The organism is Kribbella sp. NPDC002412 (assembly GCF_053592935.1).
In genome coordinates this window covers 1-102,535 of the sequence record NZ_JBSFBL010000031.1, presented here as the reverse complement: position 1 = coordinate 102,535, position 102,535 = coordinate 1, and the positions used below count along the sequence as shown (strand labels likewise).

The 102,535-nt window shown below is 69.5% G+C and carries 102 protein-coding genes, 3 tRNA genes and 2 pseudogenes; 68 read left to right on the top strand and 39 right to left on the bottom strand.

The window, feature by feature from the left end; genetic code table 11:
- Window positions 1-152: 152 nt before the first annotated feature.
- Window positions 153-223 (bottom strand) — tRNA-Gly (locus ACWCOV_RS24375).
- 83 nt (window positions 224-306) lie between these two features.
- On the opposite strand from ACWCOV_RS24375, the gene ACWCOV_RS24370 reads away from it, so the two are divergent.
- Window positions 307-441: a hypothetical protein gene (locus ACWCOV_RS24370; RefSeq protein ID WP_449831599.1), complete on the top strand. Its 135-nt coding sequence runs from the start codon at window positions 307-309 to the stop codon at window positions 439-441.
- A 94-nt stretch (window positions 442-535) separates the two neighbouring features.
- On the opposite strand, the pseudogene ACWCOV_RS24365 reads toward ACWCOV_RS24370, so the two are convergent.
- Together ACWCOV_RS24365 and ACWCOV_RS24360 are read right to left on the bottom strand one after the other, a co-directional pair.
- A pseudogene (locus ACWCOV_RS24365) lies at window positions 536-790 on the bottom strand (formyltransferase family protein); the annotation flags it as partial.
- On the bottom strand, window positions 697-957 hold the full coding sequence (locus ACWCOV_RS24360; RefSeq protein WP_449831598.1) for a hypothetical protein: 261 nt from the start codon (window positions 955-957) through the stop codon (window positions 697-699). The gene ACWCOV_RS24360 and the pseudogene ACWCOV_RS24365, both read right to left, overlap by 94 nt.
- Window positions 958-1,042: 85 nt before the next feature.
- On the opposite strand from ACWCOV_RS24360, the gene ACWCOV_RS24355 reads away from it, so the two are divergent.
- From ACWCOV_RS24355 to ACWCOV_RS24320, 8 genes are all read left to right on the top strand, one after another.
- A tRNA-Pro gene (locus tag ACWCOV_RS24355) sits at window positions 1,043-1,115 on the top strand.
- A gap of 76 nt (window positions 1,116-1,191) precedes the next feature.
- Window positions 1,192-2,586 (top strand): trigger factor, encoded by a 1,395-nt coding sequence (gene tig, locus ACWCOV_RS24350; protein ID WP_449831596.1) that lies wholly within the window; start codon window positions 1,192-1,194, stop codon window positions 2,584-2,586.
- Window positions 2,587-2,751: 165 nt separating this feature from the next.
- Window positions 2,752-2,997, top strand: a complete 246-nt coding sequence (locus ACWCOV_RS24345; RefSeq protein WP_449831595.1) for a hypothetical protein — start codon at window positions 2,752-2,754, stop codon at window positions 2,995-2,997.
- Between the two features lie 132 nt (window positions 2,998-3,129).
- Window positions 3,130-3,753, top strand: a complete 624-nt coding sequence (locus ACWCOV_RS24340; protein ID WP_396354465.1) for a ClpP family protease — start codon at window positions 3,130-3,132, stop codon at window positions 3,751-3,753.
- 31 nt (window positions 3,754-3,784) lie between these two features.
- Window positions 3,785-4,396 (top strand): ATP-dependent Clp protease proteolytic subunit, encoded by a 612-nt coding sequence (locus ACWCOV_RS24335; protein ID WP_449831594.1) that lies wholly within the window; start codon window positions 3,785-3,787, stop codon window positions 4,394-4,396.
- Window positions 4,397-4,644: 248 nt separating this feature from the next.
- Complete coding sequence (gene clpX / locus ACWCOV_RS24330) at window positions 4,645-5,940, top strand: ATP-dependent Clp protease ATP-binding subunit ClpX (RefSeq protein ID WP_396354463.1); 1,296 nt, start codon at window positions 4,645-4,647, stop codon at window positions 5,938-5,940.
- Between the two features lie 99 nt (window positions 5,941-6,039).
- Window positions 6,040-7,644 (top strand): alpha/beta hydrolase, encoded by a 1,605-nt coding sequence (locus ACWCOV_RS24325; RefSeq protein WP_449831593.1) that lies wholly within the window; start codon window positions 6,040-6,042, stop codon window positions 7,642-7,644.
- A gap of 114 nt (window positions 7,645-7,758) precedes the next feature.
- On the top strand, window positions 7,759-8,664 hold the full coding sequence (locus ACWCOV_RS24320) for a hypothetical protein (protein WP_449831592.1): 906 nt from the start codon (window positions 7,759-7,761) through the stop codon (window positions 8,662-8,664).
- Between the two features lie 216 nt (window positions 8,665-8,880).
- Here ACWCOV_RS24320 and ACWCOV_RS24315 read toward each other — a convergent pair whose 3' ends face one another.
- Window positions 8,881-9,735, bottom strand: coding sequence for an SDR family oxidoreductase (locus ACWCOV_RS24315; protein ID WP_449831591.1), 855 nt, complete (start codon window positions 9,733-9,735; stop codon window positions 8,881-8,883).
- Between the two features lie 124 nt (window positions 9,736-9,859).
- Between ACWCOV_RS24315 and ACWCOV_RS24310 the strand changes: the two genes are divergently transcribed.
- Window positions 9,860-10,762, top strand: coding sequence for an AraC family transcriptional regulator (locus ACWCOV_RS24310; protein ID WP_449831590.1), 903 nt, complete (start codon window positions 9,860-9,862; stop codon window positions 10,760-10,762).
- On the opposite strand, the gene ACWCOV_RS24305 is transcribed toward ACWCOV_RS24310, so the two are convergent.
- Window positions 10,749-11,786 carry a helix-turn-helix transcriptional regulator gene (locus ACWCOV_RS24305; protein WP_449831589.1) on the bottom strand — a complete coding sequence of 346 codons (1,038 nt, stop codon included), beginning with the start codon at window positions 11,784-11,786 and terminating at the stop codon, window positions 10,749-10,751. The two genes, ACWCOV_RS24310 and ACWCOV_RS24305, sit on opposite strands and share 14 nt — an antisense overlap.
- Window positions 11,787-11,936: 150 nt before the next feature.
- Here ACWCOV_RS24305 and ACWCOV_RS24300 point away from each other — a divergent pair, with 150 nt between their 5' ends.
- From ACWCOV_RS24300 to ACWCOV_RS24285, 4 genes are all read left to right on the top strand, one after another.
- On the top strand, window positions 11,937-12,377 hold the full coding sequence (locus ACWCOV_RS24300; protein WP_449831588.1) for a cupin domain-containing protein: 441 nt from the start codon (window positions 11,937-11,939) through the stop codon (window positions 12,375-12,377).
- Window positions 12,374-12,748, top strand: a complete 375-nt coding sequence (locus tag ACWCOV_RS24295) for a DUF1304 family protein (protein ID WP_449831587.1) — start codon at window positions 12,374-12,376, stop codon at window positions 12,746-12,748. Before ACWCOV_RS24300 ends, ACWCOV_RS24295 begins: the two co-directional genes overlap by 4 nt.
- A 143-nt stretch (window positions 12,749-12,891) precedes the next feature.
- Window positions 12,892-14,430: an alkaline phosphatase D family protein gene (locus tag ACWCOV_RS24290; RefSeq protein ID WP_449831586.1), complete on the top strand. Its 1,539-nt coding sequence runs from the start codon at window positions 12,892-12,894 to the stop codon at window positions 14,428-14,430.
- 9 nt (window positions 14,431-14,439) lie between these two features.
- Window positions 14,440-15,693, top strand: coding sequence for a hypothetical protein (locus ACWCOV_RS24285; protein WP_449831585.1), 1,254 nt, complete (start codon window positions 14,440-14,442; stop codon window positions 15,691-15,693).
- Between the two features lie 51 nt (window positions 15,694-15,744).
- Here the strand turns inward: ACWCOV_RS24285 and ACWCOV_RS24280 are convergent, their stop codons facing one another.
- Both ACWCOV_RS24280 and ACWCOV_RS24275 read right to left on the bottom strand, forming a co-directional pair.
- Window positions 15,745-16,344, bottom strand: a complete 600-nt coding sequence (locus ACWCOV_RS24280; RefSeq protein WP_449831584.1) for an anti-sigma factor family protein — start codon at window positions 16,342-16,344, stop codon at window positions 15,745-15,747.
- The gene (locus ACWCOV_RS24275; RefSeq protein WP_449831583.1) at window positions 16,341-16,844 is read right to left on the bottom strand and encodes a sigma-70 family RNA polymerase sigma factor; all 504 of its coding nucleotides are present in this window, start codon (window positions 16,842-16,844) and stop codon (window positions 16,341-16,343) included. The genes ACWCOV_RS24280 and ACWCOV_RS24275 overlap by 4 nt, the downstream gene beginning before the upstream one ends.
- A gap of 73 nt (window positions 16,845-16,917) precedes the next feature.
- On the opposite strand from ACWCOV_RS24275, the gene ACWCOV_RS24270 reads away from it, so the two are divergent.
- Window positions 16,918-17,406 carry a hypothetical protein gene (locus ACWCOV_RS24270; protein WP_449831582.1) on the top strand — a complete coding sequence of 163 codons (489 nt, stop codon included), beginning with the start codon at window positions 16,918-16,920 and terminating at the stop codon, window positions 17,404-17,406.
- Here the strand turns inward: ACWCOV_RS24270 and ACWCOV_RS24265 are convergent.
- From ACWCOV_RS24265 to ACWCOV_RS24235, 7 genes are all read right to left on the bottom strand, one after another.
- Window positions 17,400-19,451, bottom strand: coding sequence for a beta-galactosidase (locus tag ACWCOV_RS24265; RefSeq protein ID WP_449831581.1), 2,052 nt, complete (start codon window positions 19,449-19,451; stop codon window positions 17,400-17,402). The genes ACWCOV_RS24270 and ACWCOV_RS24265 overlap by 7 nt on opposite strands.
- Window positions 19,452-19,476: 25 nt before the next feature.
- Window positions 19,477-20,328 carry a carbohydrate ABC transporter permease gene (locus ACWCOV_RS24260; RefSeq protein WP_449831580.1) on the bottom strand — a complete coding sequence of 284 codons (852 nt, stop codon included), beginning with the start codon at window positions 20,326-20,328 and terminating at the stop codon, window positions 19,477-19,479.
- Entirely contained in the window at window positions 20,325-21,266 is a 942-nt protein-coding gene (locus ACWCOV_RS24255) for a carbohydrate ABC transporter permease (protein WP_449831579.1), read from the bottom strand. Before ACWCOV_RS24255 ends, ACWCOV_RS24260 begins: the two co-directional genes overlap by 4 nt.
- Window positions 21,263-22,639 (bottom strand): ABC transporter substrate-binding protein, encoded by a 1,377-nt coding sequence (locus ACWCOV_RS24250; protein WP_449831578.1) that lies wholly within the window; start codon window positions 22,637-22,639, stop codon window positions 21,263-21,265. Before ACWCOV_RS24250 ends, ACWCOV_RS24255 begins: the two co-directional genes overlap by 4 nt.
- Before the next feature lie 78 nt (window positions 22,640-22,717).
- Window positions 22,718-23,761: a LacI family DNA-binding transcriptional regulator gene (locus ACWCOV_RS24245; RefSeq protein ID WP_449831577.1), complete on the bottom strand. Its 1,044-nt coding sequence runs from the start codon at window positions 23,759-23,761 to the stop codon at window positions 22,718-22,720.
- A gap of 97 nt (window positions 23,762-23,858) precedes the next feature.
- Window positions 23,859-24,314: a YbhB/YbcL family Raf kinase inhibitor-like protein gene (locus ACWCOV_RS24240; RefSeq protein WP_449831576.1), complete on the bottom strand. Its 456-nt coding sequence runs from the start codon at window positions 24,312-24,314 to the stop codon at window positions 23,859-23,861.
- 135 nt (window positions 24,315-24,449) lie between these two features.
- Complete coding sequence (locus ACWCOV_RS24235) at window positions 24,450-25,745, bottom strand: phosphodiester glycosidase family protein (protein WP_449831575.1); 1,296 nt, start codon at window positions 25,743-25,745, stop codon at window positions 24,450-24,452.
- A 184-nt stretch (window positions 25,746-25,929) separates the two neighbouring features.
- On the opposite strand from ACWCOV_RS24235, the gene ACWCOV_RS24230 reads away from it, so the two are divergent.
- On the top strand, window positions 25,930-26,856 hold the full coding sequence (locus ACWCOV_RS24230) for an AEC family transporter (RefSeq protein ID WP_449831574.1): 927 nt from the start codon (window positions 25,930-25,932) through the stop codon (window positions 26,854-26,856).
- A gap of 1 nt (window position 26,857) precedes the next feature.
- On the opposite strand, the gene ACWCOV_RS24225 is transcribed toward ACWCOV_RS24230, so the two are convergent.
- Both ACWCOV_RS24225 and valS read right to left on the bottom strand, forming a co-directional pair.
- The gene (locus ACWCOV_RS24225; protein WP_449831573.1) at window positions 26,858-28,015 is read right to left on the bottom strand and encodes a hypothetical protein; all 1,158 of its coding nucleotides are present in this window, start codon (window positions 28,013-28,015) and stop codon (window positions 26,858-26,860) included.
- 143 nt (window positions 28,016-28,158) lie between these two features.
- Window positions 28,159-30,699, bottom strand: a complete 2,541-nt coding sequence (valS, locus tag ACWCOV_RS24220; RefSeq protein WP_449831572.1) for a valine--tRNA ligase — start codon at window positions 30,697-30,699, stop codon at window positions 28,159-28,161.
- Between the two features lie 73 nt (window positions 30,700-30,772).
- Here valS and ACWCOV_RS24215 point away from each other — a divergent pair, with 73 nt between their 5' ends.
- From ACWCOV_RS24215 to ACWCOV_RS24165, 11 genes are all read left to right on the top strand, one after another.
- Entirely contained in the window at window positions 30,773-32,152 is a 1,380-nt protein-coding gene (locus tag ACWCOV_RS24215; protein ID WP_449831571.1) for a bifunctional folylpolyglutamate synthase/dihydrofolate synthase, read from the top strand.
- Window positions 32,149-32,475: a DUF4233 domain-containing protein gene (locus tag ACWCOV_RS24210; protein WP_449831570.1), complete on the top strand. Its 327-nt coding sequence runs from the start codon at window positions 32,149-32,151 to the stop codon at window positions 32,473-32,475. Before ACWCOV_RS24215 ends, ACWCOV_RS24210 begins: the two co-directional genes overlap by 4 nt.
- 40 nt (window positions 32,476-32,515) lie before the next feature.
- The gene (gene ndk, locus ACWCOV_RS24205; protein ID WP_360519614.1) at window positions 32,516-32,926 is read left to right on the top strand and encodes a nucleoside-diphosphate kinase; all 411 of its coding nucleotides are present in this window, start codon (window positions 32,516-32,518) and stop codon (window positions 32,924-32,926) included.
- 158 nt (window positions 32,927-33,084) lie between these two features.
- Window positions 33,085-34,113 (top strand): rod shape-determining protein MreB, encoded by a 1,029-nt coding sequence (locus tag ACWCOV_RS24200; protein WP_442914065.1) that lies wholly within the window; start codon window positions 33,085-33,087, stop codon window positions 34,111-34,113.
- Between the two features lie 10 nt (window positions 34,114-34,123).
- Window positions 34,124-35,089 carry a rod shape-determining protein MreC gene (gene mreC, locus ACWCOV_RS24195; RefSeq protein WP_449831569.1) on the top strand — a complete coding sequence of 322 codons (966 nt, stop codon included), beginning with the start codon at window positions 34,124-34,126 and terminating at the stop codon, window positions 35,087-35,089.
- Between the two features lies 1 nt (window position 35,090).
- Entirely contained in the window at window positions 35,091-35,633 is a 543-nt protein-coding gene (mreD, locus tag ACWCOV_RS24190; RefSeq protein ID WP_449831568.1) for a rod shape-determining protein MreD, read from the top strand.
- Between the two features lie 43 nt (window positions 35,634-35,676).
- Entirely contained in the window at window positions 35,677-37,734 is a 2,058-nt protein-coding gene (mrdA, locus tag ACWCOV_RS24185; protein WP_449831567.1) for a penicillin-binding protein 2, read from the top strand.
- 60 nt (window positions 37,735-37,794) lie between these two features.
- The gene (gene rodA, locus ACWCOV_RS24180; protein WP_449831566.1) at window positions 37,795-38,961 is read left to right on the top strand and encodes a rod shape-determining protein RodA; all 1,167 of its coding nucleotides are present in this window, start codon (window positions 37,795-37,797) and stop codon (window positions 38,959-38,961) included.
- Between the two features lie 109 nt (window positions 38,962-39,070).
- Window positions 39,071-39,838: a hypothetical protein gene (locus ACWCOV_RS24175; RefSeq protein ID WP_449831565.1), complete on the top strand. Its 768-nt coding sequence runs from the start codon at window positions 39,071-39,073 to the stop codon at window positions 39,836-39,838.
- 67 nt (window positions 39,839-39,905) lie between these two features.
- Window positions 39,906-40,337, top strand: a complete 432-nt coding sequence (locus ACWCOV_RS24170; RefSeq protein ID WP_449831564.1) for a carboxymuconolactone decarboxylase family protein — start codon at window positions 39,906-39,908, stop codon at window positions 40,335-40,337.
- The gene (locus tag ACWCOV_RS24165; protein WP_449831563.1) at window positions 40,286-41,173 is read left to right on the top strand and encodes a sigma-70 family RNA polymerase sigma factor; all 888 of its coding nucleotides are present in this window, start codon (window positions 40,286-40,288) and stop codon (window positions 41,171-41,173) included. Before ACWCOV_RS24170 ends, ACWCOV_RS24165 begins: the two co-directional genes overlap by 52 nt.
- On the opposite strand, the gene ACWCOV_RS24160 is transcribed toward ACWCOV_RS24165, so the two are convergent.
- The gene (locus ACWCOV_RS24160) at window positions 41,159-41,617 is read right to left on the bottom strand and encodes an Lrp/AsnC family transcriptional regulator (RefSeq protein WP_449831562.1); all 459 of its coding nucleotides are present in this window, start codon (window positions 41,615-41,617) and stop codon (window positions 41,159-41,161) included. The two genes, ACWCOV_RS24165 and ACWCOV_RS24160, sit on opposite strands and share 15 nt — an antisense overlap.
- 79 nt (window positions 41,618-41,696) lie before the next feature.
- Between ACWCOV_RS24160 and ACWCOV_RS24155 the strand changes: the two genes are divergently transcribed.
- Complete coding sequence (locus ACWCOV_RS24155) at window positions 41,697-42,107, top strand: DUF2000 domain-containing protein (protein WP_449831561.1); 411 nt, start codon at window positions 41,697-41,699, stop codon at window positions 42,105-42,107.
- Here the strand turns inward: ACWCOV_RS24155 and ACWCOV_RS24150 are convergent, their stop codons facing one another.
- Window positions 42,108-43,061: an asparaginase gene (locus ACWCOV_RS24150; RefSeq protein ID WP_449831560.1), complete on the bottom strand. Its 954-nt coding sequence runs from the start codon at window positions 43,059-43,061 to the stop codon at window positions 42,108-42,110.
- 35 nt (window positions 43,062-43,096) lie between these two features.
- Here ACWCOV_RS24150 and pcaD point away from each other — a divergent pair, with 35 nt between their 5' ends.
- The 5 genes and pseudogenes from pcaD to ACWCOV_RS24125 form a co-directional block, all read left to right on the top strand.
- Window positions 43,097-43,840, top strand: coding sequence for a 3-oxoadipate enol-lactonase (pcaD, locus tag ACWCOV_RS24145; RefSeq protein ID WP_449831559.1), 744 nt, complete (start codon window positions 43,097-43,099; stop codon window positions 43,838-43,840).
- A gap of 290 nt (window positions 43,841-44,130) precedes the next feature.
- On the top strand, window positions 44,131-46,476 hold the full coding sequence (locus ACWCOV_RS24140) for a M43 family zinc metalloprotease (RefSeq protein WP_449831558.1): 2,346 nt from the start codon (window positions 44,131-44,133) through the stop codon (window positions 46,474-46,476).
- Window positions 46,477-46,484: 8 nt separating this feature from the next.
- Window positions 46,485-46,763 carry a hypothetical protein gene (locus ACWCOV_RS24135; RefSeq protein ID WP_449831557.1) on the top strand — a complete coding sequence of 93 codons (279 nt, stop codon included), beginning with the start codon at window positions 46,485-46,487 and terminating at the stop codon, window positions 46,761-46,763.
- 19 nt (window positions 46,764-46,782) lie between these two features.
- Complete coding sequence (locus tag ACWCOV_RS24130; RefSeq protein ID WP_449831556.1) at window positions 46,783-48,114, top strand: M20/M25/M40 family metallo-hydrolase; 1,332 nt, start codon at window positions 46,783-46,785, stop codon at window positions 48,112-48,114.
- A gap of 34 nt (window positions 48,115-48,148) precedes the next feature.
- Window positions 48,149-48,295: pseudogene (locus ACWCOV_RS24125) on the top strand (HAD-IA family hydrolase); the annotation flags it as partial.
- 285 nt (window positions 48,296-48,580) lie between these two features.
- Here ACWCOV_RS24125 and ACWCOV_RS24120 read toward each other — a convergent pair.
- Window positions 48,581-50,512, bottom strand: coding sequence for a TIGR03960 family B12-binding radical SAM protein (locus tag ACWCOV_RS24120; protein WP_449831555.1), 1,932 nt, complete (start codon window positions 50,510-50,512; stop codon window positions 48,581-48,583).
- A 154-nt stretch (window positions 50,513-50,666) separates the two neighbouring features.
- Here ACWCOV_RS24120 and ACWCOV_RS24115 point away from each other — a divergent pair, with 154 nt between their 5' ends.
- On the top strand, window positions 50,667-50,996 hold the full coding sequence (locus tag ACWCOV_RS24115; RefSeq protein WP_449831554.1) for a hypothetical protein: 330 nt from the start codon (window positions 50,667-50,669) through the stop codon (window positions 50,994-50,996).
- Here the strand turns inward: ACWCOV_RS24115 and ACWCOV_RS24110 are convergent.
- The 3 genes from ACWCOV_RS24110 to ACWCOV_RS24100 form a co-directional block, all read right to left on the bottom strand.
- Window positions 50,993-51,979, bottom strand: coding sequence for a GNAT family N-acetyltransferase (locus tag ACWCOV_RS24110; RefSeq protein ID WP_449831553.1), 987 nt, complete (start codon window positions 51,977-51,979; stop codon window positions 50,993-50,995). The genes ACWCOV_RS24115 and ACWCOV_RS24110 overlap by 4 nt on opposite strands.
- A gap of 41 nt (window positions 51,980-52,020) precedes the next feature.
- Window positions 52,021-52,476, bottom strand: a complete 456-nt coding sequence (locus tag ACWCOV_RS24105; RefSeq protein WP_449831552.1) for a YcxB family protein — start codon at window positions 52,474-52,476, stop codon at window positions 52,021-52,023.
- Between the two features lie 77 nt (window positions 52,477-52,553).
- Window positions 52,554-53,549 carry a LacI family DNA-binding transcriptional regulator gene (locus tag ACWCOV_RS24100; protein ID WP_449831551.1) on the bottom strand — a complete coding sequence of 332 codons (996 nt, stop codon included), beginning with the start codon at window positions 53,547-53,549 and terminating at the stop codon, window positions 52,554-52,556.
- Between the two features lie 164 nt (window positions 53,550-53,713).
- On the opposite strand from ACWCOV_RS24100, the gene ACWCOV_RS24095 reads away from it, so the two are divergent.
- Window positions 53,714-56,464: an alpha-glucuronidase family glycosyl hydrolase gene (locus tag ACWCOV_RS24095; protein ID WP_449831550.1), complete on the top strand. Its 2,751-nt coding sequence runs from the start codon at window positions 53,714-53,716 to the stop codon at window positions 56,462-56,464.
- Between the two features lies 1 nt (window position 56,465).
- Here ACWCOV_RS24095 and ACWCOV_RS24090 read toward each other — a convergent pair whose 3' ends face one another.
- Window positions 56,466-57,344 carry a prephenate dehydratase gene (locus ACWCOV_RS24090; RefSeq protein WP_449831549.1) on the bottom strand — a complete coding sequence of 293 codons (879 nt, stop codon included), beginning with the start codon at window positions 57,342-57,344 and terminating at the stop codon, window positions 56,466-56,468.
- Window positions 57,345-57,383: 39 nt separating this feature from the next.
- Window positions 57,384-58,184 carry a lysophospholipid acyltransferase family protein gene (locus tag ACWCOV_RS24085; RefSeq protein WP_449831548.1) on the bottom strand — a complete coding sequence of 267 codons (801 nt, stop codon included), beginning with the start codon at window positions 58,182-58,184 and terminating at the stop codon, window positions 57,384-57,386.
- 148 nt (window positions 58,185-58,332) lie between these two features.
- On the opposite strand from ACWCOV_RS24085, the gene ACWCOV_RS24080 reads away from it, so the two are divergent.
- From ACWCOV_RS24080 to proB, 9 genes are all read left to right on the top strand, one after another.
- The gene (locus ACWCOV_RS24080; RefSeq protein WP_449831547.1) at window positions 58,333-60,594 is read left to right on the top strand and encodes a M64 family metallopeptidase; all 2,262 of its coding nucleotides are present in this window, start codon (window positions 58,333-58,335) and stop codon (window positions 60,592-60,594) included.
- Between the two features lie 101 nt (window positions 60,595-60,695).
- Window positions 60,696-61,196: an anthrone oxygenase family protein gene (locus tag ACWCOV_RS24075; protein ID WP_449831546.1), complete on the top strand. Its 501-nt coding sequence runs from the start codon at window positions 60,696-60,698 to the stop codon at window positions 61,194-61,196.
- Window positions 61,197-61,208: 12 nt separating this feature from the next.
- The gene (locus ACWCOV_RS24070; protein WP_449831545.1) at window positions 61,209-61,862 is read left to right on the top strand and encodes a hypothetical protein; all 654 of its coding nucleotides are present in this window, start codon (window positions 61,209-61,211) and stop codon (window positions 61,860-61,862) included.
- A gap of 12 nt (window positions 61,863-61,874) precedes the next feature.
- Window positions 61,875-62,702: a TIGR03936 family radical SAM-associated protein gene (locus tag ACWCOV_RS24065; RefSeq protein ID WP_449831544.1), complete on the top strand. Its 828-nt coding sequence runs from the start codon at window positions 61,875-61,877 to the stop codon at window positions 62,700-62,702.
- Between the two features lie 145 nt (window positions 62,703-62,847).
- Window positions 62,848-66,045 (top strand): Rne/Rng family ribonuclease, encoded by a 3,198-nt coding sequence (locus tag ACWCOV_RS24060; protein ID WP_449831543.1) that lies wholly within the window; start codon window positions 62,848-62,850, stop codon window positions 66,043-66,045.
- A gap of 158 nt (window positions 66,046-66,203) precedes the next feature.
- The gene (gene rplU, locus ACWCOV_RS24055; RefSeq protein ID WP_449831597.1) at window positions 66,204-66,521 is read left to right on the top strand and encodes a 50S ribosomal protein L21; all 318 of its coding nucleotides are present in this window, start codon (window positions 66,204-66,206) and stop codon (window positions 66,519-66,521) included.
- An 11-nt stretch (window positions 66,522-66,532) separates the two neighbouring features.
- Window positions 66,533-66,793 carry a 50S ribosomal protein L27 gene (gene rpmA / locus ACWCOV_RS24050; RefSeq protein ID WP_132152713.1) on the top strand — a complete coding sequence of 87 codons (261 nt, stop codon included), beginning with the start codon at window positions 66,533-66,535 and terminating at the stop codon, window positions 66,791-66,793.
- Between the two features lie 194 nt (window positions 66,794-66,987).
- Window positions 66,988-68,571 (top strand): GTPase ObgE, encoded by a 1,584-nt coding sequence (obgE, locus tag ACWCOV_RS24045; protein ID WP_449831542.1) that lies wholly within the window; start codon window positions 66,988-66,990, stop codon window positions 68,569-68,571.
- Between the two features lie 5 nt (window positions 68,572-68,576).
- Window positions 68,577-69,689 (top strand): glutamate 5-kinase, encoded by a 1,113-nt coding sequence (gene proB / locus ACWCOV_RS24040; RefSeq protein ID WP_449831541.1) that lies wholly within the window; start codon window positions 68,577-68,579, stop codon window positions 69,687-69,689.
- Here the strand turns inward: proB and ACWCOV_RS24035 are convergent.
- Genes ACWCOV_RS24035 through ACWCOV_RS24020 form a run of 4 tightly spaced genes read right to left on the bottom strand, consistent with a single transcriptional unit; the run spans window position 69,686 to window position 73,105 of the window.
- Complete coding sequence (locus ACWCOV_RS24035; RefSeq protein ID WP_449831540.1) at window positions 69,686-70,075, bottom strand: universal stress protein; 390 nt, start codon at window positions 70,073-70,075, stop codon at window positions 69,686-69,688. The two genes, proB and ACWCOV_RS24035, sit on opposite strands and share 4 nt — an antisense overlap.
- A 2-nt stretch (window positions 70,076-70,077) precedes the next feature.
- Window positions 70,078-71,598, bottom strand: a complete 1,521-nt coding sequence (locus ACWCOV_RS24030) for a tripartite tricarboxylate transporter permease (RefSeq protein WP_449831539.1) — start codon at window positions 71,596-71,598, stop codon at window positions 70,078-70,080.
- Window positions 71,598-72,101, bottom strand: coding sequence for a tripartite tricarboxylate transporter TctB family protein (locus ACWCOV_RS24025; protein ID WP_449831538.1), 504 nt, complete (start codon window positions 72,099-72,101; stop codon window positions 71,598-71,600). Before ACWCOV_RS24025 ends, ACWCOV_RS24030 begins: the two co-directional genes overlap by 1 nt.
- Window positions 72,101-73,105, bottom strand: coding sequence for a Bug family tripartite tricarboxylate transporter substrate binding protein (locus ACWCOV_RS24020; protein WP_449831537.1), 1,005 nt, complete (start codon window positions 73,103-73,105; stop codon window positions 72,101-72,103). The genes ACWCOV_RS24025 and ACWCOV_RS24020 overlap by 1 nt, the downstream gene beginning before the upstream one ends.
- 149 nt (window positions 73,106-73,254) lie before the next feature.
- Here ACWCOV_RS24020 and ACWCOV_RS24015 point away from each other — a divergent pair, with 149 nt between their 5' ends.
- On the top strand, window positions 73,255-74,871 hold the full coding sequence (locus tag ACWCOV_RS24015) for an ATP-binding protein (RefSeq protein ID WP_449831536.1): 1,617 nt from the start codon (window positions 73,255-73,257) through the stop codon (window positions 74,869-74,871).
- Window positions 74,868-75,551, top strand: coding sequence for a response regulator (locus ACWCOV_RS24010; RefSeq protein ID WP_449831535.1), 684 nt, complete (start codon window positions 74,868-74,870; stop codon window positions 75,549-75,551). Before ACWCOV_RS24015 ends, ACWCOV_RS24010 begins: the two co-directional genes overlap by 4 nt.
- Before the next feature lie 9 nt (window positions 75,552-75,560).
- On the opposite strand, the gene ACWCOV_RS24005 is transcribed toward ACWCOV_RS24010, so the two are convergent.
- On the bottom strand, window positions 75,561-76,223 hold the full coding sequence (locus ACWCOV_RS24005) for a GntR family transcriptional regulator (RefSeq protein WP_449831534.1): 663 nt from the start codon (window positions 76,221-76,223) through the stop codon (window positions 75,561-75,563).
- An 80-nt stretch (window positions 76,224-76,303) separates the two neighbouring features.
- On the opposite strand from ACWCOV_RS24005, the gene ACWCOV_RS24000 reads away from it, so the two are divergent.
- The 5 genes from ACWCOV_RS24000 to ACWCOV_RS23980 are packed head-to-tail and all read left to right on the top strand — an operon-like array spanning window position 76,304 to window position 80,753.
- Entirely contained in the window at window positions 76,304-77,371 is a 1,068-nt protein-coding gene (locus ACWCOV_RS24000; protein WP_449831533.1) for an Ldh family oxidoreductase, read from the top strand.
- Window positions 77,368-77,685: a putative quinol monooxygenase gene (locus tag ACWCOV_RS23995; protein WP_449831532.1), complete on the top strand. Its 318-nt coding sequence runs from the start codon at window positions 77,368-77,370 to the stop codon at window positions 77,683-77,685. Before ACWCOV_RS24000 ends, ACWCOV_RS23995 begins: the two co-directional genes overlap by 4 nt.
- Window positions 77,682-78,095 (top strand): cupin domain-containing protein, encoded by a 414-nt coding sequence (locus ACWCOV_RS23990; protein WP_449831531.1) that lies wholly within the window; start codon window positions 77,682-77,684, stop codon window positions 78,093-78,095. The genes ACWCOV_RS23995 and ACWCOV_RS23990 overlap by 4 nt, the downstream gene beginning before the upstream one ends.
- Window positions 78,092-79,465, top strand: coding sequence for an aldehyde dehydrogenase family protein (locus ACWCOV_RS23985; protein ID WP_449831530.1), 1,374 nt, complete (start codon window positions 78,092-78,094; stop codon window positions 79,463-79,465). Before ACWCOV_RS23990 ends, ACWCOV_RS23985 begins: the two co-directional genes overlap by 4 nt.
- A 43-nt stretch (window positions 79,466-79,508) precedes the next feature.
- Window positions 79,509-80,753: a glutamate-5-semialdehyde dehydrogenase gene (locus ACWCOV_RS23980; protein WP_449831529.1), complete on the top strand. Its 1,245-nt coding sequence runs from the start codon at window positions 79,509-79,511 to the stop codon at window positions 80,751-80,753.
- Here the strand turns inward: ACWCOV_RS23980 and ACWCOV_RS23975 are convergent.
- Together ACWCOV_RS23975 and ACWCOV_RS23970 are read right to left on the bottom strand one after the other, a co-directional pair.
- The gene (locus ACWCOV_RS23975) at window positions 80,738-81,370 is read right to left on the bottom strand and encodes a 4'-phosphopantetheinyl transferase family protein (protein ID WP_449831528.1); all 633 of its coding nucleotides are present in this window, start codon (window positions 81,368-81,370) and stop codon (window positions 80,738-80,740) included. The genes ACWCOV_RS23980 and ACWCOV_RS23975 overlap by 16 nt on opposite strands.
- On the bottom strand, window positions 81,367-81,945 hold the full coding sequence (locus ACWCOV_RS23970) for a helix-turn-helix transcriptional regulator (protein ID WP_449831527.1): 579 nt from the start codon (window positions 81,943-81,945) through the stop codon (window positions 81,367-81,369). The genes ACWCOV_RS23975 and ACWCOV_RS23970 overlap by 4 nt, the downstream gene beginning before the upstream one ends.
- Window positions 81,946-82,011: 66 nt before the next feature.
- Between ACWCOV_RS23970 and ACWCOV_RS23965 the strand changes: the two genes are divergently transcribed.
- Window positions 82,012-82,899: an alpha/beta fold hydrolase gene (locus tag ACWCOV_RS23965; RefSeq protein WP_449831526.1), complete on the top strand. Its 888-nt coding sequence runs from the start codon at window positions 82,012-82,014 to the stop codon at window positions 82,897-82,899.
- On the opposite strand, the gene ACWCOV_RS23960 is transcribed toward ACWCOV_RS23965, so the two are convergent.
- The gene (locus ACWCOV_RS23960; protein WP_449831525.1) at window positions 82,874-83,749 is read right to left on the bottom strand and encodes a winged helix-turn-helix transcriptional regulator; all 876 of its coding nucleotides are present in this window, start codon (window positions 83,747-83,749) and stop codon (window positions 82,874-82,876) included. The genes ACWCOV_RS23965 and ACWCOV_RS23960 overlap by 26 nt on opposite strands.
- Before the next feature lie 59 nt (window positions 83,750-83,808).
- Between ACWCOV_RS23960 and ACWCOV_RS23955 the strand changes: the two genes are divergently transcribed.
- Window positions 83,809-85,032, top strand: coding sequence for an MFS transporter (locus ACWCOV_RS23955; RefSeq protein WP_449831524.1), 1,224 nt, complete (start codon window positions 83,809-83,811; stop codon window positions 85,030-85,032).
- On the opposite strand, the gene ACWCOV_RS23950 is transcribed toward ACWCOV_RS23955, so the two are convergent.
- The gene (locus ACWCOV_RS23950) at window positions 84,934-85,389 is read right to left on the bottom strand and encodes an Lrp/AsnC family transcriptional regulator (RefSeq protein ID WP_449831523.1); all 456 of its coding nucleotides are present in this window, start codon (window positions 85,387-85,389) and stop codon (window positions 84,934-84,936) included. The two genes, ACWCOV_RS23955 and ACWCOV_RS23950, sit on opposite strands and share 99 nt — an antisense overlap.
- A 150-nt stretch (window positions 85,390-85,539) precedes the next feature.
- Between ACWCOV_RS23950 and ACWCOV_RS23945 the strand changes: the two genes are divergently transcribed.
- The 6 genes from ACWCOV_RS23945 to ACWCOV_RS23920 all read left to right on the top strand — a co-directional run bounded on the left by ACWCOV_RS23945 (window position 85,540) and on the right by ACWCOV_RS23920 (window position 88,456).
- On the top strand, window positions 85,540-85,668 hold the full coding sequence (locus ACWCOV_RS23945) for a hypothetical protein (RefSeq protein ID WP_449831522.1): 129 nt from the start codon (window positions 85,540-85,542) through the stop codon (window positions 85,666-85,668).
- Window positions 85,669-85,746: 78 nt separating this feature from the next.
- Window positions 85,747-85,905: a hypothetical protein gene (locus tag ACWCOV_RS23940; protein WP_449831521.1), complete on the top strand. Its 159-nt coding sequence runs from the start codon at window positions 85,747-85,749 to the stop codon at window positions 85,903-85,905.
- A 36-nt stretch (window positions 85,906-85,941) separates the two neighbouring features.
- Window positions 85,942-86,553 (top strand): nicotinate-nucleotide adenylyltransferase, encoded by a 612-nt coding sequence (gene nadD, locus ACWCOV_RS23935; RefSeq protein ID WP_360470748.1) that lies wholly within the window; start codon window positions 85,942-85,944, stop codon window positions 86,551-86,553.
- A 10-nt stretch (window positions 86,554-86,563) separates the two neighbouring features.
- Window positions 86,564-86,947: a ribosome silencing factor gene (rsfS, locus tag ACWCOV_RS23930; protein ID WP_360519468.1), complete on the top strand. Its 384-nt coding sequence runs from the start codon at window positions 86,564-86,566 to the stop codon at window positions 86,945-86,947.
- The gene (locus ACWCOV_RS23925; protein ID WP_449831520.1) at window positions 86,944-87,591 is read left to right on the top strand and encodes a histidine phosphatase family protein; all 648 of its coding nucleotides are present in this window, start codon (window positions 86,944-86,946) and stop codon (window positions 87,589-87,591) included. Before rsfS ends, ACWCOV_RS23925 begins: the two co-directional genes overlap by 4 nt.
- Window positions 87,592-88,383: 792 nt before the next feature.
- A tRNA-Ala gene (locus tag ACWCOV_RS23920) sits at window positions 88,384-88,456 on the top strand.
- A gap of 7 nt (window positions 88,457-88,463) precedes the next feature.
- Here the strand turns inward: ACWCOV_RS23920 and ACWCOV_RS23915 are convergent.
- Entirely contained in the window at window positions 88,464-88,628 is a 165-nt protein-coding gene (locus ACWCOV_RS23915) for a hypothetical protein (RefSeq protein ID WP_449831519.1), read from the bottom strand.
- A gap of 370 nt (window positions 88,629-88,998) precedes the next feature.
- Between ACWCOV_RS23915 and ACWCOV_RS23910 the strand changes: the two genes are divergently transcribed.
- The 6 genes from ACWCOV_RS23910 to ACWCOV_RS23885 all read left to right on the top strand — a co-directional run bounded on the left by ACWCOV_RS23910 (window position 88,999) and on the right by ACWCOV_RS23885 (window position 94,265).
- Window positions 88,999-90,117 carry a phosphotransferase enzyme family protein gene (locus ACWCOV_RS23910; RefSeq protein WP_449831518.1) on the top strand — a complete coding sequence of 373 codons (1,119 nt, stop codon included), beginning with the start codon at window positions 88,999-89,001 and terminating at the stop codon, window positions 90,115-90,117.
- A gap of 243 nt (window positions 90,118-90,360) precedes the next feature.
- Window positions 90,361-90,705 carry a hypothetical protein gene (locus ACWCOV_RS23905; RefSeq protein ID WP_449831517.1) on the top strand — a complete coding sequence of 115 codons (345 nt, stop codon included), beginning with the start codon at window positions 90,361-90,363 and terminating at the stop codon, window positions 90,703-90,705.
- A gap of 858 nt (window positions 90,706-91,563) precedes the next feature.
- On the top strand, window positions 91,564-91,929 hold the full coding sequence (locus ACWCOV_RS23900) for a nuclear transport factor 2 family protein (protein WP_449831516.1): 366 nt from the start codon (window positions 91,564-91,566) through the stop codon (window positions 91,927-91,929).
- Complete coding sequence (locus ACWCOV_RS23895) at window positions 91,929-92,492, top strand: AAA family ATPase (protein ID WP_449831515.1); 564 nt, start codon at window positions 91,929-91,931, stop codon at window positions 92,490-92,492. Before ACWCOV_RS23900 ends, ACWCOV_RS23895 begins: the two co-directional genes overlap by 1 nt.
- 148 nt (window positions 92,493-92,640) lie before the next feature.
- The gene (locus ACWCOV_RS23890; RefSeq protein ID WP_449831514.1) at window positions 92,641-93,051 is read left to right on the top strand and encodes a YciI family protein; all 411 of its coding nucleotides are present in this window, start codon (window positions 92,641-92,643) and stop codon (window positions 93,049-93,051) included.
- Window positions 93,051-94,265: an RNA polymerase sigma factor gene (locus ACWCOV_RS23885; protein WP_449831513.1), complete on the top strand. Its 1,215-nt coding sequence runs from the start codon at window positions 93,051-93,053 to the stop codon at window positions 94,263-94,265. The genes ACWCOV_RS23890 and ACWCOV_RS23885 overlap by 1 nt, the downstream gene beginning before the upstream one ends.
- A 1-nt stretch (window position 94,266) precedes the next feature.
- On the opposite strand, the gene ACWCOV_RS23880 is transcribed toward ACWCOV_RS23885, so the two are convergent.
- On the bottom strand, window positions 94,267-95,007 hold the full coding sequence (locus ACWCOV_RS23880) for a phosphotransferase family protein (protein ID WP_449831512.1): 741 nt from the start codon (window positions 95,005-95,007) through the stop codon (window positions 94,267-94,269).
- A 193-nt stretch (window positions 95,008-95,200) separates the two neighbouring features.
- Between ACWCOV_RS23880 and ACWCOV_RS23875 the strand changes: the two genes are divergently transcribed.
- Window positions 95,201-95,554 carry a YciI family protein gene (locus ACWCOV_RS23875; protein WP_449831511.1) on the top strand — a complete coding sequence of 118 codons (354 nt, stop codon included), beginning with the start codon at window positions 95,201-95,203 and terminating at the stop codon, window positions 95,552-95,554.
- Window positions 95,555-95,608: 54 nt separating this feature from the next.
- On the opposite strand, the gene ACWCOV_RS23870 is transcribed toward ACWCOV_RS23875, so the two are convergent.
- Both ACWCOV_RS23870 and ACWCOV_RS23865 read right to left on the bottom strand, forming a co-directional pair.
- Window positions 95,609-96,211, bottom strand: coding sequence for a dihydrofolate reductase family protein (locus ACWCOV_RS23870; protein ID WP_449831510.1), 603 nt, complete (start codon window positions 96,209-96,211; stop codon window positions 95,609-95,611).
- A 71-nt stretch (window positions 96,212-96,282) separates the two neighbouring features.
- Window positions 96,283-97,113 (bottom strand): DUF4097 family beta strand repeat-containing protein, encoded by an 831-nt coding sequence (locus ACWCOV_RS23865; RefSeq protein WP_449831509.1) that lies wholly within the window; start codon window positions 97,111-97,113, stop codon window positions 96,283-96,285.
- A 164-nt stretch (window positions 97,114-97,277) separates the two neighbouring features.
- On the opposite strand from ACWCOV_RS23865, the gene ACWCOV_RS23860 reads away from it, so the two are divergent.
- Both ACWCOV_RS23860 and ACWCOV_RS23855 read left to right on the top strand, forming a co-directional pair.
- Window positions 97,278-98,219, top strand: a complete 942-nt coding sequence (locus ACWCOV_RS23860; RefSeq protein ID WP_449831508.1) for an ATP-binding cassette domain-containing protein — start codon at window positions 97,278-97,280, stop codon at window positions 98,217-98,219.
- Entirely contained in the window at window positions 98,216-98,959 is a 744-nt protein-coding gene (locus tag ACWCOV_RS23855; RefSeq protein WP_449831507.1) for an ABC transporter permease, read from the top strand. The genes ACWCOV_RS23860 and ACWCOV_RS23855 overlap by 4 nt, the downstream gene beginning before the upstream one ends.
- Here ACWCOV_RS23855 and ACWCOV_RS23850 read toward each other — a convergent pair.
- Together ACWCOV_RS23850 and ACWCOV_RS23845 are read right to left on the bottom strand one after the other, a co-directional pair.
- Window positions 98,943-102,074 (bottom strand): BTAD domain-containing putative transcriptional regulator, encoded by a 3,132-nt coding sequence (locus ACWCOV_RS23850; RefSeq protein WP_449831506.1) that lies wholly within the window; start codon window positions 102,072-102,074, stop codon window positions 98,943-98,945. The two genes, ACWCOV_RS23855 and ACWCOV_RS23850, sit on opposite strands and share 17 nt — an antisense overlap.
- Before the next feature lie 92 nt (window positions 102,075-102,166).
- Window positions 102,167-102,457, bottom strand: a complete 291-nt coding sequence (locus ACWCOV_RS23845) for a hypothetical protein (RefSeq protein ID WP_449831505.1) — start codon at window positions 102,455-102,457, stop codon at window positions 102,167-102,169.
- Window positions 102,458-102,535: the final 78 nt, after the last annotated feature.

Genomic DNA, 102,535 nt, shown 5'->3' with positions numbered 1-102,535 from the left:
ATGAGGGCACGCCGGGTGACGAGGATGGGGCCGCCGGGGTGCTGGTCCCGGTCCCTTAGGGCACGTGGAGGGCACGCCGCCCGAATCCGGTCCCGGCATGACGAAGGCCCCTAGCCTCAGAATCCCTGTGGCTGGGGGCCTTTCGCCTTCTGAGCGGGTGACGAGAATCGAACTCGCGTAGCCAGTTTGGAAGACTGGGGCTCTACCATTGAGCTACACCCGCGGTGCTCGGACATGATTCCACATGGGGGTCGGGGGTTGGCAAACCGGTTAGCAGATGCGTAGCCGGATGGGGGCGGTTCCTGATTGGACGACGACAACGTCGTCGGCTTCCCAGGCGATCAGGGCTCCGGGTTCCGCGTCGTACGGCGTCCAGGTTCAGCGCCGCCGTACGACGTTGCAGTAGTTGTCCTGAGGTACGCCGGGATCGCCGGCCAGTAACCGTGACACACCCTCCTCGAGTACGGAGTCGAGGTGTCGGGCTCACAGGTCGCGGAGGGTGCGGGCGGCTCGGGCAGGGGGACCTCGCGCGGGACAGGATTGCGCCGGTGTCGAACGACGGCGCCGTACGGTGCAGCGTGGCCCCCGCGGAATGGTCACCCGCATAGATCAGCCGCTGCGGGTTCGGTCCGCGGCCCCGTGGCAGCGCGGACGGGTGCGGATTCACAGCGCCGTACGGCGGGATGCCCGGCGGGATCAGCCGGGGTAGGTCGCCAAGATCAGTAGGTCCGGCTGGACGGCGGCCACCGCGGGAGCTGCGGACACGGCAAGTTGATCCGTCGCAAGGCACGGCTGGCCCAGGTCCGGCAGTGGCAGCGCGAGCGGTGTCTGGTCACTCCCGTAACGGCGGATCGCGTCGTCCGCACTCGGTGTGACGACCAGGGCGAGCTCGTGGCCGTGCCGAGCCGCCCGGTCGGGCACCAGCCGGTATCCGGCCGGCGAGGCGTGCAGGCTCACGATGCGGATGACGGCCTCCGAGCCGGGTGTGGGAGGGTGATTTCGCGTGCACCGGGTCGGGTCGACTAGACTCGGGCGGTCACTGCGGGGCGTAGCGTAGTGGCTAGCGCGCCTGCTTTGGGAGCAGGAGACCGCAGGTTCGAGTCCTGTCGCCCCGACAAACCCCCTGCAGCACCCCTGCAGCGCGGGCTGTCCCCGTGCTGTTGAAGTCATCGATCAAGGAGAACCGCCACCGTGAAGAGCACCGTCGAGTCCATGAGCCCGACGAAGGTCCGGCTCATCGTCGAGGTGCCGTTCGAGGAGCTCAAGCCGAGCCTCGACGCGGCGTACCAGAGCATCGCGAAGCAGATCACCGTGCCCGGCTTCCGCAAGGGCAAGGTGCCGCCGCAGGTGATCGACCAGCGGGTCGGCCGCGGGCCGGTGCTCGAGGAGGCGATCAACGACGCGCTGCCGAGGCTGTACTCGCAGGCGGTGCAGGAGAACAAGGTCAAGGCGATCGGCCGGCCCGAGGTCGACGTGACCGAGTTCAACGACAAGGAGAGCCTGCAGTTCTCCGCCGAGGTCGAGGTGCGCCCCGAGATCACGCTGCCGGACCTGGACGGTCTGGAGGCCGAGGTCGAGGACATCGCGATCTCCGACGACGAGGTCGACGAGCAGATCGAGGCGCTGCGGCAGCGGTTCGGCTCGCTGAACCCGGTCGAGCGGGCGGTCGCGGACAAGGACTTCATCACCATCGACCTGTCCGCCAGCAAGGACGGCGAGAAGGTCGAGGAGGCGCAGGCCACCGGCCTGTCGTACCAGGTCGGCAGCGGCCAGCTGCTGGACGGCCTCGACGAGGCCGTCATCGGGCTGAACGCGGGTGAGAGCAAGACCTTCGTCACCCAGCTGGTCGGCGGCGCGCTGAAGGGCGAGGACGTCGACGTCTCGGTGACCGTGACCGCGGTCAAGGAGCAGGAGCTGCCGGAGTTCGACGACGAGTTCGCGCAGACCGCGTCCGAGTTCGACACCGCCGACGAGCTGAAGGCCGACGTCCGCGGCCGGCTGGAGCGCGGCAAGCGGCTCGAGCAGGCCGGCGAGGCGCGCGACGCCGTACTCGAGAAGATCCTGACCCTGGTCGAGGTGCCGGTGCCCGAGGGCCTGCTGGTCGACGAGCTGGCCGCCCGGAAGGAGAACCTGGAGCAGCAGCTCGGGTACTCCGGGATGACGTTCGAGCAGTTCCTGGAGAGCGAGGAGCAGTCCCAGGAGGAGTTCGACGAGGACCTGAAGAAGCGCTCCGCGGACGCGATCAAGGCCCAGTTCGTGCTGGACCTGGTGGCCGAGCAGCAGGAGCTGAGCGTCAACGACCAGGAGCTGACCGAGCACATCGTGCGGCACGCGCAGCGTTCCGGCGTCAGCCCGGACCAGTTCGCCCAGCACGCGGTCGAGAACAACCTGGTGCCGAGCCTGGTGTCCGAGGTCGTCCGCGGCAAGGCGCTCGCGCACCTGGTCGAGAACGCGAAGGTCACCGACGCCTCCGGCAACGTGGTCGAGCTGAAGACCCTGCAGCCGGACGGCTCGTACGCCGACCCCGCGGCCGAGCAGGCCGACGAGGCTGCGGAGGCCCCGGCCGAGGAGCCGGCGAAGGCCTGACCAGCAGTACGGCGCGACGGCCCGGATCCCCGGTGGATCCGGGCCGTCGCCATGCCTGCGCCGAACCCCCCGGCTGTAAGCAGCGTCAGTCGGCTGAAAGTGATCTGAAAGTGGCGTTCCCTAGCGTTGCCGGTGCACCGTCAAACCGCTCTGGGGGAACGCCTGATGACACCGAGCCTGCCGACCGACAAGCCTTGCCTGTGGCTGCCGGGACAGTCCGGTTTCCACCTGCTGGCGACGCGCCGCCCGCCCCGGCTCCGGGTCCGGACGCACTGGGAGCGCCGCAAGCCGGCCGGATCCGGGTCCGACGAGCAGTACGACGTACCCGTCATCGAGCCGCCGACCGCTCAAGCGCCTGGTGAGCGGCTCGGCGGCGGCGAGCGGGACGCGGTGGCGCTCTGCGGCTGGTGAGCGGGTCGCCTGCCGCATGGCGCCCGCCGAATGCCGCCGGAGGAATTCGCTCACGGCAGACACGGTGCGCCGTGAGCGAACACCTTGGGCCCAGCCTTAGGTCTGTCGCCGCCGCCCAGTAATGTCGGCTTCGTGAACGAGACATTTGCAGCCAGCCCCACCGCCGCGGGCGGCAACGGATCCGGCGGACTAGACGACCACATCTACCAGCGCCTGCTGCAGAACCGGATCATCTTCCTGGGGTCCGAGGTTCGCGACGACAACGCGAACGCGATCTGCGCGCAGATGCTGCTCCTCAACGCCGAGGACCCCAACAAGGACATCTGGCTGTACATCAACTCGCCGGGCGGCTCGGTGGACTCCGGCATGGCGATCTACGACACCATGCAGTGGATCTCCAACGACGTCGCGACCGTCGGGATGGGCCTGGCCGCCTCGATGGGCCAGTTCCTGCTCTGCGCCGGTGCGAAGGACAAGCGGTTCGCGCTGCCGCACGCGCGGATCATGATGCACCAGCCGTCCGGCGGTATGGGCGGTACGGCCAGTGACATCAAGATCCAGGCCGAGCAGTCGCTGCACATCAAGGCGCAGCTGTTCCGGCTGATCGCGGAGCACACCAGCCAGCCGCTCGAGCAGGTCGAGAACGACGCCGACCGGGACCGCTGGTTCACCGCCGAGCAGGCCAAGGAGTACGGCTTCATCGACCACGTGGTCGCCAGCGCCGCCCAGCTCAGCACCGGCAGCCCGAACTCCTGATCTCCCACTCCGTCAGTCAAAGGACGTACCCATGAACTACTTCATCCCGCAGTGGGAGGAGCGCACGTCGTACGGCATGCGCCGGATCGACCCCTACACCAAGCTGTTCGAGGACCGCATCATCTTCCTCGGCACGCCGATCACCGACGAGATCGCGAACGCGGTGATGGCGCAGCTGCTGTGCCTGCAGTCGATGGACTCCGACCGTGACATCAGCATCTACATCAACTCGCCGGGTGGTTCGTTCACGGCGCTGACCGCGATCTACGACACCGTCCGCTACATCAAGCCGGACGTCCAGACGGTGTGCCTCGGCCAGGCCGCGTCGGCCGCCGCCGTGCTGCTCGCCGCCGGCACGCCGGGCAAGCGGCTGGCGCTGCCGAACAGCCGGATCATCATTCACCAGCCGGCCACCGAGGGCACCTACGGCCAGTCGAGTGACATCGAGATCCAGGCGAACGAGATTCTCCGGCTGCGCGCGCTGCTGGAGAAGATGATCTCCGAGGCCAGCGGCAAGTCGCTGGAGGAGGTCTCCCGCGACATCGAGCGGGACAAGTTCCTGACCGCCGACCAGGCCATCGAGTACGGCCTGATCGACGACGTCCTGCAGACCCTGAAGACCCCGGTTCCGGCCGGCGTCTGACAGGTCTGACCCGGTTCGACGGTGCTGTCACAGGGGTTGACCAGAGGCTGCCGGAGCGGTACGCCGCCTTGTCAAGGGCGAGGCGCGTTCGCCACCGGCGTAGTCACAACGCGGCGTCGGGCGCGGCGTTTCGGCCTCCGGCGCGGTACCGTCGAATCGGGATCTGGGGCCGTCGTACGGCGCCCGGCCCCAGCGGCCTACGCCCCCTTGGCCCACGGTTCGACTGCTCAGAGAAGGGATCTGTCCCGGTGGCACGCATAGGTGACGGCGGCGACCTGCTGAAATGCTCGTTCTGCGGTAAGAGCCAGAAGCAGGTCAAGAAGCTCATCGCCGGTCCCGGCGTCTACATCTGCGACGAGTGCATCGATCTCTGCAACGAGATCATCGAGGAAGAGCTGAACGAGGGCTCCGAGGTCGGCCTCACCGAGCTGCCGAAGCCGCGGGAGATCTACGACTTCCTCAACGCCTACGTCGTCGGACAGGACGTGGCCAAGAAGGCTCTCGCGGTGGCGGTGTACAACCACTACAAGCGGGTCCGCGACGGCCAGGGCAGCTCGAGCGCCGGCCGGCACGCGAAGGACGAGGCCGTCGAGCTGGCCAAGTCGAACATCCTGCTGATCGGCCCGACGGGCTGCGGCAAGACCTACCTGGCGCAGACGCTCGCCCGGATGCTGAACGTGCCGTTCGCGATCGCCGACGCCACCGCGCTGACCGAGGCGGGGTACGTCGGTGAGGATGTCGAGAACATCTTGCTGAAGCTGATCCAGGCGGCCGACTACGACGTCAAGAAGGCCGAGACCGGGATCATCTACATCGACGAGGTCGACAAGATCGCTCGCAAGAGCGAGAACCCGTCGATCACCCGGGACGTGTCCGGCGAGGGTGTGCAGCAGGCGCTGCTGAAGATCCTGGAGGGGACGACAGCCTCGGTGCCGCCGCAGGGTGGCCGCAAGCACCCGCACCAGGAGTTCATCCAGATCGACACCACCAACGTGCTGTTCATCGTCGGCGGCGCGTTCGCCGGCCTGGACCACATGGTCGAGCAGCGGGTCGGCAAGAAGACTCTCGGTTTCAACACCTCCCGTGAGCCGGAGAAGCCGAAGGAGCTCGGCGGGTACGCCGACGTGATGCCGGAGGATCTGCTCAAGTTCGGCCTGATCCCCGAGTTCATCGGGCGGCTCCCGGTGATCACCACGGTGTCGCCGCTGGACCGTGATGCCCTGATCAAGATCCTGTCGGAGCCGAAGAACGCGCTGGTCAAGCAGTACCGGCGGCTGTTCGAGATCGACAGCGTCGAGCTCGAGTTCACCGACGACGCGGTCGAGGCGATCGCCGACCAGGCGCTGCTGCGCGGCACCGGCGCCCGCGGTCTGCGGGCGATCATGGAAGAGGTCCTCCTCAACGTGATGTACGAGGTGCCCAGCCGTGAGGACGTCGCCAAGGTCGTCGTCACCGGCGAGGTCGTGCTGGAGAACGTGAACCCCACGCTGATCCCGCGCGACCAGATCGAGCGCAAGCGCGAGCGCCGCGAGAAGACTGCCTGAGTCTCGACTCGAGGAGGCCGGGTCCGCTGTACGGCGGAGTCCCGGCCTCCTTCTGTTGGTGGACGCAGCCGTAGTAACGGTCCGCATACGGTCGATTGCGTGAAGCCGACAAGATTCCTTCGAAGACTGTCCGTTGCCGCCGCCGTCGGTGCGCTGATCGCGCCGACCACCACAGCAGTCGCCGCCCCGAAGAGCGTCGTACCGAAGATCGCCTGGGGGAGTTGTGGCGCCGAGCTGCCGGCCTTTCAGTGCGCGTCCGTCGAGGTGCCGACGGACTACGACCGGCCCAACGGTCCGACCACGACGATTGCGCTGACCCGGTTGCCGGCGACCGATCCGGCGCGCAAGATCGGGACCCTGTTCACCAACCCGGGTGGTCCCGGTGGGTCCGGGGTGGACTTCGTCCAGCAGATGGGGCAGGCCGCGTACCAGCCCGAGGTGCGGGCGCGGTTCGACATTCTCGGGTTCGACCCGCGTGGGGTCGGCAAGTCGGAACCGGTGACCTGCTTCCCCACAGAGGCTGAGGAGGCGGCTGCGTTCGCCGGGCAGCCGGCGTACCCGGTGACGGCAGAGGAGGAGCGCACGTACACGGCCCTCAGCCTGAAGCTCGCGATCGGCTGCCGGACGACGTCGCCGGACCGCCTCGCGCACTACTCGACCGCGAACGTTGCCCGGGACATGGATCTGCTCCGGCAGGCGGTCGGCGACGACAAGCTCAGCTACGTCGGGTACTCCTACGGCACCTATCTCGGTGCGACGTACGCGCGGCTGTTCCCGAACAAGATCCGCGCCTTCGTGCTCGACGGGACGCTGAGCCCGGAGTGGTACTCCGGCTCGAACGGAGACCGGCAGCCGCTCGGCGCCCGGCTCAAGCAGGGCGAGGGCGCGGCCGAGACGTTCGCGCAGTTCCTCGCCGAGTGCGAGAGGGCCGCTCCGAACGGTTGTGCGCTGGCCAAGCTCGGCGAGCCGAAGGCCGTGACCGACGGCATGTTCGAGCGGTTGAAGAAGCAGCCCGTCGTACTGACGCTGCCGGATGGCTCGACCGTCACCGTGACCTACCAGGTGGCGGTGCAGGCGAGCTTCTTCTCGATGTACAGCCCGTCCGACTGGCCGGCGCTGGCGGAGTCGCTGGCCCAGCTCGCCGCTGCCTCGAAGACGACGCGGGCCAAGTCCGCGCCCGAGCGGGCGTCCGAGTTGCTGGTGGAGTGGAACCGGCGCAAGGAGGAGTACGCGTCGATCGGCACCGCGTTGCAGCCGTGCGTCGAGGCTCGGCAGTCGGGTCGGCCGCTGGCTTATCCGCAGTACGCCGATGCCGCGGACAAGCGTGCACCGCACTTCGGCCGGATGCGGCTGTGGATCGGTCAGCCTTGTGAGTTCCTGGGCGTGCGGGACCACGACGCCTTCCTCGGTCCGTGGAAGCTCAGCACGAAGACGCCGGTGATGGTGATCGGCACCCGGTACGACCCGGCGACGCCGTACGAGGCGACTCGTCCGTACGCCAACCTGTTCCGGAACGCCAGCATGGTCACGGTCGAGGGCTACGGGCACACGGTCCTCGGGAAGAGCACCTGTGCCGACAACCTGATCACCACCTACCTCACGACGCTGAAGTCACCGGCCGACGGCTCGACCTGCACGCAGGACCGCAAGCCGTTCGACCCGGCTCCGGCCGAGGCGAGGTTGTTGCAGGGCCCTGGCCTGTAGGGGCGTAGAGGGACGCGAACACTGAGTCTGCGACCGCGATCGTCTCGTCGAGTTGGTCGTCGGTGTGCTCGGTGGACAGGAACCACATGAGTAGGTGCTGTGGGTGGGTCGGGGTTGGTTGATCTCCAGGTCAATGGGTTTGGGGGGTTTGATCTCAAGGGGGACGATCTGAGCGTCGAGGTGGTTGTTGGGTTGCGGGGGGTTGTGGGGGAGGCGCGGCGGCGGTATGCGGAGGTGCGTGAGGCTATTCCGTTTGTGCATTTGGAAGGGCCGCGCATCTCAGGTCAAGACGGGCCGCGGGGTTGTCATGATGCTGCCTTCGTCCGCCCGCCCGACATCAAGGAGTTCGAGCGGTGTCAGCGGGATGGGCTGATTGGGCATACGCACGCCGATACAGCGCAGATTCGTGCCGCGGTGGACGCCGGGGCGCGGTTGTCGACGCATCTCGGACACGGGGCCCACGCGCAGTTGCCGCGGCATCCCACCTATCTCTGGGCGCAGCTCGCCGACGACCGGCTGACCGCCGGGTTCATCGCCGTCGGACATCACCTGCCGGTCGAGACGTTCGTGGCGATGGTTCGGGCGAAAGGGCTGGACCGATCCTTCCTGGTTTCCGATTCGGTGGCCGTCGGCGGAAGGCTGCCCGGGTCCTACGAGTCGGCCGTCGGCGGTGAGGTGGAGCTGACCGAGGACGGCCGATTGCTCGTTCGCGATACGCCGTACCTCGCCGGAGCGGCCGCCTCGCTGAACGACGGGGTGGCCTGGGCGCCTGCCGCGTTCTCGTTGCCGGAGGCATTGACCATGGCGACGGGGGAGGCTCAAGCCGTTCTCTCGATGGTGTCGCCGAGGATCGCGGCGATGGCGTCGAGCAGTTCCGGGTCGAGCTTGACGCCGGACGCCGCTGCCGAGTCGGCGAGCGGCCCCAAACGCGAGCCGCCGACGAGATCCCGGGCTGTTGCAGCACCCACGCGATCGACAACTGCGCCAGCGACAGCCCGGCATCCGCCGCGAGCGGTTTGAGTCGCCGGACGCGCGCTCGAGCAGGTCGTCGTACAGGAGCCGTTCGATGAACTCGTGCACGCGCTGGCGGCCGGCGGACCGGGCTCGGACCCGGTCGCATCCGTCGCTCGGGATTCGGCGGCTGACCGGGCCCGAGTCGGCCCCCGTCGGTTCGGGCCCGGTCGTTCGACGGTGCTACGACGTACGGTGACAGGTGCCCGTACGTCGTGCCGGCTTCTACTGCTTCAGGGCGGCGGCGATGGTGTCCGCGATCGGCGTGGTCGGGCGGCCGATCAGGCGGCTGAGGTCGCTGCCGCGACCGGCCAGCAGGCCGCGCTCGATCGCGGCGTCGACGTCGACCAGGATCCCGGCCATCGGCTCCGGGACCCCGGCGCCGGTCAGGATGCCGAGCAGCACGTCACCCGGAACGTTGTTGTGGGCAACGTCCTTCCCGGTCTGCCGGGACAGCTCGGCGGCGTACTCGGCCAGCGTCCACGACGTGTCGCCGTTCAGCTCGTACGCCTTCTTCTCGTGCCCCGCACCGGTCAGTACGGCGGCCGCCGCGGCAGCGTAGTCGCGCCGGGACGCGGACGCGATCCGGCCGTCACCCGTGGCGCCGACGACACCGTGCTCGAGGTGGACCGGCAGCTGCTGGGTGTAGATCTCGGAGTACCAGCCGTTGCGCAGGAAGGTGTAGCTCAGGCCGGAGTCGAGGATCGCATGCTCGGTCGCCTTGTGGTCGGCGGCCAGGTCGAAATCCGCCTCGGGCCCGCCGAGAACGCCGGTGTAGGCGATCCGGGCGACGCCGGCTTCCTTCGCGGCGTCGATCACGGCGGTGTGCTGAGCGATCCGGCTGCCGACCTCGCTGCTCGAGATGAGCAGCACGGTGTCGCCGGCCTTGAACGCCGTGGCCAGACTGGCGGGGTCGTTGTAGTCGGCGATCCGGATCTCGACGCCACGGGCCGCGATGCCGGCGGCCTTCTCGGCGTTCCGCACCGCGGCGACGACCTGGTCGGCCGGGATGCGCTGCAGCAGTTCGTCGATGACGAGGTGGCCGAGCTGGCCGGTGGCGGCGGTGACGACGATGCTCATCCGTTCTCCTTTTGGTTGATCGTTGTATTACCTACACCTTAGGAGCGAAGCGGAAGCGGTTCTATGTCCATCCAGCGCTGATTTATGTCTGATCGTCTTGCGACGCACGCGTATCATGGGAGCCATGGATGTTCTCGCTGATGTGCTGACCGCGATGCGGTCGGGTCCGGCCACGTCCGGGCGGACCGAGGTGCGCGGGCCGTGGGGGCTGCGGTTCGCCGAGGCGCTGACGGCGGCGTTCCACGTGATCCACCAGGGGACGTCCTGGCTACTCGCGCCCGACGAGTCGCCGATCGCGCTCGGGCCCGGCGACGCGGTCCTGCTGCCGCGCGGACTCGAGCACACCCTGGCAGACCACCCGGACTCGCCGGTGGTCGACTTCGATCCCGAGAACCTCCCGACGGGCGGCGACGGCGCCCGGTCGCTGCTGCTGTGTGGCGCGTACCGGCTCGATCGCCAGCGCCCGCACCCGGTCCTCACCAACCTGCCCGAGGTCGTTCACGTCCCGGCCGATCCAGGCCGGCACCGGACTCTGCACACCGCGATCGGGATCCTTGGTGAGGAGCTCGACGCGAACCGGCCGGGGGCGGCGGCCGTCGTACCGGCTCTGGTGGATGCGCTCCTCGTGCTGATCCTTCGAGCCTGGCTGGAGGATCGGCGGTGCCCCACCGAAGGTGGCTGGTCGCGGGCGCTCACCGACACCGCGGTCGCGCAGTCGCTCGAGCTGATCCACTCGAAGCCCGGCGCCAACTGGACCGTCGCCGACCTCGCCTCGGAGGTTGGGCTGTCCCGTGCAGCCTTCGCCCGACGGTTCACCGAGGCCGTTGGGGAGCCGCCGCTGACCTACCTGTCCCGCTGGCGGATGACGACGGCCGCGCGCCTGCTGCGGGACCACGACCGCCCGCTCGCCGCCGTGGCCAAGGAGATCGGGTACACCTCGGAGTTCGCGTTCGCCAAGGCGTTCAAGCGCGACTTCGGGATCGCGCCCGGCGCCTACCGCAAGCAGCCGGCGCTCAGTGGTACGTGAGGTCGTCCGGCCGTAGCGTCGCCACCAGTTCGCCCCGGCTGCGCACGCCGACCTTGGCGAACGCCGCCTTCAGGTGGTCCTGCACGGTGTGCGGCGAGATCGACAGCCGGTCGGCGATCTCCGGAGTGGTGTGACCGGAGATCACCTCGAGGCAGATCTCGCGCTCCCGGGTGGTCAGTCCGTACGCCGCCAGCAGCATGCCGACCAGGTGACGGCCGGACGCCGGCTCAATCGTGACCACGACCTCGGACTGGTCGTCGTCGCTGATCAACCGGCTGCCCTGCATGACAACCCAGCCACCGGTCGCGGTCTGCACCCGCGCCTGGAACGACCCGGACGCGGCGGCCAGCGTCCCGGTCACCACGGCGCGCAGCAAAGTGGTGAACCGCCCGTCCAGCGCGTCCTGCCAGGCCTGCGCGGCCGGCGTGACCGCACGCGGCTCGCCGCCCGGCCCGGTCACCACGATCGACGGTCCGGCCCCTCCTCGATACCCGTGGGCATCGGTGCGCACCGCCACTCTCGTCGCCGCGCCGATCGCCGGCGCCACCGACCCGAGGAACTCCACCTCGCGGTCGGTGAAATCCGTCCCACCCCGGACGAACCCGGCCGCACCCCAGCAGTCCCCGTCGACGACGAACGCTGCCCGCAACTCGTGCTCGATCCCGAGCGGCCGCCAGACCTCGTTCAGCCGGCGGTGCCGGACGACCTCGCGGTACGGCAGGTCCGACAGCCGGGCCACCGGGTACGGCCGTTTGGCCAGCTCGGCGAACGAGTTCGGGTTGTCCGCGGCGTACTCGGTCTCGGCCAGCGTCGGTTCGTACTCCGCCGGGATCTTCGCGCTGCCGCTGGTCATCGAACTGATCACCAGCGTGCCGGGGTCCATCGACGCCCAGCAGGTCAGGTCGTCGCCGATGACCTGCTCCAGCACCTCGATCGCGGCCGCGTGCAGCTGCGCGACGCCCAGTCCTGACGTCGCCAATGCCGCGATGTCGCGCCGCGCGGCCCGCGCCCGGCCCTCCCACATGCGCTCAGTATGCGCCGCCGCCGACCGCCCGCCTATCCCCGAAATGTGGGGATTCAGGCCTCGCGACGAGCCCAGCCGGACGGGATGGATCCCGCCGCCGAGCGTTCCTACGGTCGGCACAAGCAACCAAAACGAGCAGGGGAGGGCATCATGACTGAATCGGTGCATCTGAGCACAGCGGGCACCGGCGCGGAGTACGTCGCCCCGGACGCGACCGTCACGGTGAAGGTCGGCGGCGAGCACACCGGCGCGCAGTACGAGATCTTCGAGATCGACGCACCCCGCGGACCGGCCGCGCCGCCGCACAGCGAGAGCTGGAGCAAGGCGTTCTACGTGTTGCAGGGCCGGATCCTGGTCCAGGCCGGCGACCAGGGCTACGACCTCGGCCCCGGCTCGTCGATCAGCATCCCGGCCGGGACGGTCAACACGTTCTCGGTGCTGACCCCGTCGGCGAAGTTCCTCGCCGTCAGCCAGACCGGGAAGATGGGCGACTTCTTCGCCGACCTGTCGACCGTCGACCCGACGGACTACGCGGCGCTGGGCGAGGTCTCCAGCCGGCACGGGGTGATGCTCGCCGGAGCCCCGACATGAGTACGGCGGCGCAGGTGCTGGCCATCGCGATCGCGGTGATGCTCGCCGTGGTGTTCGTGATGGAGGCGTTCCTCTACCGGAACCCGAGGCTCTACCCGATGTTCCTGACCAAGCCCGGCGACCTGGGCGCGGTCCGGATGTGGACGGTCAACATGGGCTGGTACAACCTCACGACCGCGGTTGCGCTGGTGGCCGGCGTCGTACTCGTGCAGACCGATCATCTGCCGCAGGGGGAGGCGTTGATCATCTTCACCGCCGCCCAGCACACCTTCCTGGCCGTCGTCCTGGTGATCTCGCAGCCCAGGCTCTGGCTCAACGCGCTGATGGAGGGGGTTCCAGCCGCGATACTGCTCGTCCTTGCCCTCAACTAGGCAGCTACGAGCGGTAGGAAAGTTACACAAATTGTCTCACTATGGGTACCAAGCACCACGCACTCTCAAGGTTCCCCGGATGGCTCCGTTCGCTTCACCGTCCGGGGAGCCCACCGCCCTGAGTAGTAGTGAAGGTGAGGCCCATGAGCCCAATCAGTCGCAGAACCCTTGTCTTCGGCGGGCTTGCCGCCGCCGGAGCCAGCGCCCTCCCGGTCCGCTCCACCGTGATCGCGGCGACCGCGGCCGTCCCGTACCCGTTCCAGCTGGGCATCGCGTCCGGTGAACCGGACGCCAGCAGCGTCGTGCTGTGGACCCGGCTGGCGCCATCGCCCCTCAACGCCGACGGTCAAGGCGGCATGGCGAACGCCAACGTCACCGTCGACTGGCAGGTGTCCACCACGGACACCTTCAGCACCCTCGTCGCGTCCGGCTCGGTCACCGCGGCGTACGCCGCCGCGCACTCGGTGCATGTCGTTGCCGGTGGCCTCAATCCCGACTCGGACTACTTCTACCGCTTCCGTGCCCAAGGCCACCTCTCACCGGTCGGCCGGACGCGTACGGCGCCCGCCGTCGGAACCAACGGGCGTGACCTGGTCATGGCGTTCTCCTCCTGCGCCCACTACGAGGAGGGCTACTACACCGTCTACCGCCGGATGGCCGAGGAGAACCCGGGCCTCATCCTGCACTTGGGCGACTACATCTACGAGTACGGCGCAGTGGCCGGCCGCACGCGGACACACGCCGGCACGACCGAGATCGTGACGCTGGCGGACTACCGCCGGCGGTTCGCGCAGTACAAGTCCGATCCGGATCTCCAGGCTGCGCACGCGGCCGCGCCGTGGATCGTCGTACCGGACGACCATGAGGTGGAGAACAACTACGCCAACATGGTGCGGGCGGACAGCACGCCGTCGCTGACCACCGCGCAGTGGACGGCTCGGCGGACTGCGGCGTACCGGGCGTACTACGAGAACATGCCGCTGCGGCCCGCACAGGCGAACAACGGCAACAGCATTCCGCTGTACCGCCGGCTGCGGTGGGGCAACCTCGCCACGTTCCACATGCTCGACACGCGGCAGTACCGCAGCGACCAGGCCTGCGGCGACGGCTGGAAGGTGTGTTCGGACGCGGATCTGGCGTCGCGCAGTCTGCCCGGCAACGCTCAGGAGACCTGGCTGCTCGACGGACTCGCCCAGCACGACGGCACCTGGGACATCATCGGCCAGCAGGTGTTCTTTGCGCGGCGCTTCAACGCGAGCGGCGCGAGCATGGACTCGTGGGACGGCTACCGTGCGTCCCGGGCCCGCATCCAGCAGGGCTGGGTCTCCCGCGGCACCCGCAACCCGGTGGTCCTCACCGGTGACGTCCACCGCGCGTGGGCGAGCGACCTGAAGGCCGACTACAACAACGCGAGCTCGGCCACCATCGGCTCCGAGCTCGTCACCAGCTCGGTCACCTCCAGCGGCGACGGCGACGGCTCGACGACGATCCCCGACGTCGGGACCAATCCGTGGCTGAAGTTCTACAACAACCGGCGCGGCTACGTCCGTACGACGATCAGCCCGACGGAGCTGCGGGCCGACTTCCGCGCGGTCGCGAAGGTGTCGGAGCACGGCGCCGCCGCGTCCACGGTGAAGTCGTTCGTCATCGAAGAGGGCCAGCCCGGCCTGCAGGCTGTGTGAGGGGGAACGATGAGGAAGACACTGGCCATCGCCGCACTGGCGGCATCGTCGCTCGCGCTCACTGCGTTGCCCGCGCACGCCCACATCGCCACCCCGACCTGGTCGACGGCCAACAGCGTGTCGACGGGGGACCAGGACAACCCGGCGATCGCGACCAACCGCAACGGCTACACCGCCGTGGTGTGGGAGGACGACCGCGACACGGACGACGCGACGACCAACGTGCACAGCGAGATCTACCTACGGACCTTCCGCAACGGTACGGCGCTCTACGAGGTCAAGCTGTCCGCCGCAGGCAGCAGTGGAGTCACGAACTGGCGGCACCTGCACCCGGACGTCGGGCTCGACGACAAGGGCAATGCGGTCGTCGTGTGGCAGGACGATCCGGACGGCAACGGCTACTACAACATCCCGTATCGCGTGGTGAACACAGCCGGTACGGTCACCGCCTCCGGCTCCGCCAACAGCAGTTCTGACGGTCAGCAGATCAACCCGCGCGTCTCCGTGGACCCGGACGGCGCACCGGCGGGTGGTGCGGTCGCGTTCACAGTGGTGTGGGAGGACATTCAGGGCACTGCGCCGGCGACCGTGAAGGCGGCCGGGTACACCGGTCCGACGACACGCGCCTGGGAAGTCACTGCATCGACCACGACCGGGCAGCACCACAACCCGGACGTGGCTGTGTCCGCGTCAGGTGACGCGGTCGTGGTGTGGGATGACGACGGGGATGCCAACGCGTCGTACGAGATCGGGCTGATCCGGCTGGGCCGGATCAACGGTGCGGCCACGTTGTCTCGCCGCGTCGCGAACTCCAACACCACGGGCCAGCAGACGCACCCGGCTGTAGCGGCGAACTTCAACGGTGACTTCGCAGTTGCGTGGGAGTCCGACCACACCGGTACGGCGGGTGCGTGGACGCGGAGCTTCACCGCAACCGGGACCGCGCGGTTCGCTGACGTGCAGGTGGCGGCCGGCGCCAAGGCGCCGTCGATCGGCATCGACGACGCATCCCAGACCGTCGTCGGCTGGACAGTTCAGGCCACCGACCTCAACGTCTGGGTCCGTGGCTTCGGTACCAACGGCACCGACACCGGCCGGCTGTCGGCGCAGCAGCTCAACTCTCTCCCTGACGGCCGGCAGGAGCAGATGACCGTGGCCGTCTCGCCGTACGCCCAAGTCGTCGCCGCGTACACCGACGACAACGACGGCAACACCTACGACCAGATCTACCTGGGCCAGGACTTCTCCAACAACAGTTGGTGACTCAGAAGGCGGCCGGTCGAACAACCGGCCGGCCGCCATCCCACGGCCCCGCTACCGTGTCGTGGGTGTGACCGTGCTGATCACCGTGTCCCCGGACGTCACCACCTCGAGGCGGTCGATGTCGTCCAGCGGGATCGACGTGCTGGCCGGGACGTCGGCCTGGTAGGTGCTGGTCGTCGCCCACCAGCCGGCGATCTCTGTGGTGCCGTCGCGGCCGTGGACGATGAGCTTGCAGTGCTCGGCCGGCGGTAGTCCGGCCATCTGCAGCTTGATGTCGGTGCCCCACGGGTGGCTGGTGAGCCGGGCGGTCACGTCGATGCCGCCGGTGGCTGTCCAGGTGACCTCGTCCCTCGGCGCTTGCCAACCGAGGATGCCGACGACAGCCGCGATCACGACTGCTGCCGCTGCCAGGACCAGAGTCCGTCGGCGCGGCGTACGTCGTACCGGCAGCTGAAGAGGTGGAGGCGGCTCGTCGGCCTCGATGTCATCCAGGGGTACGGCGTGCAGCAGTCCCGGAAGGTGGGCGAACTGGAGGAGCGCCTCGCGGCACGAGTCGCAGGTGACGAGGTGCCGCTCGGTGGCCCGGCGTTCCTCGACGTCGAGGGCGCCGAGCACGTACGCGCCGATTGCGATGGTCTCCGGACACGTCATGAGCCCGTCACTCCTTTCTCCTCCAGTGCGGCGCGCAAAGCGTGCAAGGCGTAGTAGCTCCGCGACTTGACCGTCCCAGGCGGGATCCCGAGGACGGTGGCCGCCTCCGCGACGGTGCGGCGCCGGTAGAACAGCTCGACGATCACCTGCCGGTGGTCGTGACTCAGCCCGCGCAGCACCTCGGCCACCTGCCACGCCTGCAGAACGCGGTCGATGTCGTCGCCCAGCGCGGCGAACTCGCGCCCGTCGATCGCCACCTCCGTCACCCGGGCGGCCCGCTTGCGCTGCCCGCTGATGACCAGGTTCCGCGCGACCGTGAACAACCAGCGCCCGGCCCGGTCCGGGTCGAGCTCGGCCGAGTGCGCCCAGGCGCGCGTCATCGTCTCCTGGACGATGTCCTCGGCGTACTGGTGGTCACCGCCCACCGAACGCAGGACGTAGCCGAACAGCGGTCGCCGGTACCTGTCGTACAGCGCGCGGATCACCGTCTCGTCATCCACACCTAGGAAATACGCAGCAGCGCCGTCAAAGGTTCAACTGAACCCGGACGGCCCGCCGTGCGTACTTGCTCGGGTGAAGAACCTCAAATTGTTGCTTGGAGCAACGGCGGCGCTGGCCTTGCTCACAGCCTGTGGTGGCAGCGCCCGAGAAGGAGCCGGCGATCCGCCCGCCGGCGACGCCGTCTCGGTCCAGGAGGTCGACGGCCTCGGCCAGACCCTAGTCGACGCGTCCGGCAAGACCCTGTACTTCGCCGACCAGGAAGCCGACGGCACGATCAAGTGCACGGAGAGCTGCCTGTCGTTCTGGTTCCCGGCCGAAGGATCCGAGAGTACGGCGAAGTCGGTCGACGGACTGGCCGTCGTCCAGCGCCCCGACAACGGCGAGAGCCAGCTCACGTTCCAGGGCAAGCCCCTCTACACGTTCAAGCTGGACACCGGGGCGGGGCAGCACAAGGGACACAACCTCGAGGATGCCTTCGGCAACACCACGTTCACCTGGCGTGCCGCGACAACCGGTGCCGCCCCGACCCAAGCTCCGTCCAACCCGGGCTACGACTACTGACTCGGCTCCACCAGCACCCGCACGTCCCACGGGCCGAGGTCGAGCTTGTCGCTGACCGCGCTGTCCGCGAGTACGTCGTGCAGCTTGGCCGGAAGGTCGATACTCAGGCTGTCCCACGACCAGTTGTGGACGAACCGGAGCCGACGGCCGTCGGTGGCGGTCGCCGACGTGACGGTCACGCTCGAAGGCAGATCGGTCCACGTCGAAGGCGCGAGCCAGCGGAAGAGCGCGACTGCAAGCGGACCGTTGGGAACTGTGCCCACATAGGTGATCCGGCCGTCGCCGTGTGCCCGGGTGGTGATCGCCGGCCACCGCCCGAAGTGCGGGTGCTCGTAGCTCGCCAGTACGTCGGCGCCGTCCACCTGCAGTCCGTCGGCCCACCGGGTCGCAGCCGCGTCGTCGCCGAGCTGTAGTGGCGAGTCGGCGGCGGCGCGGACCGGCAGGTCCACGCTGAGGTTGCTGTACTCGTCGTACGAGACGCCGGCCGCCGCAGCTAGGCCGGCCGGCATGGTGGCGGTACGAGCCCGCGCTTCGAGGTCGGCGTACCCGGTGCGCGGTCCGATGACCAGGTGACCGCCGCCGGCGGCGTAAGCGACCAGCTTCTCCAGCAGTGCGTCGTCGGCCAGGTAGAGACCTGGGACGACGAGCACCGGGTCCGCAGAGCCGGTGAATTGGCTCGCGTGCTGGATGCGCACCTGAAGGCCGGCGTCGAATGCGCCACGGTAGAAGGGGTCGAAGAGGCCGTGGTACGAGCGGTCGTCCGGACTGCCGTCCTCGTGGGAGAGGGCGGGGTACTTCTGCATCAGCCACTTGCTCGGGAGCGAGTACAGCATGGTGACGTCGCTGTCCGGGGTCAGGTCGGCCACCAGTTCACCGGCGGCTTCCAGCTCGGCGCCCAGCTGAGCGATCTCCCGGTAGGTCCGGCCCGGCTTGCCGTTGTGGGGGAGTACGCCACCCCAGTAGGTCTCTGCGCCGAAGTGCAGCGTGTGCCAGTGCCAGTACTCGATCATCTTCGCGCCACGCGAGACGAGTGCCCACGCTGCTTGCCGCCACTGGCCGTCGTACGCGGGCCGGTTGTCCCACGGGTAGCCGATCGACTGCGCGTTCGTCTCGGTAACGAGGAACGGCCGCTGCTGTGACGAGTACATGCGGTCCGCGCTGAGGTAGAGCGCCCACGTGCTCCGAGTGGTCCAGTTCTGCTCCGCTGGAGACGTCTGTGGATGCAGCAGTCCGTCCTGCATCGCGTAGTACGGATTGCCTGCCGTGACGTCCAGGCGCCGTACCAGCTCGTCGTCGGCCATCGCAGGGCGTTCGTAGGAGATGCAGGTGGTGACGAACTGGTCGGGCCGGGCGTACTCGCGGACGATGTCGGCCTGCCACCCGATGAACTCGGTGGTCTGGTCGGCCTGGAACTGCCGCCACGCGACGTCGTACTGCGGTTGGTAGTTGCCGTCCGGTGTCCACAGGTCGGCCCAGTCCGACAACCGGTGTGACCAGTAAACGAGTCCCCACTCGTCGTTGAGCGTCTGCACGTCGCCGTACTTGTGCCGCAGGCTGTCCACGAACCGCTGGAAGACGCCGTGGTTGTGGAAGAGCTCGTTCCCCGGCTCGTTGTCGACCTGGAACCCGATCACCGCCGGATGGCCGGCGTACCGGTCGGCGATCCTGCGAATCACCCGCTCGGCGTGGAACCGGAAGCCGGGGTGGGTGAAGTCCACCTCCTGCCGGGCGCCCCACGGGATCCGCTCACCCGTCTTCCGCTCACCCGCGATCTCCGGGTACAGGCGGACCAGCCACGGTGGCACGGCGTACGTCGGAGTCCCCAGCAGTACGGCGATGCCACGCGCGTGCGCGCCGTCGAGGACGGGTTGCAGCCAGTCCAGGTCGAAGCGGCCGTTCTCGGGCTCCCAGGTCGACCAGACGGACTCGCCGACCCGGATCACCGAGAACCGGGCCGCCGCCATCAGGTCGAGGTCCTGCTCGAGCCGGTCGTGTGGTTGGTACTCGTGGTAGTACGCAGCCCCGAAGAGCACACGCTCTTGCACAGTTTCTCCAAGGGTAGAAAGGGAATCAGCCTTTGACGCTGCCGGTCGACAGGCCGGACTGCCAGTAGCGCTGCAGCAGCAGGAAGGCCACGATCAGCGGGAGGATGGACAGGAAGGATCCGGTGATCACCAGGGACAGCACCGCTCCGGTCGTCCCGCCACCCGCGCTGGCCTGCGACGACCACCCGGCCAGGCCGACGGTGATCGGGTACAGATCGGGGTTGTTGAGCATGATCAGCGGCAGGAAGTAGTTGTTCCAGGTCGCGACCAGGGTGAACAGCACGACCGTGACGATGCCTGGGGCAAGCATCCGGAGCGCGACCTGGAAGAAGATCCGGAACTCACCCGCGCCGTCGATCCGGGCCGCCTCGATGATCCCGTCCGGCACCGCGTCCTGCGCGTAGATCCGCATCAGGTACAGGCCGAACGGGCTGACCAGCGACGGCAGGATGATCGCCCACGGCGTGTTCACCATCCCGGCCTTGCTGAACAGCAGGTACGTCGGGATCGCCAGCGCCGTCGTCGGCACCATGATCGCGCCGAGCACCAGCCCGAACATCGGCCCGTTCCCGCGGAACCGGTACTTGGCGAAGCCGTACCCGCCGAGCGCGCACAGGAACGCCGCCCCGGCCGCGGCGGTCACCGAGTAGACGACCGTGTTCCCCATCCAGCGCACGAACACCCCGCCGTCGGCCGTCACGGTGTCGCGAATGTTGGCGAACAACGAGAAGTCGCCGGCGAACCACAGCCCGAAGCTCGAGAACAGGTCACCGATGCTCTTGGTCGAGGCCACGAACAGCCAGAACAGCGGCAGCAGGAAGTAGATCAGCACCACCAGCATGCCGATCATGAGCACGTTGCTTCGTCGTTCGGTCATGACCGGCTCCTCCGCGCGGTGACGAACAGAACGGTGTACGACGCGACGACGATGACTGCACCGAGGAGGAACGAGACCGCCGCGGCGTAGTTCACCTCCTGGCCGGTGAAGGCCAGCGTGTAGGCGTAGAGGTTCGGCGTGTAGGCGCTGTCGATCACGCTCGGCGCGAGCCGCTGCATCAGCTGCGGCTCGGCGAACAGCTGGAAGCTGCCGATCACCGAGAAGATCACGCACACCAGCAGCGCCGGCCGGAGCGCGGGGATCTTGATGCTCCACGCCGTACGGATCGCCCCGGCGCCGTCCACCGCCGCGGCCTCGTAGAGCTCGTGCGGCACGGCCCGGAGAGCGGCGTACAGGATGATCATGTTGTAGCCGGTGAACTCCCAGGTGACGATGTTCGCCAGCGATCCCAGCATCCAGCCGCTGCTGAGGAACTCGGGCGCCGGGAGGCCGAGGGCGTCGGTGAATTGGGTGAACGGGCCGAAGTCGCGGCCGTACAGGTAACCCCACATCAGCGCGGCGACCACGCTCGGCACGGCGTACGGCAGGAAGATGCCGAGCCGGAAGACCTTCGCCATCCGGAGCAGGCCGCTGTCGATCGCCAGCGCGGCCACCAGCGCGATCACGATCATGATCGGTACCTGGATCAGGAAGAACAGCCCGACCCGGCCGATCCCTTCGAGCAGTCGCGGATCGGTGAGCGCCCGGGTGTAGTTCTCGAGTCCGGCGAACACCGTGCCGCCGATCAGCCGTTCCAGGAACAGGCTGAGGTACGCCGCGTACGCGAGCGGCAGCACCAGCATGGCCAGGAACACCAGCATGAACGGCGCGACGAAGAGGTAGCCGGTCGAGGCGTGGCTGACACCACGCCTCCGCCGGCGGACCTCACCGCGGCTCGGTGTCCGGGACTCGAGCCTTTCGGTGACGTTGACGCTCATTGCCCGACCTTGAAGCCCTGGTTCTCCGCGTACGTCGTGGTGCGCTGCTGCCACTGGTCGAGTGCGGCGCCGGTGTCACTCTTGTTCGCGAACGACTTGCCGACGGTCTCGTCCCAGTCGTTGACGGCCTGGTCCAGGAACGGCGGCCACTGGAACTTCGTGTCGACCGTGTCGCTGATCTCGGCGAACAGCTTGTTCACCGTCTGGCCGCCGTAGAACGGCAGCGGCCGGTCGACGAAGGCCGGGTCGGCCAGCAGCGCCTTGGTGACCGGGAACAGGAACTGCTCGGTCGCGAACATCTTGGTCGACGCGGGATCGGTGTTGATGAACTCGGCCAGCTTCGCCGCGGCGATCGGGTTCTTGGTGCCCTGTACGACGGTTGTCGTCGAACCACCCCAGTTGCCGGAGACGTTCTGGCCGGCCTCCCACTGCGGCAGCGGCGCGGCCCGCCACTTGCCGGCGGTCGCCTTCGCGCTGCCTTCCAGGAAGACGGGACCCCACGCGGCGGTCAGCCAGGTGGCGTACTTGCCGCGGTTCAGCGCCTGGTACCAGGCGTCGGTGAAGTCGGCGTCGGCGCTGACCACGCCGTCCTTGATCAGGCCGTTCCAGTAGTCGCCGAGCTTCTTCGAGCCCTCGCCGTTCAGGTCGATCTTGACGGAATCGGCGGTGGGGTTCTCGAACGGCTTGACGCCCGCCTGCCACAGCAGACCGAACCAGACACCGGCCTGGTTCTGCGCGAGATTCGTCATGTAGACGTTCGGGTCCGCGGCGTGCAGCTTGCGGGAGGCCGCGGCGAACTCGTCCCACGTCTTCGGCACAGCGATGCCGTGCTTGTCGAAGATGTCCTGCCGGTACAGCATCCCCATCGGGCCGCTGTCCTGCGGGATCCCCCAGACCTGGCCTTCGGCACCGACCACCTGCTGCCAGGTCCAGGGCACGAACTTGTCCTTCAGCGCCTCGGCGCCGTACGGCCGCAGGTCCATCAGGCTCTTGGTGAGCGAGAACGTCGGGATGTACTGGAACTCGATCTGGACGGCGTCCGGGAACCCGCTGCCGGCCTTCAGCGCCGTGCGCAACTTGGTGTACTGCGGTTCGCCCTGGCCGGCGTTGACCACCTTCACCTTGATCGCCGGGTACTTCTTCTGGAACAGGTCGACCTCCTTCTGGATGTTCGGGACCCAGGTCCAGAAGGTCAGCTCGGTCGGGGTGGTCATCGCCTTGTCGATCTCGGCCTGGCTGACGGCCTGCGCCGGGGCGGCGCCGTCCGACGACGAGTCGTCGCCGCCTCCGCCGCAGGCGGCGAGGGCGAGCGCGGCGGTGAGTGTGAGCGCGGTGCCGGCGCGTCGCCGGCTCCTCTTCGGGAATGTGAACACTGCGAACAACTCCTCGGAAGTTGGCAAGGCGGTGCCCAGGTAGTGGCGGACGTGCGCCCTACCTGCTGGGGGCGTCGGTCAGGACGCGGGAGCGGTGGAGTGACGGATGACCAGCCGGAGCGGTGGTGGCTCCGGCGCGGGGGAGCGGTCGCCGGTGGGCGACTCGATCTCCGTGACCAGGTTCGCGATCCCGCGGGCGACGTGCGCGTCGAAGTCCTGCGGGACGGTGGTGAGCGGCGGGCTCAGGTAGGCGGCCGACGGGATGTCGTCGAAGCCGACGATGCTGACCTCGCCGGGGACGGAACGACCGGCCTCGGCGAGCGCGCGCAGCACCCCGATGGCCATGTCGTCGTTGGCGACGAAGATCGCGGTGACCTCGTCGTTGGCGGCGAGTTGCCGGCCGGCCTCATAGCCTGAGGCCGGCAGCCAGTCGCCTTCGAGCACAGGCGGTTCGGGCATACCGGCGGCGGCGAGGGCCTGCCGCCAGCCTTCGAGCCGTTCCCGGGCCGCCCACCAGCGTTGCGGCCCGGCAACGTGCCAGACGGTTCGGTGCCCGAGACCGAGCAGGTGCTCGGTCGCCAGCCGGCCGGCGCTGGTGTTGTCGCCGCCGGTGTAGAGCGCGGATCGGGCGGTGAGTCCGGGGAACTGCCCGAAACTCAGCACCGGCAGGTCGACGTCGATCGGCTGGTCGTCACCCTCGTCGATCGGTTCGGACAGGATGATGCCGTCCACGCCCTGCTCGAGCAGGTGCTCGACGGCGCCGGCGACGCCGCCGGTGTCGCCCTCGAGCGTGTTGACGATGCTCAGCGAGTAGCCGGTGCTGCGCAGGGTCCGCTCGATCGCGACCAACTGGGTCGACGGGCCGAACAGCGCCGTACCGAGACAGACCACTCCGATCCGCCGGGTGCGGCCCGAGTTGAGGGCCCGGGCGGCGTTGTTGCGGCGGTAGCCGAGCTCGCGCATGGCGGCCTGGACGCGGAGGCGGACCTCCTCCTTCACGTACGGCTCGCCGTTCAGGACCCGGGAGACGGTCTTCTGCGAGACACCCGCCAGCCGGGCGACATCCGTGCTGCCGGGACGACGGCCGCGACCGCCGTTCGGTGCCGGTTTCGCCTCACTCATGGGCCCTCACTTTATGCGGGGCAGTCATTCTGACTGCGTAGTCAGAATGTGTCTACGTAGTCAGAAAGGTCAATCCCCAGTTACGGGAATGTGACATCTAACGCTTGTAGAGCCCGGTGAGGCGGCCGCGGGCCAGGGTTCTGGCGTCGATGGCGGCGAGGGCCTCGTCGAGCTTGGTGCCGTCGGGGAGGCCGGTCGCCTCGGAGAGGGCGTAGAGGGTGAAGCGGTAGTGGTGGGTGCCGCTCGGCGGGCAGGGGCCGAAGTACGTCGGTCTGCCCGCCGAGTTGTTCGCCTGCCTGGCGCCTGGCGGCACCTGTCCTTCGGGGATGGCGGTGGTGATCGGCTCCAGGTCGAGCAGCACCCAGTGCGTGAAGGTCCCGCGGGGTGCGTCCGGGTCGTCGACCACGAGGGCGAGTGAACCCGTGTTGGGCGGAAGGCCCTTCCAGGCCAGCGGCGGGGACACGTCGTCCCCGTCGCAGGTGAACTTCTTCGGGATCCTCCCGCCGTCCTGGAACGCTCTGCTCGTCACGGTGATGCTGCTGGGTGCGGTCATGGCCGGCTCCTTCCCGGACTCCGGCTGCGTGCCGCCGCAACCAGCCATCCCCAGGCCGGTCAGGAGCAGGGGCAGCAACCGCAGTCGCACAACTTCAGAGTCGCACGACCTGGTGGTTTGCTGCCCCTGCGAGCGTCAGCGGCCTGGGACGAAGACGATCGCGTCGCCGACCGCCCGCTCGGCGCCGCCGGCGCCACTCGGGCGGTTGACCAGGGTCCCGTCGCCGAGCGCCATCGCGGTCGAGCCGCCGCCGTCCAGGTTGATCGCGTCGTGCATGCCGAGTGCGTCCGCGACCGCCGCCGTCTCGTCCATGGTCGTCCCGACGCTAGTGGTCTGCCGGCCGTCGATCGTGACCAGCAGGATCTTGCCGTCCTGCGTCGTACCGGCGATCGTCCGCGGGTTGCGGTCGAAGAAGCTGCCGGTGCCGTCCGGTACGACGATCTCGCCGCCGGAGGTGAGCTGGTAGCGGCCGGTCACGCCGTACAGGCCGCTGCGCAGCGGGACCTTCTCGCCCTTCTGGTCCGACACCTCGATGTCCTTGGTCAGGCAGCCCGTCGCGGTCGCGGCGAGCAGCGCGACCGTGTCCTTGCCGGTGGCCTGCAGGGAGGTCTGGCCCGGGGTGAGGCTGGTGCCACGGGTGGCCGAGGACTTCACGACGCAGCCGCGCCGGTCGAGGACGACCTCGATGCCGTGGCCGGCCGGGGTGGCGGCGGCGAACTCGGGGGTGAACAGGACGACGTCACCCGGCTCGGCGCAGGTGGTCTGGTCGGGCAGCGTCGCGCACGCGGTCGGGACCACCGGCGGGTGGTTCACGAACTCGAGCGGGAGCTCCGCGCCGGTCGTGCGGTTGCGGACCTCGCCGGTCCAGCGCAGGTGGCCGGTCAGCACCTTGTTGCTGTGGGCATCGATCACTAGGTTGGCCTCGGCCGGGTCGGTCAGCGGCTCGCTCAGCAGCTTGCCGTCGAAGATGCCCAGGCCGACCGGGTCGCCCGGGTACAGCTGGCTGGCGGTGAAGGTGAAGAACGACGCGTTCACGCCGGCCAGGGCGCCGGAGGTGCGGACCAGATCGGAGGTCTTCTCCACCTTCGCCAGGTCCGGTCCGTACGTCGCCTCCAGCCGGCCCTTGGACTTGGCCGGGTCGATGGTGAGGACGTTGACGACCCACGGGCCGCGGGTCGTGGTGTTGATCTGGTCGGCAGGCGCCGGCTCGGTGCCGCGGATGATCTTGGTCAGCGTGACGCCCTCGGCCAGCACCTGGCTGGTCCGGGTCTCGGCCAGGTCCTGGTCGCCGAGGGGCAGCGCCTGGGTGAGCTGCTGTTCGGATGCACTGCTGTCGGCGTACGCCGTGGGGACGGCGCCCAGCGTGGCCACGGTCGCGAGCACGGAAGCTGCGGTCACCGCGGCGCGGGGGAGTCGCGCAAAGGTTGTCATACCGGCCATCCTGTTCGTCGCTGGTGGAATCTTTCCGATCAAGTCGCTAACTCGTCAGCATCTGACAGGTTAAGGGTTCGTGCCGATACGGGGGAGATCTCAGTGGCTGAGTTGTCAGCGGAGTCCAGGCACCGTTTCGTATAGGATCGCGGCCGTGCCGACGTCGCTGAATGCCTGACCTGCTGTGTCCGCCGTCGTTGGCGCCTTCGTCGCACTGGTCTCGGTCGCCGTCCTCGGGTACGTCGTCGGTTTGCTCGGCGTACTGCGTGCGCAGGACGAGCTGGTGCTGTCGCGGCTGGCGTTCTTCGTGGCGACGCCGGCGCTGCTGTTCACCACGGTTGCGCGGGCGGATCTGCACTCGATCTTCTCCGCGGTGCTGGTCACGAACGTGGTCAGTCTGTTCGTGGTGCAGCTGATCTTCCTGCTGGTGGCCGTGGTGATCTGGCGACGGACCCGGTCCGAGGCGACGATCGGCGTACTGGCGTCGTCGTACGTGAACGCGGGCAACCTGGGTGTTCCGGTCGCGGCGTACGTGCTTGGTGATGGTGCGTTGGTGGCGCCGATCGTGTTGTTCCAGCTGCTGGTGATGGCGCCGGTGGCGTTCGCCGTCCTCGACGGGGATCGGCAAGGGTCGGGGCGGCGGGTGTCGCTACGGACCGTGCTGATGCGGCCGCTGCGCAATCCGCTGACGGTCGCGTCGCTGCTTGGCTTGGCTGTCGCTTCGCTGGATGTGGAGTTGCCGACGCTGCTGATGCGGCCGATCGATCTGCTGGCTGCGGCGGCTGTTCCGGTCGGGCTGATTGCTTATGGGCTCAGCCTGAGTGGGGGTACGCGGGACTCGATCACCTTGCGGCGGGACGTCGTACTGGCCGTGCTGCTGAAGACGGTGGCGACGCCGTTGGTCGCGTACGCCGTTGCCCGGTGGGTGCTCGATCTGCGGGGTGCCGCGTTGTTGGCGCCGACGTTGCTGGCTGCGTTGCCTACTGCGCAGAACGTCTATGTGTACGCGGTTCATTACCGCAGCAGTCGGACGCTTGCTCGGAGCGCGGTGTTGCTGAGCACGTTGCTGTCGATCCCGTTGATGACGCTCATCACCGGGGTGCTGGGCTGAGCTACTTCATCGCGTTGAAGGCTTCCTCGGCGACCGGGGCGACCGCGTCCACGGTGACGCCTTCGTTCGCGGACTGGGCGATCACTGTGAGGGTGTTGGAGCCGCGGTAGCACTGGGTCGGCAGATTGCCGGACGACTCGACGCAGGTGGCGCGGCCGACCTTCTTGATCTTGTCGGGGGTCGCGCCGGAGTCCGCGACGGTCTTGTCGATGTCGACCTTGCCGCGCAGGGCGATCACCACGAACATCCGGTTCCCGTCGAGGTTCCCGTACGCCTCGACCGTCGCCTGCTTGCCGTCGTTGATCCGGCTCAGCGCCTCGCGGGTCTGGTCCAGCTGCAGCTGGTTGCGGATCTCCTGGTCGGTGATCCGGTCCAGCCCCGCGAGCTGCCCCGGCGGCGTGATCCCGCGCGCGGTGTTCAGCCGGTTCATCGGGCCCAGCCCCCACACGTACCCCAGCACCGCCAGCACAAGCAGCACCACCACAGCCCCACCCACGGTCAACCAGGGCCCCCGCCTCAACCCCCGCAACCGAGCCTTCTTCCCACCAGCCGCCTTCTCGTCAGCCGCCTTGCCGTCAGCCGCCTTGCCGTCAGCCGCCTTTCCGTCTGCAGGCTTCCCGTCAGCTGCTTTCTTGTCAGCGGCCGTGACGTCAGCCGCCGTGCTGCCAGCTGCTTCCCCGCCAGCTGCCTTGCTGTCACCGGCTTTGCCGTCCACGGGCTTACCGTCAGCTGCCGTGGCGTCAGCCGCCTTGCCCTCAGCGGCTTTGCCGTCTGCGGCCTTGCTGTCAGCGCCGGTGCCGTCTGCAGCCTTCGCGCCAGCCGCCTTCGCGGCAGCTCCCTCAGCCGGCTTCTCCTCCGGCTTCCCGGTGGCCGCCTGATCCTTGGCGCCGTCCTCGACCTTCGCGAGCTCCACGGTGTCCTCGACACTGCTGCTCGTCCCACCAGCGGCTGCCGTCTCACCAGCAGGCTTGTCGCCGGCAGCCGGCTTCGCCTCCGGCATGCCCGCCGCGACCAGCTTCTCCTCCGCAGGCGCGCCCGCCGCCTCCGACTTACCCGCCGCAGCCGCCTTGTCAGCCGCCTTGTCGGCCGGCTTGTCGTCTGCCGGCTTACCTGCCGAGCCGGCCACGCCGCCGGCTGCCGGGGTGGTGGGGTCGCTCATGGGGGCTCCTCGGGACTGTGGTCGCGCGGTTCGACCTGATGGTTCCACATCGGCACAAAGGCGGTTCCGCAGCGTAGTCGTTCAAGTTGAAACGGTAGCGCCCGCCTCCCCGGAAGGAGGCGGGCGCCGGCGTGAAACGAACCTCAGAGGGTCGCGACGACGGTCACCGAGTCGGAGTCGTCCGGGCTCCAGACGATCTCGCCGGTGATCCGGCCGGCCGCGCGCAGGTCGGGCTCGGCCCGCTCGGCCAGCGCCAGCCGGGCCGCGGGGCCACTGACCTCGACCTTGCTGACCTCGGTCTTCATCGAGACCTGAGCCTCCGACTTCGCGCCACGGATCCCGGCCAGAACCTCCGAGACCGCGTCCAGCACCTCAGGCTCCTGCGCCGCGACCGCGAGGTCGGCATCCGGCTCCGGCCACCGTGTGAGGTGGATCGAACCCTCCTGCCACCACGACCAGACCTCCTCGGTCGCGAACGGCAGGTACGGCGCCAGCAGCCGCAGCTGGACCGACAAGGCCACGGCCAGCGCAGCCTTGGCGGACGACGCGGCCGCCTCACCCTGGCCGCCGTACGCGCGCTCCTTCACCAGCTCCACGTAGTCGTCGCAGAACGTCCAGAAGAACCGCTCGCTGACCTCGAGCGCGCCGGTGTAGTCGTACCGGTCGAAGGCCGCGGTGGCGTCCGCGACCACGGACCGCAGCCGCTGCAGCATCGCCAGGTCGACCGGCTCGGTGACCGCCGCGGCGTCGACCGTCGTCGCGCCGAACCCGAGGACGAACTTCGACGCGTTCAGGACCTTGATCGCCAGCCGCCGGCCGACCTTCATCTGCGACTCGTCGAACGGCGAGTCCAGCCCCGGCCGCGCCATCGCCGCCCGCCACCGGACCGCGTCCGACCCGAACTTGTTCAGGATCTCGTCCGGGATGATCGCGTTGCCCTTGGACTTGCTCAGCTTCTTGCGGTCCGGGTCGACGACGAACCCGGAGATCATCGACCGCTCCCACGGCAGCGTGCCGTTCTCGAAGTGAGCCCGGACGACGCGGGAGAACAGCCAGGTCCGGATGATCTCGTGGGCGTGCGTGTTCAGGTCCATCGGGAAGGTACGGCGGAACAGGTCGTCGTCCCGCTCCCAGCCGCAGACGATGTGCGGGGTCAGCGACGAGGTCGCCCACGTGTCCATCACATCGGGGTCGGCCTCGAAGCCGCCCGGCTTGCCGCGCTGGGACTCGTCGTACCCGCGCGGGGCCTGGGACGTCGGGTCGATCGGCAGCTCGGCCTCGCTCGGCATCAGCGGGTGGTCGTAGTCCGGCTCGCCCTCGGCGTCGATCGGGTACCAGACCGGGAACGGGACGCCGAAGAAGCGCTGGCGGGAGATCAGCCAGTCGCCGTTCAGCCCCTCGACCCAGTTCAGGTACCGGTGCCGCATGTGCTCCGGGACCCAGGCCAGCTCGTTGCCGCGGTCGACGAACTCCTGCTTCAGCCCCGCGTCCCGGCCGCCGTTCGTGATGTACCACTGCCGGGTGGAGACGATCTCCAGCGGCTTGTCGCCCTTCTCGAAGAAGTTCGCCATCCGCTGGGTCGGCTTCGGCTCGCCGTCCAGGTCGCCGCTCTCGCGCAGCTTCGCGACGATCAGCTCGCGCGCGCTGAAGACGGTCTTGCCGGCCAGCTCGCCGTACAGCTCCGAGCCCTCCAGCCAGGCCGGGGTCTCGCGCAGCAGCCGGCCGTCGCGGCCGATGACGGTGCGGACCGGCAGCTGCAGCTCACGCCACCACTGGACGTCGGTCAGGTCGCCGAACGTGCAGCACATCGCGATTCCGGCGCCCTTGTCCATCTCGGCCGCCTCGTGCGCCAGAACGGGCAGCTCGACCCCGAACAGCGGGGACTTCACCGTCGTCCCGAACAGGTGCTTGTAGCGGTCGTCCGCCGGGTGGGCGATCAGCGCGACACAGGCCGGGATCAGCTCGGGGCGAGTGGTCTCGATGTAGATCGGCCCGTCCGCGCCGTGGAACGCGATCCGGTGGTAGGCACCGGCGTACTCCCGGGCTTCCAGCTCGGCCTGCGCGACCGCGGTCTGGAACGTGACGTCCCACATCGTCGGCGCCTCGGCCAGGTAGGCCTCGCCGCGGGCGAAGTTGCGCAGGAAGGCGCGCTGCGACGTCCGCCGGGAGTCCTCGGAGATCGTGGTGTAGAGGTACGACCAGTCGACGCTCAGGCCGACCCGGCGCCACATCGCCTCGAACGCCTGCTCGTCGATGTGGGTCAGCTCGCCGCACAGGTCGACGAAGTTCTGCCGCGCGATCGGGACCTGCTTCTTCGGGTCCGGCTTGGCCGGCGGGGTGAAGTCCGGGTCGTAGGGCAGCGACGGGTCGCACTTGACGCCGTAGTAGTTCTGCACCCGGCGCTCGGTGGGCAGGCCGTTGTCGTCCCAGCCGATCGGGTAGAAGACCTTCTTCCCGCGCATCCGCTGGTAGCGCGCGACCAGGTCGGTGTGGGTGTAGCTGAAGATGTGCCCGACGTGCAGCGACCCGGAGACGGTCGGCGGCGGGGTGTCGATGGAGAACACCTCGGCGCGCTCGGCGGTCCGGTCGAAGGCGTAGGTCTGCTGCTCCCTCCATACCGCAGCCCACTTCTCCTCGAGGCCTTCGAGGGTGGGCTTGTCTGGAACACGGGACGTCTGGCTCATGCGCACAATCGTAGTGGTTGTCAAGGGGTGCTTCCGACCGGTTATCCACACCCCCTCCTAGACTGAAGCCCTGATGAGCGACCTCTCCTATGCCGAGGTATCGGCGCGGCTCCAGCAAAGATGGCCGGAGCACAAGATCGAACCCACGCTGGACCGGGTCCGGCGGCTCGTCGAGCTGCTCGGCGATCCGCAGAAGGCGTACCCCGTGGTGCACCTGACCGGGACCAACGGAAAGACCTCCACCGCGCGGATGGTGGACGCCCTGGTCCGCGAGGCCGGGCTGCGGACCGGCCGGTTCACCAGCCCGCACCTGGAGTCGGTCCGGGAGCGGATCACGCTGGACGGCGAGCCGATCAGCGAGCAGCGCTTCGTCGAGGCGTACGCCGAGCTAGCGCCGTACCTGGACGTCGTCGACGCCGAGCAGGAGCACCCGCTGTCGTTCTTCGAGGTGATGACCGCGATGGCGTTCGCCGTCTTCGCGGACGCCCCGGTGGACGTGGCGATCGTCGAGGTCGGCCTGGGCGGTACCTGGGACTCCACCAACGTCGCCGACGGCGCCGTCTCGGTGATCACCCCGGTCGCGGTCGACCACGCGCACATCCTGGGCGCGGATCCGGTCACGATCGCGCAGGACAAGTCCGGCATCATCAAGCCGGGCGGCACGACGGTGATGGCGCAGCAGAGCCTGGACGTGTTCGAGGTGCTGATGCGCAAGGCCGCCGAGGTGGGCTCGCAGGTCGCCCGTGAGGGGATCGAGTTCGGCGTCGTCAGCCGGTCGGTCGCGGTCGGCGGCCAGCTGATGTCGCTGAAGGGCCTGGGCGGCGAGTACGACGACATCTTCCTGCCGCTGCACGGTGAGTACCAGGCGCACAACGCCGCCACCGCGGTCGCGGCCGTGGAAGCGCTCTTCGGCGCGAGCCCGCAGGCCGAGGGCCGGGTCACCACCGAGTTGCTCCAGGCCGCCTTCGCCGAGGTGACCAGCCCGGGCCGGATGGAGGTCGTCCGGACCAGCCCGACGATCATCGTCGACGCCGCGCACAACCCGCACGGCGCCGAGGCGACCGCCGCCACCGTCTCCGAGGCCTTCGCCTTCCAGCCGCTGATCGGCGTCCTGGGCTGCATGAAGGACAAGGACGTGTACGGCGTCCTCGAGGCGTACGAACCGATCATGGAGACGGTCGTCTGCACCCGGAACAGCTTCGTCGAGCGGTCGATGCCGGCCGAGGAGTTGGGTGAGCTCGCGGCGGAGGTGTTCGGCGAGGACCGGGTCCTGGTCCGGCCGCACCTGATCGACGCGATCGACGACGCGATCCGGCTGGCCGAGGAGAACGCGATCGCTCTCGGTACTGGCGGCGTGCTGATCACCGGCTCCGTGATCACTGCCGGTGAGGCCCGCGCCCTGCTGGTCCGCAAGCCGAAGAAGGCGGACGGCGAGCCGGGAGACGACCGATGAGGTCTCTGGCGTCGATCGTCCTCGGGTTCGAGTCACTGGTGCTCGCGCTGGTGACTCCGGTGATGATCTCGATCGCCGGCATCCGGCCGGCGATCGCGCTGTCGGTCTGCCTCGGCCTCGCCGTACTGGCCCTGCTGGCGGCCGGCCTGCTGCGCAACCGGGTCGGATACGCGCTCGGCTGGGTGGTCCAGGCCGGCGCGGTCGGGCTCGGCTTCGTCGTACCGGTGATGTTCGTGCTCGGCCTGGCGTTCGCCGGCTTCTGGGTCGCGGCCATCGTCCTCGGCCGCCGCATCGAGGAAGCGAAGCGGGCGCACACCGGTTAGGCTCAGCGCGCCTGACCTACTTCGAGAGAGAGTCTGACTGATGTCGCAGCGCACCCTGGTCCTGCTGAAGCCCGACACGGTACGCCGTGGCCTGGTCGGGGAGGTGCTCGGCCGGTTCGAGGCCAAGGGGCTCCGGATCGTCGCGATGGACCTGCGCGCGATCGACGGCGACCTGGCCGACCAGCACTACGCGGAGCATGTCGAACGCGACTTCTACCCGCCGCTGCGCGCCTTCGTCACCAGCGGCCCGCTGGTCGCCCTGGTGCTCGAGGGCGACGAGGCGATCGAGGTGGTCCGGGCCCTGAACGGCGCCACCGACGGTCGCAAGGCCGCCCCCGGCACCATCCGCGGCGACCTGTCGCTGTCCAACCGGGAGAACCTGGTGCATGGCTCCGACTCCGAGGAGTCGGCCGCCCGCGAGATCAAGATCTGGTTCCCCGACCTGCCCTGATTCCCGCTCTCCGGCCGCTCACCCCGGCATATCCGCAGGTGTTCGGTCGGATACGATGCGTACGCGACCTGGTGATCCGGAGCCGGGCCCGTGTCGATGCGTCGGCGACGGTGGTCGCGCGCTTAGCCTGAAAACCGGATCGAGCGGGAGGCGCCTCGATGGCGAACAGCATGCTCGGCCGCGACATGGCGGTCGACCTCGGTACGGCGAACACCCTGGTCTACGTGCGTGGCCGCGGGGTGGTTCTGAACGAGCCGTCGGTGGTCGCGACCCGGACCGACGAGCCCCGGGAGGCGGTCGCGTTCGGGCACGAGGCGAAGAAGATGATCGGCCGGACGCCGGGCAACATCACCGCGATCCGGCCGCTCAAGGACGGCGTGATCGCGGACTTCGACGCCGCCGAGCAGATGCTGCGCTACTTCATCCAGCGGGTGCACCGGCGCCGGTACTTCGCCAAACCGCGGATCGTGGTCTGCGTGCCGTCCGGGATCACCGCGGTCGAGCAGCGCGCGGTCCGCGACGCCGGGTACATGGCCGGCGCCCGGAAGGTCTACATCATCGAGGAGCCGATGGCCGCCGCGCTCGGCTCCAACCTCGAGGTCCGCGACGCCACCGGCAACATGGTCGTCGACATCGGCGGCGGTACGACGGAGGTCGCGGTCATCTCGTTCGGCGGCATCGTCACCAGCCAGTCGATCCGGGTGGCCGGCGACGCCATCGACAAGGCGGTCGTGAACTACTGCAAGAAGGAGTACTCGCTGATGCTCGGGGAGGCCACCTCCGAGCAGATCAAGATGACCATCGGGTCGGCGTTCCCGACCACCGACGGGCCGGACAGCGAGATCCGCGGCCGGGACATGGTGTCCGGCCTGCCGCGCACCGTGAAGGTGTCCTCGTCGAACATCCGGCAGGCGATCGAGGAGCCGATCACCGCGATCGTCGACGCGGTCAAGGCGACGCTGGACAAGACCCCGCCCGAGCTGGCCGGTGACATCGTCGACCGCGGCATCGTGCTGACCGGCGGCGGCGCGCTGCTGAAGGGGATGGACGAGCGGCTGCGGCACGAGACCGGCATCCCGATCCACGTCGCGGAGAACCCGCTGGACGCCGTCGTGCTCGGCGCCGGCAAGTGCGTCGACAACATCGAGACCCTCAACCGCATCCTGGTCACCGACAACCGACGCTGAGGTTCCACCGATGCTCAAAGACCTCGGCACTCCGACGGCTCGGAGCGCCTTCCGCTCGGCCGGCGAGGCGCCGCTGCGCTCGGCCGGCACCCCCAGCTCGGTGCGCCGGCGGCGGACCGTGCTGGTGCTGGTGGTCCTGGCGTGCTTCACATTGATCGTGCTCGACGCCCGGCGCTCGGCCGGCTCGCCGGTGGACCCGCTGCGGCAGGCCGCGGCGAGCGTGTTCGGCCCGCTGGAGTCGACCGCGAGCTCGGCCCGGCAGCCTGTGGACAACCTCCGCGACCGGTTCGCGGAAATGGATAGGTTGAAGGCCGAGAACGAAAAACTGAAGAGTGAGAACGAGAAGCTCCACCAGGACCTGAACACCACCGACTACGCCCGCGGCCGGGCGGCCGAGCTGGACCGGCTGCTCAAGCTCGCGCCGGCGTACACGATGACCCCTGCCCGGGTGATCGGGATCGGCAGCGCGCAGAGCTTCAACCACACGGTCACCCTCGACGCCGGCACGGCGGACGGCGTGCACGTCGACATGACCGTGCTGAACGGGGACGGCCTGGTCGGCCGGGTGGTGCGCACCACCCAGGCGACCGCGACCGTGCTGCTGATCGGCGACCGCAGCTCGACCGTCGGCGGCCGGCTGAACGCCTCGATGGCGCTCGGCTTCGTCTCCGGCCGGGGCGAGGTCGGCGGCACCCTCGACTACAAGCTGGTCGACCTCAAGGCCAGGCCGAAGGTCGGGGACCGGATCGTCACCTGGGGCTCGAGCGGCAACGCGCCGTACGTGCCGGGAGTGCCGATCGGCGTGGTCACCTCGGTGACGCCGAACCAGGGAGCGCTCGGGTCCACGGCGACCGTCAAGCCGTACGTCGATCCGACCCGGATCGACACCGTGGGCGTGGTGACCGGTCCGCCGGCCCGCACGCCGCGCACACCACTGAAGCCGACGACGACAACGACACAAGGAAAGGGGAACTGACGTGATTGCCTTACGCATCGGGTTGGCAGCCCTGTTCCTGATGGTTGCCGTCACCGTGCAGACGTCCGTGCTGTCGAACATCGCGGTCGCCGGGGTCACCTGTGACCTGGTGCTGATCGTGGTGATCGCGCTGGCGTTGTCCCGCGGGCCGGAGTGGGGTGCGATCGCCGGGTTCACGGGTGGTCTGCTGCTGGACGTCGTACCGCCGGCCGATCACACGGCCGGGCGGTGGGCGCTGGCGCTGGCGATCGCCGGGTACGTGGCCGGGCTGATCCGGCGGGAGACATCGACCGGGCCGGTCGGACCGGTCGGGCCGTTGATCGTCGCGGCGACGGTCGTGCTCGGGGCCACGTTGTCGTTGTTCATCTACTGCGCCACCGGGTCGCTGCTGCACGATCCGTCGGTCGACTGGGGTGAGTTCGGCGTCCGGCTCGGGATCGCCGCCGGGTACGACGTGGTCGGCGCGATCGTGGTGATCCCACTGGTCATGTGGGTCATGGGCCGCCTCGTCGCTCCGAGAGAACGCCGCCGGGTGCTGTCATGAGCACCCCTCCATCCTCTTCCCCTGCAACGAGCGGGGGTGAACTGTGAGCTTCGACGGCTTCGAAGCCCCGCTCAAAGCCCGGTTGAGGTTGTTTGTGATCGGGGTGCTGGTTTTCTCCTTGTTCTGCACGTTGTTCGCGCGGCTCTGGTACATGCAGGTGATGTCCAGCGACGACTACACCCAGGCCGCCACACAGCAGCACACGCGGCAGGTGCTGGTGCCGGCGCCACGCGGGACGATCGTGGACTCGAAGGGCCGCACGCTGGTCGGCAACCGGGTGTCGCTGGTCATCACCGTCGACCGCTCGGTGATGGCGAAGCTCCCCGAGAGCCAGCAGAACGTGGTGATCGCCCGCCTGGCGAAGGTGCTCGGCCAGAAGCCGAAGGACCTCAAGGCCCGGACGATGCTGTGCGGCGAGCCCGGCGCGTCGAAGCCGCCGGCCTGCTGGAACGGCACGCCGTACCAGCCGATCCCGGTCGCGAAGGACGTCAGCGAGCAGGTCGCGATCGAGGTGATGGAACGCCGCGAGGACTTCCCGGGCGTCGCCGCCGAGTCGCAAGCGCTGCGCGCGTATCCGGCGCCGTACAAGGTGAACGCGGCCCACATCCTCGGTTACCTGTCACCGATCACGACCGAAGAGCTCGACGACATCGAGAAGTCCGGCGGCGACTCGGTCCCGCACCGCTCCGACCTGGTCGGTCGCGCCGGCGTGGAACGCTCGTACGACAAGCTCCTGCGCGGTGCGCCGGGCGTGAAGGACGTCATCGTCGACGCGGTCGGGTACACGACCGGCGTCGAGAAGCAGACCGCGCCGGTGCCTGGCGCCACGCTGGTGACCACGATCGACGCGCGCATCCAGGCGTCGGTCGAGGCCCAGCTGCGCAACGCGATCCTGACTGCACGGAAGCAGTACGACAAGATCACCAAGCGCAAGTACGTCGCCGACTCCGGTGCCGCCGTGGTGATGGACACCAAGACCGGCCGGATCGTGGCGATGGCCAGCTACCCGACGTACGACCCGGGCGTCTGGGTCGGCGGGATCACCCAGCGCGAGCTGGACGCGTTGTACTCCTCGAAGTCCGGCACTCCGCTGGTCTCCCGCGCGCTGCAAGGGCAGCTCGCGCCGGGGTCGACGTTCAAGCCGATCACGACCGCGGCCGCGATGAGCGCCGGGTACAGCACCAAGACCCGGCTGGACTGCTCCTCGTACTTCGAGGTCGGCAACCGCCGGTTCAAGAACTACGAGTCCGCGTCCTACGGGATGATCGGGTTCGACCAGGCGCTGTCGCTGTCGTGTGACACGTTCTTCTACCGGATCGCGTACGCGCTCTGGCTGAAGGAGGGCGGCAACTCCAGCGACGTGAACACCCGGGACCCGCTGGTCGAGATGGCGCAGAAGTTCGGCCTCGGCAAGCCGACCGGCATCGACCTGCCCGGCGAGGTCAGCGGCCGGATCGCGGACCGCAAGTGGAAGAAGGAGTACTACGACTCGCAGAAGGACTACTACTGCAAGCTCGCGGACAACCCGCCGGCCGGGACGTCGGCGTTCCTGAAGCAGTTCTCCCGCGAGTTCTGCGCCGACGGCTACCGGTACCGCGCCGGTGACGCGGTGAACTTCGCGATCGGCCAGGGCGACACCACGGTCACCCCGCTCCAGCTGGCGACGGTCTACTCGGCGCTGTCCAACGGCGGCACGCTGTACGAGCCGCGCGTCGTGCAGTCCTGGATCGGCGCGAACGGCAAGGCGCACGAGATCAAGCCGACGGCGAAGGCGAAGCTGCCGGTGTCGTCGTCCAACCTGCGCTACATCGACCGGTCCCTGAAGGAGACGGTCAAGACCGGTACGGCGGCCTGGAAGTTCGCCGGGTTCCCGGTCGACCAGGTGCAGATCCGGGCCAAGACGGGGACGGCGGAGGTCTACGGCAAGCAGACCACCTCGTGGATGGCGTCGTACACCGACCGCTACGCAGTGGTGATGATGATCAGCCAGGCCGGAACGGGTTCGGGCGCCGGTGGTGACGCGGTCCGGAAGATCTACGAAACCCTCTACAACATCAAGCCGACCCCGCCCGCCGAGCAGCAGAAGCCGAGCAATGAGTAGCCCCGGAGCCGGCCGTGGGGTCAACGCCGGGTCCGGCCGGGCCGCGGGGAGGTCGCGGTCATGGCGCTGCTGACTCCGATCCGGACCAGGCCGCGGATGGACCGGCGGTCGACGGTCTGGCACGTGGACTGGGTGCTCGTGCTGGGCGTGGTCGCGTTGTCCACGATCGGCGCGATGCTGATCTGGTCCGCGACCCACGGCCGGACGTCGCTGACCGACGGGAACCAGTACGCCTTCCTGCTCCGGCACGCGCTGAACTTCGCCATCGGCTCGGTGCTCGCGATCCTTGCCGCCGTCACCGACCACCGCCGGGTCCGCATCCTCGCCCCGGTCCTGTACGCCGCTTCGATCGTCGGTCTGATCCTCGTCCTGGTGCCCGGGGTCGGCGCCGTGATCAACGGTTCACGGTCGTGGATCCAGCTTCCCTGGCTGTCGATCCAGCCGAGTGAGTTCGCCAAGCTCGCGGTGATCGTCGGGATGGCGTTGCTGATCGCCGAGAAGGGCGAGACCGACCACCGCGAGACGGCCCGGACGATCGACGTCGCGCAGGCGATCGCGGTCGCCGCCGTCCCGGTGGTGCTGGTGATGCTGCAGCCCGACCTGGGCACGGTGATGGTGCTCGGGTCGATCATGTTCGGGATCATCGCGGTGTCGGGTGTGCCGAAACGCTGGATGCTCGGGCTGGTCACCGCCGGCGTGGTGGTGGCGGCGCTGGCGATCAAGTTGCAGGTGCTGAAGGACTACCAGCTGGCCCGGTTCATCGCGTTCGCAGATCCGTCGCAGGACCCGCAGGGCATCGGCTACAACGTGAACCAGGCGCGCATCGCGATCGGCAACGGCGGGGTGTTCGGCCAGGGGCTGTTCCACGGCGGGCAGACGCAGAACGCGTTCGTCCCCGAGCAGCACACCGACTTCGTCTTCACCGTCGCGGGGGAGGAACTCGGGCTGATCGGGGCCGGCGCGATCATCGTGCTGTTCGCGATCGTGCTGTTCCGCGGGTTGCGGATCGCGATCAACGCCCGGGACGCCTTCGGCCGGCTGGTCGCGACCGGCATCGTGTGCTGGTTCGCCTTCCAGGCCTTCGAGAACATCGGCATGACGCTCGGCATCATGCCGGTGACCGGCCTGCCGTTGCCGTTCGTCTCGTACGGCGGCTCGTCGCTGTTCGCCTGTTTGCTGGCCATTGGTCTGCTCCAGAACATCCACCTCCGCTCACACCGTTACTAGCGCCACGCCCGCGGCGAGGGTCCGGCGGATCGACCTGACGTGTCAGGTACGCTGCTGCCTGCTCGGCCACCGGTGGGCCCGCCCGGCCCTCGAGGTTCTGGAAGGCCCCATGACTTTGCTGAACGCGCGCCGCCGGCGCCGCGGGTTCGTGCCGTTTCCGCTTGTGCTCGTCACCGCCCTCAGCCTGTCGCTCGCCGCCTGCGGTGGCGACGACACGGACGACGCTGCCGCCCAATCCACGCCTGCTCCGAGTACGCCGGTCACGACACCCGCACCGGAGACGCCCACGGCGACCGGCACGGTGAAGCGCACGTCGGCCGAGCTCGCCAAGGCGCTGCTCGAACAGGCGGACCTTCCCGACGGCTACCAGCCCGAGAAGGAGGACCCGGCCGGGGACGCCGAGAAGCCGTTCTCGTCGGCGAGCAGCAAGTGCGAGACGCTGGTCAGGTTCCTCAACGCCAGCGAAGCGCCGGGCGCGAAGGCCACCACGCACCGGTCGTTCTCGGCCGGCCAGGAAGGGACCTTCATCGACTTCGGACTCGATGCGATGGGCAACAGTGCCGAGGTCGCCTACCTGCAGCACGCGTACAAGAAGGCCGTCACCTCCTGCCCGAAGGTGACGATGAAGATCGGCCAGGGCAGCTACTCGATGGAGGTCGAGGAGATCGAGGCGCCGCAGTTCGGCGCCGACCCGTTCGCGTTCCGCCTCACCGCGACCTCGGGCTCGCGTCGCGGCCTGGAGTTCACCGCCGCCACCACGGGCGTCGAGGACGTCGTCGTCTCGGTCACGCTGCTCGCCGGTCAGGACGGCGAGCTCGAGGGGGCGACCGAAGCCGCGGTGTCCAAGGCACAGCAGGTGCTCAAGAAGGGCTCGTGAGCGGCGTCACACCCGGAACTGTCACGCCAGGCCGCCACGAAACCGTCGTGCCGGCATGGAACAACGAATGGACCTCAGCAAGGTCGTGCCGGCCGGCTTCCGAGCCGTGTTCGGCCTGGAGAAGTATGTGCAGGGCGCGCTCGACCACTCGGTGCTCGCCCTGATCAAGGTGCGCGCCTCGATGGTCAACGAGTGCGCGTTCTGCGTGGACATGCACACCACGGACGCCCTGAAGGACGGTGAGAGCTCGCAACGCCTGTTCGGCCTGGCGGCCTGGCGTGAGTCCTCCTTCTACGACGAGCGCGAACGCGCGGCCCTGGCCCTCACGGATGCGGTCACGCACCTCGGACAGGGCGGCGTGCCCGATGAGGTGTGGGACGGCGCGGTCGAGCAGTTCGGGGAGGAGGGGGCTGCGAACGTGCTCCTTGCGATTGGCACCATCAACCTGTGGAACCGTTTGACGATCACGAGCAGGAAGCAGCCGGTGCTCGCCGCTTGACCGGCGCCCTGGACGAGTTCCAGTCGGCGCGCGGGATGCTCGGGAGCCTCGCCTACCGGCTGCTCGGGAGCTGGCAGGACGCTGAGGACGTGCTGCAGGAGGCGTACCTGCGGTGGTCCGGCGTCGACCGAGCCGACGTGCATGAGCCGCGTCGCTACCTCACGAGGGTGGTGACGCGGCTCGGCGTCGACGTACTGCGGACCCGGCAGGCGCGGCGGGAGAGCTACGTCGGGGAGTGGCTGCCGGAGCCGGTGCCGTCGGATCCGTTCAGCTCGGTCGACACGTCGGATCTGTCGATCGCCGTACTGCACCTGATGGAGCGGCTCACTCCGCCGCAGCGCGCGGTCTACGTACTGCGGACCGCGTTCGTGCTCCCGTACGACGAGATCGCGGAGATCCTGGATCGGTCGGCGGAGGATTGCCGGCAACTGCACAACCGGGCCGTGAAGGCGCTGGATCGGGAACGGCCGAAGTTCGAGCCGACGCCGGTCGAGCAGCAGCGGCTGCTGCTCGACTTCGTCGCGGCCGCCCGGGACGGGGACCTGCCCCGGCTCGAGGCGATGCTCAAGGAGTCGGTGACCGAGTGGAGCGACGGCGGCGGCAAGCCCCGGATCGCCCGGAAGCCGGTGGTCGGACGCGAGCAGGTCGCGCAGTTCCTCGCCCGGGTCTACGCCCGCGACGACGTCAGCGTCGTACCGCTCGACCTCGTGACCGGGCCGGCGCTGGATGTCCGGGTCCCGGGACTCCGGCACGTCCTGCACCTGGAGTTCGACGGCCACCAGGTCGCTGCCGTCCGGATCCAGGCGAACCCCGAGAAGCTGTCAGCGCTCGGGTAGGGGCATCACCGTCGTACGGCGATGGTGCTCGAAGACGACCGAGCTGCGGATGTCGGCGATCTCCTGTCGCTTGGCGAGCGCCAGGACCAGGTCGCGAAGCGCCTGGGTGTCCTTGACCGCCACGTGGGCCAGGAAATCGGACGCGCCGGAGACCATGAACATCGCGAGTGTCTCGGGCAGCTGGTTGACGTAGTTCTGGAACGCGGTCGCCACCGCCATCGCCTGCGGGCGGAGCTTGATCGAGATGATCGCCTGGGTGGAGCGGTCGATCGCCCGCAGGTCGACCTCGGCGTGGTAGCCGCTGATCACCCCGCGGTCGCGGAGGCCGCGGATGCGCTCCAGACAGGTGGACGGGGCGATGCCGAGCTCGGCCGCCATGTCCCGGTTGGTCCGGCGCGCGTCGTTCTGCAGGATCCGCAGCAGCGCCGTATCAAGTTCGTCCATGACAGGAAGTTTGGCAGATCCGCCGAACGATGTTCGGTCGACCGTCCACATCCCTGGCCAACCGGCTAGCTTGATGCCCGTGCTGACGAACAAGCTGGTCGTGGTCATCGCGGCCGAGGCGCCGGTCGGCGTCGCCCTGAACACCGCCGCGTTGCTGGGCGTCGCCCTCGGCCACCACCACGAGGACGTGGTCGGCCCGGACACCGAGGACGCCTCGGGAAATCCCCACACCGGGATGTGCGCGCACCCGATTCCGGTACTGCGGGCCTCCGCCGAGCAACTGCACGAGCTCCGCGCCCAGGCCGCGGCCCGGGACGGCGTGACCGTGCACGACATGAACCAGATCGCCCAGCGGGCCCGGACCTACGAGCAGATGTCCGCGACGTTGAGCGGCACCAAGGCCGAAGATGTCGAGTACCTGGGCCTCGGCTTGTTCGGCCCTCGCGCTGCCGTCGACTCGCTGACCGGCGCGCTCGCGCTCTACCGCTAGCTAGAGCTGCAGCTCGATGCGGCCTACGGGTTCGCCGCCGCCGAGGACGGGGACCTTTAGCAGGTCGGCGGCCGCCGACACATCCACGCCGCACTTGTGCAGGAGCATCAGGCCGAGCGCCGTCGTGGCTCGGGGACTGCCGTCGATCACCTTGACCGCAACCGCGTGACCGTCCGGGGTGGCCATGGCGATCACACCTTCCGCGCCGCCCTTGGCGATGACGCCGGGGAGCTGCTGCATCACGAGCGTGTTCTGGTGACCGCGGCCGCCGACGAACTCCGGGTACTGGCGCATCGCCGCTGCGACAACGTGTTCCGGCGTACCGGATGGTGCTGTGGCGAGGCGGCTGAAGCTGAGCGCCAGGTTGCGAAGTGGTACGCCGACCAGCGGTGCGCCGCAACCGTCCACGGTGACCACTCCGGTGGTGGCCCCGGTCAGCCGTTCGATCTCGGCGGTGATCGTCTTCTGCACCCGGCTGGACGGATCCAGGTAGCCGGCCGGGTCGTCGGCGGCGGTGAGCATTGCCGTGTGCTTGCCCGAGCAGTTCATCAGGACCCGGGACGGACCGATGCCCGCGGCAACCAGTCGGTTCCGGGTGTCCGGGTCCTCGGGCAGGTCCGGCGGGCAGCCGAGCGCGCCACGGTCGAGGCCGGCCCGCGCCAGCATCCGGTCGACGACCGCGACGTGCCGGTCCTCGCCGGTGTGGCTGCCGGACGCGATCGCGGCCTCGGCACCTTCGAGCGACGCGCCGGCCACGATGCACCCGACGGCCTGCAGCGGCTTCGTCGTGGACCGGGGCAGCACCACCGCGTCCACGTCCCCGACGGCGGCGATCGGCGTACCGGCGGGATCGACCGCGACCGCGATCCCGAAGTGGCGGCTCTCCACGAAGCCGCCGCGCGCCACCGTCGCCAGCTCGCCCACAGATTCCAGGCCCGGCACACCCTGAGTCATGCCGCGGAGAGTAGCAGCGTCCGTAGGGTGGGCCTATGCGACTCAACTATGCAGAGACCGGTCCCGACGACGCGCCCGTGGTTCTGCTCGGCTCCTCGCTCGGGACGACGCACGCGATGTGGGCCCCGCAGGTCGGCGTCCTGTCGGAGCGGTTCCGGGTGGTCGCCTTCGACCACCGTGGACACGGGGAGTCCGAGGCGCCGGCCGGGCCGTACACGATCGACGACCTCGGCGGCGACGTACTCGAACTGCTCGACACACTCGGCGTCGACCAGGCGTCGTACGTCGGGATCTCGCTCGGCGGCGCAGTCGGTCTGTGGCTGGCCGAGAACGCGCCCGACCGCTTCCACCGCTTCGCGCTGCTGTGCCCGCCGTGCAGCCCGGCCGACAACGCCCAGATGTGGACCGAGCGAGCCGCCACCGTGCGCGCCGAAGGCACCCAGGCGATCGCCGACGCCACCCTGGAGCGCTGGTTCCTGTCCGACTTCACCGACACCGACGAGGTGCGGCAGCAGCTTCTCGACACTCCCGACGAGGGGTACGCCGCCTGCTGCGAGGCGCTCGGTACGACGGACCTGCGCGGCAAGCTCGGCGACATCACGGCGCCCGTCCTGCTGGTCACCGCCGAGCAGGACACCTCGATCCCACCCGAGACCGTCATCCCGCTGGCCTCGGCCATCCCCGGCGCCCACCTCGAGATCATCGAGAACGCCGCCCACCTGGTCACCTACTCGCACCCCGACACGATCAACCCGCTCCTGCTGGCCCACTTGAGCTGACGTCTGCGTACCTGGTCCGCAGCGCCAGAGCTCCTCTTGACTGTTCAAGCAATTCTCCAACGGGCGTTGGGTGTTCGCGGGAAAGTTCACTGCCTCGAGGCGAAGGCTTGTCTGGGCGGGCGCCCTGGGTGGAAGGTAAACGCAGAGCAGTGACTTGGGGGCAGGCTGTTCGGTGGGGGAAGGCGGGTAGGACCGTCTTCGATCGAGGGGCGGGTCTGGGGGAAAACCTTTTCGGTCCGGGATCGCGCTGATCCCGACCTGCTCGTTCGCCCCCGCGGGAAGGGGGAGAGATGCCGAGGAAGGCCAACGGGAGAGCGGACAAGCACCGCGACGACGACTACCGGATGCCTGGGGAGGCACCGGCGGCCGGTCCGGCCGGCAACGGGATGCCGCAGGCCAACGGGATGCCCGGTGGGGGCCGGATGTCCACGAGTGGGTCGGGCGGCGCCGGTGACATGCCGGCCGGGATGAGCGGCGGAGCAGGTGCTGGAGCAGGTGGTGGCGCGGCCGGGATGAGCGGCGGCGGCCAGGCCGGTGGCGCCGGGATGAGCGGTGGCGGTCAGGCGGGCGGTGCCGGGATGGGCGGCGGAGCCGGAGCCGGTGGTGCAGGTATGAGCGGCACGGACGGGCAGACCGAGACTCCGAGCAGGCGGCAGTGCGGTGTGATGGACGTGCACCGCAGACTGCTGTCCACCTCACCCGAGTACGCCGCCGCGCGGTCCGCACTCGAGAACGCGACGACGCAGTACGTCTCCCGCCAGGAACGTTTTGCCGGTATAGCGCGGATTCCCTGCGTCGTGCACGTGATCTGGAAGACCGCGGCGCAGAACATCTCGCAGGCCCAGATCGACAGCCAGATCGACGTGCTGAACCACGACTTCCGGGCCACCAACGCCGACCTCAACATCGTGCCGGCGGCGTTCACCGGCCTGATCGCGGACGCGCGGATCGAGTTCTACCTGGCCACCAAGGACCCGGACGGCAACCCGACCACCGGTGTCACCCGGACCCAGACGACGGTCGACGGCTTCGGCTCCGACGACAAGGTCAAGTCGTCCGCCACCGGCGGGCACGACCCGTGGCCGACCGACCGGTACCTGAACATCTGGGTCTGCCAGCTCAGCGGTGGCCTGCTCGGGTACGCGCAGTTCCCCGGCGGCCCGGCCGACACCGACGGCGTCGTCATCCTGCACAGCGGGTTCGGCACCAACGGTACGGCGGCCGCGCCGTTCGACCTGGGCCGCACGACGACCCACGAGGTCGGGCACTACCTGAACCTGTTCCACATCTGGGGCGACGACGGCACCGGCTGCAGCGGCAGCGACGAGGTCGCCGACACCCCGAACCAGGCCGGCCCGAACTTCGGCGTGCCGACGTTCCCGCACGTGACCTGCAGCAACGGGCCGAACGGCGACCTGTTCTACGACTACATGGACTACACCGACGACCGCGGCATGGTGATGTTCACCGACGACCAGGTGGCCCGGATGGAGGCCTGCCTGGACACCGTGCGGTCGAGCCTGATCGCCGGCACGGCCGGTGCCGGGGCGACGCCGGAACCGGCGGGCTCGGTGGTGGCGTGGGGCGCGAACCGGCTGGACGCGTTCGTGCTCGGCACCGATCTGGCGATGTATCACAAGTGGTGGGACGGGTCGTCCTGGGGACCGTCCGTCAGCGGTTACGAATACATGGGTGGTATCTGCATGAGTGCTCCTGAAGTCGCGTCCTGGGGGCCGGACCGGCTGGACGCGTTCGTCCTCGGCACCGACCACGCGCTCTACCACAAGTGGTGGGACGGCTCGAACTGGGGACCGTCGGTCACCGGGTACGAGTACCTGGGCGGCATCTGCATGAGCCCGCCGCGGCTGGCCACCTGGGGACCGGGCCGGCTGGACGCGTTCGTGCTCGGCACCGACCGCGCGCTCTACCACAAGTGGTACGACGGCTCGAACTGGGGACCGTCGCTGACCGGGTACGAGTACCTCGGCGGGATCTGCATGAGCCCGCCCGAAGTCGTCGCCTGGGGCGAGAACCGGCTCGACGTCTTCGTGCTCGGCACCGACAACGCGGTCTACCACAAGTGGTGGGACGGCTCGAACTGGGGACCGTCGGTGGACGGCTACGAGTACCTCGGCGGCGTCTGCGCTTCGCCGCCGCGGGTCGTCGCCTGGGGCGAGAACCGGCTGGACATGTTCGTCATCGGCACCGACTCCGCGCTGTACCACAAGTGGTGGGACGGCTCGGCCTGGTCGGGCTGGGAGTACATGGGCGGTGTCTGTACGACGGCCCCGACGGTCGTCTCGTGGGACACCGACCGGCTCGACGTGTTCGTACTCGGCACGGATTCCGCGCTGTACCACAAGTGGTGGGACGGGTCCGCGTGGGGACCGTCGGTCACCGGGTACGAGTACATGGGCGGCATCTGCACCGACGAGCCACGCGTGGTCTCGTGGGGCGCGAACCGGCTCGACGTGTTCGTCACCGGCACCGACAAGCAGCTCTACCACAAGTGGTGGGACGGCTCGGCCTGGGGACCGTCGGTCACCGGCTACGAGGCGCTCGGCGGCATCATCAGCGACTTCAAGGTGACCGTCCCCGAGACCCCGGCCTCGATCGAACAGGTGGTGCTGAGCTGACCGGACACGTGAAAGGGCGGTGGACGCACTCCTTCGAGGAGGACCACGACGGGATCACCGTCTACCGCCCGGACGACTTCGCCTTCCCGCCGGCCCGGGGCCGGCGGGGGGTGGAGTTCCGCCCGGACGGCACCTTGGTGGAGTGGGTGATCGGCCGCGGGGACGCGCCCGAAGCCCGCCCGGACGGCCGCTGGGACGCCAGCGGCCGCATCACCGGCGGTCTGCAGGGCGCCGGCCGCATCGTGACGGCCGAGCCCGGCCGGCTCGAGATCATCTGGTCCGACTGACTCTTCTTGGCAGGAACGCATGAGCAAGACGACGACCCCTGTCCGCTATCTCGTGGTGCCGACCCCCGAGGCGGCCGACGCCCAGCAGTCCGCGCGTTTCGGCGACCGCACGATCCTGTGGTGCCCGCAGTCCGAGCACCTCGGCCGTGCTTCGCGGACCGCGCCCGGCCTGCTGCTGGTCACGCAGGTGGGCGGGAGCTTCCAGCACGACTACCCGGAGGTGAAGCCGCTGCTCGACCACGGCCGGCACCTGGTGATCTCGGCCGCCGACAGACCGCGCCGTAGGTCGAACAACTGCTGGCGGGTCGAGACGCTGCGCGCAGGTACGACGGTCGTCGACGTCGCGGCGCCGTCCGCGGCCCGGGTGGATCCCGCGGTCGCGGCGCTGGTGGCCGAGTTGTCGCCGACGTCGTACCAGGCCGATCTGACCTGGTTCGCGAGCCTGCCGACGCGGCACTCGCTCAGTACGGGGTTCACCACCGCGGTGGACTTCGCCGCGGCCCGGATGGTTGCCCTCGGCTACGGAGTGACGCGGACGACGGTCACGGTCGGGGCCGGGAAGTCGCAGAACCTGATCGGGGACCGGCCCGGGACCGGTGGCGGGGGAGTCGTGCTCATCACCGCGCACCTCGACTCGGTGAACCAGGCGGGCGGTCCGGCCGCGAACGCGCCCGGTGCGGACGACAACGGGAGCGGTTCGGCCGGTGTGCTCGAGCTCGGCCGGCTGTTGTCGACGCGGTCGTGGCGGCACGACGTACGGCTGATCCTGTTCGGCGGCGAGGAGCAGGGGCTGTTCGGCAGCAAGCAGTACGTCGCTTCGCTGCCGCAGGCCGAGCGGGCCCGGATTCGCGCCGTGCTGAACATGGACATGATCGCCAGCAAGAACTCGGCGGTGCCGACGGTGCTGCTGGAAGGCGCTCAGGTGTCGTCGAGCCAGATGGCTGACCTGGCGACCGCGGCCGCGACGTACACGGGGCTGAAGGTGGAGACGTCGCTGAACCCGTTCGCGAGCGACCACGTGCCGTTCATCAACGCCGGGATCCCGGCGCTGCTGACGATCGAGGGCGCGGACAGCGCGAACGGGCACATCCACACCGCGACCGACACGCTGAACTTCCTCGACTGGTCGCTGGCCGCCGAGATCCTGCGGATGAACGTCGCCGCCCTGGCCGGCTGGCTCGAGCCGGCCGTCACGACCCGCGCCCGGCCGCGTCCCGCCGGCTCCGTCGTCACCTGGGGACCGGGCCGCCTCGACGTCTTCGCGGTCGGCATGGACTCGGCGATGCACCACAAGGCCTACGACGGAACCTGGCACGACTTCGAGTCCCTCGGAGGTGTCGTCCTAAGCTGACACGTGCACCGGGAGCTGGACTTCCGGCCGGGGGATCCGGGAGTGGATCTCGGCGACGCACAAGCCGGACCCGGCGATCTACGAGCTCGCTCTCCAGCGCCTCGCCGTACCCAGCGTCGAAGCCATCGCCGTCGAGGACACCGCCTACGACATCGCGGCCGCCCAGGCAACCGGCATGTTCGCCGTCGCCATCCCCAACCCGTACGCCCCCGCCGACGTCCAGGCGGCCGACCTGATCCAGACCAGCGCAGACCAGCTCCCCCCACCCACCTCCCCCACGCGGCCTCGACACCCCACACCTGACCCCAACCCGAGGCACCACCCCCGTCTCGGAGCGTTCGAGGGGATATCCCCTGCAACGGCGCCTTCTCCCCTGCTCTGGGAGGGGAGAACCCGGCGTTCGAGGGGATATCCCCTCGAACGCGCGGGCGGGGGTGGCGGGGTGCGGGTGGCCGGGGGTGGGTGGTTAGACGACGGAGAGCGGGAGGAGTTTCTTGCCGGTCGGGCCGATCTGGATCTCGGTGCCCATCTGCGGGCAGACGCCGCAGTCGAAGCAGGGGGTCCAGCGGCAGTCCTCGACCTCGATCGCGCCGTCCTCCTCGAGCGAGTCCTGCCAGTCCTCCCAGAGCCAGTCGCGGTCCAGGCCGGAGTCGAGGTGGTCCCACGGCAGCACTTCGGCGTACTCGCGCTCGCGGGTGGTGTACCAGGCCAGGTCGACGGGCTCGCCGGCCAGCGCCTTCTTGGTCGCCGCGACCCAGCGGTCGAAGGAGAAGTGCTCGCTCCAGCCGTCGAACCGGCCGCCGTCGCGCCAGACCTGCTCGATCACCCGGCCGACCCGGCGGTCGCCGCGGGACAGCAGGCCCTCGATGATGCCGGGCTTGCCGTCGTGGTACCGGAAGCCGATCGCCTTCGCGTAGTTCTTGTCCGAGCGGATCGCGGCCGCGAGCTTCGACAGCCGCGCGTCGGTCTCCTCGGCGCCGAGCTGGGCGGCCCACTGGAACGGCGTGTGCGGCTTCGGCACGAACCCGCCGATCGACACCGTGCAGCGGATGTCCCGCCGGCCGGCCGCCTCGCGACCGGTCGCGATCACCTTCTTGGCCAGGTCCGCGATCGCCAGCACGTCCTCGTCGGTCTCGGTCGGCAGGCCGCACATGAAGTACAGCTTCACCTGCCGCCAACCGTGGCTGTAGGCCGCCGCGACGGTCCGGATCAGGTCCTCCTCGGTGACCATCTTGTTGATCACCTTGCGCATCCGGTCCGACCCGCCCTCCGGGGCGAAGGTCAGCCCGCTGCGCCGGCCGTTGCGGGAGAACTCGTTGGCCAGCGTGATGTTGAACGCGTCGACCCTTGTCGAAGGCAACGACAGGGACACGTTGCTGCCCTCGTACCGGTCGCCCAGGCCCTTGGCCACGTCGGCGATCTCGCTGTGGTCGGCGGACGACAGGCTGAGCAGCCCGACCTCCTCGAACCCGGACTGCTTCAGCCCGTTCTCGACCATGTCGCCGATCGTGGTGATGCTGCGCTCGCGCACTGGCCGGGTGATCATGCCGGCCTGGCAGAACCGGCAGCCGCGGGTGCAGCCGCGGAAGATCTCCACCGAGTACCGCTCGTGCACGGTTTCGGCCAGCGGGACCAGCGGCTTCTTCGGGTACGGCCAGGCGTCCAGATCCATCACGGTGTGCTTGGCCGTCCGCCACGGTACGCCGGGACGGTTCGGCGCGACCCGCTTGATCCGGCCGTCGGCCAGGTACTCGACGGTGAAGAACTTCGGGATGTAGACACCGCCGGACGCGGCCAGCCGCATCAGCACCTCGTCGCGCCCGCCCGGGGAGCCCTCGTCCTTCCACTCCCGGATCACCTCCGAGATGGCCAGCACGATCTCCTCGCCGTCACCGAGTACGGCGGCGTCGATGAAGTCGGCGATCGGTTCCGGGTTGAACGCGGCGTGCCCGCCGGCCAGCACGATCGGGTCCTCGTCGGTCCGGTCGGCGGCGTACAGCGGGATGCCGGCCAGGTCGAGCGCGGTCAGCATGTTCGTGTAGCCGAGCTCGGTCGAGAACGACAGCCCGAACACGTCGAACGCCCGGACCGGCCGGTGGCTGTCCAGGGTGAACTGCGGGATGTCGTTGTCCCGCATCACCTTCTCCATGTCCGGCCAGACCGAGTAGGTCCGCTCGGCCAGGATGTGGTCGCGCTCGTTCAGCACCTCGTAGAGGATCTGCACGCCCTGGTTGGGCAGCCCGACCTCGTAGGCGTCCGGGTACATCAGCGCCCACCGGACACTCGCCGAGTCCCAGTCCTTGCTGACCGAGTTCAGCTCACCGCCGACGTACTGGATCGGCTTCTGCACCTGCGGCAGCAACGCCTCCAGGCGCGGGAACAGCGATTCGACAGTCATCCCAAACTTCCGGTCAGCGGATCAGAGCGCCTACCAGGTTAACGCCGCAGCCGCCGTACGCCGGAATCGAGCGTGAGATGCGCGCTGTGCCGCCGGACATACAGACAGTGAACCAGCGACGACGAAGGGGACAAACGCGCGGAAGAGACGATGGATGCCGATCCTACTCGGCCGGATCGGGGACCGTCGCGGCGACGAGTTCACCGCCTTCCTCGTCTCCTACCTGGGCAAGCTGGCCGCCAACGGAACGCTGAACGCCAGTCCGTACCTCTACGGCCTCATCGACACCCATCGCGGCCAGTTCTTCGACGGCCTCAAGCGGCGGGTGATGCCGATCGGTGCCGAGGTCGAGCTGCCCGGCCGGCTGAACCAGTACCTCGAACCCGGGACCGACTGGGGGCAGGCCTTCGATGCCGAGACTCGCCCGCCACGCCAGTACAAGTCCGGCACGACAACGCAGGAGACCTTCGAGTACAAGCCCTAGAGGGTCAGCTCCCACATGGTGCGCTGAGCGACCGGGCGGAAGCCGAGCTTGTCGTTGACTGCGATCATCGGGGCGTTCTCCGGAGCGTTCCAGGTGTGCAGGACGGCAGGCTCGGCCAAGTCCGCCTGGATCGCGCGCAGGTTCGGTGCCTTGACCGCGATGCCGAGGCTGCGACCGCGGTGCGAGCGCCGGACGTAGGTGTCGTACTGGTTGAGGCGGCCCGGGGTCGCCGGCGTCCCACCCATCTGTGTGTACGCCGCGAGCTCGCCGGAGTCGGTGTGGACGGCGGCGGTCGTGTAGGTGAAGCGGCCCTGCGCGATCCGGCGTTCGTCGGCTTCCCGCACGAGCGCAGGCGTCCACCGGATCGCTTCGACCGTGCGGTCACCGGTCGGGACGTCCTCGGCCATCCCGCTGAGCAGCGCGGCGAACTGCTCGATCCATTCTTCGGGTGTGTGCTCGCGCCACTGCAGGAGCTCGTAGCCGTCCGGCGCCGAGGTGCGAAGCTGGTCGTCGGGCAGCGGTAGCTCGAGCACCTGGTGCAGCTCCGCGTGCTTGCGGACGAACCCGCGCGCTGCGGCGAACGCCGTACCCGCGCTCTCTCCGGTGATCGGATCGCCGGTCAGGTCGAAGCCGGACAGGACGCGCCGGCCGTCGGCCCGGGCGCGCTCGATCACTGCATCCAGCAGGCGCGTCGCGACGCCACGCCGCCGGTGCGACCGGTCGACGGCGATCTCGACATCGACCGTGTCGGTGTTGCCGAGCAACCACCAGTCGAGCCAGGCGATCCCGAGCCAGCTGTCGCCGTCGACCAGCCCGAGGCCGTCGGCGCGTACGTCGGAGTGCTGCCCGGCCATCAGCACCCGAGCCTCCTCGAGCCCCATCCCGACCGGAAACTCGAGCTCCTCCCGGCGGACCGCCTCCCGCACCTCGAAGAACCGCTTGAAGACGTCGGCATCCCGCCCGTCAACCATGACAATCCGCATCGGCCGACCCTACGCCGCCCGACCTGCCACCGCCTCCGAATTCAGGCTCGCGCCGGCACACGCCCGGCCAGGAATGCCTGCCACTCCGCGGCCTGCTCCGGGGTGAGCTCGTCCTTCAGGATCGCGAAGCCACCAGCGGGGGGCAGCCGGATCGTCCAGGCGTTCCCGCGCTGCCGGACGGACTTCACCGCCGACCACGGGAGCTCGAGATTGGTGATCGCGGTCCGGATCGCGATCTGTTCCTCGGTGAAGGTGTACGTGTAGGTGCGCCCGAACCTTCTGCCCATCAGGTGCCGGAAGACGCCCATCAGCTCCGGGAGGAACAGGTAGAACACCGCCAGGACCAAGGACCCGAGGTCGATCGGTGAGTTCGCGACGGCCATCGCCAGGAAGACCAGGCCGGCCGCCCGGAGCAGCCAGGCGAACCACCGGAGCTGCACGCGGGTGTTCCGCAGCCGTCGTGCCAGCGTCAGCTCGACCGGAACCACGATGTTCATTTCGATGTCCTCCCCAAGCCTGGCCGCTCGACCGGGCCGGTGCACTGTACAGCAGCCAGTCCGGGCGCCGACAGCCTTCAGGTGGGGCGTGGGCCGGTGCTGCCGCGGATGATCAGGTGGGCTGTGAGGGTGCGGGTGCGGCGGGCCTTGCGGGACTGGAGGTAGGGGGAGAGGAGGCGCCAGGCCTCCTGGCCGAACTCGGTTTGGGGCATGGCGACCGTGGTCAGGCCGGGGGAAGTGAAGCGGGCGTAGACGATGTCGTCGAAGCCGGCGACCGAGATCTGGTCCGGGACGCTGATGCCGAGCTCCTGCAGCCTGGCGACCGCGCCGAGGGCGACCAGGTCGTTGAAGCCGATCAGGCAGGTGGCGCCGGTCTCGAGCGCCGCCTCGGCCGCCGCGTGACCGTCGTCCAGCATCGCGCCGGCCGGCACCCGGAACAGCTTGCTCCGGCTCCCGATCGAGCCCTGCAACGCCGACCAGCGATCAGCCTCCGCCGCCGCGTGGGACGGGCCGGCGAGGTAGCACAGCTTGGTGTGGCCGAAGGCGTCGAGATGCGCGCACAGCTCAGCCACCGCCTCCTTGCTGTCCACAGTCACCGACGGGAACAGGCTGCGCGCCGGCTTGCGGTTGACGAGGACGATCGGTACGTCGAGCTCGGCCAGGCCGGCCAGGTCCGCCGTACTCATCCGGGGACCGCACAGGATCAGGCCGTCGCTCTGCCGGGCCAGCTCGTGCAGGTGGCGGAGCTCCTCGCCCGGCTGCTCGTTCGCGTCGGCGACGAGGGTGCGGTAGCCGTCCTGCTCGGCCTCGGCGGAGATGCCCTTCAGGATCGTCGCGAACAGCGGGTTGGCCAGGTCGGGGACGAGCACGCCGACGATCCCGGTCCGGCCGCGGGACAGGTTCTGCGCCGTGCCGCTGGGCCGGTAGCCGAGGCGGGCGGCGGCGTCGCGCACCCGGGTCACGATCTGCGGATCGACGTTCGGGGTGTCGTTCATGACCCGGGACACGGTCGACTTCGAGACCCCGGCCGCCGCGGCCACGCTGAGGATCGTCACCTGCCTGGTCCGCCGCATACGCACCTCCCATCAGGAACCGGTTCCCCGGAATCGTAGACCAATCCGCTGCGACGCCGCAGGTCCATGCGGAAGAAATCGAAATCCCGCCCTTGACGGCAGGTACTCGGAAGCCTAGGTTCAGGAACCGGTTCCTGAGCGGTCCTCGACGAAAGGACGTCAGCATGGAGTTCACCCGGCGACAGTTGCTGCTGACCAGTGGTGCGGTGCTGGCAGGCAGCCTGCTCGATCCGTTGACCGCGTCAGCCGGCGGTCTTCCCGACGAGGACGGTCACGAGCTCTGGCTCCGCTACCGGAAGGTTGGACCAGGTCGGCTGCACGAGTACCGCCGTACCCTGACCCACGTCGTCGCACCCCAGCGGGACACGGCCGTTTCCGAACTCGTGCAAGGGCTTTCGGCCCTCACCAGCCGCACGGTCTCGCACCACACCCGGCCGCAACACGACGGCGCGGTCATCATCGGCACGCCGGACACCTCGCCGTACGTCGCCAAGTTCGTGGACAAACGCCTCGGGCCAGAGGGCTACGTCATCCGCACGCACAACAACGCCATCGTCATCGCGAGCGAAGGCCAACGCGGCGTCCTGTACGGCGCCTTCCACCTGCTGCGACTGCTCCAGACCCAGCGCCGGATCACCCACCTCGACATCCACGAACGCCCGGCCAACACGCTCCGCCTGGTCAACCACTGGGACAACCTCGACCGCAGCGTGGAACGCGGCTACGCCGGCGACTCGATCTTCCAGTGGGACGCGCTGCCGAACACCGGCCCGCGTGACCTCGCCTACGCCCGGACCCTCGCCTCGGTCGGCATCAACGGCACGGTCGTCAACAACGTGAACGCGAACCCGGCGTTCCTCTCGACCGACATGCTCACGAAGCTCCAAGGCCTGGCGGCTGTCCTGCGGGAATGGGGTGTCTCGCTCTACCTGTCCGCAAACTTCGCGTGCCCGATCGTGCTCGGCGGTCTACCGACCGCTGACCCCTTCGACGCCCTCGTGCAGCAGTGGTGGCGGGACAAGGCTCGCGAGATCTACGACCTGATCCCGGACCTCGGGGGCTTCCTGGTGAAGGCCGACTCCGAGGGACAGCCCGGGCCGATCAGCTACGGCCGGACCCACGCCGACGGCGCGAACCTGCTTGCCGACGCAGTCCGGCCGTACGGCGGCATCGTGATGTGGCGCGCGTTCATCCACGACTTCGACCCGACGACCTGGGCGAGCAAGGCGTACAAGACGTTCCAGCCGCTCGACGGGCAGTTCGCCGCGAATGTCGTCGTACAGATCAAGAACGGGCCGATCGACTTCCAGGTCCGGGAGCCGGTGCACCCGTTGTTCGGTGCGATGCCACGGACGCGGGTGATGACCGAGCTCCAGATCACCCAGGAGTACACGGGCCAGTCGACGCACCTCTGTTACCTCGTGCCGCAGTGGAAGGAGGTCTACGACTTCGACACCCACGCAGACGGCCCGGGTACGACGGTCGCGCGCATCGTCGACGGATCCGCCGGGGTGATGAACTTCGGCTCGGATCGCAACTGGACAAGGCATCCGCTGGCCGCCGCCAACACCCACGGCTATGCCCGGCTCGCCTGGAACCCGGCGCTGAAGGCGGCCGACGTCGCCGAGGAGTGGGTCCGGATGACGTTCGGCGACGACGATCGACTGGTACGAACGCTGACCGGCATGCTGCTCGGGTCCCGCAAGATCTACGAGGACTACACCTCGCCGCTCGGGGTTGGCTTCATGATCGCGGGCGACCACTTCACGCCCAGCCCGGACACCAACCGGCCGTGGAACCGGGCCGACGCAGAGGGCACTGGCTTCGACCGCACGGTGGCGACCGGGGTCGGGTACACCGGGCACTACCACCCGCCGGTCGCGCAGCAGTACGAGTCGCTCGCCGACTGCCCGGACGAGCTGCTGCTGTTTCTGCACCACGTCCCGTACGGCCATCGCCTGCACTCCGGCAAGACCGTGATCCAGCACATCTACGACACCCACTGGCAAGGCCGCGACAACGCGCACCGCCTACGCGACCTCTGGCGCTCCCTGCAACCCCGCATCGACCGCAGCCGGTACGCCACCACGCTGGAACGCTTCGACCAGCAGGCGATCCAGTCCACGCTGTGGCGAGACTCGATCGTCAGCTACTACTTCGAGGCCGGCCGCGTCCTGGATCAGTCCCGCTCTTGGGCCCAAGTACGACAAGCAGGCGACGGACTGCTGCTGGGTGGGACGGCGAACCTGCTGCGACTCACGGCAGGCAACGCCTCACCACAGCAGGTGGAGCTGACCGCGCGGGTGGCCGATTGGACCAGCGAAGCGACCACGGTCACGATCCCGTCCCGCGAGTTCGTGCCCTGCGACGTACCCGTCACGCCACCGCTCACGCCGCAGATCACCAGCATCGACATCGCTGCCTCCGCAGGGGAGCTGCCGGTGCTCGGCACGCGGACTCCGGTGATCGTGACGCCGGATGGTTCGCAGTGCCGGCTCGCGCTGGACGCCGGCTCGCCGACAAGCCCGGTCCTCCAGGGCTACCAACGGCTGTCGCCGTCGGACCGCTGGGACCCGGCACGAGGCTTCGGTTGGGTCGGCACCGGGCCACAGTCGCGCGACCGCGCCCGGCTCGACGTCCTGCGCCGGGACTTCGTCAACGACACCCGCGCCCGCACCCTGCGGATCCAGGTCCCGCCCGGCGGCGCTGACGCCTACCTCCTGATCGGCGACGCCAACGTGGACAGCTGGCCGACGTTCATCCACTCCAACGGCAAACTACTCGGCCAAAGCCAGTTTCTCCTCGGCGGCCAGTACACCTGGCTCAAGCTCACCCTCACCGCCGGCGAAGTCGACCTGGAGCTAACCAGCATCCCCAACCAGCACTGGCACCTGACCGCACTGGTGCTGCTGTAGGTCAGTGGTGGGGGCGGAGGGCGCGGTTGGCGGCTGGTTCGGCTATTTGGGCGCGGAAGGGGTGGGCCGGGTAGACGCCGAGGAGGCGGACCTCGACCGAGAAGAAGGCGAGCTCCTCCAGGGCGAGTGCGACGTTCGGCTCGTCCGGGTGGCCTTCGATGTCGGCGTAGAACTGGGTGGCGAAGAACATGCCGCCGAGCTGGTACGACTCCAGCTTGGTCATGTTGACGCCGTTGGTCGCGAATCCGCCGAGCGCCTTGTAGAGGGCTGCCGAGACGTTGCGGACGCGGTACACGAAGCTGGTGATGATCGGCCCGGAGCCGACCGGCGGTACGTCGGGCTCGCGGGACAGCACCAGGAAGCGGGTGGTGTTGTGGTGCTCGTCCTCGACGTCCCTGGCCAGCGTCTCCAGCCCGTACAGATCGGCGGCGGCCCGCGGCGACAGCGACGCGACGGTCGGGTCGCCGAGCTCGGCGACCTCGCGGGCGGAGCCGGCCGTGTCGTCGGCGACCACAGTCGCCCAGCCGTGCTCGCGGATGATCTTGCGACACTGGCCGAGCGCGTGGACGTGGCTGCGGACGGTCCGGATCTGGTCGATCGACGTACCCGGGACGCCCAGCAGCTGGAAGTGGATCGGCAGGAAGTACTCGCCGACGATGTGCAGCCCGGACTCCGGCAGCAGGTGGTGGATGTCGGCGACCCGGCCGGCGATCGAGTTGTCCACCGGGATCATCGCCAGCCCGGCCCGGCCGCTGCTGACGGCCTCGAGCGCGTCCTCGAACGTCGTACAGGGCAGCTGCTCGCGGTCCGGATACATGTCGGTGCACGCCATCGCCGAGTTGGCGCCTGGCTCACCCTGGTAAGCGATCGGTCCGTCCACGATCTCCCAGGGTAGACCCCCTCCGTCTCGGCAGACGGATCAGGTGTCCGACTTGCGGACCTTCTTCGGCGCGCCGGTGACCGCGCGGCCCTCCAGTTGCTTGGCCTTGGTGGCGTACATGTCGATGTACTCCTGGCCGGACAGCTCCATGATCTTGTACATGATCTCGTCGGTGACGGCGCGCAGGATCAGCCGGTCGCTCTCCATCCCCTCGTACCGGGAGAAGTCCAGCGGGGCGCCGAACTTGACCGTCGGCGGAGCCATCGAGGCGACGATCTTGCCGGGCGGGGCGACCTTGTCGGTGCCGATCACGCCGCACGGGATGACCGGGACCTTGGCCTCCAGCGCCAGCCGGGCGACCCCGGTCCGGCCCTTGTACAGCCGGCCGTCGTGCGAACGGGTGCCCTCGGGGTAGATGCCGAACAGCTCGCCGCGCTCCAGCACCTTCATCCCGGCCCGCATCGCGCCCTCGGACGCCGAGCCGCCGGACCGGTCGATCGGCACCTGGCCGGTGCCCTTGAAGAACCCGCGCTGGAACCGGCCCTTGATCCCGGCGCCGGTGAAGTAGTCGGACTTCGCCACGAAGGTGACCCGCCGGCGTAGCACCAGCGGCATGAAGATCCAGTCCGCGTACGACAGGTGGTTGCTGGCGATGATCGCCGGGCCTTCGGCGGGGATGTTCTCGGCGCCGACCACGTTCGGCCGGAAGATGCGCTTGACCGGCGGGCCGATCAGCACGTTCTTCAGCACCCAGTAGATGCCCTTGCCATCGCCGTCACCGGCGTCCGCCGGGTGTGCCCGGTCCGGCTCGGGCCGCGGCGACTGCGCCGGTTCCGTCATCGATGTCCTTTCCTCACAGTTCCCCGAGTGCTCATGATGCCGCACGAGCGCCCGATTGGCGTGCACTGCGGCACGCGTGAACTCCTGACACGGGACGCCGCCGCTCCGTAAGCTGCTCACGCCAGTGTCGCCCGGCTGGGGAGGTCTTGTGAGGACAAGAGGACTGACGGCAGTGCTCGGCGTGGTCGCGGCGGTGTTCGCCGGCCTTCCAGCGGCCGCCGGAGCCAGTACGACGGCCGTGGAAGCGAAGGTGGTCCCGCTCCAGGTCACCGGTCCGGCGGAGTCCCGGTTCAACCTGGTGGTGATGGGGGACGGGTACACCGCGGCCGAGCTGCCGAAGTTCCGGGAGCAGGTCGACAAGCACCTGAACGTGCTCTGGAGCATCGAGCCGTTCAAGTCGTACCGGAACTACCTCAACGTGTACGCGATCGAGATCCCGTCCCCGCAGAGCGGCGTCGACTGTGATCCGGACCTCAGCTCGCCGAAGGTCGACACCCCGCTGCAGATGGGCTTCTGGGGCGGCTGCAACCCGAACAGCGTCCAGCGCCTGCTGACCGTCAGTTCGGCCGCCGCGATCCAGTACGCCGACCTGGTCGCCGGGACCACCACAGCCAACCGGCAGATTCTTGCTATCGGCAACAGCGACACGTACGGCGGCGCCGGCGGAACCTACGCGACGGCCTCCGGCGGGAACGCCCTGTCCGCCCTGATCACCCCGCACGAGCTGGGCCACTCGCTCGGCGGCCTGCAGGACGAGTACGACTACTACGCCCGCGGCGAGCGTGGAGCGCCGTACGAGGGAGGTGAACCCTCCTCGATCCACCACACGTTGCTGACTGAGCAGCAAATGCTGGACCAGCAGCGGAAGTGGTTCCGCTGGCTCGGTGAGCCGTCCGAGTCCGGCGGCGTCATCGGCCGCTACGAGGCCGGGATGTACGCCGGATCGGGGGTCTGGCGGCCCAGTCGGCACTCGATGATGAAGACGCTCGGCTACTACTTCGACCAGGTGTCGCGGGAACGGATGACGCAGCGCATCTCGTCCCGGGCCTCGCTGATCCAGGGCAGTACTCCGGTCGGCCAGGTCGCCGCCGACCAGGTCGTCTGGCTGCAGACCCTGCACCCGGTCAGCCACGAGCTCGACGTGACCTGGACCTTGGACGGTACGGCGCTCCCGACCGCCAACCGCCGCGCCGTCGACCTCTCCACGCTCGACCTGGCACCCGGTCTGCACACGCTGACCGCGAAGATCGTCGACCCGACCGAGTTCATCCGCGATCCCGCCGTACGGCCGACTGCCTCTCGGTCGTGGACGATCAACACGTCGCTGACCGCGCAGGCATCGACGGAGCCGGTCGAGTTCACCGGGTCGACGTCGACCGAGCATCCGGTGAGCGCCGACGAGGTGGTGTACGCCGAGACGACTCAGTCCGACACGGCGCGAGCCGCGATCGAGTGGACGGTGGACGGCAAGCCGGTCGCGAACCCGGGCAACGACCGGGACTTCGACCTCGAGCCGCTGAAGTTGACCGGACGGCACACGCTGACGGCCACGGCGGGCGGTCGGACGTTGACCTGGACGGTCGACGGGACCGAGCCGGTGGTGACTTCGACGCTCTCGAAGCCCTTGCTGACGGTGCAGAAGCCGACTGGGCCGGAGTATGTCTTCAACGACGCGTTCACCATGCAGCTGGCGGCGACGGACGACAGCGACGGGTACGTCGTTCCGGAGTTCCGGGTGAACGGGGACGGTTGGTACAACTACTACGGCTGGCCGACCGACGCGTCCGCGCCGTTCCGGTTCACCGCCGAGGGGACTGAGATCGACCAGCTGGTCTACGGCAAGCTCGGCGTGCCCAGGGTGGTCCCGTGGGACGACGTACCGTCCGGGTACGGGCGCCATCAGGTCGAGTACCGGGCCATCGATGCTCCCGGCAACATCGGGACCCCGCGCCGGTTCGCGGTCACCCTGTTGCGGCCGGCGCCGGCCTGCACGACCACGGTGACGGGCGTCCACAACGGCCCGCTGTACCTGCGGTCCGGAGTGACCTGCCTGGCCGGCGCGACCATCAAGGGCCCGGTCCTGGTCGCCGCAGGCGCGTCCGTGGTCGCCACCGACAGCCAGGTGCTTGGTCCGGTCCGTGCGGAGGGCGCGGCCGACGTACACCTGCTGCGGAGCCGAGTCGACGGACCGGTGAGCGCCGACGGGGTGACCAGAAGCCTGGTCGCGGTCGGGACCGCGGTCGACGGGCCGGTCTCGGTGACCAGATCGCGTACGGCGGAGGCCGCCGTACTGGCCGGGAACAGCGTCGACGGGCCGCTGAGTTGCTCGGGCAACGCGCCAGCGCCGGTCAACCTGCAGGCGCCGAACGACGTCTCCGGGCCGCGGACCGGCCAGTGCGCGCGGTTGTGAGTCCCGCTGACATGGATGTGAGTTTCGGTGACATGTCCGCGGCAGGTTCGGTGCCCTAGCTTTTTCGGTGCGGGACGGTCCCGTCGTACTGGAGGGGTGAGATGAACGGACTGCGGGTGGCGTCGTTGCTGGCGGCGACGATGACGACCGGGCTGATGGCGGGGATCTACGGGATCTACTCGAACGCCTTCATGCCCGGGCTGGCGACGACCGACGACAAGACGTTCGTCGGCGCGTTCCAGGCGACCGACCGGGCCATCATGAACCCGCTGTTCCTGCTGGTCGGGTTCCTCGGCGCGGCGGTGTTCACGGTGGCCGCCGGCCTGTTCAGCCTGCGGGAGCAGGCGCTGCCCTGGATCGCGGTGGCGTTCGTGCTGTACCTGGTCACGATGATCCTCACGATGGCGGTGAACGTCCCGCTGAACGACGCGCTCAAGGCGGCCGGCGACCCGAACACGATCGACGTCGCCGCCGCCCGCGCAGCCTTCAACGAGAGCCGCTGGCGGGCCTACAACCTCGTCCGCGTCGTACTCAGCACGGTCGCCTTCGGGCTCCTCGCCTGGGCCCTCTACCTGACCGGCAAATCAGCCGCCCAGCCCTGATGCGGCCCTGACGTGACACCGCGCGACGCCAGCGGGGCCGGCGACTACCGGATGTTGCTCACGGTGATCGCCGGGATCTCGCTCGGCGTCGCCGCGACCGCCTTGCCGACCCTGATCGAGGGCCCGTACCTGGACTGGACGTACGCCGCCAAGGTGGTGATGTGGTTCACCGGCGTGCTGGCCGGGATCCTCGAGTACCTGGCCGTCTCGTTCGGCGCCCGGCTCTACTTCACCCGGGTCGAGGTGTTCGCGACGACCAGCCTGGCCCTGGTGTTCCTGGCCCAGGCCGGCCTGTTCGTCGTCCTCACGCTGGACCGCGACGACCTGCTGGCGAGCCGCTGGTTCAGCGTGTACGCGATCTTCTGCCTGGCCGCCGCGCTGGAGGCCAACCACGGCCGCCGAGTGATCGTCCGGCACGCCGGAAATCGCTTCCCGGCGGACGTGGTCGCGCTGTACGTCCGCTCGCTGCGGGAGATCGTCGGCCTGCTCCTGGCCGCCGTGGTGACCGGGCTGGGGTTCGCGATCCTCGGGCAGTGGGCGGCCGACTGGCTCATCTTCGGGTTCGCGGTCGTCACGCTGCTCGTCGTACTGGCGGCGAATGTGCACCAGGAGCGGATCCGGAGTGTGCTGGCGACCCACGGGGTCCTGCCCGGGGGGCCGGCCTGAGAGAATGCGCGGGTGGCACCAGTTCAAGCTCCGCCGTCGCAGCAACTGCCCGCGGTCCAGAAGTTGCGGGTCCGGTTCGCCAAGCGCGGGCGGCTGCGATTCACCTCACACCGCGACTTCCAGCGGGCCTTCGAGCGCGCCGTCCGGCGCGCCGAGCTCCCGGTCGCGTTCTCGCACGGCTTCAGCCCGCACCCGAAGATCTCGTACGCCGGGGCCGCGCCGACCGGAGCCGCCTCCGAAGCGGAGTATCTGGAGATCTCGCTCACACACGAGCGGGACGCCGAGCAGGTCCGGAGTGCCCTGGACGAGGCGCTGCCGCCGGGCCTGGACGTCCTCGAGGTGGTCGTCGCCGGGCCGGGGTCGCTGGCCGAGCGGCTGGAGGCCAGCGAGTGGCAGATCGCCCTGCCAGGCGCGGATCCGGCCGCCGCGGAGGCCGCGGTGGCGGCGTTCCTCGCCCGGGACGAAATTCTGGTCGAGCGCATGACCAAACGGGGAGTTCGCTCGTTCGACTGTCGGGACGCGGTTCTCCGACTCACCGTCGCGAGTGAATCGGCCCAGGTTGCGACGTGTGCGATACTGCAAGTGGTGTTACGGCACGGAACCCCGGCCGTGAGACCCGACGACGTTCTCGCCGGCGTGCTCGAAGTAGCGACGCTCCCGGTGACGGGCCCGGCTCTTTTGACCAGGCTCGCCCAGGGCCCGCTCATCGCGGCCGCAGGCACGGTGGACGACCCGCTCGCTCGTGACCGCGACGCCACCCAGGCGACCGCGACCGGCCAGGCGGACGACCACCAGACGCACACAGCGGAGGGCGACGCCGCCGCTCCCTCCGAGCCCTGAGCACGGGCGGAGCGGATCCAGCAGGCTTCCGCCACTGCCGGCACAGACGCCGGCGCGTGGCGAACCGTGACCGCCTTGTGGCAGCGTCCGGACCCGTGACAGGGGTCGCAGGATGCGCCGGAGGGCTTGAGGAGACCCGCACCACATGCTCGACAACGAGCCGACCACCGAAGCAGCCGACACGGCTGCACCCGCCCAGCAGCAGCCATCCACTCGCCGGCGCACCGCGAAGAAGGCTCCTGCTGCGAAGAAGACCACGACCACCACACGCAAGCGGACGGCCAAGAAGGCCGTCGCCGCCGAGGAGGTCCCCACCCAGTCGGACGGCGAGTCCGCCGACCCGGCTCCGGTGAAGAAGACGGCCGCCAAGAAGGCGGCCGCCGCCAAGAAGACGACGGCGAAGAAGGCGCCCGCGGCGAAGAAGGCCGCGGCCAAGAAGACCGCCACCAAGCGGCCGGCGAAGAAGGCCGCCGAGCAGGACGCGTTCCCGGAGCTGAGCGAGGCGGAGACGTCCACCGCTGACGCCGGCCCGATCTTCGAGAGCGTCCCGGCGGCGAAGAAGACCACGCGCAAGCGCACCGCGAAGAAGGCGGCTGTCGCTCCCGTGGACGACCTGATCGCCGAGCAGTCCCCGGTCACCGACGGCCCGGTCGTCGACGCCGAGACCGACGAGGACGAGACCACCGAGACCGCTGAGGCCACCGAGACCGCTGAGGCCGGTGCGCCGGCTGAGGTCGCCGTACCCGAAGAGGCTCCGCAGCGGCGGACCCGGCGACGGGCGCCGGCTGCGGCCGCGGTGCTGTTCCAGGCGCCGACCGACGTGCCGAACAAGGCGCCCGCGCAGGCCGCGGCGACCAGCCCGGTCGAGGCGACGCCCGAGCCCACTGAGACCGCCGAGACCACCGAGCCGGGTGCCGACGAGCAGCCGACCACCACGCGTCGCCGCCGCAGCCGTCGCGGCCGCGACACCGAGGCCCGGGAGACCGAGGCGCGCGACGCCGAAGAGGTCGCCGCCGACCGCGCCGAGCCGGTGAAGGAGGCGGCCGCGGCCGTCGCCGAGGCCACCGAGGACGCCAAGGCCGCCGAGGCCGACGCCGAGTCCGAGGACGGCGACGACAGTGGCGAGGGCAGCCGTCGCCGCCGCCGGCGCCGCGGTGGCCGTCGCCGCCGCAAGTCCGGTGACGCCGACGGCGCCGAGGACAGCTCCGACGAGCAGTCCGACGACGACGAGCACGACGAGCCGGACAGCGCGACGGGCTCGGACGACGAGCAGGACGCCGCGGACGGCGACGACGACGAGGGCTCGGGCAGCTCCACCCGCCGTCGGCGCCGGCGTCGCCGCCGCCGTGGCGAGGACAGCGCCGCGTCGCCCGACGACCCGGACGAGACCGTCGTCCGCGTCCGCGAGCCGCGCAGCAAGAACACCGCCAACGAGATCACCGCGGTCGAGGGTTCGACCCGGCTGGAGGCCAAGAAGCAGCGCCGCCGCGAGGGCCGCGCCGCCGGCCGCCGCCGGGCGCCGATCGTCACCGAGGCCGAGTTCCTGGCCCGGCGCGAGTCGGTCGAGCGGACCATGGTGATCCGGTCCCGCGAGGACCTGACCCAGATCGCCGTGTCCGAGGACAACGTCCTGGTCGAGCACTACGTCGCCCAGGCCGAGCAGACCTCGCTGATCGGCAACGTGTACCTCGGCCGGGTGCAGAACGTGCTGCCCAGCATGGAGGCCGCGTTCATCGACATCGGCAAGGGCCGCAACGCCGTCCTGTACGCCGGTGAGGTCGACTGGGCCACGCTCGGCGGGGCCAACGGGCCGCGCAAGATCGAGCAGGTGCTGAAGTCCGGCCAGTCGGTGCTGGTCCAGGTGACCAAGGACCCGATCGGCCACAAGGGCGCCCGGCTGACCAACCAGATCAGCCTGCCCGGCCGGTACGTCGTCTACGTCCCGCGCGGCGGCAACGGCGGCATCAGCCGCAAGCTGCCCGACACCGAGCGGAACCGGCTGAAGACGATCCTCAAGGACATCGTCCCGGACGAGGCCGGCGTGATCGTCCGGACCGCGGCCGAGGGCGCCTCGGAGGAGGAGCTGACCGCCGACGTCAGCCGGCTGCAGAAGTACTGGACCGACATCGACAAGAAGTCGAAGAACGGCCAGGCTCCGCATTTGCTGCACGGTGAGCCGGACCTGCTGATCCGGGTGGTCCGCGACCTGTTCACCGAGGACTTCACCAAGCTGGTGATCTCCGGCGCCGACGCCTACGACCAGGTCCGCGAGTACGTCTCCGACGTCGCCCCGCACCTGGCCGACCGGGTGGAGAAGTGGACCGGCGACGGTGACGTCTTCGCGAACTTCCGGATCGACGAGCAGATCAAGAAGGCGCTGGACCGCAAGGTCTGGCTGCCGTCCGGCGGCTCGCTGATCATCGACCGGACCGAGGCGATGACGGTCGTCGACGTGAACACCGGCAAGTTCACCGGCTCCGGCGGCAACCTCGAGGAGACCGTCACCAAGAACAACCTGGAGGCGGCCGAGGAGATCGTCCGGCAGCTCAGGCTCCGCGACATCGGCGGCATCATCGTGATCGACTTCATCGACATGGTGCTGGAGTCGAACCGCGACCTGGTGCTGCGCCGGCTGGTCGAGTGCCTGGGCCGGGACCGGACCAAGCACCAGGTGGCCGAGGTCACCTCGCTCGGCCTGGTCCAGATGACCCGGAAGCGGATCGGCACCGGTCTGCTCGAGGCGTTCAGCGAGAACTGTGACCACTGCGGCGGCCGCGGCCTGATCCTGCACGACGAGCCGAAGGAGTCCCGCCGGCGCGACAGCCGCGGCGGCGGTGGCGGTGGCCAGGAGCAGAAGCCGGCCGCCGCCCAGGCCGACGAAGGCGGGCGGAAGAGCTCGCGTCGTCGCCGGGGCAAGGGCCGCGCCGAGGAGGAGCAGGCCGAGCCGGAGGCGTCGCAGCACAACGCTGACGCCGCCCAGCGGCTGGCCCAGATCGCTGCCGCCTCGGCGAAGAAGGAGCACGGCGACGACGTACCTGCTGAAGGCGCCGAGCCGGCCGCGGACACGTCCGGTACGCCGGAGCCGACCGGCTACCCGGTCTCCGCCGAGGCCGACGAGCAGGTCAGCCCGGAGGCCACCGGCTTCCCGGCGCCTGCCGAGACGGCCGAGGCGACGACGACCGTCGGTGCGTCGGACTCGGCGCAGGACGAGGCTGCGCAGAACGGCGCAGCGAAGACCACCCGGCGCCGGCGCAGCAGCCGGGGCCGGAGCAAGACAGCTACCGAGGGTGACGCGGCCAAGAGCGAGACCGAGGCCGCAGAGCTCGTCTCCACGGGCAGTTGACGAGCGGGTCCCCGAGCAGACGACCCGGTTTGACCCGTCTGTGAGGGGACCCGTAAACTTGAGCGTCGGCGCGCGTTCCGCGTGCCATGTTTGTGTGGGCCGCCAGGTCTGTGCAGGCCCCCGTAAGTTTTCCGAACCAGCAGAGAGTGAGATCCACGGTGTACGCGATCGTGCGCAGTGGCGGCACCCAGCAGAAGGTCGCCGTCGGCGATGTCATCGAGATCGACAGCCTGACGGACAAGGTGGGCGACACCGTGTCCCTGCCGGCGGTCCTGGTCGTCGATGGCGACACCGTGACGACCGACGCCGAGGCGCTCGCCAAGGTGGCTGTGTCGGCCGAGGTCCTGGGCCGCACCAAGGGCCCCAAGATCAACATCCTCAAGTACAAGAACAAGACCGGTTACCGCAAGCGCCAGGGGCACCGTCAGCACTACACCCAGGTCAAGGTCACCGCGATCGACGCTAAGAAGAAGTGAGCTGATCTGAGATGGCACACAAAAAGGGAGCGGCGTCGACCCGTAACGGTCGCGACTCCAACGCGCAGCGGCTCGGCGTGAAGCGGTACGGCGGCCAGCTGGTCAACGCCGGCGAGATCATCGTCCGGCAGCGTGGCACCCACTTCCACCCGGGCAACCTGGTCGGCCGTGGCGGCGACGACACGCTGTTCGCGCTGGCCGAGGGCACGGTCGAGTTCGGCACCCGGCGCGGTCGCCGCGTCGTCAACATCGTCCCGGCCCCGGCGGAGTAACACCGCCACCCGGACGTATTTCAAGCTCTGTCGAAGGGCGGGTCGCGGAATACCGCGCACCCGCCCTTCACGTTGTTACGGATGTCCAGGCCATCACAACGACCGCTGTAGCCGGCGTGCGAGCGTGGCTCGCGGTCGAGCGCGAGGATTGTGATGGCCTGGCGGTCCACCCCCAACAGAAAGCAGAACCACCCATGGCGATTCCCAGCTTTGTCGATCGGGTCACGGTGCAGGTTGCCGCGGGCCGCGGCGGAAACGGGTGCGCCTCGGTGCACCGGGAGAAGTTCAAGCCGCTCGGCGGCCCGGACGGCGGCAACGGCGGTGACGGCGGCAGCGTGATCCTGCGCGTCGACCCGGACGTGACCACGCTGGTCGACTACCACCGCTCCAGCCACCGCACCGCCACGAACGGGGCCCAGGGCAAGGGTGACCACCAGGCCGGCAGCAACGGCGCCGACGTCGTCCTGCCCGTTCCGGACGGCACTGTCATCAGTACGACGAGCGGCGAAGTCCTCGCCGACCTCGTCGGCACGGGCGCGGAGTTCGTCGCGGCCCGGGGCGGCAAGGGCGGCCTGGGAAACGCGGCGCTCGCCAGCAGCACCCGCAAGGCCCCCGGCTTCGCGCTGCTCGGCGAGGACGGTGAGGAACGCACTCTCGTCCTCGAGCTCAAGGTGGTCGCCGACGTCGGCCTGGTCGGCTTCCCGAGTGCCGGCAAGTCCTCGCTGGTCGCCTCGATCAGCCGGGCCCGGCCGAAGATCGCCGACTACCCGTTCACCACGCTGATCCCGAACCTCGGCGTGGTCGTTGCCGGTGACACTATTTTCACCGTGGCCGACGTACCCGGGCTGATCGAGGGCGCGAGCGAAGGGCGCGGGCTCGGGCACGACTTCCTGCGGCACGTCGAGCGGTGTGCGGCGCTGGTGCACGTGATCGACTGTGCGACCTACGAGCCGGGCCGGGACCCGGTCAGCGACCTCGACACGATCGAGGCCGAGTTGCAGGCGCACGGCGGGCTGGACGACCGGCCGCGGCTCGTTGCCCTGAACAAGATCGACGTGCCGGACGCGCGGGAGATCGCGGAGATGGTCCGGGCCGAGCTGGAGCAGCGCGGGCTGCGGGTGTTCCCGATCTCGACCGCGAGCCACGAAGGCCTGGAGGCGCTGAAGTTCGCGATGGCCGAGATCGTCGGCGAGCGCCGGGCGGCGGCGGACAAGCCCGACACCACGAGGATCGTGATCCGGCCCCAGGCGCAAGGTGGTCCCGAGTTCAAGGTGAAGAAGCTGCCGGAGGACGGCGGCTGGCTGGTGCAGGGCGAGAAGCCCGAGCGCTGGGTGAAGCAGACCGACTTCGCGAACGCGGAGGCGACCGGCTACCTGGCCGACCGGCTGAACCGGCTCGGGGTCGAGGAGGAGCTGCTCAAGCTGGGCGCGCTCCCGGGTGATGCGGTCGTGATCGGCGACGGGCCGAACGCGATCGTGTTCGACTTCGCGCCCGACGTCCAGGCCGGCGCCGAGATCCTGGCCCGGCGCGGTGAGGACCACCGGCTGGAGGAGGCCCGCCCGGCGGCCCAGCGGCGCCGGCAGAAGGACACCGAGTACCACGCCCACCGGTCCGGCGAGATCGTCACGGACCGGTCCGAGTACGGGCAGGGCTGGGTCGAGGACGAGGTCGACCTGTCCCCGGCCGAGGCCAAGCGAGCGGCAGAGAAGGCGGAGAAGCTGGCGCGCAAAGAGGCGCGCGAGCTTGAAGCACAGAAGGAACTCGACCAGAACGGTTGATTCTGATGAAACATCGCGCGGAGGCCGTGAAGGCCACGCGGATCGTGGTGAAGGTCGGCTCGTCCTCCCTGACCCAGCGCGGCAAGATCGATGTGGCACGCCTCCGGCTGCTGGTCGACGCCATCGCCGCGCGCCGGGTCGAGGGGACCGAGGTCGTGCTCGTCTCGTCCGGCGCGATCGCGGCCGGGCTGGCGCCGATGGGCCTGCGCACGCGACCGCGTGACCTGGCCACACAGCAGGCCGCGGCGTCGGTCGGGCAGGGCCTGCTGATGGCGCGCTACAGCGATGCGTTCGCGGCGCACGGGCTGAAGGTCGGCCAGGTGCTGCTGACGGTCGACGACGTGACCCGGCGCAGCCACTACCGCAACGCGTACCGGACGTTCGCGCGGTTGCTCGAGCTCGGCGTCGTACCGATCGTGAACGAGAACGACACGGTGGCGACGACCGAGATCCGGTTCGGTGACAACGACCGGCTGGCCGCGCTGACGAGTCACCTGGTGCACGCCGATCTGCTGCTTCTGCTGTCGGATGTCGACGGCCTGTACGACGGGGACCCGCGCAAGCCGGGTACGTCGATGGTCGCCGACGTCCGCGGACCGGCGGATCTCGAGAGGCTGAAGATCGGCCGGACCGGCGCCTCGGGGGTGGGTACCGGCGGCATGCAGACGAAGGTGGAAGCGGCCGCAATCGCCACGGAGGCAGGGATTCCGGTCGTCCTGACGTCGGCCGCGCGGGTCGGTGACGCGCTCAAGGGCCTGTCGGTCGGGACGCTCTTCCACCCGACCGGCCGCCGCCGCAAGACCCGCCTGCTCTGGCTCGCCCACGCCACCTCGGGCCAAGGTCGCCTCCGCCTCGACGAAGGCGCGGTCCGCGCGGTGACAGAGCGCCGTACGTCGCTCCTGCCGGCCGGAATCTCCGGCGTCGAAGGGACCTTCTCCGCGGGTGATCCGGTGGATCTGGTCTCACCTGCGGGGGTGGTCGTCGCCCGCGGCCTGGTCAACTACGACGCCGCCGAACTCCCAGACCTGCTGGGCCGCTCGACCCGCGACTTGGCCCGGGAGCTCGGGGCGGCGTACGAACGCGAAGTCGTCCACCGCGACGACCTGGTCCTCCTCTAGGGCTTGACCGCCAGGACCGGGCAGTCGGACTGAAGCAGGATGGTCTGCGCCTGGCTGCCCATCAGGAGTTTGCCGACGGGGGAGCGGCGGCGGAGTCCGATGACGATGAGCTCGGCGTTCAGCTCGTGGGCCAGGGCGAGGATCTGGTCCGCGGCGTCCTTGCCTTCCACAAGTTGTTTGAGCTCGTGCTCGACGCCGGAATCGGCCAGGCGGTGCTCGACCGAGTCCCACTGGTCGTGACTCGCGAACCGCCTGTCGACCAGGGCCTCGCCGCGGCTGGAGTTCACCACGACGAGCCGCTGCTCGCGCAGCCTGGCCTCCTCGATGGCGCTCTCGAGAGCGGCCACGCCCTCCTGGGTCGGCACGTATCCGACGATGATCGCCACGGCTACTCTCCCTTCTCGGCGGGCTGGGGTTCGGCGGCCTTCTTGCGGCTGCGGAGCCGGCCGACCACCGGCGGAACCACGAGCACCAGCAGGATGACGACGTACACGGTCTTGGAGAACCAGGTGTTGTAGAGACCGCTGATGTCGCCGTCGCTGATCTGCAGCGCACGCCGCATCTGCTCCTCCGCGGTCGGGCCGAGGATGATGCCGATGATCGCCGGCACCACCGGTAGCCCGTAGCGGCGCATCGCGAAGCCGAGCGCGCCGAGCACGAGCAGCAGCCACAGGTCGAAGGTGGACAGGTTCGCGGCGTAGGCGCCGATGCTGGCGAAGAACAGGATGCCGGCGTACAGGTACGGCCGGGGGATCCGCAGCAGCTTGGCCCACATCGGCGCCAGCGGCAGGTTCAGCGCGAGCAGGATCGCGTTGCCGATGAACAGGCTGGCGACCAGGCCCCAGACCAACTCCGGCTGCGTGTCCAGCAACCGGGGGCCGGGCTGGATGCCGTACCCCTGGAAGGCGCCGAGCATCACCGCGGCGGTCGCGGTGGTCGGGATCCCCAGCGTGAGCAGGGGAACCAGACCGCCCGCGGCCGACGCGTTGTTCGTCGCCTCGGGACCGGCGACGCCCTCGATCGCACCCTTGCCGAACTCCTCCGGGTGCTTGCTCAGCTTCTTCTCGGTGACGTACGACAGGAACGTCGGGATCTCGGCGCCCCCGGCCGGTACGGCGCCGAACGGGAAGCCGATCGCGGTCCCGCGCAGCCACGGCTTCCAGGACCGGCGCCAGTCGTCGCGGTCCATCCGGGCCGCGCCGACCGGGATGATCTCGGCCGGGGTACGGCGCAGGTGCGCGGCGATCCACAGCGCCTCGCCGACCGCGAACAGGCCGACCGCGACCACTACGACGTCGATGCCGTCGGCAAGCTCCGGGATGCCCAGCGTGAGCCGCTGCTGCCCCGAGGTCGGGTCGATCCCGATCAGGCCGATCAGCAGCCCGATCGCGAGCGAGGCCAGGCCGCGGATCTTCGACGAGCCGAGCACGGTGGTGACGGCGATGAACGCCAGCACCATCACGGCGAAGTAGTCCGGCGCACCCATCTTGATGGCCAGCTGGACCACCGCCGGGGCCAGCAACGCCAGGCAGAGGGTGCCGATCGTGCCGGCCACGAACGACCCGATCGCGGCCGTCGCGAGGGCGGCGGCCGCCCGGCCTCTCCGGGCCATCTTGTTGCCTTCGATCGCGGTGACCACCGACGCGCTCTCACCTGGGGTGTTCAGCAGGATCGAGGTGGTCGAGCCGCCGTACATGCCGCCGTAGTAGATGCCGGCGAACATGATGAACGCCTGGGTCGGCTCGAGCGAGTAGGTCAGCGGGAGCAGCAGCGCGATCGTCATCGCCGGGCCGATGCCCGGGAGAACGCCGATCGCGGTGCCGAGCAGGACGCCGAGGAAGGCGTACATCAGGTTGGCCGGTTGGGCCGCGGTGGCGAACCCGTTCATCAGTTCGGAGAACGCGTCCATCAGAGGATTCCCTTGAGGATGCCGACCGGCAGGGCGATGCCCAGCGCGAGGTTGAACAGGTACCAGGTGCCGACCGACAGCGCGATCGAGATGATCGCGTTGCGGACCAGGTGGCGGCTGCCGAGCGCGTACGTCGTACCGAAGAACAGCACCGCGCCGGAGACCGGCCAGCCCAGGCGTTCGATCAGCAGGATGTTGGCGACGAAGGCCGCGGCCAGCAGGCCGAGCGTCTTCCAGTCGCTGCCGTGCCCGAGGTCGACGTCCTCGCCGGCCTCCTGCTCACCCCGGCCACCGCGCAGGACGTCGATCGCCAGCAGTACGGCGGTCAGCACCAGCACCCCGCCGACGATCAACGGGACCGTCTTGGCGTCGACCGGTCCCCGCGCCTGCAGGTCGGGGAGCCGCAGCGCGTCGACCACGGCCCAGCAGCCGAGGATCAGGAGCAGGAGGGCCACTCCGAGTTCGGAGCGGCCCTGCTTCGCGCTCGTGGACGGGGTGCTCATCAGGACGTGAGACCCAGTTCCCGCAGCACGCCGGCGACCCGGTCGTTCTCCGCGGTCAGGAAGGTCTTGAACTCGTCACCGGTCTGGAACGCGTCGGTCCAGCCCTGGTCGGCCAGCGTCTTCTTCCACTGCTCGGAGTCGTGCATCTTGGTGAGCAGGTCGACGTACTCCTGCTTCTTCGCGTCGGACAGCTCGGGCGGCGCGACGATCCCGCGCCAGTTGGTGAAGACCATGTCGATGCCGAGGCTCTTCAGCGTGGGCGCGTCGACGCCCTCGACCGGGTTCTCGGTGGTGACCGCGAGGATCTTCACGTCACCGGTCTCGGCCTGCTCGGCGACCTCGCCGATGCCCGTGGCCGCGAACGCGACCTTCTTGCCGAGCACCGCGGTCAGCAGCTCGCCGCCGCCGTCGTACGGCACGTAGTTGACGTCCTTGGGCTGCACGCCGACCGCCTTCGCCAGCAGCATCGGGGTCAGGTGGTCCGGGCCGCCGGCGTTCGACGCGCCGCCGACCGGCACCTTGCCCGGGTCGGCCTTCCAGGCCGTGATCAGCTGGTCCAGGCTGGTGTACGGCGATCCCTTCGGCACCACGATCGCCTCCGCCTCCTCGATCAGCCTGGCGATCGGGACGGTGTCCTGCAGGGTGGCCTTCGACTTGTTGGTGTAGACGGCCCCGACCACGCCGAGCCCCATCTGCATCAGGATGTCTTCCTTGCCCTTCTCGTTGACCAGCCGCTGCAGGCCGACGGTGCCACCGGCGCCGGCGGTGTTGAACACCTCGACGGTGTCGGTCAGCTTGGCGTCCTGCATGGCCTTCGCGGCGGCGCGGGCGGTGGTGTCGTAGCCGCTGCCCGGGGAGTTCGGCACGAGGATGCGCAGGCCCTTCACCGGGCCGCTGTCGGTGCCGCCGGAGGCGTTGTCGTCGGCGCTGACGCCACAGCCGGTGGCCGCGACGGCGAGCGCCACCACGGTGGCGATACTGGTGAACCAGGTCCGTGCTCTCACGGCGGTCTCCTTGGTCTGCAGGGGTCCGGTCGCCGCCAGCGTGCCGCGCCCCTGGTCAGGGTGTCACCGTTGTGAACGCAATGTGCGTTGTGTTCATTGTGCTCACGCCAAAGATGGCGCGATCCGGCGCTCCCGAGCACAATCGAGCCGTGAAACCACGGTGGCGAGCGCTCCTTGGCCGGCGTCGCTGGACGCTGGCGGGGCGCATGCTGGCCATGCAGCTGCTGATCGTGCTGGTCGTCCTGATCGGCGTCGCCGCCGTCTCGGTGGCCCAGAGCAACGCCCGGTTCCGCGAGAACGAGGGCGGGCGGGCGCTCGAGATCGCCGAGTGGCTGGCGGTGACGTCCGGCGTGCGGAAGGCGGCCGCCTCGAACGGCACGGACTACCTGGGCCAGGCGCAGTCCCAGGTGGAGTCCGGGCGGACGTTGTCCGGTTCGACGTACGTCGTGATCGCGCTGGAGGACCGACGGGCCATCATCTCCACCGATCCACTGCCGAAGAACTCCGTCGTCCAGGTGCAGGCGACGGAGGCGTTCAACGGCCGGTCCTGGGTCGGGCAGGACGAGGTCACCGGCGCCACGCTCGCGATGGCGCCGATCCTCAACGACCCGACCGGCGCGACCGACGGCGTGGTGGTGGTCGGCCGGCAGTATCCCTCCGTCCTGGCCAGCCTCCGCGAGGCGCTGCCCAATCTGCTCGCCTACCTCGGGATCGCGAGTCTGCTCGGCGTCCTGGGGTCGTTGCTGCTGGCAAGAACCGTGAAACGGCAGACGCTCGGGCTGGAACCGCGGGAGATCGCCGGGCTGGTGGAGCAGCGCGAGGCGCTGCTGCACGGCATCAAGGAGGGCGTCCTCGCGGTCGACCTGCAGTGGCGCATCACGATGGTGAACGACCAGGCCGCCCATCTGCTCGGCGTCCCGGTGGCGTCGGCTGGGCAGGCGCTGGGCGAGGTGGACGACACCGGCCGGCTGGTGGAGATCTTCGACGGGCCGCAACCCGTCACCGACCGGATCCTGCCGCTGCACGGGCGGGTGCTGACCTCGAGCCGGATGCCGGTCCGCAGCCACGGCCGGCAGATCGGCTGGGTCGCGACGTTCCGGGACCGGACCGAGCTGCTCGAACTGCAACGTGAGCTCGACCTGACCCGGAACACCACCGACACGCTGCGTGCGCAGGCCCACGAGTTCAGCAACCGGATGCACATCGTCAGCGGACTCGTCGAGCTCGGCGAGTACGAGGAGGTACTGCGCTACATCCAGCAGGTCGCGGCCGACCAGACCGAGCTGACCGCCGGCGTCACCGCCCGGGTTGCGGATCCGGCCGTCGCCGCGCTGCTGATCGCGAAGTCGTCGCAGGCGGGCGAGCGTGGTGTCACCTTCGTGATCGAGCCGAGCAGCCTGCTACCGCGGCTGGACGAGCGGCTCGCGACCGACGTCTCGACGGTGCTCGGCAACCTGGTCGACAACGCGCTCGACGCCGCCGCGGGAGCGCCCGACCCCTTCGTGTCCGTGGAGGTGCTCGAACGCGAGGGCGCCGTACGGATCCAGGTCCGGGACTCCGGGCCGGGCGTGGACAGCGCGATGCAGCATCGAGTCTTCGCACATGGGTACAGCACGAAGAACAGTGCGTCCGGCGAGCACGGGATCGGGCTGGCGCTGGTCCGGGTGATCTGCCGCAAGCGCGGTGGCGACGTGACAGTGCACAACGACGCGGGGGCCGTGTTCGTGGCGACCCTGCCGATGCTGGCCCCGGTGGTGCGGACATGATTCAGGTGCTCGTGGTCGACGACGACTTCATGGTGGCGCGGTTGCACTCCAGCGTGGTGTCCCGTCAGCCCGGGTTCGAGGTGATCGGTGCCGCGCGCAACGGTCACGAGGCGCTGGCCGCCGTACGCTCGCTGCGGCCGGATCTCGTCCTGCTCGACATCCATCTGCCGGACATGAGCGGGTTGGAGGTGCTGCGGCGGTTTCGGGAGTCGTCGGGCGACTACCCGGTCGACGTGATCGTGATCAGTGCGGCGCGGGATCTCGAGAGCGTGCGTACGGCGTTGCGCGGCGGCGTGTTCCAGTACCTGGTCAAGCCGTTCGAGATCGAGTCGCTGCGCGGGAAGCTGACGGAGTACGCCGAGCATCGGGAGGAGCTCCAGCGGCTGACCGACGCCGATCAGGCGGAGGTCGACCGGGTGTTCCGCGCGCAGGGGAGTCGCGGGCCGTCGTCCGCGCCGAAGGGGATCAGTCCGGAGACGACGGAACTGGTGATCAAGGCGCTCGCGGACGCCGCGGAAGATGGGATGTCGGCCAGCGACTGTGCTTCCGTGACCGGGCTGTCCCGGAGCAGCACGCGGCGGTACCTAGAACACCTGGTGACGATCGGCCGCGCGGAGATGCGGCCGCGGTACGGCGTGGCCGGGCGGCCTGAACGTCGCTACCGGCTGCTCAGGCGCTAGGCGGATAGCTCAGGCGTTGGGTAGCCGCTCGCCGATCGCGGACAGGGCGGTGTCGCGGGCGGTCAGGACGTGCTCCTCGGCGAGCTGCCGGGCCCGGACGGCGTCGCGGGTCACCAGCGCGTCGAGGATGGCGCGGTGCTCGTCCAGCGCGGCGGTCCGGCGGAGCTGCGACTGGTTCGTGAAGGCCCGGTACCGCGCCATCTGACCGTCGACCTGCTGGTGCAGCCGGGCAGCCCACCCGTGCGCCGCGATCTCGGCGATCTCGAGGTGGAAGTCGTGCCCGGCGTTCATCGCGTCCTCGGCGAACTCGACCAGCCGCTCGTTCCGCGCCACCAGCCGGGTCAGCGCCTCCGCGCCCTCGTCGGTCATCCGCTCGGCCGCCTCCGCCGCCATCAACCCTTCCAGCGCGGCCCGGACCGTGTAGAGCTCGTCGATCTCCTGGGCCGACAGCGACCGCACGACCATCCCGCCGGTGGGCAGCTGGTCCACCAGGTCCTCGGCGAGCAACAACCGGAGCGCTTCGCGTAGCGGCGTACGGCTGACTTGCAGTTGCTGGGAGAGCTCAGGCTCGAACAGTCGCCGGCCCGGCGGCAGCTCGAGCGACAGGATCTGCCGCTTCAGCTCGGCGTACACGACCTGGCCGCCGGAGGCGCGCCGCAGCTTGTCCGTCATCTGATCACTCCCTTTGCACACTTGTATACAAGTATGCTTCCGTAGTCTCAGTCATCGTAACCGCCAGATCGGAGCAACGGATGGCGTCAGCCCAGCGGACGCGCCCGGAGGCGCTGCTGTCGTTCACCGCGGCCGTGCTGCGCGCGGAAGGCGTGCCCGGGCCTGACGCACACCTCCTGGCGGACACCCTGGTGACCGCCGAGCTGTGGGGGCACGCATCCCACGGCATGCTCCGCCTGCCCTGGTACGTCGCCCGCCTCCGCAGCGGCGCGATGGAGCGGGTCACCCGGACCGAGCGCGTCCGCGACACCGGTGCGCTGGTGGTGCTGGACGGCGGCAACGGCATCGGCCAGGTGATCACCGACGAGGCTGTGGCGCTGGGCGTCCAACGGGCCCGTGAGTACGGCGTGAGTGCCATCGGCATCCGGAATTCGGGCCATTTCGGCACCGCGGCGTACTTCACCCGCAAGGCCGCCGACGAGGGCTGTGTCGCCTTCCTCTGCACGAACGCCAGCCCGGCGATGGCGCCGTGGGGCGGCCGGCAGAAGAGTGTCGGCACCAACCCCTGGTCGATCGCGGCGCCGGCCGGACGGCACGGGACGGTCGTGATGGACCTGGCCAACACCGCCGTTGCCCGCGGCAAGGTCTACCTCGCCGCCGAGCGCGGGACCGAGATCCCCGAGGGCTGGGCCGCGGACGCCGACGGCAATCCGACCACCGATCCGCGGAGCGCGATCGAGGGCCTGATCCTGCCGATGGCCGGGCCGAAGGGCTACGTGATCTCGTTCATGTTCGACGTACTCGCCGGGGTGCTGACCGGCAGCGCGTTCGGTGCCGACGTGGCCGGGCCCTACGAACCGGACGCGCCGAGCGGCGCCGGGCACCTGCTGCTCACCATCGACGTCGCTGCCATGGACGACCCAGCGTCGTACGCCGAACGCGTCGAAGCCCTCGTGGATGCGACCCGATCGGCCGAGACCGCGGAGTGGGCGGACCGGATCCTCGTCCCCGGCGAGCTCGAGGACCGCAACCTCGCCGAGCACACCGCCACCGGCATCACCCTGACCGCCACCACCTGGACCAGCCTGGTCACGCTCGCCGCCGAGACCCAGGTCGACCTGCCACCCACGGAGGAACTCGCCGCATGATCAGCCTCACCGTCTCCCTCCAGGTGGTTCCTGGACACCTCGACACGTTCGTCGACGCGATCCGGACCCAGGCCGAGCGCTCGTTCACCGACGAGCCGGGCTGCCTGTACTTCGACGTCAGCCAGGACCAGGCCGACGACCACCACTTCACCCTGTACGAGGTGTACGCCGACGAGGCCGCCGTCGAGGCGCACCGCGCGGCCCCGCACTTCCCGGTCTGGCGGGAAGCCGTCGCCGCGCACGTCGTCCCCGGCAGCCAGGCCAACACCCTGGCCAACCGCCTCTTCCACCACTCTTCTGAGGACAACCGATGAACTTGCTGATCCGTCCGGGCGAGGTCGAGCCGTTCGACCGTGGCAACGGGGTCGTCACGCTGCCGTACGTCGGCCGCTGGAACTCCGAGATCAACCGGATCACCACCGGTCAGACCGTGTTCGCCCCGGGCACCGGGCTGCCGCTGCACAGCCACAACGTCGAGGAGTCGGTCCTGATCCTCGAGGGCGACGCGGTCGCGGTGATCGACGGCGAGGAGTTCGACCTGGTCGCGGGCGACGCGACCTGGGTCCCGGCCGGCATCCCGCACCGGTTCTACAACCGCGGCACGACCCCGATGCGGATCTACTGGGTGTACGGCGGCCGCGACGTGACCCGGACCATGACCGCGACCGGCGAGACCTTCGAGCACCTGTCGGAGAACGACCGCGGCGGGTTGAGCGCCCGATGATCACCACGATCAACCCCGCCAACGGGAACACGCTGGCGACGTACGGCGCGATGACGCCGGCCGAGCTCGAGCAGGTCGTCGGACAGGCCGCTCCGGCCGCTGCCGAGTGGGGAGCCGTGCCGGTCGCGGCTCGTTTGGAGGCGTTGACGCGGCTGGCTGCCGAGCTCCGAGGCTCTGCCGACGACCTGGCCGCCGTCGTCACGGCCGAGATGGGCAAGCCGATTGGTGAGGCAGAGGGGGAGATCGAGAAGTCGGCCGTCACCGCCGAGTACTACGCGGCGCACGGTACGGCGATCCTCGCCGACGAACCGGTGGCGATCGACGGCGTGCGGGCGTGGGTGTCGTACGAGCCGATCGGACTGGTGCTCGCGGTGATGCCGTGGAACTTCCCGGTCTGGCAGGTGCTGCGGTTCGCCGTGCCGACGCTTGCTGCTGGCAACGGTGTGTTGCTGAAGCACTCGCCGAACGTGACCGGGTCCGCGCTGGCGATCGAGGCCGTCTTCCGCGCTGCCGGGTTCCCGGAGCACTTGGTCCGCACGCTGGTCGTGGAGGAGGCCGACGTACCGGAGACGATCGAGCGGCTGATCGCGGACGACCGGATCGCGGCGGTCACGTTGACCGGCAGCAACCGGGCGGGGGCTGCGGTGGGTGCGGCTGCCGGGCGGGTGTCGAAGAAGTCCGTGCTCGAGCTGGGGGGCTCGGACGCTTTCGTCGTCCTGGCCGATGCGGATCTCGAAGCAGCTGCTGCGGCCGCAGTCAGGGCTCGGTTCACGAACTCTGGTCAGAGCTGTGTTTGTGCGAAGCGGTTCATCGTCGAGGCGGCGGTGGCGGACGAGTTCATCGAACGGTTCGTGGTCGGGGTCAAGGGGCTCGCGGTCGGGGATCCGACGGATCGCTCGGTCGCGGTCGGGCCGTTGGCGCGGGACGATCTGCGGGCTGCCTTGCAGCGGCAGGTGGATGCGTCGGTTGCGGCTGGGGCTGTGCTGGTTGCGGGTGGCGGGAGTGTCGACGGGCCTGGGTACTTCTTCGAGCCGACCGTGCTGACCGGGACCGCGCCGGGGATGCCGGCGTTCGACGAGGAGACGTTCGGCCCGGTCGCCGCGGTGGCGGTGGCTCGCGATGCCGATCACGCCGCCGAGTTGGCGGGTGCGACGCAGTACGGACTGGGGTTGAGCATCTGGACGGGCGATCCCGAACGGGGCGTTCGGCTTGCGCGGCGGATCACGTCCGGCGCGGCCTTCGTCAACGCGGTCGTGGCCTCCGACCCGCGGGTGCCGTTCGGCGGGACCAAGCGGAGCGGTTACGGGCGGGAGCTGGCCGCCGTCGGGCTTCGTGAGTTCACGAACACCCGCACCTACTGGGTGGCTTGAGACGGCTGGGCCGGCCGACGGTCGAGCACCCTACGATGGGAGGGTGAGCGAGATCATCGAGCTGGCCGGCCGGGCGCGCGAGGCGTCGTACGCGCTGGCGGAGGCCTCCCGGGCGACCAAGGACGCGGCGCTGCACGCGATGGCGGCGGCGTTGCGGGCGAACACGGACACGATCGTCGCGGCGAACGCCAAGGACGTGGCGGCCGCCCGCGAGGCCGGTACGCCGGAGTCCACGGTCGATCGGCTGGCGCTGAACCCGGCCCGCGTGGACGGGATGGCCGCCGGGCTCGAGCAGCTCGCCGGCCTGACCGACCCGGTCGGTGAGGTCGTCCGCGGCTACACGCTGCCGAACGGGCTGGAGCTTCGCCAGGTGCGGGTGCCGTTCGGCGTGGTCGGCATCATCTACGAGGCCCGCCCGAACGTGACCGCCGACGCGGCCGGTATCTGCCTGAAGTCCGGCAACGCGGTGCTGCTGCGCGGTTCGTCCTCGGCCGCCGCGTCCAACGAGGCGATCGTCGCCGTACTGCGGGACGCCGCCTCGGAAGCCGGGCTGCCGGCCGATGTGGTGCAGGGCGTGCCGACGGACCGGGCCGCGGTGAAGGAGCTCATGCAGGCGCGCGGGCTGGTCGACGTGCTGATCCCGCGTGGCGGCGCCGGGCTGATCCAGGCCGTGGTGACCGAGTCGACCGTGCCGGTGATCGAGACCGGGGTCGGCAACTGTCACGTGTATGTCGACAAAGATGCGGATCTGGATCTCGCGCTGACGATCCTGCTGAACGCGAAGACGCAGCGGCCGAGCGTGTGCAACGCGGCCGAGTCGTTGCTGGTGCACTCCTCGGTCGCTCCGGAGTTCCTGGCCCGGGCGCTGCCGGCGCTGGCCGAGGCGGGCGTGACCGTCCACGGTGACCCGACGGTGGTTGCTGCCGGCAAGGATGTGGTCGAGGCGACCGAGGAGGACTTCGGGGCCGAGTACAACTCGCTCGACCTGTCCGCCGCCGTGGTCGACTCGCTGGAGGCGGCGGTGCAGCACATCCGCCGGTACAGCTCCGCTCACACCGACGCGATCATCACCCGCTCCCAGGCCGCGGCCCGCCGGTTCGTCGCCGCGGTCGACTCGGCCGCGGTGGTCGTCAACGCCAGCACCCGGTTCACCGACGGCGGCGAGTTCGGCTTCGGCGCCGAGATCGGCATCTCCACCCAGAAACTCCACGCCCGCGGCCCGATGGGCCTCCCGGAGATGACCTCCACCAAGTACGTCGTCACCGGCGAAGGTCAGATCAGGACCTGAGCCGGCCTGCTCGTGATGACCGGCGGCTCGGGCGAGACGATCGCCAGAGCCGCCGAGTAGCTGGGGTCAACGCTCAGCTCGACCACCTGCATGCCGTCCGGGACCCCCGTGACGGTTCGCAGATCTTTGCGGAGCCCGGCACCGGTCGCCTTGACGATGGCTTCCTTCCGCGTCCAGTACGTGGTGAACGCCCGGGCGCGGTCCTCGTGACGCGACAGCGCCTTGAGCTCGTCCTCCGCGAGGCTCAGCCTCGCGAGCCCGTCGACGTCGATCCGTGGATCGATCTTCTCCACGTCCAGCCCGACCGGGCGATCGCTGACCGCGACCCCGACCAGCTCGCCGGAGTGCGTCACCGACAGCTCGACGCCGTAGGCCCGCACCTTCCCGTGCGGCTTCCCGCAGTCCGGGCAGGTCCGGTCGAGGCTGATACTTGCCGCAGGCAACGCGAGACGCCGCGCGAGCACCCGCCGTACGATCGTGCACCCCAGCAGGAACCGCGCCTTGTCCTCCGGGCGCACGTAGGCCTGGTGGCGTTGACGTTCGACCGGATCCAGATCGTCGGCGAACTCCGCCCGGACCTGCGCGATCCGCCCCCACCAGACCTCGACCTCCGTCACACCGGCCCCGGCTTCCAGGTCAGCGTGCCGTTCTGCAGATCGTCGACAATCGACTCGATCCAGCGCACCTCGGCCTCGGCGATCGCCTTTAGGTACTCGGTCTCCAGCAGCGCCCACCGCGGCACCGGCTCCCCATCGTTCTCCGCGCTCAGCTCCGAGTCGTAGTCCCGGATGCGTTGCTCGAGCCGCCCCCGCCGTTCCGCGAGCAACTCACCGGCGGTCTCCGGCGGCAGCAGCATCACGAACGACAGTGCGGCCGGGAACTCGGGGAACTCGTTGCGCGGCGTGGTGATGATCTCGGTCAGCCACTGCCGGCAGACCGTCCGCCCTTCCTCGGTCAGGTGGTACGTCGTCCGCTCCGGGTAGCGCTCGTCCCGCTCGGTCGCGCCGACCGCGATCAGCCCGCCGTCCTCCAGGCGGTCGATCATCCGGTACAGGCTGGTGCGCTGGCCGACGTTCACGACCTGGTCCTTGCCCCACTGCTTGATCAGCCGCTGCATCCCGTACGGGTGCAGCGGCCCGTTCTCGAGCAGGCCGAGGATCGCGAGCGCCAGCGGGGAGCGGCGATGGGTCATGGGCTCAGCCTACGTGTTCAAGATACTAGTTGCAATGTAACTAGATCGTGTGTGACTATCGAATCCATGGTGACAACTGAGCTGACACAGGGCGCGGTGGAATCCCGCGACGGCACCCGGATCGGGTACTGGAAGACCGGCCGCGGTCCCGCGGTCGTCCTCGTGCACGGGAGCATGGAGTCCGGTCGCAGCCACCTGCTTCTGGCTGAGGCGCTGGCCGACGACTTCACCGTGTACCTGCCGGATCGGCGTGGGCGCGGGCTGTCCGGTCCACACCGGCCTGACCACTCCGTGCGTACCGAGGTGGAAGACCTCGAGGCGGTGCTGGCCGACGCCGACGCGTCGATGGCGTTCGGGGTGAGCGCCGGGGGAGCGGTCGTGATGGAGGCGGCGCGGACCTTGCCGGCGCTCCGCAAGGTGGCGGTCTACGAGCCTGCGCTGGTCGCGGACGGCGCTGCGCATCGGGCGTGGCTGGCTCGCTTCGACGACGAGATCGCCCGCGGGGACATCCCGGCTGCGATGGTGACGAGCATGTTCGGGCTGCAGATGGCGCCGGCGTTCCTGAAGGTGTTCCCGCGGCGGATGTTGGTACGAATGACCGAGAAAATGCTGGTCAAGGAGGGGCTTGGCGCCGAGGCCGACGCGGTCACCATGCGCAAACTGGCGCCGACGATCCATCAGGAAGGCGTGATCATCGCTGAGTTGGCCGCCAGCTTCGGCAAGATGCGGACGGTCGGCGCGGAGGTCCTGTTGATGGGCGGGAGCAAGGGGCTGCCGATTCTCAAGCCCGGCCGGGATGCGCTGGAGAAGGCGTTGCCGCACTGCCGGCGGATCGAGTTCGACGGCCTCGACCACGGTTCGTCCAGCGATCCGGGTGGGACGAACCCGCGGGGCAGTGCTCAGGCGGTCGGCAGGATCGCGGCTCAGGTCAAGGCGTTCTTGAAGCAGTCGTGAAGGCCCAGTCGACGGCCTCGGCGATGTCGGTGACCGGGTACTTGACGGCCTGTACGACGCGGTCCGGCCCGACCACGAGGACGACGCGCTTCAACCGCTCGTACCCGCCGGCGCGGAAGGTCGGCAGCCGGAGCGCGGCGGCCAGCTCCAGGTCCTGGTCGGACAGCAGTGCGTGCGGGATCTCCTCCGACGCGGCGAACGCGCGCTGTTCGTCCGGGCGCTGGGTGCTGACGCCGCGGATGGCGATCCGTTGTGCGGCGAACTCGTCGTACCGCGCTCCGAAAAGGCGGTTCTCCAACGTGCAGCCGCTGGCGCCGGCGATCTCGCTCCAGCCGTCCGGCAACGGAGTCGGCCGGCCGGTCGCCGGATAGCCGAAGAGGACGGTTGCTCGGGCGTCCGGGTCGATCACGTCGAGCGCCGCGCCGGCTGTGGATGGCAGCTCGATCTTGGGGATGTGCTGACCTGGGAGCTGATGGATCCGGTGCGCTGGTGGCTCGTCGTTCGCGTTGGTGCCGGTGAGTGAGCCGTCGCCGAGCAGCCAGCGGTCGCCCCAGTCCTGGAGCGCGACCAGCACCGGGAGCAGCGCGCGACCGCGTGGGGTGAGCCGGTAGGCGTAGCGGGTCGGGCGGTCCTGGTACGGCGATCGCTCGACGATCCCGCTGTCGAGCAGACCGGTCAGCCGCTCGGTCAGCACCTTGCGGGAGATGTGCAGCGACTCCGCGAGCTGGTCGAAGCGATCGACGCCGCGGGCCAGGTCGCGGACGATCAGCAGCTCCCAGCCGTCGCCGATCACGCCGAGGGACTGCGCGATCGCACAGTCCGGCTCGGGTTCGAAACTGCTTCGACGCACCACGAGCTCCAGATTAGAGTAAGTTCCTGTTGGGAACTCACTATAGCTGGGGGTGTGGCATGTACTGGCGACGGATCGCGGAACTGCCGGGCTGGCTCAAGGCGGTGATGGTCGGCCAGTTGGTGAGCTCGGCGGGGGCGCTGGCCTGGATCTATCTGACGCTCTACCTGGTCGAGGATCGCGGGATGTCCGCGCAGCAGGCCGGCTTCGCGGCGGCGGCGTACGGCGTCGGTCTGCTTGGCGGAAATCTGGGTGGCGGCTGGTTCGGCGACCGCTTCGGATTGCGAAGCGCAGCTGTGGCCAGTCAGGTCTTGTGGGCTGTCAGTTGTACGGCGATGCCTCTCGTCCCGACTGCGGGCCTCGCCGTGGTTGCTGTGCTCGCCGGGCTGTTCGGGGGAGCGAGCCGGCCCAATCTCAGTGCGCTGGTCGCGACCGCGCTGCCCGACGAGCGTCGGCGGGAGGGCATCGCTCTCTCGCGTACGGCGAGCAACGCGGGCTTCACCATCGGACCGCCGTTGGGTGGACTGCTGGCGGCGTACGACTTCTCGCTGGTCTTCGTGCTGGATGCGGTGAGCAGTCTGGTGCTGGCCGTGATCGTGTGGCGGTTCGTGCCAGGTGGGCGACGTACGGCCGCGGTTGCTTCGTCCGGGATGTGGCGGGTGCTGCTGCAGGACCGGGCGGTGTTGGTGCTGTTGGCAACGATCGTGGTGGTGGACACCGTGTACCGGCAGGTGTTCGCGACCATGCCGCTGCTGCTGCGGGACGCCGGCTCGCCTGCGGTGGCGTATGGGGTGCTGATCGGCCTGAGTTCGGTTGTGATCGTGTGCTGTGAGGCGCCGCTCGCCGTCCGGCTGCGCGGGCATCGGGCGTTGCGCGTGATCGCGGTCGGATTCGGGCTGGTGGGTGTGGGGCTGGCCGTGCTCGGGGTGTGGCCGGCGCCGGCCGGGGCGACGGTCGCGATCGTGGTGATCACGGCGGGGGAGATGCTTTACAAGCCGACCGCCACCGCTCATGTCGCCGACGCCGCGCCGGACGGGATGGTGGGCCGGTACTCGAGTCTGTACGCCGCCGCGTCGATCAGCGGGATGTTTCTCGCGCCGGCGCTCGGCGGGTCGGCGTACGAGCACGCGCCGGGGCTGCTCTTCCCCGTCGCGGCCGCGCTCGCGCTTGCGGCCGGCGCCGTACTAGTCCTGCTCGGGGAGCGGCGCGGGGCGGCTCTCCCAGCGGGTCGAGAGGACGACCGTCGTCCGGGTGCGGACCACGCCGTTGACGCGGCGCAGTGAGCCGACCACCGCTTCCAGCTGGGTGACGTCGGGCACCCGGACCTTCACGACGAGCTCCTGATCGCCGGCGACGAACCAGCAGTCCTCGACCGCGGCGATCTCGCGGACCTGGTCGACGATGTCGTCGGTCTCCACGTCGTCACGCTGGAACAGGCCGATCAGCGCGCTGGTGCCGAGCCCGACCTGCTCCGGAGCTACCACGGCGCGGTACCCGAGCAGCACGCCGCGTTCCTCGAGCCGGCGGACCCGTTCCTGGACGCTCGGGCCGGACAGGCCGACCACGCGGCCGAGCTCGGCCCAGCTGGAGCGGCCGTTCGCCCGGAGTGCCTCGAGCAGCTGGCGGTCGATTGCGTCCATCGGCGTGAACCTCCCCGTCCACCACAGATTCGTAGGTCTGCGGCCTGTTTTACCTTTAATTCGTTTGTCTACCCTGCGTGTGCGACGTAGAATATGTGGTGTCGGGATTCGTTCGTCCCACTACCGTCGTACCTACCCAGTGAAGGAATCATGATCACCCCCGAAGTTGCCCGTGCCCACATCGACGAGCTGCACCGCGTCGCCGCGGAGCGCCGTCGCGCCGCCGCCGTGCCGTCCGCCTGGCGCCGGCTGCTGACCCGTTACATCCGCCACAGCTGACCTCCTCTCGCGCGACCGGTGCCCCGCCCGGGTGCCCGGTCGCGCTCGTGTGTGCGATCACGAGATAGGCTCTGCGTCATGCAAACGCACCTCCTGCCGCTGCTCGCGGCCGTCGAAGAGGCCGCCCCCGAGGCTTCGCACATCTCGCCGTGGTGGTACGGCGGGTTCGCGCTGTTCGTGCTGGTCCTGCTGCTCGCCATCACGGTCATCATGGGCAAGGGCCGGCCGCACAGCTGAGCGGCTGACGCTGCGTGGATCTGATTGAGGGCTGACGTGGCTTCTGCGGAGCGGGTACGGCGCCTCGGGGTGATGGGCGGCACGTTCGACCCGATCCACCACGGGCACCTGGTCGCGGCCAGCGAGGTGCAGTCGTACTTCGACCTGGACGAGGTGATCTTCGTCCCGACCGGCCAGCCGTGGCAGAAGTCCGAGCGGAAGGTCTCACCCGCCGAGGACCGCTACCTGATGACGGTGATCGCCACCGCCTCGAACCCACGGTTCTCGGTCAGCCGGGTCGACATCGACCGGCCGGGACCGACGTACACGATCGACACCCTGCGCGACCTGTCCAAGCTGTACCCGGACGCCGAACTCTTCTTCATCACCGGCGCCGACGCGCTCGCCCAGATCCTGACCTGGCGCGACGTGGACGAGATGTTCAAACTGGCCCAGTTCGTCGGCTGCACCCGGCCGGGCACCGAAAGCCTCGAACTGCCGCTGGACAAGCTGCCGATGGACCGGATCACGCTGCTCGAGGTGCCGGCGCTGGCGATCTCGTCGACCGAGTGCCGGCAGCGGGTCGCGAAGGGGAACCCGACCTGGTACCTGGTGCCGGACGGGATCGTGCAGTACATCGCCAAGCGTGAGCTCTACACCAACCGTTAGAAGGAACCAGATGCCAGCCAGCGAACGTGCCATCGAGCTGCTCACCGCAGCGGCGGAGGCGGCCCACGACAAGAAGGCGGAGAACGTGCTCGCCTTCGACGTCTCCGAACAGCTCGCCATCACCGACGCCTTCCTGGTCGCGTCCGCCTCCAACGACCGCCAGGTCCGCGCCATCGTCGACGCCGTCGAGGAGAAGCTCCGGGTCGACTTCGACGCCAAGCCGGTCCGCCGCGAAGGCGCCCGAGAAGGCCGCTGGGTGCTGCTCGACTACCTCGAGATCGTCATCCACGTGCAGCACTCCGAGGAGCGCAGCTTCTACTCCCTCGAGCGACTCTGGCGCGACTGCCCCACGATCCCCCTGCCCTCGCCCGTTCCGGGACCCGCCGCCGAATGACCGCCGGTCGACTGATCGTCTGGCGCCACGGCCGGACCGAATGGAACCTGCAGGACAAGATCCAGGGCCAAGCCGACATCCCGCTCGACGATGTCGGCATCTCCCAGGCCCGCTCCGCCGCCGCGCGACTGGCCTCGCTCGCCCCGACCCGGCTCTTCGCCAGCGACCTCCAGCGCGCCGCCGCCACCGCCGGTGAGCTCGCCGCCCTGACCGGCCTCAAGATCGAGTACGACGAGGCGCTCCGCGAGATCGACGTCGACGACTGGGCCGGCATGACCATGGCCGAGCTCGCCGCCATCCACCCCGAAGCCGCCGCCCGCATCCGCGCCGGCGAACCCCAGCGCCGCGGCACCGCCGGCGAAACCGTCGAAGAGGTCGCGCTTCGCTTCTCCGAGGCCCTGGGCCGGATCGCCGCGCAGGGCTCCTCCGAGGACACCGTCGTCGTCGCCACCCACGGCCTCGCCGCCCGCGTCGGCATCTGCGTCTTCCTCGGCATCCCCCCAGCCCACTGGCCCGCCTTCGGCGGCCTCGCCAACTGCAACTGGGTCTCCCTCCTCCCCAGCCGCAACCACCGCTGGCGCATCGAGGAATGGAACGCCGGCTCCCTCCCCGAACCAGTAATGAGCGACGACCCCCAACGCTGAACGGACACCGCTGCGCGGCGGCTGTTCATTTGGCGCCCGCGGCGCTGCCGCGGACCGGTTTCCCGCGACCTGCGCCCGGCGAAGCAACTGGGGTTGGTGGTTCGGGGCCGAGCGGACACCGCTGCGCGGCGGCTGTTCGTCTGGCGCCTGCGGCGCTGTCGCGGACCGGTTTCCCGCGACCTGTGCCCGGCGGACCACTGGGGTTGGTGGTGGGGGCCGAGCGGGCACCGCTGCGCGGTGGCTGTTCTGTCGGCGCCCTGCGGCGCGGCCGCGAAACCGGCGACCCGTGAACTGTTGCTCGGCGGACGACTGCACACGCTGGTTGAAGCAGAGCGGACGCCGCTGCGCGGCGGCAGTTCCTTTGGCGCCTCCGGCGCTGCCGCCGGCTCGTGCTGGGCCAACTGTGCTCGGCGAAGCTCCCGCGCTGGTGGTGAAGGACACCCCTGCGAGGCGGCTGACTTCAGCCGGCTCCGACTGCGCGCAGGCTCGTTGTCCGCCATACGTTGCTGTAAGCGGTGTGGTTCGGAGTGCCGCAGTCGGCGGGAGGGCTGTGGATGGTGGGGCAGGTGTGGTCAACGACACGTCGCGGGGTGCTCCTCGCCTGCCGCTGGCGGCTGAGGTGGGCTGGCGTCCGCCGTACCCCAGCAGGGCTTGCACGCGTGCTGGGGAACGGTGACTAAAGGCAACATTGAGGCTTCCGCGGCCACCGTCGGAGGCTGCGCGCGCAGGGGGTTATCCGATTTTTCTTTGGAGCCACTCATCCGCTAAACTTCCGGAGTCGCAAGACACCGCGGGGCTTTGGCGCAGTTGGTAGCGCGCTTCCATGGCATGGAAGAGGTCAGGGGTTCGAATCCCCTAAGCTCCACCGCAGCTCAGAGGCCGGTTCCCTGTCGGGAGACCGGCCTCTTGCATGACCTGAGTGTCCAACTGTTTGCGGGCAGCAGGTCGTCCACCTCGGCCAGCACCGGCCGGAACTGGTGTCGGCCGTCGAACAGGAAGCTGTCGGCCACCGACCAATCGTCGTCCGGCACGTCCACAGTGGAAGACTCTAGGGTCGCTTCGGCGTTCTCCGGATCTGCCGCATTTCGAGCAGGCGAGGGTGTCAGCCAGTTTGACCACGCTGACCCCAACTGCTCCTGCCCATGGGCCCTGGGCAGCCCGTGGTTGCGACGGGAGCGGCATCGCCGGGGCGCGGTAGGTCGCCGTAGCAACTCCGTTGCCGTTGACACGGCCGTCCGGGCCCGGCACGATCGGTGCACGGCGTTGCCGACGCCCAGCCTCCTGAGGATCTGCCCCAGCCGGGCCCTCGAGAAGGCGAAGGGGATACTGCCCTCAAGGCTGCTGCCATCCAGGCCTGTTTCGAGTGCCGCTTCGCTGGGGGAATGGGGCACGTCGAGGAGGCTTGTCATGACGAAAGAGGGCAGTTTCAAGCGCGCAGTGCGGCAGCGGGCACAAGCGACTGGATTGCGGTACACCGAGGCGCGCGCCGCGCTGGAGAAGGGCCGTACGTCGCCGTTTGCTCGCACTCGCCCCGTCGAGTTCGCGGAACTGAGGGCGCACCTCGAGACGCGATACGGCATTGGCATCACTTCGATCGCGCCCATCGACGACGACCCCGAGACGCGGCCACGCGGGTCCTGGATCGGCCACTACCCCTGGACGCTGGTCGTCAAGCGAGAGGACGGCTCGCCTTGGATCGCTCGAGTCTTCTCGTCGGCAGCGGACACGGTCGGCCGCGTCGAGGGTGATGCGGAGATCCTGCGGTTCCTGGCCTTACACGGCTTCCCCGCCGAGCGGCCCGCGCATGACGATCCCGTGTCGGTGCTCGAGGGGAGCGGCGTCATCGTGACCGAGTACGTCGAGGGCGGACGCCCAACCCAGTCGCCGGCGGTACTCCACGAGCTGGCGAGCCTGCTCGGCCGCCTGCACAAACTGCCCGCGGCCGACGGTGCGCTCGCGCGGGACGGAGGGTCGGAGGAGCACGACGGCGCCTTCTTCGCGGGACGACCGAAGCAGGATCTCGCGGCGGCGATGAGCTTTCTGGTGAGCGTCGAGGACGCCGTCGCTCCCGAGGGTCGCGAGATGTTCGAGTGGCTCCGCGACAAGGTCGAGCACGCCGACGACGCGGAAGGCCTGCCCGAGGCGTTCACCCACGGGAACTACCACGCATGGGCGGCCGTCGGCAGGCCGGGCAACCTCGCCATCGTCGGCTGGGCAGGGTCCGGGCGCGGACCCCGCCTGCCCGCCCTCGCCTGGCTGCTGACGACCGCGGGGGAGGGCGAGGGGGAGGGCATCGACGCGGTCGCGCGTGGGTATCGCGAGCACATCCGGCTCACCAGCGAGGAGCTCGAGCGGCTGCCCGGCGTACTGGCCATGCGACCGCTGTGGCTGGCGTGCCTCGACTACCGGGAGGCGGCGCGCAGCGGGTCCACCCCGAGGATGGACGAGGGGTGGATCGGCTGGCTCGCGCGCCCCGAGCACGCCGAACGACTAGCTGCCCGGGCGATCGCGTCGTTGCGGAACTGAGTCGCGCGCTGCTTGCGCTCTGGACAGCAAAGGATGCCGCTGTCTGCCAGCTGTTCCAAGCAGCGGCACCGTTCGATGGGTCCTACTCGCGCTAGCGTTCCCTCATGTCCAACGATGCGGTCCGGAGCTCCTTGCGGGACCTCATTCGGTTCTGAGGCCGTGATGCTGGCGCGAGCCCAACGTGCAACGAGTAGATGCGGCGATCCCGGCCTGAACTTGAAGTTCCAGAGAGGGGTAGGAGTGATGGGCGATGCACTTCAGACGCCGGGGTTGACTGTCCAGCAGCGCCCGGCGAAGGGGATGGCTGCGCGGTTGGAAGGGATTCTTGTGGTGGACGAGGCTGCACACTGCCTGGTGGTCCACACAGCTGGACGTCACATCGATGTGGCCTGGCCGCCGGGATTCTCGGCAGCCGTGCGCGACGGATCGATCGTGCTGATCGACACCTCCGGACAGACGATCGCCAAGCTGGGCGACACGGTCGTATTGGGCGGCGGCTACGTTCCACCATCGGCTGCGCATGCAACCTCCTGCACAGGCAGCGAGAGGGTATTCGCAGCTTCTTCGATAGGTCTGCTTTCGCTGTGACACGCCCGTTGGTAGCCCGTGACGGTCACTGGACCGCCTGCCGTCCCGGGGAGGATCTTGGGAGCGAACCAGGCGCGACGAAGGTCTTGCAGTAGGCCCAAATCGCAACGACCAGGAATGCGAATTCCCTTGTAGACAAGGAAATGAGCGTTCAGTTGGGATTCGTCGACTTGATCAGCGGAGCAGGTCCTCGCGTTGTGAGCTGCGGGTGGCGGCGGGCAGGCGCCACATGGTGTAGGCGTCGGCCATGAGTTGGGCGGCCCGCCGGGGTGGATACGCGGCCGAATCCCGTGCCGAAACCAGGCGCGGCAAGTCTCTTCATCGTGCCGGCCGCTGGGTGGCTGCCGATGGCCAGTAGGCCGGCCCAGAAGGCGTTGTGCACGGCGATGTCCAGCTCGCCTGACAGCGGCATCGGTACGCGCATGGTCGGTGCATAGACAAGCCAACGGCAGGGTTCGCCGCCAGTGGGAACCACGCTCGCCGCCCCGACCGGTAGGTAGCCGTGGTACTCGTCAGCAATCGCCGCCCAGACCGACCGCTGAACTCCGGGCCAGTATCCGGCGAGTGCTCGATCGACGCCGCCGTCCATCTGCCCATAGCGAGGATCAGGTGGGGCGGCGTCACGCCGGCTTCCCGCGGAGGGAGCCGCAGCTGGCTTGGCTCGATGATGTGGCTGGACGCGCGCCCAGGTTCTGGCTCGTGTACACGACCCCGATGCGTACCTCCTGAATCATGTGCCGACGTTATGACACGAGCGGGGGCGCGGCCCGTCTCCCAGGACGTCGGGGACCTGCTGTTCGGGCGAATAGAGTTGGGGCAGCTTGGCTTGGCTGTTGGGACCGCTGAAGGGGGATCGTCATGGAGGACGACACCGCGCTGATCGTCGCGGCGGTTCATGACTACTTCGAGGGGTGGTTCGACGGGGATGTCTCGCGGATGGAGCGGGCGCTTCACCGGGATCTCGTCAAGCGGTCGCCGGGGCAGGATCAGGCGGCCACGCTCTCGTTCGTGACGGCTGAGCAGATGATCGCCTGGACGGGAGAGGGTGAGGGTGTGCAGGTTGCCAGTGGACTGGCTGATCGCGCGATCGAGGTCGTCGTGCTCGACGTGAAGGGCGACATCGCTTCGGTGCTTGTCCGGTCTGAGCCGTACCACGAGTACCTTCACCTGGTCCGCACTCGCGAGGGCTGGAAGATCGCCAACGCGCTCTGGTGCGCGCCCTGATGGACGAGCTGATTCTGGTTCAGATGTCCGGGGTGCCGGGTGCTGGGAAGTCGACGATTGCTCGTGCTCTCGCGCGTAGCAGGCAGTTCGCGGTTCTTGATGTCGACGTGGTCAAGACTGCTTTGCTGGACGCCGGGATCGGCTACGCGGAGGTCGGCCCGCCGAGCTATCGGACCACCCTGGCTCTTGCCGATGATCTGCTCGGCACGTCCTGCTCGGTGATCATCGACAGTCCCTGCCAGTACGACGAGCTGCTCGAGAGCGGCCAGCGTCTGGCCGAGCGGCATCAGGCCGCGTACCGGTACGTCGAATGCTTCGCCGACGACCTTCCGCTGCTGGATCGGCGGCTCCGGGTACGGCCGCCCATGCGCAGCCAGCGGCCGTCCGTCGGTAGGCCGCCGGTCGATGCACCCGATCAGGGCGACGACGGCACTCTCGGTTTCCGGGAGTGGATCAACCGGGCCAAGCGCCCGGAGGCGGGCTACCTGCGTCTGGATACCTCACGGCCGGTCGAGGTTTGCGTCGAGGAAGCGATCACCTTCCTCGACGGCGGCCGCGCCTGACGCCGAACCTCCGCATGCCAAAGGTGCGACGATGGGCGGATTCGGTGAGAGATTTCTCCCGAGGCCTGTCGATCCGTGGGCCGCTCGTTCGACCTGTGGGTGCGAGTGCGAGGGCCGAGAGGCGGCCCCGCCGGACGAGGAGAGCGCGATGCCGAAGTACATGCTGATCATGCGGGGGACCGATGAGTCGAACGCGGCCTTGATGGCCGGGTTCGAGGAGTTGGCGGCCTCGACGTACCGCTACATCGAGGAGCTGGTGAAGGCCGGCGTGTTCGTCGCGGCCGAAGGGCTGGACGATGCGCGCGAGGGCGTCGTGGTCGACTTCAGCGGCGAGGCGCCGGTGGTCACGGACGGGCCGTACGGCGAGACCAAGGAACTGTTCGGCGGCTACTTCCTGCTCGACGTCGCCTCGAAGCAGGAGGCGGTCGAGTGGGCCAAGCGGGTCCCGTCGGTCACCGGGGCCAAGATCGAGGTACGGCGGGTCGCCGGGGAGGACGAGATGCCGCAGGGCATCGAGAGGGCCGCCGAGGAACGGGCCGGGAGCGAGAGCCGGACCTGATGGATGCGGCCGACGTCGAAGCTGTCTGGCGGATCGAGTCGGCGCGGATCGTCGCCACGCTGACCCGGTTCACCGGCGACTTCGGGCTGGCCGAGGACGCCGCCCAGGAGGCGGTGGCCGAGGCGCTGGTGTCGTGGCCGGTCACCCCGCCGGCCAGTCCGGCCGGCTGGCTGATGGCCACGGCCCGGCGCCGGGCGATCGACGCGATCCGCCGCCGGGCCGCCCTGCACGACCGGCACGCCCTGCTCGCGCCCGACCCGGTGGTTGACGAGGACATCGACCCCGACCGGATCGACGACGACATCCTGGCGCTGATGTTCGTCAGCTGCCACCCGGTGCTCTCACCCGAGGCCCGGGTGGCGCTGACCCTGCGCGTGGTCGCCGGCCTGTCCACCGAGCAGATCGCCCGCGCGTTCCTGGTGCCCGTGCCGACCGTGCAGGCCCGCATCACCCGGGCGAAGAAGACGATCGCGGCGGCCGGGGTGCCGTTCGAGCTGCCGCCGGCCGATGAGCGCCGGGAACGGCTGGGCGGCGTACTCAGCGTCGTCTACGTCATCTTCACCGAGGGATCGACGGCCACGTCGGGCGATCGGCTGGTACGCCCCGGCGTCGCGTACGAGGCGATCCGGCTGGCCCGCACGCTGGCCGCGCTGCAGCCGGACGAGCCGGAGGTGCACGGCTTGCTCGCGCTGTGCGAGCTGACGGCCGCGCGCTTCCCGGCCCGGACAGGTCCGGACGGCTCGCCGATCCTGCTGGAGGATCAGGACCGGCGGCGGTGGGACTTCTCGGCGGTCCATCGTGGGCTGGCCGCCCTGACCAAGGCGTCGGCTCGCGGGCTCGGCCCCTACGGACTGCAGGCTGCGATCGCCGCCACCCACGCGACGGCGGCATCGGTGGAGGACACCGACTGGGACCGGATCGTGGTGCTCTACGAGGCGCTCGGCCGGGTCGCGCCCTCGCCGGTGGTCGAGCTCAACCGGGCCGTCGCAGTGGCCATGGCCTCGGGTCCGGCGGACGCCCTGGCCATGGTGGACGAGCTGATCGCTTCGGACCGGCTCCCCGGTTCGCACCTGGTTCCGACCGTACGCGGTGAGCTGCTGACCCGCCTCGGTCGGCTGCAGGAGGCACGCGCCGAGCTGGAGCTCGCGGCCCGCCTGTGCGCCAACGAGCGCGAACGCTCAGTCCTGCTCCGCAAGGCCGCCGCGCTGGGCTGACTTACATCTGGGATCGCAGTACGTCGAACTCGGCGCCTGGCGTGTTGGGGTCGAAACCATGCTCGATCAGCCAGCGGGACGCGCGCAGGCTGCGCAACGACCACCACGCGCGGATCACGTCCAGGTCGACGGCGTCGGTGCCGTACCCGGCGACGACGTCGGCCAGGTGCTCCTCGTGCCCGAGCGTCAGGCTGGCGAGGTCGTTCATCGCGTCGCCCTGGCTCGCCTCGGTCCAGTCGATCACGCCGGTGACCTTGTCACCGTCGACGAAGACGTGGGTGATCTGCAGGTCCCCGTGCGTGAACACCGGTTTCCACTGCCGGAGCGCGGCCTGCGCGACCTGGCGGTTGCGCGTGACCAAGTCGGTGGGGAGTACGCCGTTCGTGATCAGCCACTCGCACTCGCCGTCAAGGTGCGCTGCGATCTCGTCGACGCTCCGACCGGGCCATGGCGGCAGCGGCGCGTCGTGCAGCATCCGTACGGCGGCGCCCGCCGCGGCCCACGCCGCCGGCGACGCGGTCGACGGCTCGCCGAGGCGACCGAGCGCCGTCCCGGGGAGAGCCGCGAGCGCGAGCACGGGCGGCTTGCGCCACAGAACCTCCGGAGTCGGGATCGGCGCCAAGGCCATCGCCTCGGCCTCGACGTCGCTGCGCGTCTGATCACCGTCGATCTTCAGGAACACGTCACCGACGCGCAGCGTCGCGCAGTCCTGATGCGCGACGACAACCTCGACCCCTTCCACGCCCGCCATTGTCGCGAGGACAACCCACCGGCGTCACCAGAATTATCGCCTGCGACTGCGCGGTGTGACCGCGTCCCACGGTGGATCGACGGATAGTGGAACTTGTGCCGGGCGGCTGTCGGAATTGGTGGGTGGCGTTCGTTGCAGGGTGAGGGCGGCTGGTTGGAGGCTGCCCAAGACGAGGAGTGATGCGATGCCGAAGTACCTGATCTCGTTCGAGAAGGGCGCGATGGACCACATCCCGGAGGAGGATCTCCCGGAGGTGGGCAAGGCCGCTCGTGCGGTCGTCCACGAGGCCAAGGACGCCGGGGTGTACGTGTTCGCCGGCGGGCTGCGGTACGACGACGGCGACGCCGATCCCGCCGTGGTCGCTGTCGACGGGATGATCACCGACGGCCCGTACCCGGAGAGCAAGGAACTCATCGGCGGCGTCCTGGTCGTCGACGTACCCACCCGCGAGGAAGCGCTGGTCTGGGGCGCCAAGATCGCGGTCGCCTGCCGCTGCGCCCAAGACGTCCGCAAATTCATGGACGACCCGGACGCCTGACCGAAGCAGCCGAGGCGCCCATTCCCTTGTCAGCAAGGGAGTGGGCGCCATCGGTCAAGCCGGGGCGTAGCGAGGACGGCCCGCGGGTTGGTAGGTCTGGACGGTGATGCCCTGGGGAGTGGGGTGGGAGTCGACGAGGGTCAGGGCTGTGTCGGGGCCGGTCGTGGGGAAGAGGTGGGTGCCTTGGCCTACTACGACGGGGTAGGTGAGGAGGGTCAGCTCGTCGACCAGGTCGTGGGCGAGGAGCCAGCGGATGAGGTTGGCGCTGCCGTGGACTTGGAGCTCGCCGTCGGGGGCGGCTTTCAGGTTGCGGATGGCGGTGGCGTCTGGAAGGACGCTTGTGCCGGACCATCGCGGGTTGGTGAGGGTGGTCGAGGCGACGTACTTGGGGCGCGAGTTCAGCGCCGAGCCGATCGGGCTGGTGCTCGGGTCGTCCATCACGCCCCAGGAGTCGGCGAAGATCTCGTAGGTGCGGCGGCCGAACAGGAACGCGTCGGCGCGCTGGTAGACCTCGCCGAGGTACGCCTCGGCCTCGCCCTCGAACAGCGGCAAGGCCCAGCCGCCGCGCTCGAACCCGCCTCGGCGGTCCTCGTTCGGCCCGCCGAGGCCCTGGATCACACCATCGACAGAGATGTTCGTGACGGTCGTCAGCTTCATGGTCGTAGTTCCTTTCGAGTTGAACCTGTCAACTCTGCTACGAATCCGAGTACCCCGATCCGACAGCAGGCTCAGGCGCTGCGGACGATGATGTCGCCGCCGTGGCTGCGGGCGCGGAGCTTGACCGTGCGGTTGGACTGTTCAGCCGTCTTGACGTAGTCGAACACCCGCCCGGCCGTGGTGCGCGCGTCCAGCTGGACGGCGGTGCCCTGGGGGACGGTGACCTCGACCTCGCCGGTGGCGGTGTACAGGTCGACGACACCGCTGCTGACCTCGCCGACGCGGACGTCGCCGATGGCGGTCCGGGCGTCGACCGCGGACCGCGCCACGTCGACGGTGATGTCGCCGTTGGCCGAGCTCACCCGCAGCTCGCCGGCCACCTCGCCGACCCAGCTGTCCCCGCCGATGTTCTTCAGTACGGCGCCACCGTCGACCCGGCGGATCCGGATCTCCCGGTTCCCGCGGACCTCGGCCTCGCCCCGCACGTGGTCGACGAGCACGCGGCCGCCGCTGGTCTTGAGCTCCACGCTGCCGGCCTGCTCGACCCGGATGTCCCCGGAGGGCGTCTTCAGCCGGCACGAGCCGACCACGCCCTCGACGACGTAGTCGCCCTTCGCGGTGTCAGCGTGTACGTCGGACCCGGCCGGCAGCTTCACGAGCACGTCCACGGACCCGTACTTCTTGGACAGCACAGTGCGCAGCTTGGGGTGCTTGACCGAGAGCTTGCCGTCGGCGAACCCGATGACGACCTGCTCGGCCGCTTTGACGTCCAGCTCCCAGGACGGGTCGACGGGGCGCACCTCGACCACGGTGTCGGCGCGGTCGCCGGCGATGAACCGGATGTCCCCGAAGACGATGTCGACCGTCGCGGAGATCGGGGCGGGGGTGTCGAATGTCGGCATGGCAGTACCTTCCTGAGGCGTCGGGTGGATGTCGTCCACGGCAACCACGGTCGCCCGCCGTACTGACACCGCCCAGCCACTGCCCTGACGCGGCCCCCGCCGTGTCAGACCCCGTGTCAGGACGGTGTCAGCGGGGTGTCTGGCCGGCCGATGACAGTACTCCCATGACAAGTTCAGCGATCACGGCCTCCGGTCTCCGGAAGGCTTACCAAGACAAAGTCGTGCTCGACGGCATCGACCTGGACGTCCCCGCGGGGACGATCTTCTCCCTGCTCGGCCCGAACGGCGCCGGCAAGACCACCACCGTGAACGTGCTGACCACGCTGCTGAAGGCCGACGCCGGGGCGGTCCGGGTGGCCGGGCACGACGTCGCGACCGAGGCCAAGGCGGTCCGCGCGGCGATCGGGGTCACCGGCCAGTTCGCGGCGGTGGACGAGCTGCTGACCGGGCAGGAGAACCTGCAGCTGATGGTCGACCTCAGCCCGGTGCCGGCCAAGGACGGCAAGCGGATCGTCGCCGAGCTGCTGGAGCGCTTCGAGCTGGTCGAGTCGGCCCAGAAGCCCGCGTCGACGTATTCCGGCGGTATGCGCCGCAAGCTCGACCTGGCGATGACCCTGGTCGGCAGCCCCCGGATCATCTTCCTGGACGAGCCGACGACGGGTCTGGACCCGCGCAGCCGGCGCACGATGTGGACCATCATCCGCGAGCTGGTGGCCGACGGCGTCACCATCTTCCTCACCACGCAGTACCTGGACGAGGCCGATCAGCTGGCCGACAAGGTCGCGGTCCTCGACCAGGGCCGGATCGTTGCCCAGGGCACCCCGGACGAGCTCAAGCGGCAGATCCCCGGGACCCACGTCCGGTTCCGGTTCAGCACGGCCGAAGAGCTCGACAAGGCCGCGGTGATCTTCGCCGACTCCACCCGCGACGACGACGCGCTGACCCTGCGGGTCCCCAGCGACGGCGGGACGAAGTCGGTGCGGGGGCTGCTCGACCGGCTCGACGAGTACTCGCTCAGCGCCGAAGAGTTCTCCGTCCACACTCCTGATCTCGATGACGTCTTCCTCGCCCTGACGGGCCACACCACGGAGGTTGTAGCGAAGTGAAGTCCAAGTCGACGGTGATGTTGCGCCGCAACCTCAAGCACATCGCCCGGAACCCGACCACGGTGTTCAACGCGGTCCTGATGCCGATCGTGGTCATGCTGATGTTCGTGTACGTGTTCGGTGACGCGTTCAGCGTCGGTGTCGACTACGTCGACTACGCGACGCCGGGCCTGCTCCTGCTGGCCGTCTGCTACGGGCTGGGATCCGTGGCGGTGTCGGTGAACTCCGACGCCACCAAGGGCATCATCAACCGGTTCAAGGTGATGGACGTCCCGCGTAGCGCGGTGCTGACCGGCCATGTGGTCGCCAGCGTGCTGACCAACCTGCTCGCGGTCGCGGCCCTGATCGGAGTCGCCTTCCTGCTCGGATTCAGCCCGTCGGCGAGCTTCGTCGACTGGCTCGGCGTGATCGGTCTCGTCGTACTGCTCAGCTTCGCGGCCGGCTGGCTCACGATCGCGATGGGGCTGTCGGCGAAGTCGCCGGAGACGGCGGGTCTGGCCTCGCTGCCGCTGGTCATGCTCCCGTTCTTCAGCAGCGCGATCTCACCGACCGACAAGATGGGCCCGGGCGTCCGGCAGTTCGCGGAGTACCAGCCCTTCACGCCGATCATCGAGACCCTGCGCGGGCTGCTGAACGGCGCGCCGGCTGCCGGTGACGTGATCCCCGCCCTCGCGTGGTGTGTCGGCATCGCGCTGGTCGGCTACCTGTGGGCGAACTCCACGTTCACGAAGCGAGCGTGATCTCCGCCAGCTCCGGCCAGCTCGCCCGTGTCCCTTCCTGCGTCGCCTCGGTGAACCCCACGTCACCGAGGCGACGTCGCGTTGCCTCCTCGATCCGGGTGGCGTCCGGATGGGACCGATCGGGCAGGCCGCGGACGCCGGCGCTCGCCGCGAGCAGCCGCGCGGCCTGCTCGTACTGTTCGGTGCGCAGCGCCAGGTCCGCGATCCCGACGAGCACCATGGCGATCCCGCCCGGGTGCCCCGCCTCGGACGCCGCCTGGAACGCCGCGACGCGGTGTTCGCGGGACTCGGCCAGATCCTCGGCAAGGTAGCCGAGCAGGTCGTGCCGCATCGCGCGGAGGTTGGGCCGCTCGGCCTCGTTGCCCAGCAAGGCTGTCGCGACCGCGAGTTGGCGGCGGGCCTGCTCGGCGTCGCCACTCCAGCGCGCGAGCTCTGCCTTGCACAACGCCAGCTCGATCAGCGCTTCCGGCCAGGCGACCCGCTCGGCGCAGCGCTGTGCCTCCGCTATCGCGGCCGCGCTCGCCGCCTGGTCACCCAGCAGCCAGTACAGCTGGGCCTGCCGTGACCTCATCCGTACGACGTCCTCGAGCGCGCCGGCCTCGGTGACGACCTTGATCGCCTGGTCGTAGTACTCGCACGCGGCCGCGAACTCACCGCGTACGGCGATGCGGTCTGCGAGCTCGGTCAGGGCGAACGACATCCCCCACCGCTCGCCGAGCGCACGGAACTCGGCGAATGCCTCCTCGAGGTAGATGTCCGCCTGCCGCTCGCCGGAGCCGAGCACGACCCGCATCTTGCCGAGCTGTAACCGGGCCAGTGCCCGGACCCACGGGTCCTCGTCGTCGAGCAGCGGCTCGAACGCGCTCAGAAAGGAGTCCGGCCCTTCCAACAGGCGTTCGAGCGGGGCGGACATGCGCACCGCCGGGTGCGAGCTCCTGACCCGCTGGCTGAGGGCGTGAGCCTTGCGGATCCACTCCTCGGCCTGGAACTGGTCACGCCCGCGCCCGGAGGTCATGAACCCCGTGATGAACGCGTACACCAGAGCCTGGACTTCTTCGGGCACCTCGCCGGGTACGGCGGTGGCCGCCATGAGCAGCTCGTTGCCCTCCACCTTGTGCCCGCCGAGCCACCAGTACCAGCCGGACCACGCGGCGAGCCCCATCGCCCCGGCCGCATCGCCCGCCGCGAGCGCAGCGCGCATCGCAGCCGCGATGTTGTCGTGCTCGATCTCGAGCGCCGCAAGCCATTCCAGCTGCTCGGCGCGGCGCAGGTGCGGCTCCGCCGTCTTCGCGAACTCGGTGAAGTAGGCCAAATGCGTACGGCGGGTCAGCTCCGTCTCACCCGCTTCCTCGAGGCGCTGCTCGGCGTACTCCTTGATCGTGCCGAGCATCCGGTAGCGCGGCGCACCCTCGCCCACGGTGACCACCAGCGACTTCTCGGTCAACGCGGTAAGGAACTCCAGCACCTCCCACGACTCGACCGCGCCACCCGCGCAGACCTGCTCGGCCGCCTCCAGGCTCGCGCCGCCGGCGAACACCGACAGCCGGCGCAGGACCATCCGCTCGGCGTCGCTGAGCAACTCCCAGCTCCAGTCGACCACTGCGCGCAGCGTGCGGTGGCGCGGCAACGCCGTACGGCTGCCGCCGGTCAGCAACCGGAACCGGTCGTCGAGCCGATGGGCGAGCTGATCGAGGGACATGGTGCGCAACCGCGCCGCGGCGAGCTCGATCGCCAGCGGCATCCCGTCCAGCGCCCGGCAGATGCGCGCCATGGTCGCCATCGTCGCGGCGTCGGTCGAGAGGTCGTTGCGCACTGCGGCGGCTCGGTCCTGCAGTAGCCGGACCGCCGGGGAATCGCCGGGGTCCGCGCCTTCCGCGGGCAGGACCAGCGGCGCGACCGGCCAGAGGGCCTCGCCGATGATGCCGAGGGGCTCCCGGCTCGTCGCGAGGATCCGCAGCCGCCGGCACTCGCCGAGCACCCGGTGGGCGAACTCCGCCGCCGACTCGACCACGTGCTCGCAGTTGTCCAGGACCAGCAGCATCTCCCGCTCGCGGACCGCGGCGATGAACCGATCCGCCGGCTCCGCGTCCGGGGCCTCGCCGACCAGCGCGTCGCGCAGCCTGAGCGCGTCGAGCGCCGCCTGCGCCACGTCACCCTCGGCGCCGATCGCCGCGAGCTCGACCAGCCAGACCCCGTCGGGCAGATCGCCGAGCAGCCGGCGCGCGGTCTCGGTGGCCATCCTGGTCTTGCCCGAACCTCCCGGCCCGATCAGGGTGGTGAGCCGGTGCTCGGACATGAGGTCGCGGACCGCGGCGACGTCGCTCTCCTTGCCGATGTAGGAGGTCAGCTCCTCACGGAGGTTGGTCTGCCGCTTCTCCTCCCGCCGGACCAGCTCGCCCCGCAACAACGCGACGTGCAGTGCGGACAGCTCCGGTGAGGGGTCGACTCCCAGCTCGTCGGCCAGGGTTTCCCTCGTACGCTCGAATACCATCAGCGCCTCGGTGTCCCGGCCGCTCGCGACGAGGGCACGCATCACCGCGGCGACGAGCCGCTCCCGGACAGGGTGTGCGGCGACCAGATCGGTGAGTTCCGTGACCAGCTCTGCGCCGTGGCCGAGGCTGACTTCGGCGTCGTACCGGTCCTCCATGGCGGCGAGGCGGAGCCGTTCGAGCCGGGTGACCGCCGCGTCGAACGCCGCGCTCTCCTCGAGACCGACGTCCTGCAGGGCCGCGCCGCGCCACAAGGCGAGCGCCTCGCGCAGCCGCCGTACCCCTTGGGAGTCCTCGTCGTTGCGGGCCTGGGCGACCAGGCGCTCGAACCGCACCGCGTCGACGGCGTCGGGCTCGACCTTCAGCCGGTAGCCGTCGGGCAGGCCCTCGACCGCACCCGGCGGGAGCACCTTCCGCAGCCGGGAAACCAGGCGTTGCAGGGCATTCGCCGCGTCGGAGGGCGGCTGTTCGCCCCAGATCCAGTCGACGAGCGTCGCCTTCGGGACGACCCGGCCCGGCTCGAGCGCGAGGGCGGCCAGCAGCCCACGGAGCCGCGCGCCCGGCACGTCGGCGAGAACGCCGTCGTCCGTGCGAAGCTCGAACGATCCAAGCATCCCGATCTGCACGCGGCTGATTGTGCCATCAGGGCCGGCGCACCCGGCACGGCACGTGGACCGGCCACGCCGAGCTCGCGGGCTCGGCGTGCCGGGGATCTGCGTCACTTGCAGAAGGCCGCCGTCAGGAGCTTGGTGAGCGCGGGCGGGAAGTCCGTCAGCACGTCGATGTCGGCGTCCCCGGTGGTCACGCCGGCGGTCAGGGTCCGGCTGCCGTCGGCGTTGCTGTACATCAGCGCGCCGTACCCGGCGGGCGGGCTGCCGTTGTGCTGGTAGACGATGCCGCCGCAGTCCGGTCCCAGGTCCTGCACCCACAACCCGAAGCCGTAACCGTACGGTCCGTACGGCGTGCGCATCTCGGTCAGCAGCGGCTCCGGCACGAGCTTGCCGCGCATCAGCGCGCTGATGAACGTCTGCAGCCCGCGCGGTCGCGCTGCGCAAGAGCGCGTTCAAGGAGGCCGGCCTGGACCCGG

Bases quoted from the DNA above. Each gene is read 5' to 3' on its own strand.
- ACWCOV_RS23990 (WP_449831531.1), top strand. From the start codon at position 77,682: ATGAACTTGCTGATCCGTCCGGGCGAGGTCGAGCCGTTCGACCGTGGC.
- ACWCOV_RS23950 (WP_449831523.1), bottom strand. From the start codon at position 85,389: ATGGACGCAATCGACCGCCAGCTGCTCGAGGCACTCCGGGCGAACGGC.
- proB (WP_449831541.1), top strand. From the start codon at position 68,577: ATGAAACATCGCGCGGAGGCCGTGAAGGCCACGCGGATCGTGGTGAAG.
- ACWCOV_RS23940 (WP_449831521.1), top strand. From the start codon at position 85,747: ATGCAAACGCACCTCCTGCCGCTGCTCGCGGCCGTCGAAGAGGCCGCC.
- ACWCOV_RS23965 (WP_449831526.1), top strand. From the start codon at position 82,012: ATGGTGACAACTGAGCTGACACAGGGCGCGGTGGAATCCCGCGACGGC.
- ACWCOV_RS23945 (WP_449831522.1), top strand. From the start codon at position 85,540: ATGATCACCCCCGAAGTTGCCCGTGCCCACATCGACGAGCTGCACCGC.
- ACWCOV_RS24170 (WP_449831564.1), top strand. From the start codon at position 39,906: ATGGACCTCAGCAAGGTCGTGCCGGCCGGCTTCCGAGCCGTGTTCGGC.
- ACWCOV_RS24120 (WP_449831555.1), bottom strand. From the start codon at position 50,512: ATGACTGTCGAATCGCTGTTCCCGCGCCTGGAGGCGTTGCTGCCGCAG.
- ACWCOV_RS23870 (WP_449831510.1), bottom strand. From the start codon at position 96,211: ATGAAGCTGACGACCGTCACGAACATCTCTGTCGATGGTGTGATCCAG.
- ACWCOV_RS24235 (WP_449831575.1), bottom strand. From the start codon at position 25,745: ATGACAACCTTTGCGCGACTCCCCCGCGCCGCGGTGACCGCAGCTTCC.
- ACWCOV_RS23925 (WP_449831520.1), top strand. From the start codon at position 86,944: ATGACCGCCGGTCGACTGATCGTCTGGCGCCACGGCCGGACCGAATGG.
- ACWCOV_RS24315 (WP_449831591.1), bottom strand. From the start codon at position 9,735: ATGAGCATCGTCGTCACCGCCGCCACCGGCCAGCTCGGCCACCTCGTC.
- ACWCOV_RS23860 (WP_449831508.1), top strand. From the start codon at position 97,278: ATGACAAGTTCAGCGATCACGGCCTCCGGTCTCCGGAAGGCTTACCAA.
- ACWCOV_RS24010 (WP_449831535.1), top strand. From the start codon at position 74,868: ATGATTCAGGTGCTCGTGGTCGACGACGACTTCATGGTGGCGCGGTTG.
- ACWCOV_RS23955 (WP_449831524.1), top strand. From the start codon at position 83,809: ATGTACTGGCGACGGATCGCGGAACTGCCGGGCTGGCTCAAGGCGGTG.
- ACWCOV_RS23970 (WP_449831527.1), bottom strand. From the start codon at position 81,945: ATGACCCATCGCCGCTCCCCGCTGGCGCTCGCGATCCTCGGCCTGCTC.
- ACWCOV_RS23895 (WP_449831515.1), top strand. From the start codon at position 91,929: ATGGACGAGCTGATTCTGGTTCAGATGTCCGGGGTGCCGGGTGCTGGG.
- valS (WP_449831572.1), bottom strand. From the start codon at position 30,699: ATGAGCCAGACGTCCCGTGTTCCAGACAAGCCCACCCTCGAAGGCCTC.
- ACWCOV_RS24005 (WP_449831534.1), bottom strand. From the start codon at position 76,223: ATGACGGACAAGCTGCGGCGCGCCTCCGGCGGCCAGGTCGTGTACGCC.
- ACWCOV_RS24285 (WP_449831585.1), top strand. From the start codon at position 14,440: ATGAGGAAGACACTGGCCATCGCCGCACTGGCGGCATCGTCGCTCGCG.
- ACWCOV_RS23885 (WP_449831513.1), top strand. From the start codon at position 93,051: ATGGATGCGGCCGACGTCGAAGCTGTCTGGCGGATCGAGTCGGCGCGG.
- ACWCOV_RS24160 (WP_449831562.1), bottom strand. From the start codon at position 41,617: ATGGACGAACTTGATACGGCGCTGCTGCGGATCCTGCAGAACGACGCG.
- ACWCOV_RS24310 (WP_449831590.1), top strand. From the start codon at position 9,860: ATGGATGTTCTCGCTGATGTGCTGACCGCGATGCGGTCGGGTCCGGCC.
- ACWCOV_RS24295 (WP_449831587.1), top strand. From the start codon at position 12,374: ATGAGTACGGCGGCGCAGGTGCTGGCCATCGCGATCGCGGTGATGCTC.
- ACWCOV_RS24335 (WP_449831594.1), top strand. From the start codon at position 3,785: ATGAACTACTTCATCCCGCAGTGGGAGGAGCGCACGTCGTACGGCATG.
- ACWCOV_RS24140 (WP_449831558.1), top strand. From the start codon at position 44,131: ATGCCGAGGAAGGCCAACGGGAGAGCGGACAAGCACCGCGACGACGAC.
- ACWCOV_RS24290 (WP_449831586.1), top strand. From the start codon at position 12,892: ATGAGCCCAATCAGTCGCAGAACCCTTGTCTTCGGCGGGCTTGCCGCC.
- ACWCOV_RS23905 (WP_449831517.1), top strand. From the start codon at position 90,361: ATGGGCGATGCACTTCAGACGCCGGGGTTGACTGTCCAGCAGCGCCCG.
- ACWCOV_RS24260 (WP_449831580.1), bottom strand. From the start codon at position 20,328: ATGACCGAACGACGAAGCAACGTGCTCATGATCGGCATGCTGGTGGTG.
- ACWCOV_RS24025 (WP_449831538.1), bottom strand. From the start codon at position 72,101: ATGAGCACCCCGTCCACGAGCGCGAAGCAGGGCCGCTCCGAACTCGGA.
- mreC (WP_449831569.1), top strand. From the start codon at position 34,124: ATGCTCAAAGACCTCGGCACTCCGACGGCTCGGAGCGCCTTCCGCTCG.
- ACWCOV_RS24030 (WP_449831539.1), bottom strand. From the start codon at position 71,598: ATGGACGCGTTCTCCGAACTGATGAACGGGTTCGCCACCGCGGCCCAA.
- ACWCOV_RS24245 (WP_449831577.1), bottom strand. From the start codon at position 23,761: ATGAGTGAGGCGAAACCGGCACCGAACGGCGGTCGCGGCCGTCGTCCC.
- ACWCOV_RS24110 (WP_449831553.1), bottom strand. From the start codon at position 51,979: ATGCGGATTGTCATGGTTGACGGGCGGGATGCCGACGTCTTCAAGCGG.
- ACWCOV_RS24175 (WP_449831565.1), top strand. From the start codon at position 39,071: ATGACTTTGCTGAACGCGCGCCGCCGGCGCCGCGGGTTCGTGCCGTTT.
- ACWCOV_RS23845 (WP_449831505.1), bottom strand. From the start codon at position 102,457: ATGCGCGGCAAGCTCGTGCCGGAGCCGCTGCTGACCGAGATGCGCACG.
- ACWCOV_RS23995 (WP_449831532.1), top strand. From the start codon at position 77,368: ATGATCAGCCTCACCGTCTCCCTCCAGGTGGTTCCTGGACACCTCGAC.
- ACWCOV_RS24240 (WP_449831576.1), bottom strand. From the start codon at position 24,314: ATGACCGCACCCAGCAGCATCACCGTGACGAGCAGAGCGTTCCAGGAC.
- ACWCOV_RS24085 (WP_449831548.1), bottom strand. From the start codon at position 58,184: ATGACGGAACCGGCGCAGTCGCCGCGGCCCGAGCCGGACCGGGCACAC.
- ACWCOV_RS24000 (WP_449831533.1), top strand. From the start codon at position 76,304: ATGGCGTCAGCCCAGCGGACGCGCCCGGAGGCGCTGCTGTCGTTCACC.
- rpmA (WP_132152713.1), top strand. From the start codon at position 66,533: ATGGCACACAAAAAGGGAGCGGCGTCGACCCGTAACGGTCGCGACTCC.
- ACWCOV_RS24130 (WP_449831556.1), top strand. From the start codon at position 46,783: ATGAGCAAGACGACGACCCCTGTCCGCTATCTCGTGGTGCCGACCCCC.
- ACWCOV_RS24200 (WP_442914065.1), top strand. From the start codon at position 33,085: ATGGCGAACAGCATGCTCGGCCGCGACATGGCGGTCGACCTCGGTACG.
- ACWCOV_RS24210 (WP_449831570.1), top strand. From the start codon at position 32,149: ATGAGGTCTCTGGCGTCGATCGTCCTCGGGTTCGAGTCACTGGTGCTC.
- ACWCOV_RS23865 (WP_449831509.1), bottom strand. From the start codon at position 97,113: ATGCCGACATTCGACACCCCCGCCCCGATCTCCGCGACGGTCGACATC.
- ACWCOV_RS24060 (WP_449831543.1), top strand. From the start codon at position 62,848: ATGCTCGACAACGAGCCGACCACCGAAGCAGCCGACACGGCTGCACCC.
- ACWCOV_RS24300 (WP_449831588.1), top strand. From the start codon at position 11,937: ATGACTGAATCGGTGCATCTGAGCACAGCGGGCACCGGCGCGGAGTAC.
- ndk (WP_360519614.1), top strand. From the start codon at position 32,516: ATGTCGCAGCGCACCCTGGTCCTGCTGAAGCCCGACACGGTACGCCGT.
- pcaD (WP_449831559.1), top strand. From the start codon at position 43,097: ATGCGACTCAACTATGCAGAGACCGGTCCCGACGACGCGCCCGTGGTT.
- ACWCOV_RS23890 (WP_449831514.1), top strand. From the start codon at position 92,641: ATGCCGAAGTACATGCTGATCATGCGGGGGACCGATGAGTCGAACGCG.
- ACWCOV_RS23985 (WP_449831530.1), top strand. From the start codon at position 78,092: ATGATCACCACGATCAACCCCGCCAACGGGAACACGCTGGCGACGTAC.
- ACWCOV_RS24345 (WP_449831595.1), top strand. From the start codon at position 2,752: ATGACACCGAGCCTGCCGACCGACAAGCCTTGCCTGTGGCTGCCGGGA.
- ACWCOV_RS24105 (WP_449831552.1), bottom strand. From the start codon at position 52,476: ATGAACATCGTGGTTCCGGTCGAGCTGACGCTGGCACGACGGCTGCGG.
- ACWCOV_RS23910 (WP_449831518.1), top strand. From the start codon at position 88,999: ATGACGAAAGAGGGCAGTTTCAAGCGCGCAGTGCGGCAGCGGGCACAA.
- ACWCOV_RS24100 (WP_449831551.1), bottom strand. From the start codon at position 53,549: ATGCGGCGGACCAGGCAGGTGACGATCCTCAGCGTGGCCGCGGCGGCC.
- rodA (WP_449831566.1), top strand. From the start codon at position 37,795: ATGGCGCTGCTGACTCCGATCCGGACCAGGCCGCGGATGGACCGGCGG.
- ACWCOV_RS23875 (WP_449831511.1), top strand. From the start codon at position 95,201: ATGCCGAAGTACCTGATCTCGTTCGAGAAGGGCGCGATGGACCACATC.
- ACWCOV_RS24215 (WP_449831571.1), top strand. From the start codon at position 30,773: ATGAGCGACCTCTCCTATGCCGAGGTATCGGCGCGGCTCCAGCAAAGA.
- ACWCOV_RS24095 (WP_449831550.1), top strand. From the start codon at position 53,714: ATGGAGTTCACCCGGCGACAGTTGCTGCTGACCAGTGGTGCGGTGCTG.
- ACWCOV_RS24150 (WP_449831560.1), bottom strand. From the start codon at position 43,061: ATGACTCAGGGTGTGCCGGGCCTGGAATCTGTGGGCGAGCTGGCGACG.
- rsfS (WP_360519468.1), top strand. From the start codon at position 86,564: ATGCCAGCCAGCGAACGTGCCATCGAGCTGCTCACCGCAGCGGCGGAG.
- ACWCOV_RS24255 (WP_449831579.1), bottom strand. From the start codon at position 21,266: ATGAGCGTCAACGTCACCGAAAGGCTCGAGTCCCGGACACCGAGCCGC.
- obgE (WP_449831542.1), top strand. From the start codon at position 66,988: ATGGCGATTCCCAGCTTTGTCGATCGGGTCACGGTGCAGGTTGCCGCG.
- ACWCOV_RS24305 (WP_449831589.1), bottom strand. From the start codon at position 11,786: ATGTGGGAGGGCCGGGCGCGGGCCGCGCGGCGCGACATCGCGGCATTG.
- ACWCOV_RS24115 (WP_449831554.1), top strand. From the start codon at position 50,667: ATGCCGATCCTACTCGGCCGGATCGGGGACCGTCGCGGCGACGAGTTC.
- ACWCOV_RS24225 (WP_449831573.1), bottom strand. From the start codon at position 28,015: ATGAGCGACCCCACCACCCCGGCAGCCGGCGGCGTGGCCGGCTCGGCA.
- ACWCOV_RS24075 (WP_449831546.1), top strand. From the start codon at position 60,696: ATGAACGGACTGCGGGTGGCGTCGTTGCTGGCGGCGACGATGACGACC.
- ACWCOV_RS24280 (WP_449831584.1), bottom strand. From the start codon at position 16,344: ATGACGTGTCCGGAGACCATCGCAATCGGCGCGTACGTGCTCGGCGCC.
- ACWCOV_RS23900 (WP_449831516.1), top strand. From the start codon at position 91,564: ATGGAGGACGACACCGCGCTGATCGTCGCGGCGGTTCATGACTACTTC.